Origin of the sequence: Streptomyces sp. MUM 2J (assembly GCF_022414535.1) — a bacterium.
Classification (GTDB): domain Bacteria; phylum Actinomycetota; class Actinomycetes; order Streptomycetales; family Streptomycetaceae; genus Streptomyces.
This window is the reverse complement of sequence record NZ_JADWYM010000001.1, coordinates 57,672-173,014: the sequence shown is the minus strand read 5'-3', so window position 1 is coordinate 173,014 and position 115,343 is coordinate 57,672. Positions and strand designations below refer to the sequence as shown.

89 protein-coding genes and 1 pseudogene (2 of these 90 cut by a window edge) are annotated in these 115,343 nt (G+C 72.1%); 47 read left to right on the top strand and 43 right to left on the bottom strand.

From position 1 onward, the window contains the following. On the top strand, positions 1 to 1,530 hold the 3' portion of the coding sequence (locus I3F54_RS00675) for a bifunctional salicylyl-CoA 5-hydroxylase/oxidoreductase (RefSeq protein ID WP_374205834.1). Its footprint begins 816 nt before the window's first position; 1,530 of the gene's 2,346 nt are visible here — the last part of the coding sequence; its start codon lies beyond the left edge, outside the window; the stop codon is at positions 1,528 to 1,530. A gap of 263 nt (positions 1,531 to 1,793) precedes the next feature. Here I3F54_RS00675 and I3F54_RS00670 read toward each other — a convergent pair whose 3' ends face one another. Both I3F54_RS00670 and I3F54_RS00665 read right to left on the bottom strand, forming a co-directional pair. Continuing rightward, positions 1,794 to 2,627, bottom strand: coding sequence for a PaaX family transcriptional regulator C-terminal domain-containing protein (locus tag I3F54_RS00670; protein WP_240116471.1), 834 nt, complete (start codon positions 2,625 to 2,627; stop codon positions 1,794 to 1,796). A gap of 37 nt (positions 2,628 to 2,664) precedes the next feature. Next, complete coding sequence (locus I3F54_RS00665) at positions 2,665 to 4,248, bottom strand: AMP-binding protein (protein WP_240116467.1); 1,584 nt, start codon at positions 4,246 to 4,248, stop codon at positions 2,665 to 2,667. 147 nt (positions 4,249 to 4,395) lie between these two features. Here I3F54_RS00665 and I3F54_RS00660 point away from each other — a divergent pair, with 147 nt between their 5' ends. From I3F54_RS00660 to I3F54_RS00645, 4 genes and pseudogenes are all read left to right on the top strand, one after another. Next, a complete protein-coding gene (locus I3F54_RS00660) occupies positions 4,396 to 5,637 on the top strand; it encodes an acyl-CoA dehydrogenase family protein (protein WP_240116466.1) in 1,242 nt (413 codons plus the stop codon). Further along, complete coding sequence (locus tag I3F54_RS00655; RefSeq protein ID WP_240116465.1) at positions 5,634 to 6,032, top strand: RidA family protein; 399 nt, start codon at positions 5,634 to 5,636, stop codon at positions 6,030 to 6,032. The genes I3F54_RS00660 and I3F54_RS00655 overlap by 4 nt, the downstream gene beginning before the upstream one ends. A gap of 104 nt (positions 6,033 to 6,136) precedes the next feature. After that, a pseudogene (locus I3F54_RS00650) lies at positions 6,137 to 6,469 on the top strand (nucleotidyltransferase domain-containing protein); the annotation flags it as partial. Positions 6,470 to 6,733: 264 nt separating this feature from the next. Further along, positions 6,734 to 7,177 (top strand): DUF6299 family protein, encoded by a 444-nt coding sequence (locus tag I3F54_RS00645; RefSeq protein ID WP_240116464.1) that lies wholly within the window; start codon positions 6,734 to 6,736, stop codon positions 7,175 to 7,177. A gap of 371 nt (positions 7,178 to 7,548) precedes the next feature. On the opposite strand, the gene I3F54_RS00640 is transcribed toward I3F54_RS00645, so the two are convergent. The 6 genes from I3F54_RS00640 to I3F54_RS00615 all read right to left on the bottom strand — a co-directional run bounded on the left by I3F54_RS00640 (position 7,549) and on the right by I3F54_RS00615 (position 15,451). Continuing rightward, positions 7,549 to 8,598, bottom strand: a complete 1,050-nt coding sequence (locus I3F54_RS00640) for a LacI family DNA-binding transcriptional regulator (RefSeq protein ID WP_240116463.1) — start codon at positions 8,596 to 8,598, stop codon at positions 7,549 to 7,551. A 122-nt stretch (positions 8,599 to 8,720) separates the two neighbouring features. After that, entirely contained in the window at positions 8,721 to 10,124 is a 1,404-nt protein-coding gene (locus I3F54_RS00635; RefSeq protein WP_240116462.1) for a GH1 family beta-glucosidase, read from the bottom strand. Between the two features lie 307 nt (positions 10,125 to 10,431). Next, entirely contained in the window at positions 10,432 to 11,337 is a 906-nt protein-coding gene (locus I3F54_RS00630) for a carbohydrate ABC transporter permease (protein ID WP_240116461.1), read from the bottom strand. Beyond that, positions 11,334 to 12,281, bottom strand: a complete 948-nt coding sequence (locus I3F54_RS00625; RefSeq protein ID WP_240116460.1) for a carbohydrate ABC transporter permease — start codon at positions 12,279 to 12,281, stop codon at positions 11,334 to 11,336. Before I3F54_RS00625 ends, I3F54_RS00630 begins: the two co-directional genes overlap by 4 nt. A gap of 113 nt (positions 12,282 to 12,394) precedes the next feature. Then, the gene (locus tag I3F54_RS00620; RefSeq protein ID WP_240116459.1) at positions 12,395 to 13,705 is read right to left on the bottom strand and encodes an extracellular solute-binding protein; all 1,311 of its coding nucleotides are present in this window, start codon (positions 13,703 to 13,705) and stop codon (positions 12,395 to 12,397) included. A 1,047-nt stretch (positions 13,706 to 14,752) separates the two neighbouring features. Then, a complete protein-coding gene (locus tag I3F54_RS00615) occupies positions 14,753 to 15,451 on the bottom strand; it encodes a TetR/AcrR family transcriptional regulator (RefSeq protein ID WP_275675548.1) in 699 nt (232 codons plus the stop codon). A gap of 121 nt (positions 15,452 to 15,572) precedes the next feature. Between I3F54_RS00615 and I3F54_RS00610 the strand changes: the two genes are divergently transcribed. The 3 genes from I3F54_RS00610 to I3F54_RS00600 all read left to right on the top strand — a co-directional run bounded on the left by I3F54_RS00610 (position 15,573) and on the right by I3F54_RS00600 (position 19,874). Continuing rightward, complete coding sequence (locus I3F54_RS00610; protein ID WP_240116743.1) at positions 15,573 to 16,310, top strand: NAD(P)-dependent oxidoreductase; 738 nt, start codon at positions 15,573 to 15,575, stop codon at positions 16,308 to 16,310. 620 nt (positions 16,311 to 16,930) lie between these two features. Next, a complete protein-coding gene (locus I3F54_RS00605; protein WP_240116458.1) occupies positions 16,931 to 17,290 on the top strand; it encodes a carboxymuconolactone decarboxylase family protein in 360 nt (119 codons plus the stop codon). Positions 17,291 to 17,339: 49 nt separating this feature from the next. Beyond that, complete coding sequence (locus I3F54_RS00600) at positions 17,340 to 19,874, top strand: plasma-membrane proton-efflux P-type ATPase (protein WP_240116457.1); 2,535 nt, start codon at positions 17,340 to 17,342, stop codon at positions 19,872 to 19,874. A gap of 270 nt (positions 19,875 to 20,144) precedes the next feature. Here the strand turns inward: I3F54_RS00600 and I3F54_RS00595 are convergent, their stop codons facing one another. From I3F54_RS00595 to I3F54_RS00585, 3 genes are all read right to left on the bottom strand, one after another. Continuing rightward, positions 20,145 to 21,017 (bottom strand): F510_1955 family glycosylhydrolase, encoded by an 873-nt coding sequence (locus I3F54_RS00595; RefSeq protein WP_240116456.1) that lies wholly within the window; start codon positions 21,015 to 21,017, stop codon positions 20,145 to 20,147. 86 nt (positions 21,018 to 21,103) lie between these two features. Continuing rightward, positions 21,104 to 21,577 carry a hypothetical protein gene (locus I3F54_RS00590; RefSeq protein ID WP_240116455.1) on the bottom strand — a complete coding sequence of 158 codons (474 nt, stop codon included), beginning with the start codon at positions 21,575 to 21,577 and terminating at the stop codon, positions 21,104 to 21,106. Between the two features lie 36 nt (positions 21,578 to 21,613). After that, a complete protein-coding gene (locus tag I3F54_RS00585) occupies positions 21,614 to 21,778 on the bottom strand; it encodes a hypothetical protein (RefSeq protein WP_240116454.1) in 165 nt (54 codons plus the stop codon). Positions 21,779 to 22,057: 279 nt separating this feature from the next. Between I3F54_RS00585 and I3F54_RS00580 the strand changes: the two genes are divergently transcribed. The 3 genes from I3F54_RS00580 to I3F54_RS00570 all read left to right on the top strand — a co-directional run bounded on the left by I3F54_RS00580 (position 22,058) and on the right by I3F54_RS00570 (position 24,851). Beyond that, positions 22,058 to 22,528 carry a DUF2752 domain-containing protein gene (locus I3F54_RS00580; RefSeq protein ID WP_240116453.1) on the top strand — a complete coding sequence of 157 codons (471 nt, stop codon included), beginning with the start codon at positions 22,058 to 22,060 and terminating at the stop codon, positions 22,526 to 22,528. 415 nt (positions 22,529 to 22,943) lie between these two features. Then, complete coding sequence (locus I3F54_RS00575; RefSeq protein WP_240116452.1) at positions 22,944 to 23,726, top strand: hypothetical protein; 783 nt, start codon at positions 22,944 to 22,946, stop codon at positions 23,724 to 23,726. A 366-nt stretch (positions 23,727 to 24,092) separates the two neighbouring features. Beyond that, the gene (locus I3F54_RS00570) at positions 24,093 to 24,851 is read left to right on the top strand and encodes a class I SAM-dependent methyltransferase (RefSeq protein WP_240116451.1); all 759 of its coding nucleotides are present in this window, start codon (positions 24,093 to 24,095) and stop codon (positions 24,849 to 24,851) included. Positions 24,852 to 25,325: 474 nt separating this feature from the next. Here I3F54_RS00570 and I3F54_RS00565 read toward each other — a convergent pair whose 3' ends face one another. Next, positions 25,326 to 26,855, bottom strand: coding sequence for a UDP-N-acetylglucosamine 1-carboxyvinyltransferase (locus tag I3F54_RS00565; protein WP_240116450.1), 1,530 nt, complete (start codon positions 26,853 to 26,855; stop codon positions 25,326 to 25,328). Positions 26,856 to 27,486: 631 nt separating this feature from the next. Here I3F54_RS00565 and acnA point away from each other — a divergent pair. Beyond that, positions 27,487 to 30,204 (top strand): aconitate hydratase AcnA, encoded by a 2,718-nt coding sequence (gene acnA, locus I3F54_RS00560; RefSeq protein WP_308372953.1) that lies wholly within the window; start codon positions 27,487 to 27,489, stop codon positions 30,202 to 30,204. A 134-nt stretch (positions 30,205 to 30,338) separates the two neighbouring features. On the opposite strand, the gene I3F54_RS00555 is transcribed toward acnA, so the two are convergent. Further along, the gene (locus tag I3F54_RS00555; protein ID WP_240116742.1) at positions 30,339 to 34,085 is read right to left on the bottom strand and encodes a GH92 family glycosyl hydrolase; all 3,747 of its coding nucleotides are present in this window, start codon (positions 34,083 to 34,085) and stop codon (positions 30,339 to 30,341) included. Between the two features lie 424 nt (positions 34,086 to 34,509). Between I3F54_RS00555 and ngcE the strand changes: the two genes are divergently transcribed. The 9 genes from ngcE (at position 34,510) to I3F54_RS00510 (ending at position 46,897) form a co-directional block, all read left to right on the top strand. Next, positions 34,510 to 35,967, top strand: coding sequence for an N-acetylglucosamine/diacetylchitobiose ABC transporter substrate-binding protein (ngcE, locus tag I3F54_RS00550; protein WP_240116448.1), 1,458 nt, complete (start codon positions 34,510 to 34,512; stop codon positions 35,965 to 35,967). 228 nt (positions 35,968 to 36,195) lie between these two features. Continuing rightward, a complete protein-coding gene (locus I3F54_RS00545) occupies positions 36,196 to 37,125 on the top strand; it encodes a carbohydrate ABC transporter permease (protein ID WP_240116447.1) in 930 nt (309 codons plus the stop codon). 15 nt (positions 37,126 to 37,140) lie between these two features. Next, entirely contained in the window at positions 37,141 to 38,064 is a 924-nt protein-coding gene (locus I3F54_RS00540; protein ID WP_240116446.1) for a carbohydrate ABC transporter permease, read from the top strand. Between the two features lie 242 nt (positions 38,065 to 38,306). Continuing rightward, a complete protein-coding gene (locus tag I3F54_RS00535; RefSeq protein ID WP_240116445.1) occupies positions 38,307 to 39,518 on the top strand; it encodes an ROK family transcriptional regulator in 1,212 nt (403 codons plus the stop codon). Positions 39,519 to 39,651: 133 nt separating this feature from the next. After that, positions 39,652 to 40,758, top strand: a complete 1,107-nt coding sequence (locus I3F54_RS00530) for a substrate-binding domain-containing protein (protein ID WP_240116741.1) — start codon at positions 39,652 to 39,654, stop codon at positions 40,756 to 40,758. A gap of 183 nt (positions 40,759 to 40,941) precedes the next feature. Further along, positions 40,942 to 41,733, top strand: a complete 792-nt coding sequence (locus tag I3F54_RS00525; RefSeq protein WP_240116444.1) for an ATP-binding cassette domain-containing protein — start codon at positions 40,942 to 40,944, stop codon at positions 41,731 to 41,733. Continuing rightward, on the top strand, positions 41,730 to 43,022 hold the full coding sequence (locus I3F54_RS00520; RefSeq protein ID WP_240116443.1) for a sugar ABC transporter permease: 1,293 nt from the start codon (positions 41,730 to 41,732) through the stop codon (positions 43,020 to 43,022). The genes I3F54_RS00525 and I3F54_RS00520 overlap by 4 nt, the downstream gene beginning before the upstream one ends. Positions 43,023 to 43,265: 243 nt before the next feature. Then, positions 43,266 to 45,185, top strand: a complete 1,920-nt coding sequence (gene dxs, locus I3F54_RS00515) for a 1-deoxy-D-xylulose-5-phosphate synthase (RefSeq protein WP_240116442.1) — start codon at positions 43,266 to 43,268, stop codon at positions 45,183 to 45,185. A gap of 212 nt (positions 45,186 to 45,397) precedes the next feature. Further along, positions 45,398 to 46,897 (top strand): amino acid permease, encoded by a 1,500-nt coding sequence (locus I3F54_RS00510; protein ID WP_240116441.1) that lies wholly within the window; start codon positions 45,398 to 45,400, stop codon positions 46,895 to 46,897. A 239-nt stretch (positions 46,898 to 47,136) separates the two neighbouring features. Here I3F54_RS00510 and I3F54_RS00505 read toward each other — a convergent pair whose 3' ends face one another. Beyond that, positions 47,137 to 47,514 (bottom strand): NTP pyrophosphohydrolase, encoded by a 378-nt coding sequence (locus I3F54_RS00505; protein ID WP_240116440.1) that lies wholly within the window; start codon positions 47,512 to 47,514, stop codon positions 47,137 to 47,139. 163 nt (positions 47,515 to 47,677) lie between these two features. Here I3F54_RS00505 and I3F54_RS00500 point away from each other — a divergent pair, with 163 nt between their 5' ends. After that, positions 47,678 to 48,694 carry a hypothetical protein gene (locus I3F54_RS00500; RefSeq protein WP_240116439.1) on the top strand — a complete coding sequence of 339 codons (1,017 nt, stop codon included), beginning with the start codon at positions 47,678 to 47,680 and terminating at the stop codon, positions 48,692 to 48,694. Positions 48,695 to 48,846: 152 nt separating this feature from the next. Here the strand turns inward: I3F54_RS00500 and I3F54_RS00495 are convergent, their stop codons facing one another. The 5 genes from I3F54_RS00495 to I3F54_RS00475 all read right to left on the bottom strand — a co-directional run bounded on the left by I3F54_RS00495 (position 48,847) and on the right by I3F54_RS00475 (position 55,900). Next, a complete protein-coding gene (locus I3F54_RS00495; protein ID WP_240116438.1) occupies positions 48,847 to 50,976 on the bottom strand; it encodes a 3-hydroxyacyl-CoA dehydrogenase NAD-binding domain-containing protein in 2,130 nt (709 codons plus the stop codon). Next, positions 50,973 to 52,193, bottom strand: a complete 1,221-nt coding sequence (locus I3F54_RS00490) for an acetyl-CoA C-acyltransferase (RefSeq protein WP_240116437.1) — start codon at positions 52,191 to 52,193, stop codon at positions 50,973 to 50,975. Before I3F54_RS00490 ends, I3F54_RS00495 begins: the two co-directional genes overlap by 4 nt. 540 nt (positions 52,194 to 52,733) lie before the next feature. Then, positions 52,734 to 54,014 carry a ribonuclease D gene (locus tag I3F54_RS00485; protein WP_240116436.1) on the bottom strand — a complete coding sequence of 427 codons (1,281 nt, stop codon included), beginning with the start codon at positions 54,012 to 54,014 and terminating at the stop codon, positions 52,734 to 52,736. 264 nt (positions 54,015 to 54,278) lie between these two features. Next, positions 54,279 to 54,941 carry a response regulator transcription factor gene (locus tag I3F54_RS00480; RefSeq protein ID WP_205384981.1) on the bottom strand — a complete coding sequence of 221 codons (663 nt, stop codon included), beginning with the start codon at positions 54,939 to 54,941 and terminating at the stop codon, positions 54,279 to 54,281. Positions 54,942 to 55,225: 284 nt separating this feature from the next. Continuing rightward, positions 55,226 to 55,900 (bottom strand): DUF3000 domain-containing protein, encoded by a 675-nt coding sequence (locus I3F54_RS00475; protein ID WP_240116435.1) that lies wholly within the window; start codon positions 55,898 to 55,900, stop codon positions 55,226 to 55,228. Between the two features lie 117 nt (positions 55,901 to 56,017). On the opposite strand from I3F54_RS00475, the gene hemE reads away from it, so the two are divergent. Further along, entirely contained in the window at positions 56,018 to 57,085 is a 1,068-nt protein-coding gene (gene hemE / locus I3F54_RS00470) for a uroporphyrinogen decarboxylase (protein ID WP_240116434.1), read from the top strand. A 252-nt stretch (positions 57,086 to 57,337) separates the two neighbouring features. Here the strand turns inward: hemE and I3F54_RS00465 are convergent, their stop codons facing one another. Continuing rightward, entirely contained in the window at positions 57,338 to 60,442 is a 3,105-nt protein-coding gene (locus tag I3F54_RS00465) for an FG-GAP-like repeat-containing protein (RefSeq protein ID WP_240116433.1), read from the bottom strand. Positions 60,443 to 61,275: 833 nt separating this feature from the next. Here I3F54_RS00465 and I3F54_RS00460 point away from each other — a divergent pair. The 3 genes from I3F54_RS00460 (at position 61,276) to I3F54_RS00450 (ending at position 69,966) form a co-directional block, all read left to right on the top strand. After that, positions 61,276 to 68,529, top strand: a complete 7,254-nt coding sequence (locus I3F54_RS00460; RefSeq protein ID WP_240116432.1) for a ricin-type beta-trefoil lectin domain protein — start codon at positions 61,276 to 61,278, stop codon at positions 68,527 to 68,529. 150 nt (positions 68,530 to 68,679) lie between these two features. Continuing rightward, positions 68,680 to 68,991 carry a hypothetical protein gene (locus I3F54_RS00455; RefSeq protein ID WP_240116431.1) on the top strand — a complete coding sequence of 104 codons (312 nt, stop codon included), beginning with the start codon at positions 68,680 to 68,682 and terminating at the stop codon, positions 68,989 to 68,991. Between the two features lie 381 nt (positions 68,992 to 69,372). Next, complete coding sequence (locus I3F54_RS00450) at positions 69,373 to 69,966, top strand: hypothetical protein (protein ID WP_240116430.1); 594 nt, start codon at positions 69,373 to 69,375, stop codon at positions 69,964 to 69,966. A 171-nt stretch (positions 69,967 to 70,137) separates the two neighbouring features. Here the strand turns inward: I3F54_RS00450 and I3F54_RS00445 are convergent, their stop codons facing one another. Then, positions 70,138 to 71,460 (bottom strand): APC family permease, encoded by a 1,323-nt coding sequence (locus tag I3F54_RS00445; RefSeq protein ID WP_240116429.1) that lies wholly within the window; start codon positions 71,458 to 71,460, stop codon positions 70,138 to 70,140. A 157-nt stretch (positions 71,461 to 71,617) separates the two neighbouring features. After that, positions 71,618 to 72,436 (bottom strand): rhomboid family intramembrane serine protease, encoded by an 819-nt coding sequence (locus I3F54_RS00440; protein WP_240116428.1) that lies wholly within the window; start codon positions 72,434 to 72,436, stop codon positions 71,618 to 71,620. Between the two features lie 126 nt (positions 72,437 to 72,562). Between I3F54_RS00440 and I3F54_RS00435 the strand changes: the two genes are divergently transcribed. After that, complete coding sequence (locus I3F54_RS00435; RefSeq protein WP_240116427.1) at positions 72,563 to 72,889, top strand: hypothetical protein; 327 nt, start codon at positions 72,563 to 72,565, stop codon at positions 72,887 to 72,889. Positions 72,890 to 73,182: 293 nt separating this feature from the next. Here the strand turns inward: I3F54_RS00435 and I3F54_RS00430 are convergent, their stop codons facing one another. Then, on the bottom strand, positions 73,183 to 74,223 hold the full coding sequence (locus tag I3F54_RS00430; protein ID WP_240116426.1) for a DUF4349 domain-containing protein: 1,041 nt from the start codon (positions 74,221 to 74,223) through the stop codon (positions 73,183 to 73,185). A 246-nt stretch (positions 74,224 to 74,469) separates the two neighbouring features. Here I3F54_RS00430 and hemG point away from each other — a divergent pair, with 246 nt between their 5' ends. After that, positions 74,470 to 75,927: a protoporphyrinogen oxidase gene (gene hemG, locus I3F54_RS00425; RefSeq protein ID WP_240116425.1), complete on the top strand. Its 1,458-nt coding sequence runs from the start codon at positions 74,470 to 74,472 to the stop codon at positions 75,925 to 75,927. A gap of 5 nt (positions 75,928 to 75,932) precedes the next feature. After that, positions 75,933 to 76,664: a hydrogen peroxide-dependent heme synthase gene (gene hemQ / locus I3F54_RS00420; RefSeq protein WP_205384995.1), complete on the top strand. Its 732-nt coding sequence runs from the start codon at positions 75,933 to 75,935 to the stop codon at positions 76,662 to 76,664. Here hemQ and I3F54_RS00415 read toward each other — a convergent pair whose 3' ends face one another. From I3F54_RS00415 to zapE, 13 genes are all read right to left on the bottom strand, one after another. Then, the gene (locus tag I3F54_RS00415; protein ID WP_240116424.1) at positions 76,665 to 78,284 is read right to left on the bottom strand and encodes an alpha/beta hydrolase; all 1,620 of its coding nucleotides are present in this window, start codon (positions 78,282 to 78,284) and stop codon (positions 76,665 to 76,667) included. Positions 78,285 to 78,402: 118 nt separating this feature from the next. After that, on the bottom strand, positions 78,403 to 79,200 hold the full coding sequence (locus I3F54_RS00410; RefSeq protein ID WP_240116423.1) for a TIGR04222 domain-containing membrane protein: 798 nt from the start codon (positions 79,198 to 79,200) through the stop codon (positions 78,403 to 78,405). Between the two features lie 297 nt (positions 79,201 to 79,497). Continuing rightward, the gene (locus I3F54_RS00405) at positions 79,498 to 80,856 is read right to left on the bottom strand and encodes a DUF692 domain-containing protein (protein ID WP_240116422.1); all 1,359 of its coding nucleotides are present in this window, start codon (positions 80,854 to 80,856) and stop codon (positions 79,498 to 79,500) included. Between the two features lie 112 nt (positions 80,857 to 80,968). Then, entirely contained in the window at positions 80,969 to 81,760 is a 792-nt protein-coding gene (locus tag I3F54_RS00400; RefSeq protein ID WP_240116421.1) for an SAM-dependent methyltransferase, read from the bottom strand. 132 nt (positions 81,761 to 81,892) lie between these two features. After that, a complete protein-coding gene (locus I3F54_RS00395) occupies positions 81,893 to 82,615 on the bottom strand; it encodes a peptidyl-tRNA hydrolase (protein WP_240116420.1) in 723 nt (240 codons plus the stop codon). A 106-nt stretch (positions 82,616 to 82,721) separates the two neighbouring features. After that, positions 82,722 to 82,901 carry a hypothetical protein gene (locus tag I3F54_RS00390; protein WP_240116419.1) on the bottom strand — a complete coding sequence of 60 codons (180 nt, stop codon included), beginning with the start codon at positions 82,899 to 82,901 and terminating at the stop codon, positions 82,722 to 82,724. 175 nt (positions 82,902 to 83,076) lie between these two features. After that, positions 83,077 to 83,937, bottom strand: a complete 861-nt coding sequence (locus I3F54_RS00385) for a polysaccharide deacetylase family protein (protein ID WP_240116418.1) — start codon at positions 83,935 to 83,937, stop codon at positions 83,077 to 83,079. A 243-nt stretch (positions 83,938 to 84,180) separates the two neighbouring features. Beyond that, entirely contained in the window at positions 84,181 to 84,561 is a 381-nt protein-coding gene (locus I3F54_RS00380; RefSeq protein ID WP_240116417.1) for a VOC family protein, read from the bottom strand. A gap of 263 nt (positions 84,562 to 84,824) precedes the next feature. Continuing rightward, the gene (locus I3F54_RS00375; protein ID WP_240116740.1) at positions 84,825 to 85,868 is read right to left on the bottom strand and encodes a slipin family protein; all 1,044 of its coding nucleotides are present in this window, start codon (positions 85,866 to 85,868) and stop codon (positions 84,825 to 84,827) included. Positions 85,869 to 85,939: 71 nt separating this feature from the next. Next, complete coding sequence (locus I3F54_RS00370; RefSeq protein ID WP_240116416.1) at positions 85,940 to 87,394, bottom strand: SulP family inorganic anion transporter; 1,455 nt, start codon at positions 87,392 to 87,394, stop codon at positions 85,940 to 85,942. 8 nt (positions 87,395 to 87,402) lie between these two features. Next, positions 87,403 to 87,984 carry a carbonic anhydrase gene (locus I3F54_RS00365; protein WP_240116415.1) on the bottom strand — a complete coding sequence of 194 codons (582 nt, stop codon included), beginning with the start codon at positions 87,982 to 87,984 and terminating at the stop codon, positions 87,403 to 87,405. A 133-nt stretch (positions 87,985 to 88,117) separates the two neighbouring features. Continuing rightward, positions 88,118 to 88,522 carry a hypothetical protein gene (locus I3F54_RS00360; protein WP_240116414.1) on the bottom strand — a complete coding sequence of 135 codons (405 nt, stop codon included), beginning with the start codon at positions 88,520 to 88,522 and terminating at the stop codon, positions 88,118 to 88,120. 183 nt (positions 88,523 to 88,705) lie between these two features. Then, a complete protein-coding gene (gene zapE / locus I3F54_RS00355) occupies positions 88,706 to 89,818 on the bottom strand; it encodes a cell division protein ZapE (protein WP_240116413.1) in 1,113 nt (370 codons plus the stop codon). A gap of 178 nt (positions 89,819 to 89,996) precedes the next feature. On the opposite strand from zapE, the gene I3F54_RS00350 reads away from it, so the two are divergent. The 4 genes from I3F54_RS00350 (at position 89,997) to msrB (ending at position 93,494) form a co-directional block, all read left to right on the top strand. Then, on the top strand, positions 89,997 to 90,803 hold the full coding sequence (locus I3F54_RS00350) for a pyrimidine reductase family protein (protein ID WP_240116412.1): 807 nt from the start codon (positions 89,997 to 89,999) through the stop codon (positions 90,801 to 90,803). A gap of 223 nt (positions 90,804 to 91,026) precedes the next feature. Beyond that, a complete protein-coding gene (locus I3F54_RS00345) occupies positions 91,027 to 91,500 on the top strand; it encodes an indole-3-glycerol phosphate synthase (RefSeq protein WP_240116411.1) in 474 nt (157 codons plus the stop codon). A 187-nt stretch (positions 91,501 to 91,687) separates the two neighbouring features. Beyond that, a complete protein-coding gene (gene murC / locus I3F54_RS00340) occupies positions 91,688 to 93,073 on the top strand; it encodes a UDP-N-acetylmuramate--L-alanine ligase (RefSeq protein WP_240116410.1) in 1,386 nt (461 codons plus the stop codon). A 13-nt stretch (positions 93,074 to 93,086) separates the two neighbouring features. Then, the gene (msrB, locus tag I3F54_RS00335; protein ID WP_240116409.1) at positions 93,087 to 93,494 is read left to right on the top strand and encodes a peptide-methionine (R)-S-oxide reductase MsrB; all 408 of its coding nucleotides are present in this window, start codon (positions 93,087 to 93,089) and stop codon (positions 93,492 to 93,494) included. 131 nt (positions 93,495 to 93,625) lie between these two features. Here msrB and I3F54_RS00325 read toward each other — a convergent pair whose 3' ends face one another. Further along, a complete protein-coding gene (locus I3F54_RS00325; protein ID WP_374205823.1) occupies positions 93,626 to 94,636 on the bottom strand; it encodes a YbhN family protein in 1,011 nt (336 codons plus the stop codon). Positions 94,637 to 94,813: 177 nt separating this feature from the next. Between I3F54_RS00325 and I3F54_RS00320 the strand changes: the two genes are divergently transcribed. The 5 genes from I3F54_RS00320 to I3F54_RS00300 all read left to right on the top strand — a co-directional run bounded on the left by I3F54_RS00320 (position 94,814) and on the right by I3F54_RS00300 (position 100,169). Then, positions 94,814 to 96,163 carry a PP2C family protein-serine/threonine phosphatase gene (locus I3F54_RS00320; RefSeq protein WP_374205822.1) on the top strand — a complete coding sequence of 450 codons (1,350 nt, stop codon included), beginning with the start codon at positions 94,814 to 94,816 and terminating at the stop codon, positions 96,161 to 96,163. A 213-nt stretch (positions 96,164 to 96,376) separates the two neighbouring features. Then, entirely contained in the window at positions 96,377 to 97,528 is a 1,152-nt protein-coding gene (locus I3F54_RS00315; protein WP_240116408.1) for an ABC transporter ATP-binding protein, read from the top strand. Further along, positions 97,525 to 98,232 carry an ABC transporter permease gene (locus tag I3F54_RS00310; RefSeq protein ID WP_240116407.1) on the top strand — a complete coding sequence of 236 codons (708 nt, stop codon included), beginning with the start codon at positions 97,525 to 97,527 and terminating at the stop codon, positions 98,230 to 98,232. Before I3F54_RS00315 ends, I3F54_RS00310 begins: the two co-directional genes overlap by 4 nt. Beyond that, entirely contained in the window at positions 98,229 to 98,897 is a 669-nt protein-coding gene (locus I3F54_RS00305; protein WP_240116406.1) for an ABC transporter permease, read from the top strand. The genes I3F54_RS00310 and I3F54_RS00305 overlap by 4 nt, the downstream gene beginning before the upstream one ends. 315 nt (positions 98,898 to 99,212) lie before the next feature. Continuing rightward, on the top strand, positions 99,213 to 100,169 hold the full coding sequence (locus I3F54_RS00300) for an ABC transporter substrate-binding protein (protein WP_240116405.1): 957 nt from the start codon (positions 99,213 to 99,215) through the stop codon (positions 100,167 to 100,169). Between the two features lie 126 nt (positions 100,170 to 100,295). Here I3F54_RS00300 and I3F54_RS00295 read toward each other — a convergent pair whose 3' ends face one another. Beyond that, positions 100,296 to 100,736, bottom strand: coding sequence for a DUF6114 domain-containing protein (locus tag I3F54_RS00295; protein ID WP_240116404.1), 441 nt, complete (start codon positions 100,734 to 100,736; stop codon positions 100,296 to 100,298). Positions 100,737 to 100,741: 5 nt separating this feature from the next. Beyond that, entirely contained in the window at positions 100,742 to 101,383 is a 642-nt protein-coding gene (locus I3F54_RS00290) for a DUF6230 family protein (protein WP_240116403.1), read from the bottom strand. 445 nt (positions 101,384 to 101,828) lie between these two features. Here I3F54_RS00290 and I3F54_RS00285 point away from each other — a divergent pair, with 445 nt between their 5' ends. Further along, a complete protein-coding gene (locus I3F54_RS00285; protein ID WP_240116402.1) occupies positions 101,829 to 102,482 on the top strand; it encodes a Tat pathway signal sequence domain protein in 654 nt (217 codons plus the stop codon). A 641-nt stretch (positions 102,483 to 103,123) separates the two neighbouring features. On the opposite strand, the gene I3F54_RS00280 is transcribed toward I3F54_RS00285, so the two are convergent. Beyond that, complete coding sequence (locus tag I3F54_RS00280; RefSeq protein WP_240116401.1) at positions 103,124 to 103,810, bottom strand: ScbR family autoregulator-binding transcription factor; 687 nt, start codon at positions 103,808 to 103,810, stop codon at positions 103,124 to 103,126. A 177-nt stretch (positions 103,811 to 103,987) separates the two neighbouring features. On the opposite strand from I3F54_RS00280, the gene I3F54_RS00275 reads away from it, so the two are divergent. From I3F54_RS00275 to I3F54_RS00265, 3 genes are all read left to right on the top strand, one after another. Further along, on the top strand, positions 103,988 to 104,890 hold the full coding sequence (locus I3F54_RS00275; RefSeq protein WP_240116400.1) for a ScbA/BarX family gamma-butyrolactone biosynthesis protein: 903 nt from the start codon (positions 103,988 to 103,990) through the stop codon (positions 104,888 to 104,890). Between the two features lie 68 nt (positions 104,891 to 104,958). Further along, positions 104,959 to 105,609 (top strand): ScbR family autoregulator-binding transcription factor, encoded by a 651-nt coding sequence (locus I3F54_RS00270; RefSeq protein ID WP_240116399.1) that lies wholly within the window; start codon positions 104,959 to 104,961, stop codon positions 105,607 to 105,609. Positions 105,610 to 105,650: 41 nt separating this feature from the next. Next, entirely contained in the window at positions 105,651 to 106,838 is a 1,188-nt protein-coding gene (locus I3F54_RS00265) for a damage-control phosphatase ARMT1 family protein (protein ID WP_240116398.1), read from the top strand. Positions 106,839 to 106,848: 10 nt separating this feature from the next. Here I3F54_RS00265 and I3F54_RS00260 read toward each other — a convergent pair whose 3' ends face one another. Beyond that, positions 106,849 to 107,136: a cytochrome P450 gene (locus I3F54_RS00260; RefSeq protein WP_308373011.1), complete on the bottom strand. Its 288-nt coding sequence runs from the start codon at positions 107,134 to 107,136 to the stop codon at positions 106,849 to 106,851. 217 nt (positions 107,137 to 107,353) lie between these two features. On the opposite strand from I3F54_RS00260, the gene cyc2 reads away from it, so the two are divergent. Then, a complete protein-coding gene (gene cyc2, locus I3F54_RS00255; RefSeq protein ID WP_240116397.1) occupies positions 107,354 to 109,516 on the top strand; it encodes a germacradienol/geosmin synthase Cyc2 in 2,163 nt (720 codons plus the stop codon). Between the two features lie 36 nt (positions 109,517 to 109,552). Here the strand turns inward: cyc2 and I3F54_RS00250 are convergent, their stop codons facing one another. Beyond that, positions 109,553 to 110,287 (bottom strand): hypothetical protein, encoded by a 735-nt coding sequence (locus tag I3F54_RS00250; protein ID WP_240116396.1) that lies wholly within the window; start codon positions 110,285 to 110,287, stop codon positions 109,553 to 109,555. Between the two features lie 93 nt (positions 110,288 to 110,380). Between I3F54_RS00250 and I3F54_RS00245 the strand changes: the two genes are divergently transcribed. The 4 genes from I3F54_RS00245 (at position 110,381) to I3F54_RS00230 (ending at position 114,531) form a co-directional block, all read left to right on the top strand. Beyond that, positions 110,381 to 111,247, top strand: coding sequence for a LysR family transcriptional regulator (locus I3F54_RS00245; protein WP_240116395.1), 867 nt, complete (start codon positions 110,381 to 110,383; stop codon positions 111,245 to 111,247). Between the two features lie 107 nt (positions 111,248 to 111,354). Continuing rightward, the gene (locus tag I3F54_RS00240; RefSeq protein WP_240116394.1) at positions 111,355 to 111,933 is read left to right on the top strand and encodes a PDZ domain-containing protein; all 579 of its coding nucleotides are present in this window, start codon (positions 111,355 to 111,357) and stop codon (positions 111,931 to 111,933) included. Positions 111,934 to 112,397: 464 nt separating this feature from the next. Then, a complete protein-coding gene (locus I3F54_RS00235) occupies positions 112,398 to 113,525 on the top strand; it encodes an aminopeptidase P family protein (RefSeq protein WP_240116393.1) in 1,128 nt (375 codons plus the stop codon). 49 nt (positions 113,526 to 113,574) lie between these two features. Continuing rightward, a complete protein-coding gene (locus I3F54_RS00230) occupies positions 113,575 to 114,531 on the top strand; it encodes a phosphotransferase family protein (protein ID WP_240116392.1) in 957 nt (318 codons plus the stop codon). A gap of 188 nt (positions 114,532 to 114,719) precedes the next feature. On the opposite strand, the gene treZ is transcribed toward I3F54_RS00230, so the two are convergent. Then, a protein-coding gene (gene treZ, locus I3F54_RS00225) for a malto-oligosyltrehalose trehalohydrolase (RefSeq protein WP_240116391.1) crosses the window boundary here: on the bottom strand, positions 114,720 to 115,343 show its 3' portion. Its footprint extends 1,122 nt past the window's final position; 624 of the gene's 1,746 nt are visible here — the last part of the coding sequence; its start codon lies beyond the right edge, outside the window — the gene reads right to left on this strand; it ends in the stop codon at positions 114,720 to 114,722.

Genomic DNA, 115,343 nt, shown 5'->3' with positions numbered 1-115,343 from the left:
ACCTGCTTCCGCACGGTGGTCAACGAGCGCTGGTCGCACGGCAACGTCGTCCTGCTCGGCGACGCCGCCCACACGGCCCACTTCTCCATCGGCTCCGGCACCAAGCTCGCCGTCGAGGACGCCCTCGCGCTCGCCGCCTGCCTCCAGGAGCAGCCGGACCTGCCGACGGCACTCGCGGCGTACGAGGAGGAACGCAGACCGGTCGTCGCCTCCACCCAGCGCGCCGCCCGCGCCAGCCTGGAGTGGTTCGAGAACCTGGCGCTCCACCTCGACCAGTCGCCCCGCCGGTTCGCCTTCAACCTGCTCACCCGCTCCCGCCGGGTCACCCACGACAATCTCCGCCTACGCGACGCCCGCTTCACCTCTGCCGTGGAACGGGAGTTCGGCTGCCCGCCGGGTACCCCGCCCATGTTCACCCCGTTCCGGCTGCGCGGCCTGACCCTGCGCAACCGCGTCGTCGTCTCGCCCATGGACATGTACTCCGCCCACGACGGTGTCCCCGGCGACTTCCACCTCGTCCACCTGGGCGCCCGCGCGCTGGGCGGCGCGGGCCTGGTGATGACCGAGATGGTGTGCGTCAGCGAGGAGGGGCGGATCACGCCGGGCTGCACCGGCCTGTACACCGGCCGGCAGACCGTGGCCTGGAAGCGGATCGCCGCCTTCGTACACGCGCAGTCCCCGGGCACGGCGATCGGCGTCCAGCTCGGCCACTCGGGCCGCAAGGGTTCGACCAAGCTGATGTGGGAGGGCATGGACGAGCCGCTGGAGGACGGCAACTGGCCCCTCGTCGCCGCATCCCCACTGCCCTACACCTCGCGGAGCCAGACCCCGCGGCAGCTGTCCCGGGCCCAGCTGACCGACCTCCGCGAGCAGTTCACCGGCGCCGCCTGGCGCGCCGCCCGGGCCGGCTTCGACCTGCTCGAACTGCACTGCGCGCACGGCTACCTGCTGTCCGGTTTCCTCTCCCCGCTGACCAACCACCGCACCGACTCCTACGGCGGTCCGCTGGAGAACCGGCTGCGGTTCCCGCTGGAGGTCTTCGACGCCGTACGGGCCGTCTGGCCCGCGGAACGGCCCATGACCGTGCGCATCTCCGCCACCGACTGGGCTCCGGGCGGCACGACCGCCGAGGACGCCGTGGAGATCGCCCGTGCCTTCGCCGCGCACGGCGCCGACGCCATCGACGTGTCCACCGGCCAGGTCGTGGCCGACGAGCAGCCCGAGTTCGGGCGGTCGTACCAGACGCCGTTCGCCGACCGGATCCGGCACGAGGCGGGCGTGCCGGTGATCGCCGTCGGCGCCATCTCCTCCTGGGACGACGTCAACTCCCTGATCCTCGCCGGACGCGCCGACCTGTGCGCGCTGGCCCGCCCCCACCTGTACGACCCGCAGTGGACGCTGCACGCCGCGGCCGAGCAGGGCTACGAGGGGCCGGGCGCCCCCTGGCCGGCGCCGTACCGGGCGGGCAACCGGCCTCCGCCGGCCGGCCGCACCGACGCCCCCAGGCCCCGACTCACCCTGCGGAGCTGAGCCGGACCACGCCGGCTCCACACGGCGGCCCCCGGCCGCCGGCCGGGCGGGGAGGGGGCGGGCGACGGTCGGCTTGCCGGGGCGGGGCAGTCCGGTGAGCCGGACCGTGGCACCGGCCCCGGGCCGGCTGCTGCCGTCCGGGTCGCTCACGCCGTGTATCCCACGCTCCGCACGGCGGCAGCAGTGCCGCGGGTGTCTTCCCCGGCCGAGGCGGGCCGGCAGGTGGGCGCGGGCCGTCTCCACGGGGTGGCCGCGGCTTCAGATCATGTTTCCGCCGGTCGGTCGGGTAGGCCCGCGAAGACCGCTCCCGCATCGCGCAGTCGCCGGTGCAGAGCCTGGAACACGGCCGCCGACCGCACCCCGGGCCAGTCGGCCGGCAGCAGTCCGGCGGGCAGTCCGGGGTCGGTGTACGGCAGGTGCCGCCAGGAGTCCAGGGCCAGGAGGTAGTCGCGGTAGGCCTCCTCGGGCGGGGTGTCGGCCCGCATCTCCCAGGTGCGCAGCACGCGCGCGTGGCGGTCGAGGAACGCCTCGTGCGCCTTGGCGATCGCCGCCAGGTCCCACCACCGGAAGACCGCCTCCACGGTGGCCGCGAAACCGAGGTGCTCGCCGCGGAAGAAGTCGACGTACGCCTCCAGGCCGAGCCGCTCCAGGGTGTGCCGGGTCTCCTCGTAGAGCCGGGCCGGTGCGATCCACACACCGGGAGCCGCCGTGCCGAAGCCGAGTCCGGCCAGCCGGGAACGCAGGACGTGCCGTTTCTGCCGCTCCGACTCCGGCACCGAGAACACCGCCAGCACCCAGCCCTCGTCCTCGGGGGGTGCCTGGGCGTAGATCCGCCGGTCGCCGTCCAGTAGCAACTGCCGTGCCTGTGGCGAGAGTTCGTAGCCGGCGGCGCCCTGAGCGGTGCGCGCGGGCAGGAGCAGGCCGCGCCGTTTGAGCCGGGAGACCGACGAACGGACGGACGGGGCGTCGACCCCCACCGCCGCCAGCAGCCGGATCAGCTCGGCGACGGGCACCGGGCCGGGCACGAAGCGGCCGTAGGCGCCGTAGAGCGTGACGATCAAGGACCGTGGAGCATGCTGGTCTGACACGTTGATCATCTTAAGTCTTCGGCATCGCTGCTGGTCACGTTCGGTCTCACTCGTCCGCCCGGAGCTTGAACCGCTGGAGCTTGCCGGTCGCCGTGCGCGGCAGCGCGTCCCAGAAGACGATCTCCCGCGGGCACTTGTACGGCGCCAGTTCCGACTTGACGAAGGCCCGCAGTGCCTCGCCGTCCCTCGGCGCCCCCTCCCTCAGCACGGTGTGGGCCACGACGACGTGCCCGCGGTCCTCGTCGGGCCGCCCCACGACGGCCGCCTCGACGACGTCCGGGTGCCGCAGCAGCGCGTCCTCCACCTCGGGGCCGGCGATGTTGTACCCGGCCGAGATGATCATGTCGTCCGCGCGGGCGACGTAGCGGAAGTAGCCGCCGGGTTCGCGGACGTAGGTGTCGCCGGTGACGTTCCAGCCGTCGCGCACGTACTCCCGCTGCCGGGGATCGGCGAGGTACCGGCAGCCCACCGGACCGCGGACCGCCAGCAGGCCGGGCTCGCCGTCGGGCAGCGGGCGCCCGAGCCCGTCCTGCACGCGGGCCTGCCACCCGGGGACGGGCACCCCGGTCGTGCCCGGCCGGATCGCCTCGTCGGCCGCGGAGATGAAGATGTGCAGCAACTCGGTGGCACCGATGCCGTTGATGATCCCGAGCCCGGTCCGCTCCCGCCACGCGTGCCAGGTGGCCTCGGGCAGGTTCTCGCCCGCCGACACGCAGCGGCGCAGGGAGCTCACGTCCTCGGCGTCCAGGTCGGTCAGCATGGCGCGGTAGGCGGTCGGGGCGGTGAACAGCACCGAGACGCGGTGCGCGGCGATCGCGGGCAGCAGGTGGCTCGGGCCCGCCTGCTCGAGCAGCAGCGCACTGGCCCCGGCCCGCAGCGGGAAGACCACCAGGCCGCCCAGGCCGAAGGTGAACCCGAGCGGGGGAGAGCCGGCGAAGACGTCGTCCGCGCGCGGTCGCAGCACGTGCGCCGAGAAGGTGTCGGCGATCGCGAGAAGGTCCCGGTGCAGATGCATGCACCCCTTGGGGCGGCCGGTGGTGCCGGAGGTGAACGCGATCAGGGCGACGTCGTCGCTCGCGGTGTCCACCGCCCGGAAGGGGGTGTCCGGCACCGGCCGCCGGTGCAGGCCGTCCGGGGCGTCGCCGCCGTAGGTGGCGATCCGCAGCCCCGGTACGTCCGCCTTCACCAGGTCGTCCACGGCGCGGACGTCGCACAGGGCGTGCCCGACCCTGGCGATCTCGCACATCGTGCGCAGCTCGTTCGGGCGCTGCTGGGCCAGGACGGTGACGGCGACCGCGCCCGCCTTGAGCACCGCCAGCCAGCAGGTCGCCAGCCAGGGCGTGGTCGGGCCGCGCAGCAGCACCCGGTTGCCGGGTACGACCCCCAGCTCGCCGGTGAGCACGTGGGCGACGAGATCGACGCGTGCGCGCAGATCGCCGTACGTCCAGACCGGGCCGTCCGGTGAGCGGAAGGCGGGACGGCCGTCCGGAGGGCCGGTCAGCAGCTCGGCGGCGCAGTTGAGCCGTTCGGGGTAGTTCAGCTCCGGCAGATCGAAGCGGAGCTCGGGCCACTGGCCGGGCGGCGGCAGGTGGTCGCGCGCGAAGGTGTCGACGTGGGCCGAGACGTGCATGGCGGTTCGCCCCCTTGCCTGGTGGCCTTGCCTAGCGGGCTCGTCGTGGGGTCGCCCCAGCGAGCGTATCGCCTTGATGACGACAGTCAATACAGCGCGATATCGTCGGGGGAGCGGCCACCCGGCCGCGGGGAGAGAGGACCGGCGATGCCCGCATTCTCGCTCGAACCAGCGCAAACCGCCTGGTGCGCCGACCTGCGCACGCTGGCCGCCGACCGGCTGCGCCCGCTCGCCGAGAAGGGCGAGCCCGGCCGCGTCAACCGCCCCCTCGTCGCCGAACTCGGCCGCCTCGGACTGCTCCGCCGCCTGTTCACCTCCGGCGCCCTCGACCTGTGCCTGATGCGCGAGTCCCTCGCCTACGCCTGTACCGAGGCCGAGACCGCGCTCGCCCTCCAGGGACTGGGCGCCCACCCCGTCCACGCCCACGGCACCCCCGCCCAGCGCGACCGCTGGCTGCCCGCGGTGACCGACGGCACCGCGGTGCCCGCCTTCGCCCTGAGCGAGCCCGAGGCGGGCTCGGACGCGGGCGCGCTGCGGCTGCGGGCCGAGGGAGAGCACACCGACGGTTCCCGCGTCGCCGGCCCCGCGGTGCCCGGCGACGCGGGGCCACGACCGGCTCCGCCCACCGATCCCGGCCCCGCCACCGGCCCCCCGCGCGCGGTGCCCGACGGCCGGCGGCGCTGGCGGCTGACCGGCGAGAAGTGCTGGATCTCCAACGCCCCCGAGGCCGACTTCTACACCGTCTTCGCCCGCACGTCCCCCGGCACCGGTGCGCGCGGCGTCACCGCCTTCCTCGTCCCCGCCGACCGCCCCGGACTGACCGGTGGCGCACTGGAGATGGTCTCCCCGCACCCGATCGGCACCCTGCTCCTCGACGAGGTGCCCGTCACCGCGGACGACGTGCTCGGCGACGTCGGGCACGGCTTCCGCGTCGCCATGGGCACCCTCAACCTGTTCCGTCCCAGCGTCGGCGCCTTCGCCGTCGGCATGGCCCAGGCCGCCCTGGACGCCGCCGTCGCGCACACCACCCGGCGCCGCGCCTTCGGCGGCACCCTCCAGGACCTCCAGACCGTCGCCCACCAGGTCGCCGAGATGGCGGTGCGCACCGAGGCGGCCCGCCTGATGGTGTACGCGGCGGCCACGGCCCACGACCGGCACGACCCCGGCGTCCCCGCGCGCGCCGCGATGGCGAAACTGCTGGCCACGGAGACCGCCCAGTACGTCGTCGACGCCGCGGTGCAGCTCCACGGCGCCCGCGCGCTGCAGCGCGGCCACCTTCTGGAGCACCTCTACCGGGAGGTGCGCGCGCCGCGGATCTACGAGGGCGCCAGCGAGGTCCAGCGCGGCATCATCGCCAAGAACCTCTACGCCGACCTGGAGGCCGAGTGACCACCCGGCGCGTCAACCCGCCCGAACTGTCCCCGCCCGCCGGGTTCTCCCACGCCGTCGTCGCGGCCGGCTCCCGCGTCGTCTTCCTGGCCGGCCAGACCGCGCTCGACGCCGACGGCGAGGTCGCCGGACGCACGCTGCCGGAGCAGTTCGAGAAGGCGCTCGGCAACCTCCTGGCGGCCCTCGCCGCAGCGGGCGGCACCCCTGCCGACCTCGCCCGCGTCACCGTCTACGCGACCGATGTCGCCGACTACCGCGCCCACGCCCGCGAACTGGGGCGTATCTGGCGGGATTCGGCGGGCCGGGACTACCCCGCGATGGCGGTCGTGGGCGTCGTGCGCCTCTGGGACGAGCAGGCGATGGTGGAACTGGACGGCTTCGCGGTGCTGCCGTAGAACCTGCTCGGGCACCGCCGCCCCGCCCCGGATCCCGTGACCCGACGGGGGCGCACCGGAACCCGGGAGACGGCGGGTGGTGAGAAACGCGGTGGCACGGGGCGATGCGGTTCGGCAGAGTCCGGGGCGTGGAGCGTTTGACGGAGACCGCGGACCGGCCGGCCGGCGTCGGCGGCGTGGTGGGCGTGTGCCTGGGTGGCAGCCGGGCGAGGGGAACGCACCGTCCCGACTCCGATGCGGACCTGGGCCTGTACTACCGGGAGCCGCTGGACACCGCCGCCCTGCGGAGTCTCGCGGCCGAGCTGACCGGGGAACCGGTCGAGGTGACGGAACCGGGCGGCTGGGGGCCCTGGGTGGACGGCGGTGCCTGGCTGACCGTCGACGGCCGGCGCGTCGACTGGATCTACCGCGGCCTGGACCGCGTCCACCGCATCTGGCCCCGCGTGGGCATGCGGCTCGCTCCCCGGGGCGCGCCGCGGTGAACCGGCGGACCGCCGCCGTTGCGTACCGTCCGGTGCGCCGCCCGCAGAGCCGGGGACGTCGGTCACACGACCGGGTGCGGCACGGAGCACCCGAGCCCGGGCACGGCGAGGAGCGTTTCACGGCCACCCGCGCGGACTCGCCACCGAAGGGGTGACGGTCACACGCCCGGACGCCGCGGCCCGGTACCAGTGGAAGCCCCCATGACCAGGAGGCCTTCCATGACCAGCGTCCTTCGCCGGCACCTTCCCCTCGCCCTCGGTGCCGCGGCCGGCGCCGCCCTGCTCCTCCCGGCCGCGGCACCCGCCGCGTTCGCCGACCCCCACGAGACCGTCACCGTCGACCCCACCGGCCGCATCGCCGCCGACGGCACGGTCACCCTCTCCGGCACCTACCGCTGTCTCGGCAACAGCGGCCCCGTGTTCGTCAGTTCCTCCCTCGCCCAGAAGTCCCCGACCGTCCGCCACGGCATCGGCGGCACCCGCGCGGTCTGCGACGGAGCCGAACACCCCTGGCGGAACACCGGCAGGCCCACGCCGGGAGCGCTGGAGCAGGGCACCGCCCGCGTCGAGGCCACGGTCATGGAACTGCGCTCCCAGGGCGGTCTCCCCCTGCCCCGCTTCCACGCCGTCCGGCGGCAGGACGTGACCCTGACCGAGGACTGACGGACCGCACGCACACGTCCCCGCCCTGCCCGGCGGCGGGCAGGGCAGGCCCTCCACGCGCAGCGGGCGTCCGGGGCCGGGCGTCCCCGGCCACCGCCCCGGTGAACCGGTCGGCCGAGTGGCCCGCAGGGCCCCGCCGCACCGCCGGCGTCCCGCGGGAGCCGCCCATGCCGCGCCAGGCCTGCCGTCGCCCGGCCACCGGGCGACGGCAGGCCTGGGACGGAGGGGGTGACCCTCCGGTTCCCGCCGGCACGGCGTGGCTGCCTCCGGCGGAGTCAGCGCTCACCCGTGCCCGGCCGCGCACCGCCGGGGCGCACCGCTGCCGGAGCCGACCGGGACCGGCCACCCGCGGGCCGCGCAGGCCGCTCCGCTCACGCCGAGGTGCGTCGCACCAGCTGGGTCGGGATGATCACGGAGGACAGCGGACGGCCGACACCGCCGTCCTTCGCCTGTCCTTCGAGGCTGCGCAGCAGCAGGCGCACCATCAGCCGGCCCATCTCCTCGATCTCCTGCCGGACCGTCGTCAGCGGAGGGTCGGTCAGCTCAGCGACCCTGGCCATGTCGTCGAAGCCGACGACCGCCACGTCCTCGGGCACCCGGCGCCCGCGCTCCCGCAGAACCCGCAGGGCGCCGACGGCCATGAGGTCCGAGGCGACGAACAGACCGTCCAGGTCGCCGACGCGGTCCAGCAGCGTGGCCATCGCCCGCGCACCGCCCGCCTCCGTGAAGTCGCTTTCCACGATCAGCCGGGGATCGGCGTCCATGAGCATGTCGTGGTAGCCGTCGAGCCGGTCCACGGATGCGGTCTGGTCCATCGGCCCGGTGATCGTCGCGATCCGGCCGCACCCCCGCGCCATCAGGTGGCGCACGGCCTCGCGGGCACCGCCGCGGTTGTCCGAGTCGACGTAGAGGAGGCTGCGGTCCGCCTCCGACCCCGGCCAGCCAGGACGTCCACCGAACACGGTCGGGATCCCCACCCGGCGGACGATGTCCGGCAGCGGATCCTCGTTGTGCAGGGAGAACAGCACCGCGCCGTCCACGTGCCCGCCGGCGAGATAGCGGCCCACCCGCTCGTAGTCGGCCGTGCCCTCCGTCAGCAGCAGCACCAGCTGATGGTCGTGGGCGGCCAGTTCCCGGCTGATGCCGAGCAGCTGCTGGGCGAAGAAGGGGTTGGTGAACACCTTGGTCTCCGGCTCCGCGGCGATGACGGCGACCGCGCCCGTGCGCCGGGTGACCAGGGTGCGGGCCGCCTGGTTGGGCACGTACCCCAGCTCCTCGACCGCGCGGCGGACCTTCTCCACCAGAGCCTCCCGCACCCCACTGCCCCCGTTCACGACTCGGGACACGGTGGCCCGGGAGACACCGGCCCGTTCGGCGACGGCTTCCAGGGTGGGGCGGCGCGCGGAGATCTGGTCGGACAAGGAACGCTCCTCTCGGGGACGGGGACAGCGTAGCCTCCCGTTCCCGGCCGGGAACGCCCTGGTGGAGAGCGCTCTCACGAGATCGTCCACGGGCGCCCCGCCCCCGACCGGCCGGGAGGGGCTCAAGCGTGCGGAAGCCGGCCCCGGGCGGCCACGTCCGCGTACCAGCGGGCGCTGTCCTTGAGCGTGCGGCGCTGGCTGGGGTAGTCCACGTGCACCATGCCGAAGCGCTTGCCGTAGCCGTAGGCCCACTCGAAGTTGTCCAGCAGCGACCACAGGAAGTAGCCGCGGACGTCCGCGCCCGCCGCCATCGCCCGGTGCACCGCCTCCAGGTGCGACCGCACGTAGGTGATCCGCTCGGGGTCGTGCACGGCTCCGCTCGGGTCGGCGTAGTCGTCGTAGGCGGCGCCGTTCTCGGTCACGAGCAGGGGCGTGCCGGGCAGTTCGTCCCGCAGCCGGGTCAGCAGCGCGTACAGGCCCTCGGCGTCCACCGGCCAGTCCATGGCGGTGCGCGGTCCCGGCGCGGGCACGAAGCGCACGTGGTCCTGAGCGGCGGGCCAGGGGGAGGGCAGCGGGTGCGAGCCGGCGGCGACCACGGTGGGGGAGTAGTAGTTGATGCCCAGGCTGTCGATGGGCCGCGAGACCTCGTCGAGGTCGCCGTCCCGGACGAACGACCAGTCGGTGAGCCCCGCGGTGTCCGCCCGCAGGTCCCCGGGGTAGTCGCCGCGGAAGACGGGGTCGAGGAACACGCGGTTGGCGAGCGCGTCGACGCGGCGCGCCGCGTCGGCGTCGGCCGGCCCGCCGGTCAGCGGGCGGACGGCCGCGAGGTTCAGCGTCAGCGACACCTCGGCCGACGGCTGCACCAGCTGGCGCAGCGCACCGACGGCCAGGCCGTGGCCCAGGTTCAGGTGGTGCGCCGCCCGCAGGGCCGCCCCCGGCTCCGTACGGCCCGGCGCGTGCACGCCGTCGGCGTAGCCGAGGAACGCCGCGCACCACGGCTCGTTCAGCGTCGTCCAGGTCCCAACGCGGTCCCCGAGCGCCTCGGCCACGAGCGCCGCGTAGTCGGCGAACCGGTACGCCGTCTCGCGTGCCGGCCAGCCACCCGCGTCCTCCAGCTCCTGCGGAAGGTCCCAGTGGTACAGCGTCAGCACGGGCCGGATGCCGTGGGCGAGGAGTTCGTCGACCAGGCCGCGGTAGAAGTCCAGGCCCTTCTCGCTAGCCCGGCCGCGGCCCGTCGGCTGCACACGGGGCCAGGAGACCGAGAAGCGGTAGTCCGTCAGCCCGAGGGAGGCCATCAGCGCGACGTCCTCCCGCATGCGGTGGTAGTGGTCCGCCGCGATGTCTCCCGTGTCTCCGTTGCGCACCATGCCCGGGATCCTGCTGAAGGTGTCCCAGATGGACGGTGTCCGGCCGTCCTCGGCGGCGGCCCCCTCGATCTGGTAGGCGGCCGTCGCGGCACCCCAGCGGAACCCCGGCGGGAAGGTCACCCCGTCGGAGGTCGCGGTGCGGGCGTCGATTGCGGTCATCGGGACTCCATCGTGGTCGTGGCGGGAGGTGGGGGCCGAGGAGGTTCCTGGGCCGGGTCGGGGCGGGCCGGCGCCGCGACCGGTGCGGCTCACCGGCTCGCGGTGTGCGGCGCCGCCTGCCGGGCCTTCGGGCGGAGGAGGCACGCCGGGCTGCCGTACCGCCGGGTGCGTCCGGTCCGCGGGCCTGCCCCTGGGAGCGTCCTGAAGATCTCGAAAACGCGCCCACCTTGCACCAGATCGCCCCGATCGACATTTACCAGCGAACCGGGGCGACTCGGGCACCTCAAGCAAGATGTGCAACAGTCTCCTAGCCCTTCACCGCGCCCTGCATGATGCCGCCCACGATCTGCCGGCCCAGCAGACCGAAGACGACCAGGACGGGCAGCGTGCCGAGCAGGGTGCCGGCCATGATGACGGACTGGTCGTGGACGTACCCCCCGCCCAGCTGCCGCAGGGCGACCTGCACCGTCGGCTCCTGCGAGGTGAGCGCGATGATCGGCCAGAAGAAGTCGTTCCACGAGGCCATGAAGGTCAGGATCCCGAGCACCGCCATGCCGGGTCGCGCGATCGGGACGACGATGCTCCAGAAGATCCGTGCCGTCGACGCGCCGTCGACCCGGGCGGCCTCGACCAGTTCGTCGGGCAGCGCCTGCAGCAGGTACTGGCGCATGAAGAAGACGCCGAAGGCGGACACGAGCCCCGGCAGGATGACGGCCTGGAGCTGGTTCACCCAGTGCAGCCGGGCGATGACCATGAACAGCGGGATCACCCCGAGCTGGGGCGGGATCATCATCGTGCCGATCGTGAGGGCGAGCAGCGCGTTGCGCCCCCGGAAGCGGAGCTTGGCGAAGGCGAAGCCGGCCAGGGTCGAGCACAGCACCGTCCCCACCGTCACCGAGCCGGAGACGATCAGGGAGTTGAGCAGAGCCCTGCCGATGTCGGCCTGTTCGAGGACCTGCCGGAAGTTGTGCATCAGGTTGCCGCCGGGCAGCAGCGCCGGCGGGGTGGCGGCCAGCTCGGCGTTGGAGCGGGTGGCCGCCACGATCGTCCAGTAGAAGGGGAACGCAGAGAACAGGGCCGCCAGGACGAGGACGGCGTACGCGACGCGCCCACCGTGCCGCTGGCCCCCCGCGCGCCCCCCGCGCGGACGGCGGGCCGGACGGGAGGAGGCGTCGGCCTCGCGGGTGGGCTGTGGTGCGGCGAGGGTCGTCATCGCTCGGTCTCCTTACCGCTGCGACGGCGGGCGACGAAGGTGTTGCCCAGCACCAGCAGGACGATGAGCAGGAACATCACCCAGGCGGTGGCGGCGGCGCGGCCGAGGTGGAAGAAGCCCCAGCCCTGTTCGTACATGTAGAGCCCGAGGGTCTGGTACTGGTGTGAGATGCCGCCGGAGACGCTGCCCTCGAACAGCAGAGGCTCGCCGAACAGCTGGGTCGCGCCGATGGTGGACACCACGATCGTGAACAGGACGGTGGGACGCAGCCCGGGCAGGGTGACGTGCAGGAACTGCCTCCAGCGGGACGCGCCGTCCAACTCGGCGGCCTCGTACAGGTCGGCCGGGATGGACTGCATGCCGGCGAGGTAGATCAGCGCGTTGTAGCCGGTCCAGCGCCACGTGACGATGGTGGACACGGCGATCTGCGAGGCGACCGTGCCGGACTGCCAGTCGACCGGGTCGATGCCGGCCAGCCCGAGCAGGTAGTTGATCAGCCCGAAGTCGCGGCCGAAGAGCTGGGCGAAGACCAGGGTGGCCGCCGCCACGGACGTGGCGTAGGGCAGCAGCATGGTGACGCGGAAGAACGTGCGGCCCCGCAGCTTGTAGTGGAGCAGGTGGGCCAGTCCGAGCGCCATCAGCAGCTGCGGGACGGTGGAGACGGCACCGATGGTGAAGGTGTTGCGCAGCGCGGTCCAGAAGTACTCGTCGCCGAAGAGGGCGGTGTAGTTGTCCGGGCCCCGCCACTCCATCCGCCCCGGTGTCTGGAGCTCGACGCGGTAGAGCGAGACGTACGCCGTGTAGAGCAGTGGGAACAGCCCGAAGGCGGCGAACAGCGCGAAGAACGGGGTGATGTACGCGTACGGCGACAGCCGGGCCAGGAACCGCCGCAGGGGGGCCGGTGGCGCCGCGGGCCGCGGCGGGGCGGTGGCGGTCAGGGTCATGGTGAGGCCTTCGATCGGAGAGGTCCGCGGGGACGTCGGGGGGAGGGCGCGAAGGAGCGGCAGGGCCGGGGGGGGGCGGTCCTTCGCGCCCCACGGGGCCGGGTGACGCCGGGTCAGCCGACCGCGTTCCGGACGCCCTTCTCGGCGTGGCCCCAGGCGGTGGCGGAGCTGGCGCCCTTGCGCTCGACCTCGCCGAGCGCGTTGGTGATCTGGGTGTTCACGTCGTTGTCGTGCACGCCGAGCACCTGCACGGGCGAGCTCTCCGCGGCCTTGCCGAAGATCTCACCGATCGGGGCGTTGCTGAAGTAGGCGTCCTTGACGCCCTCGACCTCCTTGATGGCGCCGAGGTTCGAGGGGAAGCTGCCCTGCTTCTCGAAGAGCTTCGCCTGCTGCGGCGCGGCCGTCAGCCACTTGATGAGTTCGTAGGCCTCCTTGGCGTGCGCGGAGCCCTTCGGGACGGCCAGGTACGAGCCGCCCCAGTTGCCCGCGACGCGGCCGGGCAGCGGGGCGACGTCCCACGTGCCCGCACCGCCGTCACCGGCCTGGCCCTTGATGTAGCCCAGCATCCAGGCGGGGCAGCCGATGGTGGCGAAGGAACCGCTGCTGAACGCCTGGTTCCAGGCGGGGGTCCACTGGGCGAGCTTGGCGCTCAGCCCCTCCTGCGCCGCCTTGACGGAGGTGTCCCAGGCGGACCTGACGGCCGGGTTGTCCTGGTAGACGAGCTTTCCGGAGGCGTCGTAGTAGCGCTCCTCCTGCTGTCCCATCATCAGCGAGTAGAGGCTGCCGACGCTGTCCATCCAGTGGCTCCTGGAGTCGGCCTTGGCCTGGTACTGCTTGCCCAGCTCCAGGTAGCCGTCCCAGGTGGCCCACTTCTCGGCCAGTGTGTCGCGGTCGGTGGCCAGGCCGGCCTTCCTGAACAGGTCCGTGCGGTAGCAGATCGCCTCGGGGCCGACATCGGTGCCCAGGCCGAGGGTGCGGCCGTCGGTCGTCGCCGCAGCCGCCCACTTGGCCGCGGAGTAGTCGTTCTTGAGGCTCGCGGCGCCGAAGGAGTTCAGGTCCTGGAACTTGTCGGCCTGCTGCTGGGTGACCGAGGCGATGCGGCCCACCTCGATGCCCTGGACGTCGGCGAGGCCTCCGCCGCCGGCGAGCCGGGTCTGCAGGGCCTTCCAGTAGTCGGCCTCGTTCTCGGTGCTGGATTCCTTGATCGTGATGTTCGGGTGGAGCTTCTCGTACTCCGCGTAGAGGCCGGCCTCCTTGAAGCCGAAGGTGCCGAACAGATCGACCGTGAGGGTGATCTCGCCGCCGCCCGTGGACGACTCGGAGGACCCGGACGACCCGGATCCGCAGGCGGCGAGCAGAGCACCGGCGAGTGCGACCGCCCCGAGTCTGAGGGTGGCTTGTGCGGCGGCTCGGGAGATGGGCATGGAAGCCTCCCATGGCTTCGGGACGGGACACGCGGGACGCGATGCCGAGCGTTCTGAGAGCGCTCTCAAGCGGTGCTCAGTCTCCGCAGCGGCTCTGGCCGCGTCAAGAGTCGAACGGATAACGGATGGGCCACGCCGGCCCGGCCCCGGACCGGTGGCCGCCCGGCCGCAGCGGACGTCCGGTCGCCGGGTGTGGAGGGGTGTGGAGGGGTGTGGAGGGGTGGGGAGGTGCCCGTCGAGGGCGAGGCGGGTGCACGTGCCGGCCCTCCCCGCCGGCCCGTTGGGGCTCCGAAGGTGCCGTGGGGGAGATGCCGCGTGTGGGCGGCCGGATGGTGGGGGCGCTGGGTCGCGGCGCCGGTGAGGGGGGCGGCTGCGGGCAGGTGGGCGGCGGGCGCGGGCGGGGGCGCGGGTGGGGGTGCGGGGGCTTCCGGGGGCTCGGCGGGTGCGGCCGGATCCGTGCGGAGGGCGAAAGCTCTCCGGGCGCCCCTCGTGGCGTGCGGGGTGGGCTCCGCGATGCCGTGGGGAGGGCGCGTCAGGAGCCCTGCGGTCAGCTCAACTGGTCCGACGGTCCGTCAAATGGCCGAAAAACAAGGCTTGTCGAAGCGGCCGCGGGCCTCGGAGCGAAGTGTGCAGTCCCCGTTGTCGGCGTGTTGCACACATGCTGACACTGTGCGGACGCGGTCCTTGGTCTCCAGGTTTGAGAACGCTCTCACGTTGTCCGGGGCGGGGTGCGCTTCCCCGGTGCGACGCGACGGACCCCGCCGTCGTCCCGCCGCCGTCCGTTCCCCACGCCCGCCCGTTGCGCGAGCGCGTCCGGCCACCGGGGCGGGCGCGTGGTCCGCGCCCCCACACGGGAGATCCCCCCATGCTCTCTGCGAGCCGCCCGCCTCCGGGTACACCGGGGTGCAGCGCACCACCGGGCGCCGGCCCCGGCGATCGGCGGCAACGCACCGGCGCGATCGGTGCGCCGGCGCGCCTGGCGCGCGGCCCCGTCGCCTCGGGGACGCGCAGCCCCGCGCCCGTCCCCCCGTTCGGTCGGCGCGGTCCTCAGTCGCCGGACCAGTGCGGGTGTGCGCGCCGCAGTTCCAGGCCGTCGAGGATCAGGTCGAGCCCGATGGCGAACTCGTCGGCGTACGCGTAGCCCGGCTGTGCGACGTGACGGACCGCCAGCTCGGTGAGGTGCGGGAATTCGCCGCGCGGAGCCGTGTCGAGGATCGCCTCGGTCAGCTCCCCGACGTCGCCCCCGGATGCCTCGAACGGCAGAGTGGCCTCCTGCAGCGCGAAGCCGTACACGTAGCTGTCCAGCAGGGAGAAGGCGTGTGCCGCGCCCGCGACGGAGAAGCCGCCGGCCCGCAGGCTGCCGATGACCGCGTCGTGGTGGCGAAGCGTCCTGGGTCCGGGGTTCGCGCGCGACTCCATCAGGCCGATCGCCCAGCGGTGGCGGCTGAGCGCGTCGCGCATCGACACCGCCCGCTGCCGCATCGCGGCCTTCCAGCCGGACTCGTCCGGCGGCAGGCCGACCTCGCCGAAGACCACGTCGACCATGCCGTCGAGGATCGCGTCCTTGTTGGCCACGTGGTGGTACAGGGACATGGCCTCGACGCCGAGCCGTTCGGCCAGCCTGCGCATGGTCAGTGCGCCGACGCCGGCCTCGTCGGCCAGGTCGACCGCCGCCCGCAGGACGGTCTCCCTGCTCAGCGGCTCGCCCTGACGGCGTTCCGGGATGCGGGCTTCCTGTCCGGACAACGATGTCCTCCTCGTCTGCCTCTGTGTCCCCCCTTGACCACCTTACTTCGTAAGGTAGCCTTACGCTGTAAGGAACCTTACGGCGTAAGGATCACCGGTGGGGAGAGTGGAGGGCAAGGCCATGGAGTCGTACGGTCCGGACGGGGCGCGTAAGGCGGACGGGCGGAAGAAGGTGTGCATCATCGGAGTCTCGGGGAAGCTCGGGCGCTACATGGTGCGGCACGCCCTGGACCGCGGCTACGAGGTGGTGGGCGTGTGCCGGGAGCAGAGCGTGGCCAAGCTCGCGGAGTTCGGCGACCGGATCACGGTCCTGCCGGGTGCCACCGACGACCGCGCGGTCGTCGCACGGGCCGTCGACGGGTGCGACGCGGTGCTCACGGTGCTCGCGCCGTGGGGGATGCGGCACTACGCGTCCGGGACGGCGCAGGCGGTCCTCGACCTCGCGCCCCCCGGCGCGCGCCTGGTGTTCTCCTGCGGATGGCACATCACGCGCGACGGGAAGGACGTGTACCCGCTCCGGCTCAGGGCGTTCGTCGCGGCCTTCGGGGCGCTGGCGAAGCTCGCGCGCGTGGTGGACCTGGACGACCAGGTGGAGGCCTGTCGAAGGATCTTCGCCAGCGACACCCGCTGGACCGTGGTCCGCGGCAGCGACCTGGAGGAAGGGGAGAGCCAGGGGCTGCCCGTGTGGAGCCGCCACGTGGGCGACCCCGTCCTGGCGAGCAACCTGACGCGGCGCGTGGACTTCGCCCTGTTCATGGTCGAGGCGGTGGAGAACGATGCACTCGTCCGCGAGGCTCCGGCGATCGTCGGCCGGCTCTCCCCCTCCGCCCTCGCCCACGCGCCCGCCGACGCCTCATGAACCTGCTGGTGGTTCGCGGCGCGCGAGGTCGTACACGGCCCGGTCGGTGAGCGCCTCGCTCACCGGTTCGCGGTCCCGGTGAGCGAGCGGTGCAGGGGGAGCAGGAACGCGACCACGAACAGACCGAAGAGGACGAGGGGCGCCAGCCGGACGAGCCGCACCGGATCGTCCCCTGGTGGCTCGGCCGTGCTCCCTGCGCGGGGAGGCAATCCGGTGCCCGCCCGGACTGCGACGAGCCGCTGCACCCACCCCGGCTCACCTGGGTGCTCCGGCGAGGCGGCGCGTCGTGGACCGGGTGTCGCGTGCGGCCGGACCGGCCGACTGCGAGAGATTCCCTCGGAGCCCGGGCTTCCGGGCCGGGGCGGTGACCGTACGGCCCGGGGGAATGGGGGCTGTCCGGCCCTGTCGGCGGGCCCCGGGCGCGAAGGAGGCTGGTGGGGAGGAAAGGCAGCCACGGAGGTGTGAGGGCGACGGGTGGGCGCGACGCCGCACGGCCGCACCCGGCCGGTGCGGCGTCGGGAATCCCCCGTGCGCACTCCGTGATCCGCCACGGCCGTCCCCGGCTCCTCCCGCCCGGCCCACGGGCCAGGACTTCCCCCGTCACGGAAAGAGGACGAACAATGGCATACGGTGCACAGGTGCGGGATGAACTGCGGGGTCCGGCCCGTGAGCTGAGGCGCGCGATTCCCCAGGTGTATGAGGGATACAAGCAGTTGCACGAGGGCGCGCTGGCCCCCGGTGCGCTGGACGCGCGGACCAAGGAGCTGATCGCGCTGGCCATCGCGGTGAGCAAGGAGTGCGACGGCTGCATCGCCGCCCACGCGCAGGGCGCCGTCCGTCAGGGCGCCGGAGAGCAGGAGGCCGCCGAGGCGATCGGGGTCGCGGTCCTGATGAACGGCGGGCCGGGCACCGTCTACGGCCCGCGTGCCTTCGCCGCGTTCCGCGAGTTCCACGACAAGGCCGAGCAGACGGACCGGTAGCCACCGGCAGGCGCGACGCACCCGCACGTACCCCTCACCGGAGGCACGCATGCCCGACGATCACGACCGGCAGCCGCGGACGCACCAGGTCGTGGCGGCCGACGAACCGCTGCCGGCCGTGCTGGCCGCACTGGACGCCTCCGAACGTGGGCTGACCGCCGAGGAGGCGCGTGCGCGACTCGGGCGGAACGGCCCGAACGAGATCGCCGAGGAGCGCCGCAACCCGCTGCTGGAGTTCCTGGGCTACTTCTGGGGGCCGATCGCCTGGATGATCGAGGTCGCGCTGGTGCTGTCGCTGCTGGTGCGGCACTGGACCGACGCGGTGATCATCGGGGTGCTGCTGGCGATGAACGGCGGAGTCGCGTTCGCGGAGGAACACCAGGCGGCGAACGCCATCGCCGCACTCAAGCAGCGCCTGGCGACGACCGCCCGGGTACGGCGCGACGACACCTGGCAGACCGTTCCCGTGCGGGAACTGGTGGCCGGGGACGTGATCCGCCTGCGGCTGGGCGACGTGATCCCGGCGGACGCCCGGCTGCTCGGCGCGGGCAGCCTGGACGTGGACCAGTCGGCGCTGACCGGCGAGTCGCTGCCGGTCGGCCGGGGCTCGGGGGAGGTGCTGTACTCGGGTGCCGTGGTGGTCCGCGGCGAGGCGGACGCGCTGGTGTACGCCACCGGGGCGGACAGCTTCTTCGGCCGGACCACCAGTCTGGTCCAGGAGGCGGGCACGGTCAGCCACTTCCAGCGCGCGGTGGTCCGGATCGGCCAGTACCTGATCGTCGCCGCGCTCGTGCTGGTGACGCTGACGGTGGTGGTGTCGGTGGCGCGCGGCAGCCGGGTGCTGACCGTACTGGAGTTCGCGCTGGTCGTGTTGATCGCCTCGGTACCGGTGGCACTGCCGGCGGTGCTGTCGGTGACGATGGCGGTCGGCGCCCGTCAGCTGGCCCGCCGCCAGGCGGTGGTCTCCCACCTGCCCGCCGTGGAGGAACTGGGCGGCATCGACGTGCTGTGTTCGGACAAGACCGGCACCCTGACCCAGAACAGGCTCGCGGTGGCCACCCCGTGGACCGCGCCCGGTGCCGACGCGGCCGAGCTGCTCGCCGCGGCGGCGCTCGCCTCCCGGGCGGAGGACCGCGACCCGATCGACCTCGCGGTCCTCGCCGCGGCACCGCAGGAGGCGGACTCCGGCGGGGAGGTGGTGGCCTTCACGCCGTTCGACCCGGTCTCCAAGCGCACCGAGGCCACCGTGACCACCCCGGGGAACGGTCGCCAGCGGGTCAGCAAGGGGGCGCCGCAGGTGATCGCGGGGCTGTGCGCGGGCGACCCCGCCGCAGAGCGGGTGGAGGAGGCGGTGGAGGACTTCGCGGCCCGCGGCTACCGGGCGCTCGGCGTCGCACGCACGGACGCCTCCGGCCGCTGGCGGCTGCTGGGCGTGCTGCCGCTGGCCGATCCGCCCCGCGAGGACTCGGCCGCCACCGTGGCCGCGGCCCGCGAACTCGGGCTGGAGGTGAAGATGGTCACCGGTGACCAGACGGCGATCGGCCGGGAGGTCGCCCGCCGCATCGGCCTGGGAGAGAACATCCTGGCAGCCGACACGCTCACCGCCGAGCCGTCCACCGCCGTCCCGGACACCGGCGACGAGGAGCAGTCCGTGCGACCTCGCCCGGTCGGGGCGGACGCGCAGTCCCCGGCGGCGCGGGTGGAGGCGGCCGACGGCTTCGCGCAGGTCTTCCCCGAGCACAAGTACACGATCGTGAAACTGCTCCAGGAACGCGGCCACATCGTGGGCATGACCGGCGACGGCGTCAACGACGCCCCCGCCCTCAAGCAGGCCGACGCCGGCATCGCGGTCTCCGGGGCCACCGACGCCGCGCGCGCCGCCGCCGACGTCGTCCTGCTCGCCCCCGGCCTGTCGGTCATCGTCGACGCCATCCGGCAGGCCCGCGAGATCTTCGCCCGCATGGTCTCCTACGCCACCTACCGCATCGCCGAGACCATCAGGGTGCTGCTGCTGATCAGCCTGGCCATCGTGGCGTTCGACTTCTTCCCCGTCACCCCGGTCATGATCGTCTTCCTGGCGCTGCTCAACGACGGGGCGATCCTGTCCATCGCCTACGACCACGTACGCGGCGCCGAGAAACCGGCCTCCTGGGACATGCGCACCGTGATGGTGATCGCCGCCTCGATCGGCCTGATGGGCGTGGCCGAGACCTTCCTGCTGTTCTCGCTCGCCGACCAGGTGCTCGGCCTCGACCGTGACCTCGTCCGCACGCTGATCTACCTCAAGCTGTCCGTATCAGGGCACCTCACGGTCTTCGTCACCCGGACCCGCCACCCGTTCTGGACCCGCCCCGCCCCTGCTCCGGTCATGCTGGCCGCCGTGCTGGGCACCCAGCTCGTGGCCACCCTCATCGCCGTCAACGGCCTGCTGATGACGCCGCTGGGCTGGGGCTGGGCCGCCGCCGTGTGGGGGTACGCCCTGCTGTGGTTCCTCGTCGAGGACCGGGTCAAACTGGCCGCCCACCGCTGGCTGGACCAGCACCCGCAGCAGGCACCGGCCCGGGCGACGCCCGTCTCGCCGTAGCCCGCTCCCCCGGGTACCGGGGGCAGGCGGGTCCGTGCCCGCCCCGCCCCTCCGCGGGCAGAATCCGCCGATCACCTCCCGGTGGGCTCGTCGTCCCGTGTGCAGGGGCGGTGTCCACGAGCACGGTGGGGGAAGGGAACGGAGGAGCCGGCGCCGGACGCCGAGAAGGGTGCGGACGCCGTCGGACCCCGGGACGCGCCGGGGTCGCTGGAACCCCGCGTGCTGGCGGGGGGCGCCCAGGTGCCCCCGCCGGCGGTCGGACGCGCCCGATCAGTGTCCGGGGGCCGAGGCGACCGGAAGACGCTCGGTGAACGTCGTGCCGCCGTCGCGGGATGCGTAGACCCCGTCCTGGGTGGCGGCCAGAACGTGCTCGGCGTCGACGGCGGTGAGGGCCTGGGGACGTCCGCCCGGGACGGTGCCCGCCTGCTTCCAGTTGCTGCCTGCGTCGGTGCTCAGGTACAGCCCGCCGTCGAGACCGATCCCGTAGACGGCGTCCGAGGCGGCCCAGGAGACGAAGGCCAGGACCGGTCGCGCGCCCTGCGCGAACGTCCGGCCGCCGTCCGTACTGCGGGCGACACCGCGCTCGGTGGTGGCCAGGACGAGATCGGGGTCATCGGGACTGACGGCGATGTCCAGGGCGGCCAGCTCCGCGCGGTCGTCCCACTCCAGGCCGTCCCCGCTGACCCGGAGCAGGCCGTGGGTGCTGTCGTATCCGTAGACGGTGCCGTGGGCGTACTCCAGGGCGTGGAAGTCGGCCTCACCGCCGAGGGAGACGGTCTTCCAGGTCCTGCCGGCGTCGGTGCTCCTGAGCAGGCCGCGGTCGGCGTGCCCGGCGCCGTCATCGGCGGGGTGGCCGCTGCCGAGGAACGTGTGGGCGCCGGCCACGGTGAACGCCATGTAGTCGGCGGTGTCGCTGACGCGCCGGGCGGACCCGTCGTCCAGGACCTGGACGACACCTTCGTGGGTGGCGACGTACAGGCGGTTGTCGGCGGGATCGAGACCGAGGCCGTGGATGTGGCTCACGGCGGCTGTGGAGGCCGACGACTCCGTGGACGCGGGGGCTTCGGAGCTGCCGGTGCAGGCGGCGAGTGTGGCGGCGAGCAGGACGGAGACGGTGGCGGCCGGGCGGCGGTGGAGAGGCATCGCTGGATCCTTCTGACGCTGTGGACGGTGTGCACGGGCATGCCGGGACCGGAGCTCGTCGACGGCTCACGGTTCCGCTGCGGGTGCTACACCCGGAGCAGTTGCAGAAGGTGGAGATCGGGCGCCCGGGGTGCCGGACGCTTGCGGGCCCTGGTGAGGAGGGACGGCGGTGCGGTGCCCGGCACCGCGACGTCTCCCGGCCGGGCCGTGACACACGGCCACGGATCGGGCGCCTTGCCGGGCACCACCCGATCCTGCGGAGGGGCGCATCGCTGCCCGCTCTCGTCCGGACACCGGCCGCAGACATGAGCCGCCGGCGCCGACAGGGCGACGGCGCGCTCCGCGGCGTCCCCGGCCGGGACGGTGACGGGTGCATGGCCCGAGGTCATGCCGGAGGAGTGCTCGGCTGCCGGGGCCGACATGCACAGCAGAGTCACCGCGGTCAGGACCGACAGAACGGCCGCCAGCAGGATCGCCGGGGCTCGTCGTGCCCCCGGCACGCGGGAGAGAAGGGGGTTGCGGGAGTGGGGAGCGGAGGCCGTTCCGACCACGTCGGTCACCACCCCTCAGTCCCCCCGGCGACAATCGCCGCGAACCTACCAGACTCCGGTGCCGCCTCCGCCGGAGGAGTCCGGCGTACGTTCCCCGGTGTGGGTGTGGGTGTGGGTGTGGGTGTGGGTGTGGGTGTGGGTGTGGGTGTGGGTGTGGGTGTGGGTGTTGCGGGTGCGGGCGTCGGTGTCGGCGTCCCGGCTCCTGGCCACGGCTGAGGCAGGGCGAGCAGCCGCCGGACGCTCCCCGCGCCACCGGCCCGTCGCACCCGTACGGTGGCACCGGGGCGCACCCGCCCCTGCACTCCTCCGCTGGACCGGCTGCCCGGGCCCTGCCCGGCGGAGCGGACCGCGTGGCGGTGGCACGCCGCGCCGTGAGGCCGGGAGGGAGCGCTGGCGGATGTGCCCGCCTCCCGGGAACATGACGGCAGGGAAACCGGACGAGAAGCGCGGGTGCCCGGACGGGCCCAGGGCCACGGGGCGAGGAGAACGATGCGGAAGGTGCCGATCCCGGCCGGTCCGCCAGGGCACTGGGGCCCGCGGGCCCGGCTGGCCTGGGATGCCCGCGAGCCGCGCTGGTGGCTGTGGGGAGCGGCCGGAGCCGTGGTGGTCCTGGCCGGTTCGGCGATGGCAGTGTGGGGCATGCTTCCGCTGAACCTCCACGGGCCCGGGCACTTCGCCGGCGTCATGGCCCCGAGCTGCGGGCTCACCCGTTCGGTGGTGGAGGCCTTCCGTGGAGACGTCGCGATGGCCTGGCGCTACAACCCCGCGGGACTGCTGATCGCGTTCGGCTCGCTCGCCGCCCTCGCCCGCCTGCTCGCGGGGGCTGCCACGGGACGCTGGCTGACGCTGCGCGTTCGGCCCGGCCGAGCAGGGTGGACCGTCCTTGCCCTGGCCCTGCTGGCGCTGGAGTTCCACCAGCAGGGCCAGGCGGAACTGCTGATGACCACAGGGCTTCGCTGAGCGACGCGTGGCGGGCCGCGTCGCCCGCCGTTCTCACCGGCGTGACGACACGTCGGCGGCGGGGTGGGGCACGCGGTCCCGGCTTCCGTCCGGCTGAGCAGACCGCGCGCCGTGGGCCGTGCTTCATGCAGGTCGAGCGGTCGCTGCGGTGCACGGCACGGAGTCTCGGCGCAGCGTGCGACTCCGGCGGAACGCGCTCCGGCACAGCCGTGGACACCGACCGGGGACGACCGTCGGTACCTCCGGGCCTCGACCAGGTCCCTGACGGGCGCCAGACACCCGGTGTGGGCCGTCCGCCGGTGATTGTGGGCTGGATGGCCCGTGGGCCGGCTGAGCGTCCGGCGCCAGACTGGGACGTGTGCGAACAGCGGCCCCGCAGGAGTGGCCGGAGCCGAGAGGCGGCAGGGTGAGGATCATGAATCGTAGGCGCAGGCATGCGGCGCTTCTCGCGTCTCTCGCCCTGGCGGGCGTGGTGGGCCTCGGTGCGTGCGGGGCGGGCGGCGATGCCACCGGCACCACGCCTTCGGTGCCGACCGCGACGGCGCCCGGCAACGATCCCGCCGACCTGGCGAGCGGTGAGCCCGTGCCGTCGGGTCCGACCAGCGGATGGGGGCCGGACCTGTGGAACGATGACGAGGGTCCCGGCATGATGGGCGGCGACGGCGGCTCCTGGGCACCCGGCATGATGGGCTCCGGCATGACGGGCAACTGGTGGCTCGCGGGCGACGGCCATCCGGTGCGGACCCTCGACCAGGCCCGTGAACGGGCCACCGCGTTCGCCGACCGGCTCGACCTGCGGGTCGGCGAGGTCATGCAGTTCACCCTGAACTTCTACGCCCAGTTGGAGACCACCGCCGGCCGTCAGGCCACCGAGGTGCTGGTCAACCCGGCCGACGGCGCCGTGCAGATCGAGTACGGGCCGGCGATGATGTGGAACACCGACTACGGCATGCATCACGGCAGCCGGGGCCACACCACGGTCTCGGCCTCGCAGGCACGCGACATCGCCCAGCAGTGGCTCCACGACCGCGATACCACGCTCACCGCGGGCGACCCGGAGTCCTTCCCGGGCTACTACACCCTGCACACCCTGCAGTCCGGGAAGATCACCGGGATGCTCTCGGTCGACGCCGCCACCGGCCAGGTCTGGTACCACAGCTGGCACGGCGACTTCGTGGGGATGGACGGCCACGAATAACCGATCGGGGACCGCGGGGTGCCCCGTCCGGCCGCCGTTGCCGGGGCCAAGTACGGCTGCGCCGAAAAGGCTCGGGTCGGCCTGGACCGCTTCGTCCCACACGCGGTTCATGGCTTGCCGCTCTTGGGCGAAGAGGTCGGGCGGAGCAGCCTCAGCGAAGTGGAGTTGACGAACGTGCAGAAGGCCGACGCCGGAAGGTTGCAGCAGGTGCTCGGTCACTGGGGCCTGCTGGCACATTGCCCGTTGAGGGACCTGTCATAGGGGGTGCCGCCCGTCGTACGGTGCCGGTATGGGCACGGACGGGACGCCCCGGCTGCGGCTGGTTGTGGTCACCGTACTGTCTCCGCTATCGCGAAAGGGGGCCGGATGGACCGGAGTATCCGCACCGTCGAGGATGTACTGGAACTCCTGGACGACCTGTTCACGCCGGACGCCGACCGCTGGACGAACGGCGCAGCCGCCTGGTGGGACACCTTCTATGCCGACCGCTCCAAAGCGGTGCCGTTCTTCCAGGCCAAGCCGGACGAGAATCTCGCCTCGTACCTCGACCGCCGGCTCATCACCCCGGGCCGGGCGCTCGACCTGGGCTGCGGCCCCGGACGCAACGCCCTTTACCTGGACTCCCTCGGCTTCCAGGTGGACGCAGTCGACCTTTCCCCGACAGCCGTCGGCTGGGCCGAGGAGCGCGCCCGTGAGACCGGAGCCCACATCCAGTTCCACAGGGGAGACGCCTTCGCCCTCGCCGGCACCGAGTTGACCGGACGCTACGACCTGATCTACGACTCGGGCTGCTTCCACCACCTGCCGCCCCACCGTCGCATCAGCTACCTCGCCCTGCTCGACCGACTTCTCACACCCGGCGGCTACTTCGCGCTCACCTGCTTCACAGGCGGAGAGAGCGGAGGATCCGAGCTCCCCGACGCGGCCTTCTACCGTGACGCCCGCCTCCATGGCGGACTCGCCTACACCCCACATTCCCTACGCCGGATCTTCTCCGCCTTCACAGAGGTCGAGCTTCGGCTCATGCGCGACGAACCGACCGGGTCCGCGTACTTCGGCGAACCCTTCCTCTGGACGGCCCTGTTCCGACGCGATGTCCAGCAAAGCGCGGGCTCTCGGAGGTAGCCGTCAACAGCCGCCGTCTGCTTCACCGCCCATCGACGTCAGTCCGGGCAGGACCCCCGGCATCACCTCCATGTCAAGCCCGGTGACCTGCGGAAAGGGGGCGTGACACAGCTTCTGAGGTGTTCGCTTTTCGGCTGCGCTCGGCGGTGGAGTCGTGGCGAACGCGGGCAACGTCGCGTTGGCAGGAGGCGCGGGGCAGCTCTGCCTCGGTGCCTCTGCCGCAGCCGGCGCGTGCCGGCTGCGGGCGGCCGTCCTGGCGCGGACCGCGCGAGGTAATGCTGCCGCGCCCCTGTCGCTCCTCGCTTCCCGGCAAGGAAACCCTGCCATGCACGGATCCGCCGGTCGGTAGAGCCCGTGGAGCGTGGCTCGCAGCCCGCCGCGGGCCCAACGTCCCAGAGAAGTCCCAGAGATGCCGCCGCACTCCGTCCTGACCGGCCGAACAGCGGTCAGACAGGGTCCGGCGGCATCGTCGTATCAGATGTCCCGGAAGATCTCGATCTGCGCCCCGATCGTGTTCAGGCGCTCGGCGAAGTCCTCGTACCCGCGGTTGATGACATACACGTTGCGCAGGACGGATGTGCCCTCGGCGGCCATCATCGCCAGCAGGACGACCACTGCGGGGCGCAGCGCCGGCGGGCACATCATCTCCGCGGCGCGCCAGCGGGTGGGCCCCTCGACCAGGACGCGGTGGGGGTCGAGCAGCTGCAGGCGGCCGCCCAGCCGGTTCAGGTCGGTGAGGTAGATGGCCCGGTTGTCGTAGACCCAGTCGTGGATGAGCGTCTTGCCCTGGGCGACGGCCGCGATCGCCGCGAAGAAGGGCACGTTGTCGATGTTCAGGCCCGGGAACGGCATCGGGTGGATCTTGTCGATCGGCGCCTCCAGTTTGGAGGGCCGGACGGTGAGGTCCACCAGGCGGGTGCGGCCGTTGTCGGCTACGTACTCGGGGGAGCGGTCCTGGTCGAGGCCCATCTCCTCCAGGACGGCCAGCTCGATCTCCAGGAACTCGATCGGCACCCGGCGCACCGTGAGTTCCGACTCCGTGACGACGGCGGCGGCCAGCAGGCTCATCGCCTCGACCGGGTCCTCGGAGGGCGAGTAGTCGACGTCGGTGTCGATGTGGGGCACGCCGTGCACGGTGAGCGTGGTGGTGCCGATGCCCTCGACCCGGACGCCGAGCGCCTCCAGGAAGAAGCACAGGTCCTGGACCATGTAGTTGGAGGAGGCGTTGCGGATGACGGTGACGCCGTCGTGCCGCGCGGCGGCCAGCAGCGCGTTCTCGGTCACCGTGTCGCCGCGTTCGGTCAGGACGATCGGTCGCTCCGGGCGTACGGAGCGGTCGACCTGGGCGTGGTACTGACCCTCCGTCGCCGCGATGTCCAGCCCGAACCGGCGCAGCGCGATCATGTGCGGTTCGATGGTGCGGGTGCCGAGGTCGCAGCCGCCGGCGTACGGCAGCTTGAAGTGGTCCATGCGGTGCAGCAGCGGGCCGAAGAACATGATGATGGAGCGGGTGCGGACGGCGGCGTCGGCGTCGATCGCCCCCATGTCCAGCTCGGCCGGCGGCACGATCTCCAGGTCGACGCCGTCGTTGATCCAGCGGGTGCGTACACCGATGGAGTTGAGTACCTCCAGCAGGCGGTAGACCTCCTCGATGCGGGCCACCCGGCGCAGCACCGTACGGCCCCTGTTGAGCAGTGAGGCGCACAGCAGGGCCACGCACGCGTTCTTGCTCGTCTTGACGTCGATGGCGCCGGACAGCCGCCGCCCGCCGACGACCCGCAGATGCATCGGGCCCGCGTAGCCCAGGGACACGATCTCGCTGTCCAGGGCTTCCCCGATTCGAGCGATCATCTCAAGACTGATGTTCTGGTTGCCGCGCTCGATGCGGTTCACGGCGCTCTGGCTGGTTCCGAGCGCCTCGGCAAGCTGCGTCTGCGTCCAGCCACGGTGTTGCCGGGCGTCGCGGATGAGCTTGCCGATGCGTACGAGGTAGTCGTCTGCCATGAGGCTGAGGTTATCTCAGATATGAGATGGCGCTCGCCGAGGGGGCCATTCGGGTGACGGGCGGTCAGTGCGCCCTGGTGGGATGCCGTTCGAGGATATCCGATATTGCGTCAAATCCGATGGCGACCGCTATGCCAGATATATGCAAACATGCCATGCGGCGTCGGGTGTGCACAGCCGCCCGACGTCAGTGGGGAGGCGGGGGGGGTCGGGGGTCGTCCCGGACCTCGGTGAGCCTGCCGGTGCGTGATCGCGCGGCCCGGGGCCGGACCCGCCGCAACGCCTTCAGTGATCTTCCGGTGGTCGAGGGTCGCCCGGTAGGGCGGCAGGGGAGTGGGGCGGGGGCCCGGCGGGAGGGTGAGGCTGACGTCCCGGTCGGGTCTGATCCGGCTGGGGGTGGTGGTCTCCTCCCCGGGTGGAGTGCTCCGAAGGGGCGGTGGGCGGGCGGTCCGGGCATGACCATCCCGCGCCCATGTACTAGAGTTATCTCGACATCGAGATATCTGCTGAGGCGCACCGCAGCCGCCAACTCAGTAAGGGTTACCTAACTTAGCCTTACCTTATCGGATCGGCCGAGTCGGTGTGGCGGCAGGATTGCGGTGGTACGCGCACATCAATGAAGGAGACTGTCGTGTCGGCGAACAGCTTCGACGCCCGCAGCACGCTGCAGGTGGGCGACGAGTCGTACGAGATCTTCCGCCTGGACAAGGTCGAGGGCTCCGCCCGGCTCCCCTACAGCCTGAAGGTCCTGCTGGAGAACCTGCTCCGCACCGAGGACGGCGCGAACATCACCGCCGACCACATCCGTGCGCTCGGCGGCTGGGACTCCCAGGCACAGCCGTCGCAGGAGATCCAGTTCACGCCGGCCCGTGTGATCATGCAGGACTTCACCGGCGTGCCGTGCGTCGTGGACCTCGCCACCATGCGCGAGGCCGTGAAGGAGCTCGGCGGCGACGCGTCCAAGATCAACCCGCTGGCCCCGGCCGAGCTGGTCATCGACCACTCCGTCATCGCGGACAAGTTCGGCACGAACGAGGCCTTCAAGCAGAACGTCGAGCTGGAGTACGGCCGCAACAAGGAGCGCTACCAGTTCCTGCGCTGGGGCCAGACCGCCTTCGACGAGTTCAAGGTGGTCCCGCCCGGTACCGGCATCGTCCACCAGGTGAACATCGAGCACCTGGCCCGCACGGTCATGGTCCGGGGCGGCCAGGCCTACCCCGACACCCTCGTCGGCACCGACTCGCACACCACCATGGTCAACGGCCTCGGCGTCCTCGGCTGGGGCGTCGGCGGCATCGAGGCCGAGGCCGCCATGCTCGGCCAGCCGGTCTCCATGCTGATCCCGCGCGTCGTCGGCTTCAAGCTGACCGGCGAGCTCAAGCCCGGCACCACCGCCACCGACCTCGTGCTCACCATCACGGAGATGCTCCGCAAGCACGGCGTCGTCGGCAAGTTCGTCGAGTTCTACGGCGAGGGCGTGGCCGCCACCTCGCTCGCCAACCGCGCCACCATCGGCAACATGTCGCCGGAGTTCGGCTCCACCGCCGCGATCTTCCCGATCGACGACGAGACCCTGAACTACCTGCGCCTGACCGGCCGCTCCGCGCAGCAGGTCGCCCTGGTCGAGGCCTACGCCAAGGAGCAGGGCCTCTGGCTGGACCCGAAGGCCGAGCCGGACTTCTCCGAGAAGCTGGAGCTGGACCTGTCGACGGTCGTCCCGTCGATCGCCGGACCGAAGCGCCCGCAGGACCGCATCGTCCTGGCCAACGCCGCCGAGCAGTTCAAGCTGGACGTCCGCAACTACGTCGACGACGTCGACGAAGCGGGCAAGGAGTCCTTCCCGGCCTCCGACGCCCCGGCCGTCCACCCCAACGGCTTCCCGTCCAACCCGGTCCCGGTGACCGCCCCCGACGGCACGACCTACGAGCTGGACCACGGCGCGGTGACGGTCGCGGCCATCACCTCCTGCACCAACACCTCCAACCCGTACGTCATGGTCGCCGCCGCCCTCGTGGCGAAGAAGGCGGTCGAGAAGGGCCTGACCCGCAAGCCGTGGGTCAAGACCACCCTCGCCCCGGGCTCCAAGGTCGTCACCGACTACTTCGACAAGGCGGGCCTGACCCCGTACCTGGACAAGGTCGGCTTCAACCTGGTCGGTTACGGCTGCACCACCTGCATCGGCAACTCCGGCCCGCTGCCGGAGGAGGTCTCCAAGGCCGTCAACGACCACGACCTGGCCGTCACCTCGGTCCTCTCCGGCAACCGCAACTTCGAGGGCCGGATCAACCCCGACGTCAAGATGAACTACCTGGCGTCCCCGCCGCTGGTCGTCGCCTACGCCCTCGCCGGCTCCATGAAGGTGAACATCACCGAGGACGCCCTGGGCACCGACCAGGACGGCAACCCGGTCTACCTGAAGGACATCTGGCCGACCGAGGCCGAGGTCAACGACGTCGTCGCCAATGCCATCGGCGAGGACATGTTCTCCAAGTCCTACCAGGACGTCTTCGCCGGCGACGCCCAGTGGCAGTCGCTGCCCGTCCCGACCGGCGACACCTTCGAGTGGGACGCGGAGTCGACGTACGTCCGCAAGCCCCCGTACTTCGAGGGCATGGCGATGGACCCGGAGCCGGTCTCCGACATCTCCGGCGCGCGTGTCCTGGCCAAGCTGGGTGACTCGGTCACCACCGACCACATCTCCCCGGCCGGCGCGATCAAGGCCGACACCCCCGCCGGCCAGTACCTCACGGAGCACGGCGTGGAACGCCGTGACTTCAACAGCTACGGCTCCCGCCGCGGCAACCACGAGGTCATGATCCGCGGTACGTTCGCCAACATCCGCCTGCGCAACCAGATCGCGCCGGGCACCGAGGGCGGCTACACGCGTGACTTCACGCAGGAGGGCGCCCCGGTCTCCTTCATCTACGACGCCTCGCAGAACTACCAGGCCGCCGGCATCCCGCTGGTCGTCCTGGCCGGCAAGGAGTACGGCTCCGGCTCGTCCCGCGACTGGGCGGCCAAGGGCACCGCGCTCCTGGGCGTCAAGGCCGTGATCGCCGAGTCCTACGAGCGCATCCACCGCTCGAACCTCATCGGCATGGGCGTCCTGCCGCTGCAGTTCCCGGAGGGCGCCTCCGCCGCGTCCCTCGGCCTGACCGGTGAGGAGTCCTTCTCCATCGCCGGCGTCACCGCGCTCAACGAGGGCAGCACGCCGCGCACGGTGAAGGTCACCACCGACACCGGCGTCGAGTTCGACGCGGTCGTCCGCATCGACACCCCCGGTGAGGCGGACTACTACCGCAACGGCGGCATCATGCAGTACGTCCTGCGGAGCCTGATCCGCAAGTAGCCGGCACGCCGCATCCGGGCGGCCACGCACGGCGAGCCGAGGGCCGCACCCCGACGACGGGGTGCGGCCCTCACCTGTGCGCGCCGGGGCGGCAGCCGGGAATCACGGTCGTCGCCGGCGTGCGGGGGCCGGGATCAGGCCAGCAACTCCACCTCCGCCAGCGTCGATCGGGCGTCCAGCACCAGCCGGTAGTGACGCAGTGCCCGCGGCCGGGGGACCGAGAAGACCCGGGTCTGCCGGTCCCAGCGGAAGGACTCGCCCGAGCGGCGGTCCAGGTCGCGCCAGCGCTCGCCGTCCTCCGAACCCTGGAGCACCCAGCCGGTGGGGGCCTCTGAGCGGTCCGCGGAGGTCAGGGTGTACTGCACCGCCTCGGCGTCGGCGGTGACCGGCAGGTCCACCGCGGTCACCGAAGCCCGTGTCGCCGAGGTGTCGTCGAACAGCGGGCCGTCGCCCTTCAGTACGTCGGCCCTGGGCTCCGGAACCCGGTCGTCCCGGGTGATCGACACCGGTCCGGCGTTCTTCCCGGTGCCCCAGGCCGACGGCCGCGGACCCATGTCGAACTCCAGGACCCCGCCCTCAGCGATCAGCCGGTGGGGGAGCGCCGTCGACGTCCAGGTGCGGCCGTCGACCTTCACCCCCTGCACGTACACGTTCCGTGTGCTGTTCCGGGGCGCCTTCACCACCAGGTCGCGGCCGTTCTCCAGGTGCACGGTGGCCTGCCGGAACAGCGGGGAGCCGATCGCGTACTCACCACTGCCCATCACCAGGGGGTAGAAGCCGAGCGCGGAGAAAAGGAACCACGCCGACTGCTCGCCGTTGTCCTCGTCGCCGTGGTAACCCTGCCCGATCCCGCTGCCGACGTACAGCCGGGACAGTACCTCGCGCACCTTCGCCTGCGTCTTCCACGGCTGGCCGGCCGCGTCGTACATGTAGGCGATGTGGTGCGCCACCTGGTTGGAGTGCCCGTACATGCCCATGCGGACGTCCCGCGCCTCGGTCATCTCGTGGATGACACCGCCGTAGGAGCCGACGAGGTCCGGGGAGGCCGTCTCAGGGGTGGCGAAATACGCGTCGAGCTTCTGCCCGAGACCGGCCCGGCCACCGTAGAGGTTGGCCAGTCCGCGGGAGTCCTGCGGGGCGGTGAAGGCGTAGCCCCAGCCGTTGGTCTCGGTGTAGTCGTAGCCCCACACACGCGGGTCGTACTGCGCGGAGTCCACCCGCCACGCTCCCGCACCGTCGCGGCCCTGGAAGAACCCGGCCCGTGGATCGAAGAGGTTGACGTAGTCGCGGGCGCGGTTCAGGAAGTACGCGGCCTCCTCCCCGTAGCGCTTCTCGCCCGTCTCCCGGTGGAGCTTCTGCGCCATGCGCGCGATGCCGTAGTCGTTGAGGTATCCCTCCAGGGCCCACGACAGGCCTTCGTGCGTGTCCGTGCTCGTGTAGCCGAGGAAGGGCGAGGTGGCCATGCCCTTGCGGCCCACGCCCGGGGACGGCGGGACGACGGTGGCGTTCTTCACCGCCGCGTCGTAGGCCGCCTTCGCGTCGAGGCCGACGCCCTTGACGTAGGCGTCGGCGAACGCCACGTCGGACGAGGTGCCCGTCATCAGGTCCGCGTAGCCGGGAGAGGACCAGCGTGACGTCCAGCCGCCGTCCTTGTACTGCTGCACGAACCCGTCCGCCAGCTCACCCGCCTGAGTAGGTGTCAGGAACGAGTACGCCGGCCAGGTCGTCCGGTAGGTGTCCCAGAACCCGTTGTTGACGTACACCTTCCCGTCGACGATCTTCGCGCCGGTGCGGGTCGGGGTGTCCGGGCCCGACATCGGCGAGAAGGGCGAGGCGTACCGGTGTCTCCCGCCCGCCTTCTCGAAGCCGGAGTTGGGGTACAGGTAGAGCCGGTACAGGCTGGAGTAGAGCGTGGTGAGCTGTTCGGGCGTCGCGCCCTGGACCTCGACCCGGCCGAGCAGGGCGTCCCATTGCCGCCGGGCCCGGTTCTTCACCGCCTCGAAGCCCGTACCGTCGGGGATCTCCTGGCGCAGGTTGTCCCTGGCCTGGTCGACGCCGATGAGCGAGGTGGCCAGGCGCAGGGTGACGGTGCGCGCGGATCCCGCGTCGAACCGCAGGTACCCGCGCGCGCCGCTCGCGGCGCCGTCGGTCACGGGCCGGTCGAAGACGCCGTAGACGAACAGCCGTGTCGCTCCCGTCGACAGACCGGACTTCACGTCGGAGTACCCGGTGACGACACCGTGTTCCCGGTCGAGCGTCAGTCCCGCCTGTTCGGTGACGTTGTCGAAGACCACGCTCGCGTCGTCGCCGGGGTAGGTGAAGCGGAGCATCGCCGCGTGGTCGGTCGGCGTCATCTCCGCCCGCAGGCCGTTGTCGAAGCGGACCCCGTAGTAGTACGGCCGGGCGGTCTCGTTCTCGTGCCGGAAGGGCAGCGCGCGCTGTGTGCGTCCGGTGTCCGGGGCGCCGGCCGCGGCCGAGGGCATCACCTGGAAGGTCTGCCGGTCGCCCATCCAGGGGCTGGGTTCGTGACTTGCGCTGAACGCCTGGATCGTGGGCAGGTTGTCCGCGTTGTTCCCGCGGGCGTAGTCGTAGAGCCAGCTGAGCGAGGAGGCGTTGGTGACCGGCGTCCAGAAGTTGAAGCCGTGGGGGACAGCCGTCGCCGGGAAGGTGTTCCCGCGGGAGAAACTGCTGCTGGAGTTGGTGCCGCGGGTGGTGACCGCGTAGTCCGACAGGTGCGCCCGGGGCCGCTCCGGTGGGACGGAGCGGATGCTCAGGTCGTCCAGCCAGCCGCGGAACTTCGCCGGCCCGGCCGGGGAGTCGTACGCCACCAGGATCCGGTCGACGGTCTTGCCGGCCGCGACCGCGCCGATCGGCGCGGTCACGTCGTTCCACTGGTTGACGTAGAGCACCTTGGCCGCGCCCTGCCCCCGCGGGGTCAGCGGGAAGCCGTGCTGGTCGGTGGCGCCGAGGTCGCTGAGGTAGGTGCCGTCGGCGAAGGCGAGGTCCACGGACACGTTCGTGGCGTCGTAGTCGCGGTCGCCGTCCGTCATCGACGGGAAGATCCGGTACGCCAGGCGGGTGTCGCGGCCGACCCGGACGTTGACGTCGAAGACCTTGTTGTACGAGTACGCCCGCCCGTCGGCCGTGTGCCGCCCGGCGTAGCGCAGGGCCCGCTTCCCGGTGAAGCCGGCTCCCGCTTTGGCCGTGGGGGAGCCGACGGGGCCACGGTCGACGAGTGAGAGCATGTCCCGCGGGACGGGGCCGTCGGTGGTGCCGGTGGACAGCTGCAGGTCGGCGAGTTGCAGGATGCCGGCGGCGCCGTTGTTGCGGGTGATGTCGAGGCGGAAGCGCCGGTAGTCGCCGACGGCTGCCGCGGGGAGGTCGTAGGTCTTCGTCTGGAACCGCTGGGAGAACGTCTCGCCGGACCGGGTGTCGAGGGTCTTCCAGTCGGCGCCGTCCACCGATCCTTTCAGGGTCCAGTCCCGTGGGTCGCGTTCCGCGTGGTCGTTCGCCGACGTGAGTGCGTATGTCACGATCTTGTGCGGTTTGTCCAGGTCCAACTCCGCCCAGCCGGTGGGCTCGAACGTCAGCCATTTCGTGCTCGGCTCGCCGTCGGCCAGGTTCTCCTTCACCTCGCCGGCGCCGGTGTTCTCGCCGCTCGCCCTCACGTCCGTGACGTGGTCGTTCACGTTGCCGGGAATGCCGCTGCCGTAGCCGCCGTCCACGCCGGAGGCGCGCTTGCTGCCGTCGGCCGCCGTGTCGACCGTGCTGAGCCAGTCCGGAGCGGGGTCACCCGCCTCGAAGGACGAGGCGAACGACCGGTCGGTGGCAGGGGCGCGGCCGGGCAGAGCCACTGCCGTCCCCTGCGCGCCCACCGCCATGACCAAGGCGGCCGTCAGCGCGACCGCCGGTCCGTGTCCGTGTCGAGTTCTGAGCATCGCGAGGCACCCTCCCGCACTGCGAGACAACGTTGTCAGGATCGCTGCGCAGAAACCAGTAGTGGGTCAAGTGCCCAGTGGTGTCAAGGGTGTTCGCTGCGCCATTCGGGGGCCGTGTCGCGGACTTTTCCGTCACTCGGTGCACAGGGGGCTCATATTTCCGCCAGGTCTCAACTCGGAAAAGACCGTCGGCCAACCTTGCATTCGATCTTGCTCCGCTGGCGGGAAGTGGACTATACCTGTCGGCGATTCGCACGATCCGCACTTCCTGCACGACCTTGCTTGCACCACCCTGCTTGACCTGACCGCGGTGCCGGGGAGGATCCGGTTCACCGCCTGAGTCCTGTAAGAAGGCGAGGACTTGAGCATGGGATCCATCCCCGAAGAGAAGCACGGTTCACCCACCCCCGGCGCCGGTGTCGGGCGCCGCGATCTGATCAAGCGGTCCGCCGCGCTCGGCCTGGTCTCGGTGCCCGCGATGGGCTTGCTGTCCGCCTGCGCCAGCGGCGGCGGCGACGGTTCCGGTGACAACAACGCCAAGGGCAAGACCACCAAGGACAACCCGTTCGGCGTGCAGAAGAGCGGCAAGCTCGACGTCGTCATCTTCAAGGGCGGTTACGGCGACGACTACGCCAGGGCCTGGGAGGCGGACTTCCAGAAGAAGGTGGGCGTCACCTCCACGCACACCGGCACCCAGGAGATCACCGGCAAACTCCAGCCGCGTTTCAATGCCGGCAACCCCCCGGACATCGTCGACGACTCCGGCGCGCAGAAGATCAAGATCGACGTGCTCTACAAGAACGGCCAGCTGCTCGACCTGGCCGAAGTGCTGGACGCGCCCTCCGTCGACGAACCGGACAAGAAGGTCCGCGACACCCTGATTCCCGGCACCCTCGACCCGGGCCTGCAGGAGGGCAAGGTCGTCGCCCTCAACTACATCTACACGGTGTGGGGCCTGTGGTACTCCGGCAAGCTCTTCAAGGAGAAGGGCTGGGAGGAGCCGAAGACCTGGGACGACTTCCTCGCCGTCTGCAAGGACGCCAAGGCGCAGGGCATCGGTGGCCTCGCCCACCAGGGCAAGTACCCGTACTACATCAACGTCGCCATCATGGACCTGATCGCCAAGCAGGGCGGCCTGGACGCCATGAAGGCGATCGACAACCTCGACCCCAAGGCGTTCGTCGGCTCCGACGCCGCGCAGGCCGGCGTCGAGGCGATCTACGAGGTGGTCGAGAAGGGCTACCTGATGCCCGGCACCAACGGCCTGACCCACACCGAGTCGCAGACCCGCTGGAACCAGTACAAGGCCGCCTTCATCACCTGCGGTTCCTGGCTGGAGAACGAGCAGCTGAAGCAGACCCCGCCGGACTTCGACATGAAGTTCATGCCGATGCCGGTACTGCCCGGCAGCGCGCTGCCCTACGAGGCGATCCGGGCCGGCTCAGGCGAGCCGTTCATCATCCCCGCCAAGGCCGGAAACCTGCCCGCCGCCAAGGAGTTCATGCGGCGGATGCTCTCCCGTGAGTGGTCCACGCTGTTCGCCAAGGAGGCCAACTCGCTGACCATCCTCAAGGACGGCGTCGACCCCGGTGTGCAGCTGCGCCCCGGCACCCAGTCCACGGTCGAGGTCTCCAAGGCGGCCGGCGACGACACCTTCCGTTACCTGTACACCGAGTGGTACAGCGAGATGGACACCGCCATCCAGAACGCCTCCAACGAGCTGATGGCCAAGCGCATCCAGCCCAGGGAATGGCTGAAGCGGGCCCAGGCCGCGGTCGACAAGGCCGCGAAGGACCCGGCGGCCAAGAAGAACCACCGCGACTAGGGGGTGCTTCGAAAGTCCCGCACAGCACCCGCGGCGCCCGCGGGCACCGCACCGGACTTTCGACACACCCCGCTAGTGCCGCACCAGGTGCCGTCACCGGAAAGGGGCATCGGCTCGCGACAGCCCCTTCCGGTCACAGCACCGGCAAGCCAGGTCACTGGCTCGGCCCGGCCGCGCCCCCTTCACCTGGGGCGCGGCCACCGACCGGACAGCAGGGGCAGGAACGCCATGCGCAAAGGGCAGTACCGGTTCGTCGCGGGATTTCTCCTCGTACCCGTGGCGCTCTATCTGATTTTCGTCATCTGGCCCTACCTCCAGACGTTCGGCTATTCGCTGACCGACTGGAAGGGCCAGTCGCAGAACTTCTCGTTCGTCGGCCTGGACAACTACAAGGCACTGCTGAAGGACGACATCTTCACGGAGGCCATCTGGCACAACATCCTGTTCCTGGTGTTCATCCCGGTGATCACCATCCTGCTCGCGCTGTTCTTCGCGTTCATGCTGAACGCGGGCGGACGCAGCCGTGCGGGCGGGGTCAGGGGTGTCGCCGGGTCGAGGTTCTACAAGGTCGTCTACTTCTTCCCCCAGGTGCTGTCACTGGCCATTCTCGCGGTGCTGTTCGGCGCCGTGTACCGCAGTGACAACGGCGGCATGCTCAACGGCATCCTGATCAAACTCGGCCTGGTCGACGCCGGCCGACCCGTGGAATGGCTGAACGAGCCGAACATCGTGCTGTGGGCGCTGATCGCGGTCGTGGTCTGGCACGGAGTCGGTTTCTACCTGGTGCTGTTCTCCGCCGCCATGCAGTCCATTCCGCGGGACATCTACGAGGCCGCGCTCATCGACGGCGCCGGCCGCGCGCAGTCCTTCTTCCGCATCACCCTGCCGCTGCTGTGGGACGCGGTGCAGACCGCCTGGGTCTACCTGGGCATCGCGGCGATGGACATGTTCATCCTCGTCTCCACGATGACCTCCGGCGACTACGGCGGTGGCCCCGACCACCACAGCGAGGTCATGGCGACGGTGATGATGCGCAACTTCCTCTATTACGGCAAGAGCGGCTACGCCTGCGCCATGGGCGTCGTCATGCTGCTGCTCACCCTGATCGTGTCCGTGGTGATGCTGCGCGCCACCCGCCGCGAGCGCATCGAGTTCTGAGCGGGAGAGACGACGATGAGTGCACCCATCAAGGAGACGTCCGCCATCCCCGCCCAGCGAGGCGTGCACAAGGTGCCCGCGCACACCGGCGACGAGCGCGGTGAGGGCGTCGTGCTGAACGTCTTCTCGCACGGCTTCCTCGCCCTGTGGGCCCTGCTGATCGTGCTGCCGCTGCTGTGGCTGGTACTCAGTTCCTTCAAGACCGACGCCCAGATCGGCGGCTCCGCCTTCGGCTGGCCGCAGCACTGGTCCCTGGACGTCTTCGGCCGCGCCTGGGACAAGGGCATCGGCGACTACTTCCTGAACACCGTCATCGTGCTGGTCTTCTCCGTGCCGCTGACGATGCTCCTCGGCTCCATGGCGGCGTACGTGCTGGCCCGCTACCGCTTCTGGGGCAACCGGCTGCTGTACTACTTCTTCGTCGCCGGCGCGATGTTCCCCGTGTTCCTGGCTCTGGTCCCGCTGTTCTTCATGGTGAAGCGGCTGGACATGCTCAACACCTACCAGGGACTGGTCCTGGTGTACGTCGCCTACTCGCTGCCGTTCACCGTCTTCTTCATGCACGCCTTCTTCCGGACCCTGCCCACGGCGGTGTTCGAGGCGGCCATCCTGGACGGTGCCTCGCACAGCCGGACCTTCTTCCAGGTCATGCTGCCGATGGCCAAGCCGGGCCTGCTCAGCGTCGGCATCTTCAACACGCTCGGTCAGTGGAACCAGTTCATCCTCCCGACCGTGCTGATGCAGCCGCAGAGCGGCGACGACCCCGAGCGGTACGTCCTCACCCAGGGCCTGATCCAGCTGCAACAGCAGCAGGGGTATGCCACCGACCTCCCGGTGCTGTTCGCCGGCGTCACCATCGCCATGGTCCCGATGCTCGTGGTGTACCTGTCGTTCCAGCGCCAGGTACAGGCGGGTCTCACCTCGGCGACCCTCAAATAGGGCATACCGGGCTGGCCCGGGTCTCTGCCGCCGCCGCGGCGTCCCGCCCTCGTCACAGCGCTCCGCAGTCGCCCGTACGCGCGCCGTTCCCGGATCGGGGACGGCGCGTTGCGGTGTGTGCACCCTCGCGGAAACCGTTCAACCTCTTGACGGGAGGCAACCCGAACAGCTCAGCTTAGAGTTCACTAGTTGGACATAGACGGGGTCTCACCGAAGCGGCCCCGCGCGCGCAGGAGGTCGTCGTGGAGACTCCGGGGTCGCAGTCGTCGCTGCACCGAGCCAACCTGGAGCGGGTCGTACGCGCCGTGCGACTGGCGGGATCGCTCACCCAGGCGGAGATCGCCAGGGCCACCGGCCTGTCGGCGGCCACGGTCTCCAATATCGTCCGAGAACTGAAGGGCGGGGGAACGGTCGAGGTCACACCCACCTCGGCGGGCGGGCGGCGGGCCCGCAGCGTGTCGCTGAGCGGGGACGCCGGCATCGTGATCGGAGTGGACTTCGGGCATACGCACCTACGGGTGGCCATCGGCAACCTGGCCCACCAGGTGCTGGCCGAGGAGTCCGAACCGCTGGACGTCGACGCCTCCGCCCGGGAAGGCTTCGACCGAGCGGAAGAGCTGGTCAGCCGCTTGATCGTAGCAACCGGGGTGGACCGTTCGAAGATCGCCGGGGTGGGTCTCGGTGTGCCCGGTCCGATCGACGTCGAGTCCGGCACCCTGGGGTCGACCGCGATCCTGCCCGGCTGGGGCGGTACCAAGCCCGCCGAGGAGCTGCGGGAACGCCTGGGCGTGCCCGTCCACGTGGACAACGACGCCAATCTGGGAGCCCTGGGCGAGATGGTCTGGGGGGCCGGGCGGGGCGTGCGTGATCTTGCTTACATCAAGGTCGCGAGCGGTGTCGGCGCGGGTCTGGTGATCGAGGGGAAGATCTACCGGGGACCCGGCGGAACCGCCGGAGAAATCGGACATATTACACTCGATGAATCCGGCCCGGTCTGCCGCTGTGGAAACCGGGGCTGCCTGGAGACGTTCGCGGCCGCGCGCTATGTGCTGCCGCTCCTCCAGCCCAGTCACGGCACCGACCTGACGATGGAAGGCGTCGTGCGACTGGCCAGGGACGGAGACCCGGGCTGTCGTCGGGTGATCGCCGACGTAGGCCGCCACATCGGCATGGGAGTGGCCAACCTGTGCAACCTTCTGAACCCGAGCAGGGTGGTCCTGGGTGGTGATCTCGCCGAGGCCGGTGAGCTGGTGCTCGGGCCGATCAGGGAGTCCGTCGGCCGCTATGCGATCCCCAGCGCGGCGCGCCAGCTCTCCGTTCTCCCCGGGGCGCTCGGGGGCCGTGCAGAAGTGCTCGGGGCGCTTGCTCTCGCGCTCAGCGAGATGGGCGATTCGACGCTTTTGGATGGAAGCGGGGCCGGTGCCCTTCCAGTTGTGGCACCTGCCTTCACTTAGAGAACGGATGGCACCGTTGCCAACCCGTTAAGGATTTACTTCTTGACGTCGCACGTGTGGCCGAGTTGACTTCCAGCCACCTCGGCCGCAACGACGCGGCCTCGTCAGGGAGGTTTCTGAAGTGAACAAGCGAATGCGTCGTGCTGCCGTTGCCGTTGCCGCTGGTGCGATGGCCGTCTCGCTCGCCGCCTGCGGCAGCGCCAAGGAGTCCGGCGACAAGGCACAGTCGTCCGGGGGCGCCACCGACAAGGGTGACGCGATCAAGGTCGGTCTGCTGCTGCCGGAGAACCAGACCGCGCGGTACGAGAAGTTCGACCGCCCGCTGATCGAGAAGCAGATCAAGGCGCTGACGAACAACAAGGGCGAGATCGTCTACGCCAACGCCAAGCAGGACGCCACCGTCCAGGCCCAGCAGGTCGAGACCATGATCACCAACAAGGTCGACGTGCTGATCGTGGACTCGGTGGACGCCAAGGCGATCGCCACCTCGGTGAAGAAGGCCAAGGACGCCGGTATCCCGGTCGTCGCCTACGACCGCCTCGCCGAGGGCCCGATCGACGCCTACACCTCGTTCGACAACGAGCAGGTCGGCAAGGCGCAGGGCGAGGCGCTCCTCAAGGCCCTGGGCGACAAGGCCAAGAGCGGCAAGATCGTCATGATGAACGGGTCCATCACGGACCCGAACGCCGCCCTGTTCAAGAAGGGCGCCCACTCCGTCCTCGACGGCAAGGTGAACGTCGGCAAGGAGTACGACACCAAGGAGTGGAAGCCGGAGAACGCCAACAAGAACATGGAGGGCGCGATCTCCGCCCTCGGCAAGGACAACATCGTCGGTGTGTACTCCGCCAACGACGGCATGGCGGGCGGCATCATCACCGCCCTCAAGGCCGGCGGCTTCGCCACGCTGCCGCCCGTCACCGGCCAGGACGCCGAACTCGCCGGTGTGCAGCGCATCGTCGCCGGTGAGCAGTACATGAGCGTCTACAAGCCGTACGCTCCCGAGGCCGAGGCCGCCGCGAAGATGGCCGTCGCCCTCGCCCACGGCCAGTCCCTGGACTCCGTCGCCAAGGACTCGGTGGACAGCCCGACCACCAAGGGCGTCCCCTCGGTCCTCGTCCCGGTCGTCTCGCTGACCCAGGACAACATCAAGGACACCGTCGTCAAGGACGGCGTCTACACGGTCGCCGAGATCTGCACCGCCAAGTACAAGGCGGCCTGCGACAAGATCGGCCTCAACTAGACCGGGACCCCGTCGGGGTGCGGGACCTCCCACCGGAGCCCGCACCCCACGTCAGGGACCCGCTCCGCAAAGCTCCTCCGGCGCCCCGCCGTCATCAGCCCCGCAAGCTCCAGCGGGGCGCCGGACGGAACCCCCCATCCATGCTTCTGCACAACCCTTCCGCCGGGTCAGGCGGCGAAGGAGATGGTTCACGTGTCCGCTACGCCCGTGCTGGCGTTGCGCGGGGTCTCCAAGCGGTTCGGTGCCGTCCAGGCGCTCACCGACGTCGAGCTTGAGGTCCACGCCGGTGAGGTGGTCGCCCTGGTGGGCGACAACGGCGCCGGAAAGTCCACGCTGGTCAAGACGATCGCCGGCGTGCATCCCATCGATGAGGGCGCCATCGAGTGGGAGGGCAAGGCAGTATCGATCAACAAGCCCCACGACGCCCAGCACCTGGGCATCGCGACCGTCTACCAGGACCTCGCGCTGTGCGACAACATCGACGTCGTCGGCAACCTGTTCCTGGGCCGGGAGCTGCGCCGTCGCGGCGTCCTGGACGAGGTGGAGATGGAGCGCCGCTCGCGCGAGCTGCTCGACACCCTGTCGATCCGCATTCCCAGCGTCCGTATCCCGATCGCCTCGCTCTCCGGCGGGCAGCGCCAGACCGTGGCCATCGCCCGTTCCATGCTCGGCGAGCCCAAGCTGGTCATCCTCGACGAGCCCACGGCCGCCCTCGGCGTGGAGCAGACCGCCCAGGTCCTGGACCTGGTGGAGCGGCTGCGTGAGCGTGGACACGCCGTGATTCTCATCAGCCACAACATGGCCGACGTCAAGGCCGTCGCGGACAAGGTCGCCGTGCTGCGGCTGGGCCGCAACAACGGCGTCTTCGAGGTCAAGACGACCTCCCAGGAGGAGATCATCTCCGCCATCACGGGCGCCACCGACAACGCCGTGACCCGCCGTGCGGCGCGCACCAACGGGGAGGCTCAGCAGTGAGCACCGACAAGACCTCCGCCACCGCCGACAAGCACATCGTCGAGAACCCCGACGCCGCCGCCGGCTCCGACACGGCCGTCGACCCCCGCCTCCTCGTGCGGGAGCAGGGACTGGCCGGCTACCTCAACGAGTTCAAGCGGAAGATCCGCGGCGGTGACCTCGGGTCCATCCCGGTCGTCATCGGCCTCGTCGTGATCTGCATCACGTTCCAGAGCCTGAACTCGGCGTTCCTGTCCGCGAAGAACCTCAACGACATCTCGGTCGCCATGGTCGCGACCGGCATGATGTCGGTCGGCATCATCTTCGTCCTGCTGCTCGGTGAGATCGACCTGTCGGTCGGCTCCGTCAGCGGTGTCGCCGGGGCGATCTTCGCGGTGCTCGCCGTCACACACGGCATGAACGAGTGGCTGGCCCTGGCCATCGCCATCGTCAGCGGCGCGGCCATCGGCGCCCTGCACGGCTTCTTCTTCGCCAGAATCGGAGCACCAGCCTTCGCGGTCACCCTGGCCGGCCTGCTGTTCTGGAACGGCTTCATGCTCCACCTACTGGGGCAGAACGGCACCATCAACCTGGACAGCGACGGCGTGGTCGGCAAGCTGACCACGTACTACTTCTCCGACGTCGCGGCCGCCTACGGCCTGGCCGGGGTCGCCGTGGTGCTCTACTTCGTCACCGCGTTCCTGGACGGCCGGCGCCGCGACGCCGCAGGCGTGCCGTCCCGGCCGCTCAGCGAGATCGTGCTCCGCACGGCCCTGCTGGCCGTCGTCGCCTTCGCCGCGGCGGTCATGTTCAACCAGTACAAGGGCCTGCCCCTGGCGCTGCTGCTGTTCCTGGTCGTGCTCGTGAGCATGGACTTCCTGGTGCGCCGCACGCCGTACGGCCGCAAGGTGTTCGCGCTCGGCGGCAGCGTCGAGGCGTCCCGCCGTGCCGGTATCAACGTGGTCGCGGTCCGCGTCTCGGTCTTCGCCCTGGCCGGTCTGTTCGCCTCGGTCGGCGGCCTGTTCTGGGCTTCCAAGATCGCGGCTGCCAACCAGAGCGCCGGCTCGGGCGACCTGCTGATGAACGTCATCGCGGCGGCCGTCATCGGCGGCACCAGCCTCTTCGGCGGTCGCGGCCGGATCTGGAACGCCCTGCTCGGTGTCATGGTGATCACCTCGATCCAGTACGGGCTGGCCCTGGAGGGCACCGGCGCCCCCATCCAGTACATGATCACCGGAGCCGTGCTGCTGGCCACCGTGCTCATCGACTCGGTCACCCGCAAGACCCAGCGGACCGCGGGCCGCGCCTGACGCCCGCAGTCCCGGCCGCCGCGCGCCCCGCGCGGCGGCCACGGCCCGTGCCCGGCACCGACGGCGGTGCCGGGCACAGCCCTGTCACGGGGGCGCTGCCGTCGGGGCGCGGAGAAGGGCGTCCCCGGGTACGGCCGAACGCGTGACGTACGACGCAGAGGCCGCGCACCGCCGGCAGAGACGGAACATTAGACTCGACAAGCCCGGCAACAGCTCGAACAGCTTGACTTCAAGGAGGCACGGGTGCCGCTGCTGACCCGCATCAGGGGACCGCGCGATCTGGACCGGCTCAGCCTGGAGGAGCTGGACCAGCTGGCAGGGGAGATCCGCACCTTCCTCGTCGACGCAGTCTCCAAGACCGGCGGCCACCTCGGCCCCAACCTCGGCGTGGTCGAGCTCACCATCGCCCTCCACCGCGTCTTCGACTCGCCCCGGGACAAGGTGCTGTGGGACACCGGCCACCAGTCGTACGTGCACAAACTGCTGACCGGACGGCAGGACTTCTCCCGGCTGAAGATGAAGGGCGGCCTGTCCGGCTACCCCTCGCAGGCGGAGTCCGAGCACGACGTCATCGAGAACAGCCACGCCTCCACCGTCCTCGGCTGGGCCGACGGCATCGCCAAGGCCAACCAGATCCTCGACCGCGACAGCCACGTCGTCGCCGTCATCGGTGACGGCGCGCTGACCGGCGGCATGGCCTGGGAGGCGCTCAACAACATCGCCGCCGCCAAGGACCGCCCGCTGGTCATCGTCGTCAACGACAACGAGCGCTCCTACGCGCCGACCATCGGCGGCCTCGCCGACCACCTCGCGACCCTGCGCACCACCGACGGCTACGAGCGCTTCCTGGCCCGCACCAAGGAGGTCCTGGAGCGCACCCCGGTCGTCGGCAGGCCGCTCTACGAGACCCTGCACGGCGCGAAGAAGGGACTGAAGGACTTCATCGCCCCGCAGGGCATGTTCGAGGACCTGGGCCTGAAGTACGTCGGCCCGATCGACGGTCACGACATCGAGGCCCTGGAGTCGGCGCTGACGCGCGCCAAGCGCTTCGGCGGCCCGGTCATCGTCCACTGCCTCACCGAGAAGGGCCGCGGCTACCAGCCCGCCCTCCAGGACGAGGCCGACCGCTTCCACGCCGTCGGCAAGATCCACCCCGACACCGGGCTGCCGATCGCGACCTCCGGCGCCGACTGGACGTCCGTGTTCGGCGACGAGATGGTCGCGCTCGGCCGGGAGCGCGCGGACATCGTCGCCATCACCGCCGCCATGCTCCAGCCGGTCGGCCTCGACAAGTTCGCCAAGGCCTTCCCCGAGCGGGTCTACGACGTCGGCATCGCCGAGCAGCACGGCGCCGTGTCGGCGGCCGGCCTGGCCGCCGGGGGCGTGCACCCGGTCTTCGCCGTCTACGCCACCTTCCTCAACCGCGCCTTCGACCAGGTCCTCATGGACGTCGCCCTGCACAGGTGCGGGGTGACCTTCGTCCTGGACCGCGCCGGCGTCACCGGCACCGACGGCGCCTCCCACAACGGCATGTGGGACATGTCGATCCTCCAGGTCGTGCCGGGCCTCAGGCTGGCCGCCCCCCGCGACGCCGAGCAGGTCCGCGCCCAGTTGCGCGAGGCCGTCCAGGTCGACGACGCGCCGACGGTCGTCCGCTTCTCCAAGGGCGCCGTCGGCCCCGCCGTGCCCGCCGTGGGCCGGGTGGGCGGCATGGACGTGCTGCGCGAGCCCGGCACCGACCGCCCCGACGTCCTCCTGGTCTCGGTCGGGGCGCTGGCGCCGATGTGCCTGGAGATCGCCGACCTGCTCGACAAGCAGGGCATCTCCACGACCGTCGTCGACCCCCGCTGGGTCAAGCCCGTTGACGAGGCCATGGCCCCGCTCGCCGAACGGCACCGGGTCGTGGTCACCGTGGAGGACAACTCCCGCGTGGGCGGCGTCGGCTCGGCCGTCGCCCAGGCCCTGCGGGACGCCGGCGTCGACGTGCCGCTGCGCGACTTCGGCATCCCGCCGCGCTTCCTCGACCACGCCTCCCGTGCCGAGATCCTCGCCGAGATCGGCCTGACCGCCCCGGACATCGCCCGCCAGGTCACCGGCCTGGTCGCGAAGCTCGACGGACGGTACGCGCGCACCCCCGCCGAGGTGGAGCCCGCGCGGGACTAGGGCCTGCCGCGGCACCAGCTTGATCTCCGGCGTTCGACGCCGAAGGTTGAAGATCACACCGGAACGCCTCCCCGATCGGCGTCCGAATGGGCCGGTTTCACCCCCGCGAGAGTGGTGAAACCGGCCCATTCGCGTGAAAGGGTGCGCGCCAGGGCATATGCGACGGCCCTCCTCTCGATCATGTCGAGGACGACACAGCGTGGGAGGTCTCCGTGAGCAGCACCCTCTTCCGAACGAAGAAGGTCGAGCAGTCCATCCTCGACACCGAGGCGCCAGAGCACGCGCTCAGGAAATCCTTGTCCGCGCTGGACCTGACCGTCTTCGGTGTCGGTGTCATCATCGGCACCGGCATCTTCGTCCTCACCGGTACGGTCGCGAAGAACAACGCCGGCCCCGCGGTCGCGCTGGCCTTCGTGGTCTCCGGTGTCGTCTGCGCGCTCGCCGCGCTCTGCTACGCCGAGTTCGCCTCCACCGTTCCGGTGGCCGGCTCCGCGTACACCTTCTCCTACGCCTCCCTCGGCGAACTGCCCGCCTGGATCATCGGCTGGGACCTGGTCCTGGAGTTCGCCCTCGGCACGGCGGTGGTCGCCGTCGGCTGGTCCGGTTACATCGCCTCACTGCTGGACCACGCCGGCTGGCACCTGCCCGCCGCCCTCGGCTCCCGGGACGGCGCCGAGGGCTTCGGCTTCGACATCCTGGCGGCGGGCCTCGTGCTGTTCCTCACCGCCGTCCTGGTGATCGGCACCAAGCTGTCCGCACGCGTCACCTCGATCGTCGTGGCCATCAAGGTGATCGTCGTGCTCACCGTGATCATCGCGGGCGCCTTCCTGATCGACAGCAGCAACTACGACCCGTTCGTCCCGAAGGCGCAGGAGGTGCCGGCCAGCGACAGTCTCAAGGCGCCCCTCATCCAGCTGATGTTCGGCTGGACGCCCTCCAACTTCGGCGTGATGGGCATCTTCACCGCCGCCTCCGTCGTCTTCTTCGCCTTCATCGGCTTCGACGTCGTCGCCACCGCGGCCGAGGAGACCAGGAACCCGCAGCGCGACATGCCGCGCGGCATCCTCGGATCGCTGTTCATCTGCACGGTGCTGTACGTCGCCGTGTCCATCGTCGTCACCGGCATGCAGCACTACACCGACCTGTCCGTGTCCGCCCCGCTCGCCGACGCGTTCAAGGCCAACGGATACCCGTGGTTCTCGGGCTTCATCAGCTTCGGCGCCGCGGTCGGCCTGACCACCGTGTGCATGATCCTGCTCCTGGGCCAGACCCGGGTGTTCTTCGCGATGAGCCGCGACGGCCTGCTGCCGCGCTTCTTCTCCCAGGTCCACCCCCGCTTCAGGACCCCGCACCGGCCCACCGTGCTGCTCGGCGTGCTCATCGCGGTGCTCGCCGGCTTCACCCCGCTCAGCGAACTCGCCGAGCTGGTGAACATCGGCACCCTGTTCGCGTTCGTGGTGGTCGCCATCGGTGTGATCATCCTGCGGCGCACCCGTCCCGACCTGCACCGCGCCTTCCGCACACCCTGGGTGCCGGTCATCCCGGTCCTGTCGGTGTGCGCCTCGCTGTGGCTGATGCTCAACCTGCCCGCCGAGACCTGGCTCCGCTTCGCGATCTGGATGCTCATCGGCTTCCTCGTGTACTTTCTCTACGGCCGTTCCCACAGCCGCCTGGCCCGTCAGGAACAGACCGCCGGGGCCGACCGCCCCTGAGGCGTCCGGGCGGCGCTCCCCGGCAGGTCACCGACGGACCGCACCAGCGGGTCCCGGTCGCAGGCTCCCCGTTCCCAGTGCTGCAACAGGCGACCTTCGCACCGTCGCGGCGCCCGGCACACACTCCCGCCGCACCGGCCGAAAGCCCGAGTACGCCCAGTACGAGGACTTCCGGCCGGCACCCCGGGAGCACGCACCGGACGCCGCTCCCCGCCGGGCGAACGTCGTCTGCCGCGGCACTAGGCCGACGGGCGCACCGCCCGCGGCCCCGTGACCCGCGCGCCCAGCTCGGACACCCGCCGCCGCAGTTCCCGGTCCGCGGTGACGACGAGAGCCGGGCGCCCCGCGGCACCCGCGACCAGCTCGACCACCTGGTCGTCGCCGCTGCCGGGCGCCTCCTCGACCCGCACACCGGGGACCGGCTCCACGCCGCGGGCCGAGCCCTCGACCACCAGGACGATCTCCACCGGACCCGTGTGCCCGGGCAGTCCGCCGGCCGCCAGCCGGTCCCGAAGCCGCCGCGCCGCCCCCTGCCGGTCCCGCCACCAGCCGTCGGGTACGGAACCGACGACGTTCGCGGCGTCGACGATCACGAGAAGGGGGCTGCTGTCGTCCATGGGGCAAGCCTCGCACGCCGTTGCGTGCCCTCGTGCCGCTCACCGCCCTCGCGCCCCCACCCTCGTGCCGATGCCCGTCGGGTCCCCGGTGCCGCCCGGGGGAGGCGGCCGGACGGCTGCCCCGGGTGCGGCGGCACAGGTGGCGACGGAATAAAGTGATCCGGTGAACGGCGAGTGGCTCATACGCGGCAGAGACGGCCGCCTCAGTGTCTATCAGCTCTCCGGCGAGGCCGTGCTGTGCCGGGCCGAGCGGGTACCCGGCGGGCCCTGGGGCGACCCGCGCAGGATCGGCGGGGACCAGCGCCTGCATCCCGTCCTGGCGGTCGGCCAGGGCACTGACGCCTACGGGCACCTGGTCTCCTGGCGTCCCACGGTGCCCGGCGAGTCCGGCCTGGTGCACTCCACGCACTTCCGGCCCCTGCTGGCCCCCCTGGACTGGGAACCCATCGGCCACCCGAACGGCAAGGGCGACCGCACCGGGGATCCCGCCCTCGCCGTCGACGGCGAGGGCCGCGCCCATGTCTTCGTCCGCAACGGCGGTGGCGGGCTGAGCATGCGGGCCCAGTCGGCGAAGGGCGGCTGGGAACCGTGGCGTGACCTCAAGGGCCGGGACATCCAGGGCCCGCCCGCCGCGGTGGCGGGCGGGGACGGCCGGGTCGAGGTGTACGCGGCCGTCCCCGGCGGCCTCGTGCACTGGAGGCAGCAGGAGCCCGAGGGGCCGTTCGCGGTGGAGGAGGCCGTGGAGATCGTGGCCCGCCCGGGCACGTTGCGTGCCGTGGCCACCTCCGAGGAGCACACCACCCTGTTCTTCGTCGACGAGGACGGCCGGCTGTGCGCCTGGCGCTGCGGGGCCAAGCCCGTCGCCCTGCTCGCCGCGGCCGGCCCCGGCCCGGTCGCAGCCGTCCGCTGTGAAGTCGACGGCCACGACTGCACGGTGCTCGCCCAGCGTTCGGCCGCGGGCCGGGTCGCCTTGGCCGTCTACCCGAGCGAACAGGAACTGGAGGGGGCCCGGTGGAGCGAGTCCGGCCCCGAACTGCCCACCGACGCCGAGGTCTCCCTCGCCCTGGACTCCGACGGCCGTCTCGCCGCGGTGGCCCTGTCGCCGTCGACCGGCCGACTGCAGCTCACCGTCCGCACGGACGAGCCGGGCCTGGCCCTGGCACCGTGGCGGACGATGTGACGCCGCGGCACTGAGCCGCGCCGGCGCCGCCACCGGACCGGTCCACCGGCCGCGGGGCACGACGGAGAGGGCCCCCGCACGTCTCACAGCTTCGTGCGGGGGCCCTCTTCACGTCCGTGATCCGGCCATGCCGGTCACGCGGGTCGCGACGGTCACGCCGGAACCGAGGCGACCCCGGTCTCCAGGAACCTCTTGCCGTTGACCCGCTCGGAGACGCCCGCACGGTCCAGGTACGGCGTGATGCCGCCCAGGTGGAAGGGCCAGCCGGCGCCGGTGATGAGGCAGAGGTCGATGTCCTGCGCCTCGGCGACGACACCCTCGTCGAGCATGAGCCCGATCTCCTGGGCCACGGCGTCCAGGACGCGGTCGCGGACCTGCTCCTCGGTCAGGACGGTCCCGCCCTGCTTCAGCAGCGCGGCGACCTCCGGGTCCAGCTCGGGCTTGCCGCTGTCGTAGACGTAGAAGCCGCGCTTGCCCGCCTCGACGACCGCCTTCAGGTTCGGGGAGACCGTGAAGCGGTCCGGGAACGCCCGGTTGAGCGTCTCGGAGACGTGCAGTCCGATGGCCGGGCCGACGAGCTCCAGCAGGACCAGCGGGGACATCGGCAGGCCCAGGGGCTCGATCGCCTTCTCCGCGACCTCGACCGGCGTGCCCTCGTCGATGACGTTCTGGATCTCGCCCATGAAGCGGGTGAGGATGCGGTTCACCACGAACGCCGGGGCGTCCTTGACCAGAACCGCCGTCTTCTTCAGCTTCTTGGCGACGGCGAACGCGGTCGCCAGGGAGGCGTCGTCCGTCGTCTCGCCGCGGACGATCTCCAGCAGGGGAAGGATCGCCACGGGGTTGAAGAAGTGGAAGCCGACGACCCGCTCGGGGTGCTTCAGCTTCGACGCCATCTCCGTCACCGACAGGGAGGAGGTGTTCGTCGCCAGGATCGCGTGCGCGGGCGCGACCGCCTCGACCTCCGCGAACACCTTCTGCTTGACGCTCATCTCCTCGAACACGGCCTCGATCACGAAGTCCGCGTCCGCGAAGCCCTCGGCCTTGTCCAGGACACCGGTGACCAGCGCCTTCAGTCGGTTGGCCTTGTCCTGGTTCACGCGGCCCTTGGCGAGCAGCTTGTCGATCTCGGCGTGGACGTAGCCCACGCCCTTGTCGACGCGCTCCTGGTCGATGTCCGTGAGGACGACCGGGACCTCCAGGCGGCGCAGGAAGAGCAGGGCGAGCTGCGAGGCCATCAGGCCCGCGCCCACGACGCCCACCTTGGTCACCGGACGGGCCAGGTTCTTGTCCGGGGCCCCCGCGGGGCGCTTGCCGCGCTTCTGCACGAGGTTGAACGCGTAGATGCCGGCGCGCAGTTCGCCACCCATGATCAGGTCGGCGAGCGCCCTGTCCTCGGCGTCGAAGCCCTGCTCCAGGTCGCCGTTCCTGGCGGCGGCGATGATGTCGAGGGCGCGGTAGGCGGCCGGGGCCGCACCGTGCACCTTGCCGTCGGCGATGAAGCGGCCCCTGGCGACGGCCTGGTCCCAGGCCTCGCCGCGGTCGATCACCGGGCGCTCGACCACGACGTCGCCCTTGAGGACCTGCGCGGTCCAGATCAGTGACTGCTCCAGGAAGTCCGCGCCTTCGAAGAGGGCGTCGGCGATGCCGAGTTCGAAGACCTGGCGGCCCTTGAGCTGCTTGTTCTGGTTGAGGCTGTTCTCGATGACGACCGAGACGGCCCTGTCGGCACCGATCAGGTTCGGCAGCAGGGTGCAGCCGCCCCAGCCGGGGACGAGACCGAGGAACACCTCGGGCAGCGAGAACGCCGGGACGGCCTTCGACACCGTGCGGTAGGTGCAGTGCAGGCCGACCTCTACACCGCCGCCCATGGCCGCGCCGTTGTAGTAGGCGAACGTCGGGACCTCCAGGCCCGAGAGCCGCTTGAAGACGTCGTGGCCGCCCTTGCCGACGGCGTAGGCGTGGTCCCACTCCTTCAGCAGCTCGACACCCTTGAGGTCGGCGCCTACTGCGAAGATGAACGGCTTGCCGGTGATGCCGACGCCGACGATCCCGCCCTCGGAGGCCTCCTTCTCCACCTGGTCGACGGCGGTGTTGAGGTTCGCCAGCGACTGCGGGCCGAAGGTGGTCGGCTTGGTGTGGTCGTGGCCGTTGTCCAGGGTGATCAGGGCGAAGCGCCCGGCACCCAGCGGCAGGTCGAAGTGGCGTACGTGCGCCTGAGTGACGACCTCGTCCGGGAAGAGCTCGGCCGCGCCCTTCAGGAGTTCAGCGGTGGTGCTCACTTGTCGCCTCCGTCGAAGTACGGGTTCTCCCAGATGACCGTCGCGCCCATGCCGAAGCCGACGCACATGGTGGTCAGGCCGTAGCGGACGTGCGGCTGCTCCTCGAACTGGCGGGCCAGCTGCGTCATCAGCCGGACGCCGGAGGACGCCAGCGGGTGGCCGAACGCGATGGCGCCGCCGTACTGGTTGACGCGCGCGTCGTCGTCGGCGATGCCGTAGTGGTCGAGGAAGGCCAGGACCTGGACGGCGAAGGCCTCGTTGATCTCGAACAGGCCGATGTCGGAGATGGACAGGCCCGCCTTGGCCAGCGCCTTCTCCGTCGCCGGGATCGGGCCGTAGCCCATGACCTCGGGCTCCACGCCGGCGAAGGCGTAGGAGACCAGGCGCATCTTGACGGGCAGGCCGTGCTCGCGGGCGAAGTCCCCGCTCGCGATGATCGAGGCGGTGGCGCCGTCGTTCAGGCCGGCCGCGTTGCCCGCGGTGACCCGGCCGTGCACACGGAACGGGGTCTTCAGGCTCTGCAGGTTCTCCAGGGTGGTGCCCGGGCGCATCGGCTCGTCCGCCGTGACCAGGCCCCAGCCCGTCTCGCCGGCCTCGGGGTCGGTGCGGCGTACCGAGATCGGCACCAGGTCCTGCTGGATCTGGCCGCCCGCGTAGGCCTTGGCGGCCTTCTCCTGCGAGCGCACCGCGTACTCGTCGGCGCGCAGCTTGGTGATGTGCGGGTAGCGGTCGTGCAGGTTCTCGGCGGTCATGCCCATGAACAGCGCCGACTCGTCGACCAGCTTCTCGGAGACGAAGCGCGGGTTCGGGTCCACGCCCTCGCCCATCGGGTGGCGGCCCATGTGCTCCACGCCACCGGCGATGACGGCGTCGTAGGCGCCGAACGCGATGGAGCCCGCCGTCGTCGTCACGGCCGTCAGGGCGCCGGCGCACATGCGGTCGATGGAGTAGCCGGGGACCGACTGGGGGAGCCCGGCGAGGATGCCGGCCGTGCGGCCCAGCGTCAGGCCCTGGTCGCCGATCTGGGTGGTCGCGGCGATGGCGACCTCGTCGATCTTCTGGGGATCGAGCCCGGGGTTGCGGCGCAGCAGCTCCCGGATCGCCTTCACGACGAGGTCGTCGGCGCGGGTCTCGTGGTAGATGCCCTTCGGGCCCGCCTTGCCGAACGGGGTGCGGACGCCGTCGACGAAGACGACGTCCCTGACGGTACGAGGCACGATGGCTCTCCTCCAGGGTGCGGGATGGCACTGCCGCGGCACGCTGAGCGTGCGCTCAGGCCCATGCTACTCGCGGGTAATGTTGCTGCCCAGTCCCGGAGGCCCAAGCGGCGAAGGTCACACTCTTGGCGGAGCCGCCGGTGTCTCCGCGGCAGCGGTCACCACCGTGGAGGCACCGGCGACGGCAGCCGACACGGCCGCGGGCCGGTCCGGTCAACGGCCTTTGGCCCTGGGGGCCGGCGAACGCGTCCGCCGTCCCGGCAGGGGAACCACCGCCCGAGGCGCCTCGGGCGTCCCGGCTCCGCCTCGTGCTTCCCTTCCCCGTTCGCCGCCCGTCCGCGCAGGATCTTGGCCTGATTTCGACGCACGGCACCGCGCGGCATCGGCCGTCGTGCGGTGCGCCCGGCCGAACGCCCTCGGGCCGCGGTCGCGCCGGCGCCACCCCCGGTCGCCCGGCGCGGGCCGGGCCGGGCGACCGGGGGCGGGCGGTCGGACGGTGGGGGCGTCGCAGGCCGGCCGTCGCCGCACGCCCTGGGGCGGCTACGCGGACAGCGCGCCGACCAGGACCGGTGTGACCAGCTCGATCTGCCAGGGGCGTGCGCCGTACCCGGTGAGCGCGGCCCGCACGGACTCCGCGTCGACCGCCTTCGGCGGCTCCCAGCAGACCCTGCGCACCGTGTCCGGCGTGACGAGGTTCTCCTGCGGCAGGTTCAGCCGCTCGGCCAGTGCCGTCACCCCGGCCCGCGCGGCGGACAGCCGCTGTGCTGCGGCGGGGTCCTTGTCCGCCCACGCCCGCGGCGGGGGCGGACCGAGCGCCGGCTGCCCCTGCTGCGGCAGCTCCGACTCGGGAAGCGACCTGGCGCGGTCCACGGCCGCCTGCCACTGCTCCAGCTGCCGCCGCCCCATGCGGTGGCCGAACCCGTTCAGCGCGGCCAGGGCGTGCACCTGGCCCGGCAGGGCGAGGGCGGCCTCCACGATCGCGGTGTCGGAGAGCACCTTTCCCGGCGACACGTCCCTCCGCTGGGCGATCCGGTCGCGGGTCTGCCACATCTCCCGGACGACGGCGAGCTGCCGGCGCCGCCGCACCTTGTGCATGCCGGACGTCCGCCGCCAGGGGTCCTTGCGCGGCTCGGGCGGCGGGGCCGAGGCGATCGCGTCGAACTCCTGCTGCGCCCACTCCAGCTTGCCCTGCCGGTCCAGCTCCTTCTCCAGCGCGTCGCGCAGGTCGACCAGCAGCTCGACGTCCAGGGTGGCGTAGCGCAGCCAGGGCTCGGGCAGCGGCCGGGTGGACCAGTCGACGGCGGAGTGGCCCTTCTCCAGGACGAAGCCGAGCACGTTCTCGACCATGGCGCCGAGACCGACCCGCGGGAACCCGGCGAGTCGTCCGGCCAGCTCGGTGTCGAAGAGCCGCGTCGGGACCATGCCTATCTCGCGCAGGCAGGGCAGGTCCTGAGTGGCGGCGTGGAGCACCCACTCCACGCCGGACAGGGCCTCGCCCAGGCCGGACAGGTCGGGGCAGCCGACGGGGTCGATCAGCGCGCTGCCCGCGCCCTCGCGGCGCAGCTGCACCAGGTAGGCGCGCTGGCCGTACCGGTAGCCGGAGGCACGCTCGGCGTCGACGGCCACGGGCCCGGTCCCGGCGGCGAACGCGGCGACGGCCTCGGTGAGCGAGGCCTCGTCCGCGATCACGGGCGGGATGCCCTCGCGCGGCTCCAGGAGAGGAATCGGCGCCCCTTCGGCAGAAGACCCGCCGTCGTCCGGAGGGGCGCCTCCGGTGGTTCGCAGTGAAGTGTCTGCTGCGGTGTTTTGGGCGTCGGTCACATGTCAAGGGTATCCATCCGCGGAGAGCGCCCGTCGACGGAACGTTCCGCCGACGGGCGCTCAGGGGTCGTAAACCGGTCAGTCCGATGCGGGAGGGGGTTTACGGGGAAGGGGGGGGTGGCGCAGCCGGGAACGGCGGCCGGTCCCGTTCACGTCAGTGAAGCCGAGGGAGGGGATGGGGGAGGGAGAGGCAGGAGGGGGAGAGGGGAAGAGAAGGCGGGGAAGGGGCGAGGGGGCTGCGGCAGGGGTGGGCGGGCGAACGGCTCAGTGGATGATCCCGGTCCGCAGGGCCACCGCGACCATGCCGGCCCGGTCGCCGGTGCCGAGCTTGCGGGCGATGCGGGCGAGGTGGCTCTTGACGGTGAGTGCGGACAGGCCCATCGAGACGCCGATCGCCTTGTTCGACTGGCCCTCCGCCACCAGTCGCAGCACCTCCACCTCGCGGCCGGACAGCTCGCGGTAGCCGCCCGGGTGGCTCGGGGCGCCCGGGGGGCGGCGGTGCATGCGTGCGGCGGCGGCGCCGATGGGGGCCGCACCGGGCCGGGTGGGGAGCCCGACGTTGGTGCGGGTGCCGGTGACGACGTAGCCCTTGACGCCGCCCGCGAGGGCGTTGCGCACGGCGCCGATGTCGTCGGCGGCGGACAGGGCGAGCCCGTTGGGCCAGCCCGCGGCCCGGGTCTCCGACAGGAGGGTCAGACCGGAGCCGTCGGGCAGGTGGACGTCGGCGACGCAGATGTCGCGGGGGTTGCCGATGCGGGGACGAGCCTCCGCGATGGACGAGGCCTCGATGACGTCGCGCACACCGAGCGCCCACAGGTGGCGGGTGACGGTGGAGCGGACGCGCGGGTCGGCGACGACGACCATGGCGGTGGGCTTGTTCGGGCGGTAGGCGACCAGGCTTGAGGGCTGCTCGAGGAGAACGGACACCAGGCCTCCTGGGGTGCGGGATGGGGACGAACCCTGCTTTCAAGGTCACAGTCGTCTTCGGCACCGACCCTGGTGGGCTTTAGAGAATGATCACGATCTAGTGAGTAACAATCCGCGCAATTCGGACACGCGCTCGATCGTCCGAAGGTCGAATCGGATCGGTCGGGTGCGATCGGGCCCGTTTGGGTGGCGAGATGGGTCTCAAAGTGTCCGTATCGACAAAGAGATCCCCAAGACGGGCCCGTGCAGGATTACGGGCCGGAGAAGTGGTGTCCTGCCCGGGCTCAGCGCGACTCGGGCCCCCGCCGCTGGGGCAGCGTGACCACCGAGGCGTCGCCCGGCCCGGCCGGCGGCAGGCCGGCGATCTGGGCCAGCAGGTCGCACCAGGCCGTCAGATGGGACGCCGCGTCCGGGACGCCGCCCAGCCCCTCGCGCGGGGTCCAGGAGGCGCGGATCTCGATCTGCGAGGCCGCGGGGCGTGCGGCGAGCCCGCCGAAGTAGTGGGAGCTTGCGCGCGTGACCGTGCCGCTCGGCTCGCCATACGTCAGCCCGCGCGCCTGCAGTGCCCCCGTCAGCCAGGACCAGCACACCTCCGGCAGCAGCGGATCGGCGGCCATCTCCGCCTCCAGATCCGCCCGCACCAGCGTCACCAGCCGGAAGGTACCCCGCCAGGCGTCGTGTCCGGCCGGGTCGTGCAGGAGCACCAGCCGGCCGTCCGCCAGATCCTGATCGCCGTCCACGACCGTGGCCTCCAGCGCGTACGCGAACGGCGCGAGCCGTTGTGGCGCCCGCGTCGGCTCGATCTCGACCTGCGGGCGCAGGCGCGCGGTGCGCAGTGCCTCCACCGCGGCCCGGAACGGCGGTGGAACCGATCCGCCCCCCGATCCCCCCTCGTTGTTGTCCTTCGCCTCGTCCATTCCGCCCGTGCCGTCCGACAGTCGTCCCTGAGCCGCAGCCATGCGGGGAACATTAAGGGGAAGCGGGCCTTCGTGCAGGGCAAGACACCAGCCGACGGCCCGCGGGTGCGCGGGCGGGTGCCGCCACGGCGTCCCCCGGGCCGTGCGAGACTTGCCGTCGTGAGTGCCAACGGAAGCCCCACGGGCCAGCAGCCGACCGCGACGTACGACAGTCCCTTCCTGAAGGCGTGCCGGCGTGAGCCCGTCCCGCACACCCCGGTGTGGTTCATGCGGCAGGCCGGGCGCTCCCTGCCCGAGTACCGCAAGGTGCGCGAGGGCATCCCCATGCTGGAGTCCTGCATGCGGCCGGAACTGGTCACCGAGATCACGCTGCAGCCGGTGCGCCGGCACGGTGTGGACGCGGCGATCTACTTCAGCGACATCGTCGTCCCGCTCAAGGCCATCGATGTCGACCTCGACATCAAGCCCGGCGTCGGCCCGGTCGTCGAGCGCCCCGTCCGTACCCGCGCGGACCTGGCCCGGCTGCGCGACCTCACCCCGGAGGACGTCTCCTACGTCACCGAGGCCATCGGCCTGCTCACCCGCGAACTCGGCAGCACCCCGCTCATCGGCTTCGCCGGCGCTCCGTTCACCCTCGCGAGCTACCTCGTCGAGGGCGGCCCGTCCCGGACGTACGAGAACGCCAAGGCGATGATGTACGGCGACCCCGAGTTGTGGGCCGACCTGCTGGACCGTCTCGCCGAGATCACGGCCGCCTTCCTGAAGGTGCAGATCGAGGCCGGTGCGTCCGCGGTCCAGCTCTTCGACTCCTGGGCGGGCGCCCTCGCCCCCGTCGACTACCGCCGCTCGGTGATGTCCGCCTCCGCCAAGGTCTTCCGCGCCGTGGAGCACTACGGCGTCCCGCGCATCCACTTCGGCGTCGGCACCGGCGAACTGCTCGGCCTCATGGGCGAGGCCGGCGCCGACGTCGTCGGCGTCGACTGGCGCGTCCCCCTCGACGAGGCCGCCCGCCGCGTCGGCCCCGGCAAGGCGCTCCAGGGCAACCTCGACCCGACAGTGCTCTTCGCCCCGCGGGAGGCCGTCGAGGCCCAGACCCGCGAGGTCCTTCAGGCGGCCGCCGGCCTGGAGGGCCACATCTTCAACCTCGGCCACGGCGTCATGCCGTCCACCGACCCCGACGCCCTCACCCGTCTCGTGGAGGACGTCCACGCCCGTACCGCGCGCTGACGCGCGGCACCGGGCCCCCGAGCCCGCCGGAAGACACCGGCAGGGCGCGGGGCCCGGGCGGTGTCGAGCCCCGTGCGTCCGGTCCCGGTGAGGCCAGGTCGTCGGCGTGGCTGATGGCCTGCGACCGTTCCGGGTGGAGGACGACGTCGTCGGGGCCGGACCCGCCCGGCTTCGGCGGGCGGGTCGTCCGCACACCGGCGAGGGGCGCGGCCGGGACCGCTGCACGCGTCCCTGCCACGCCCCCCACCGGGCTCAGCCCAGGCCCACCGGCCGCTTCCAGTCGCTGTGCTCGCCCGCCTCGTCGATGACCTTGCGGGGGCTGCCGTGCGTCGTGCGCCCGCCCGGGTAGAGGTAGACGTTTCCGCTCTTGAACATCACCCACAGGTCGGGGATGCCGTCACCGTCGGCGTCGGGCGTACCGATGAGGTGAGGGATGTTGTCCGTCGCCCAGCCCGACTCCCCGTACACGGCGTCGGCGCCGGTACGCGAGGTGGAGGCCAGGCCCAGCGACAGGATGTCGGTCGCCCTGCCCCCCGGTCCGGGCTTGCCCTCGCGCAGGTAGAGCCGGCCGCTGCTGTAGGTGCGGAAGATCAGGTCTGCCGTTCCGTCCCCGGTCACGTCGTCGACGAGGACCAGGTCACGGCCGTCCCAGGCGCTGTTGGTCATCTTGTGCGCGGTGGCGAAGCTGCCTCCGGTGTACCCGGTGAAGATCCACAGCTGGGCGCCGTAGTTCGCGAACATGTCGGGCCTGCCGTCTCCGTCCACGTCCGACGCGGACAGGATCTGGGTGAGCTTCGAGGCGTCGGGGGCTCCGGCGGGCAGCAGGACCCGCTGGCGCCGGGAGACGTCGAAGCCGCTGTAGCCGTCGCCGGGGTAGACGTAGAGGTTCCCGTCGGCCGTGCGGGCGAGCAGGTCCTGGACGCCGTCGCCCGCGAACCAGTCCCCGTCGTGAGTGATCAGCGCGTCGGTCCAATAGCCGTCCGGCGTGGGCACGGCCTTACCGGAGGAGGTGTCGTAGGAGGCGTCCATCCCGGTGTGCAGGTCACCGCGGCTGTCGCCCGGGAAGGCCTTGAGGCGTCCGGTGTCGGTGATCACCAAGAGGTCGGGCTGACCGTCGCCGGTGGTGTCACCTGCGCCGTCCGGCTCGGCGCGTGGTGAGACGTAGAAGCGGTAGGCGGTCTGCCGGGAGATGTTGCCGACGCCGTCGACGGCGCGCACGTACAGGATGTTGGGCCCTGCCTCCGGTGGTGTGACGCTCAAGGTGGCCTTGCCCTGCGAGTCGGCGTTCGCCTTCTCACCGAAGCCGGTCGAGTTGAAGCTGTACTCGTACCGGACGACCTCGGTGGCGGAGGTGAGAGCCAGCTTGCCGGGGGCGCCGAACCGCACTGTGGACCAGGTGCTGTCGGTGCCGTCCGCCGCCGGGAAGTCGGTGGACGTCACGGTGGGAGACGGCGGTGCCTTGAGATCGACCTGGAACCGGCAGGGCTGGCTGCCGTCGGGGGCGAAGTACGACACCGCGCCCTCGCTGTCCTTGGAACGGACGTCCCAGGCGTAGGTCTTGCCGTCGGAGAACTTGTCCCAGCCGACCTTGATGTCCGCGTAGCCCTTGCTGTCCGTGGTGAGGTACTGGTCGACGATCCGGTGGCCGCTGTCGCCGTCGGGCCAGACCCTGAAGTGCAGGTACTTCAGGTTGCCGTCGGGGTCGGATCCCTTGGCACGGAAGGTCAGGTCGGACTTGCCCACGGCCGAGTAGGGGCTGGAGAGGTCGCAGTCCGGGCCCGGCGTCATGGTCTGCGCCGTCGGCTGGTTGGGCTTGCGGTTGTAGGTCTCCTCGATGTACGGCGAGTTCTCGCCGTTGGCCTGGAACTTCTTCCAGGAGTTGGTGTCGCTCTCGTTCGCGGCGCGCAGTCCGACGGTGATGGAGCCCCACTTCTTGTCCGCGGCCTCCTGAGCGGCGGATCTCACATCGAGCTTCACCCAACGGTCCGGGCAGGAACCTGACTTGTAGCCGTAGCCGTTGGTGGCGCTGGACAGCACGCGGTTCCAGCTGGGCTGGTGGTTCCAGGTGCTGGAGCCGGAGATGGCGCCGGTGAGCCACAGGTCGTACTTCCGGGCGCTGCAGCCCCATGAATACGTCTGCAGCGCCCGGAAGTACGCGCTCTTGATCGTGGCGCCGTGCAGACTGCCGGACTGCTCCAGGGTGAACACCGAGCGGGACAGGCCGCCGGTGGTGGCCTCGTAGCCGACGCGGGCGTCGTTGGTGCCGTCGTTGAAGTTCTGCCCGTTGTAGAAGCTCTGGGTCGGGTGGCGCTTGTACAGCAGCGTCCAGTTCTTCTTGTGACCCTTGAAGGAGGGGTCGACGAAGACCGGGTAGACGGTGTCCGGGGCGTCCAGCAGGGCGCGGACCGGCGTGACGGACAGGACGGCGTCGTGCGGGGCCGCGTCGACGGGCTCCAGCGCGGTGCCCAGCGCGGCGTCGTGGGTACCGGGCTGCGGTCCGGCCAGGCCCGGCAGGTCGAACGTCGGGTCGACCTCGCTGGGCGACGGGGGCTGCTCGCCCAGGGTCACGGCGGGGCGGCCCGCGGAGTCCCAGGCGTACGGAGTGGGGCTGCTGGCCATGTCCGCACCGTCTGCGTCGAGCGCGCTGACGGCGTGCGATGCGGGGTCGAGCCGGAACGCCAACTCGGGTGCGGACAGCCGGTAGCGCAGTTCATCGAGCAGCGGGTCGTGCGCCGCGGCCCGGTCGTGCACGATCAGCACATGGGAGTAGCCGCTGTCCCGTGCCGTCAGCAGCAGGTCGATACCGGGACGTATGCCGCGGTACAGCGCCCGTGGGCCGTCCACCACCGGCTCGGGCAGCGGGCCGGGCCAGCTGACCGTCATCTCATGACCACCGGTGGTCATCCGTACCAGTTCGCTCCACTGCGCGTTCGCCAAGCCGCCGTCCTCTCCGGTGCCGGCCGGATGCAGGGGGGCGCGAACCGTGTCCCGTGAGCTCCGCCCGGCGCCCGGCGTCCCGTCGCTGAAGACGATCGGGTCGTTGACCGCGGTGGCCGCCCAGCCCTTCTCGGTGTGCCGCAGCGTCGGGTCGATCGGCTGCCACCGCCCGTCGACCTCGGCCCGGATGGTGTCGCTGTACGTTCGCGTTCGCAACAGTCCGTCGGGCTGTGCCCAGGTGGTGGCGTTCGCTGTGCGCTCCGCCGTCACCTCGACGTCCTTGCCGGTCACCCGCGCGCGTCGCATGGCCTCCGGGGCGGTCAGTGGCCCCTTCGAGTGGTGGTCGCTTCGCTCACGCGACGGCGTGCCGGAGTCCTTGCCGCCGGCCAGGTGCAGGCCCACGGGCACGGCGATCGCCACCGCCACCAGCGCGGCGAGGCCTGCTCTGATCCGGTGTGTGCGCCGACGTCTCGATTCTCCCGCGGATGGGGCGGTTTCGGGTTCGGTCGGTGGTCGTGCCGATACGGAATTCGCCTGTCCCGCATCCGTGTCCGCGTTGTCCGCGGCCTCCATGTTCTGTCTCCCCCCTGGGGCGTTGTGCTGCTGGTCTGCCCTCAGAAACCGGCTGGATCGGCGTCCGGAGCGCGGTGTGGAACGGTCCTGTCGCATCACCGCCCGGAATTGACGCCAGCAGAGCATGGCCCATCGTTCGACGATTCGTCACGCGTGGTCCGGTGCGGCGGCGGTGTACCTGCCGGCCTCCGCCCGCGGGCCTCGCCACGGCGGCTACCGCAGGTGGGAGCTTGATCGATGCGCCGGACGGAGGAGAGGTACGGCCGATTCACCCCGGCATAAGGGGCATCTGAGGGCGATGTGATCACGTAGATGTCCGGCTCGGGCATGTAACCGCGGCAAGGGGAAGCTTGTTCGGGTGATCACGAGATGGCCGTTCATCGCATGAATCCGTGCACCGCGTGAGGAAACAAGCCGAAAGGTTCCCTTCATTTCATGTGATTGACGTCACGTGAGACGATCGCTGGTGGATTTCGTGTGATCACCCGTCGCAGAATCTGTGCGCTGTTTGTCAATTTTCTGTGGGCTACCCGACCGTGGTTCGCAGTGGGTGTGGGGGGAGCCACATGTCGCCGGTTCCGGCGCGTTCATTCCGCTTGCCTTCCGTCAGAGCGTTCCGTGCCGACCAGCGGCCGCTCCGGAATCGGGCGGCCGCCGTCAGCGTCTCCATGGCGCTGTGCATGGCGTTGCTGCCGAGCGCGGCGTGGGCCATCGCCCCGCACGCGCGTGACGATGTGCCGCTGACGGATCTTCAGAAGAGCACCGCTGCCTCACTGGACGAGGCGAAGGCGGGCGAGTACGAGGACTGGGAAGGCGAGCTGACGCCTCCCGACGAGTACAACCCGACCAAGACCGCGCCTCCGCCCGGCGGTTCGGCCGCTGTGGCGCTGGACGCGTCCGGCGACCGGCTGGTGCAGGCCGGCGACCTGCCGGTGAGTATCGGCAAGGCCTCGCCCACCGAGTCCGACCCCGAGCCTCCCGCCCCCACGGGCACCTGGAACGTGGCGGTACAACCGCGTTCCAGCACCGAGGACGCCTCCGTCGACGGCGCGATCATCACGGTGACCCCGCCGTCGAGCGGCGCGACCCCGGTCGACGTCCAGCTGGACTACGGGAAGTTCGAGGACCTGTACGGCACGGAATGGGCCTCCCGGCTCCAACTGGTGCAGCTCCCCGAGTGCTTCCTGACCGCACCGGAGCAGGACGGTTGCGCCACCCCCACCGAGGTGCCCACCGAGAACGACCCGGGCACCGAGACCGTACGCGCCACCGTGGACCCGGCCACCGCGCAGACCGAGGGCCTGACCGCGCAGTCCGGTGGCGGTCCGATGGTGCTCGCCGCCACGGACTCCGCGTCGGGTGCGGGCGGCACCTACAAGGCCACCGACCTCTCCCCGTCCGGCACCTGGACGGCGGGCGGCAGTGGCGGCGGCTTCTCGTGGACGTACCCGCTGACGATTCCCAAGCCGCCCGCCGGCCCCGCCCCCAAGATCGCCCTCGACTACTCGTCGCAAGCGGTCGACGGCAAGACATCGGTCGCCAACGGCCAGGCCTCCTGGGTGGGCGACGGCTGGAGCTACCACCCCGGCTTCATCGAACGCCGCTACCGCACGTGCTCCGACGACCTCGACGGCAGCCCGAACAACGACAACGGCACCGACAAGAAGAAGGCCGACCTGTGCTGGGCCTCCGACAACGTGGTGATGTCGCTCGGCGGCACCACGACGGACCTGGTGCACGACGACGCCTCCGGGGAGTGGACGCCGTCGTCCGACGGCGGTGAGCGCGTCGAGCACAAGACGTCGAGCACCAACGGCAACGGCGACAACGACGGCGAGTACTGGATCGTCACCACGCGCGACGGCACCCGCTACTGGTTCGGCCGCAACAAGGTGGACGGCGGGCTCGCCGACACGAACTCCGTCTTCACCGCACCGGTCTTCGGCAACCACGCGGGCGAACCCTGCCACAAGACCGCCTTCGCCGACTCGGCCTGCACCCAGGCCTGGCGCTGGAACCTCGACTACGTCGAGGACGTCCACGGCAACGCGATGGTCGTCGACTGGGCCCGCGAGACCAATCACTACGCCAAGAACGGCAAGTTCAAGCAGCACGTCTCCTATGTGCGCGGCGGCTACCCCAAGCAGATCCGCTACGGCCTGCGCGCCGACGACCTGGGCGGCTCGCCGTCCGCCAAGGTGACGTTCTCCGTGTCCGAGCGGTGCGTGGCCGAAGGCGCGGTCGAATGCTCCGACACCGAGTTCACCTCGAAGAACTACGAGGACAAGCAGCCCTGGTGGGACACCCCCTCCACGCTCAACTGCACCGCGGACGTCAAGAACTGCTACGTCAGCGCGCCCACCTTCTGGACCCGCAAGCGGCTGACCGGCGTGACCACCTACGCCCAGCGCACCGAGGGCTCCACCGCGCTGTCGAAGGTGGACCACTGGGCGCTGGAGCAGTCCTTCCCGCGCCAGCGCACCGACACGCACCCGCCGCTGTGGCTGGACTCCATCACCCGCACCGGCTACGGAACCGACGGCTCGGGCACGTCCCTGCCGCCCGTGACCTTCCTGCCGAACGTCGACGACATGCCCAACCGGGTGGCCCGCTCGGCCAGTGACCCGACACCGGACTTCGACCGGCTGCGCGTGGCCACCATCCGCACCGAGACGGGCGGCGAGATCCAGGTCTCCTACTCCATGCCGTGCCCGAGCGGTTCGGCCCCCGACCCGAAGACGAACGGCACCCGCTGCTTCCCGGTGCACTGGTCGCCCGACCCCGACCTGAAGACCCCGAAGATCGAGTGGTTCAACAAGTACGTGGTCGCCAAGGTGACCGAGAAGGACCGGGTCGCCCGCCAGCCCGATGTGGTGACCACCTACACGTACGAGGGCGACGGAGCCTGGGCCAAGGACACCGACGAGTTCAGCAAGCCCGCCCTGCGCACCTACAGCCAGTGGCGCGGCTACGCCTCGGTGCTGGTGAAGAAGGGCGTCACCGCCGGGACCGGCGGCAACAAGGCCACCGAGCAGTCCCAGGCCCGGCTGCGGTTCTTCCGCGGCATGTCGCGTGACGCGGGCCGGGCCGAGGTCACCGTGAAGGACTCGAAGGGCGGCTCGCTCGCCGAGGACCTGCTCCCCTACCAGGGGCTGACCGCCGAGACGATCGTCTACACCAAGTCCGGCGGCACCGTCGCCTCGCGGCAGGTGACCGTGCCGTGGGCCAAGAAGACCGCCACCCGCAAGCGCGGCGACGGCCTGCCCGACCTGGACGCCTGGCGCACCGGGGTCACCCGCACCGACGCGGCCCGGATGACCAGCACGGGCCACGAGCGCACCGTGCGGACGGTCACCACGGTCGACAGTACCTACGGCCTGCCCCTCACCTCCTACCGCTCCACCCTGACGCCGGACGCCGACGGAAAGCTGACCACCGGCGACCGGCAGTGCACCACCACCACCTACGTGCACAACACCGCCGAGCACCTCATCGGGCTCGTCCAGCGCGTGCGCACCACGGCCGGCGACTGCGACCACGCCCCCACCGCGAGCGCGGACGAGGTGGTGTCCGACGCGCGGACCTCCTACGACGCGCTGAACGCCTTCGGCACGGCGCCCACCCGGGGCCTGCCGTACCAGGTGGACACCGTCCAGGGCGACGGCTCGGGCTGGGTCACGACCTCCCGCGCCACGTACGACGCCCTGGGCCGTGTACTGAGCGTCACCGACGCGCAGGGCCACAAGTCGACCACGGCGTACACCCCCGCGACGGGGACGGCCTTCACCACGACGACCACCGACGCGGCCGGGTTCACCCGGTCGACCCTCGTCGACCCGGGGCGCGGCACCCCGCTGACGGTGACCGACGCCAACGACCGCAGGACCACCGCCACCTACGACGACCTGGGCCGCACCACCGCGGTGTGGACGCCCTCGCACAAGCAGGGCACCGACAAGGCCGTCCACCGGTTCGCCTACCAGATCGGCGCCGACGAGCCGCCCGCCGTCACCAGCAGCACCCTGCGGGACAACGGCACCTACGAGGACTCGGTGACGATCTACGACGGTCTGCTGCGCCCGCGGCAGACCCAGTCCGAGGCCCTGGGCGGAGGCCGCCTGGTCACCGACGTCTTCCACAACGCCTCCGGCACCGTCGAGCAGACCGACAACGAGTACCTGGCGAAAGGCGAACCGGACACGGAGATCTTCGTGCCGGAATCGGTGTTCCAGCTACCCGCGTCGACCCAGACCGCCTACGACGGCATGGGTCGCCCCGTCAAGGCGACCGAGCTGCACGAGGGCGACCCGGACGCCTCCACCGTCTACAAGTACGGCGGCGACTGGACCCTCGTCTGGAGCGGGAAGACCGGCGACGGCACCTCCACGCGCCTGGGCAGCAACGCCGTCAAGACGTTCACGGACACCCTGGGCCGCACCCGGGCCGTCCGCTACTACACGGACGTCGGCCTGCACGAGGGCCAGAACACCCACTACGTCTATGACGCTCGCGACACCCTGTCGAAGGTCACGGACGCCCAGGGCAACACCTGGAGCTACGAGCACGACGCCCGAGGTCGCCTGACCGGCGCCACGGACCCGGATCTGGGGACGTTCACGTTCGGCTACGACGACCTCGACCGCCAGATCTGGTCGCAGGACGGGGCGGGTCGCCGTCAGTACACCGCCTACGATGTGCTCGGCCGCAGGACGGCACTGCGCGACGACGCAGCGGACGGCACCCTGGTGGCGAAGTGGACGTACGACTCCGTGTCCGGAGGCAAGGGGCAACTGGCCTCGTCCGCCCGCTACTACTCCGGTGAGGCCTTCGTCAACGAGGTCACCGGGTACGACAGCGAGTACCGCGTCACCGGAACACGGACCACCATTCCCGACACGGAGGCCACCAAGGGCCTGGCCGGCAGCTACGGCTACGGCTACGGCTACACCGACACCGGCAAGCCGCTGTACACCGACCTGCCCGCGACCCCCGGCGGTCTGGCGGCCGAACGCGTCATCACCCGCTACAACGGCGACGGCGTCCCCCTCACGACCTCCGGTCTGAACTGGTACACCTCCGACGCCGACTACAGCCCCTACGGCCAGGTCCTGCGCACCGTCTCCGGTGAGTCCGGGCACCGGGTGTGGTCCACCAACGAGTACGACGTCCACACCGGCCGCCTGACCCGCAGCGTGTACGACCGCGAGACAGCGGGCCCGCACCGGCTCGACGACACGTGGTACGGCTACGACATCGCCGGCAACGTCACCTGGATCACCGACGTGCGCGCGGACGGCAGCCGCGATCGGCAGTGCTTCTCCTACGACCCGATGGGGCAGCTCCGCAACGCCTGGACCGGTGCGACGGGCGGCTGCCCGCACGCCTCGGGGGAGCGCGGTGCCGGCCCCGACCCGAAGGACGTGACCGCCGGCCCCGACGGCGACGGTTACTGGTACTCCTATGACTTCGACTCGGTCGGCAACCGCACCGAACTGGTCGACCACGACCTGAACGACCCCGCGCTCGACGACACCTACACCTACGACTACGGCGTCACCTCCGGCAACAACGGAACCCAGCCCAGCACCGTCACCCGGCCGCACGCCCTGACCCGCGTCGACTCCGTCGTCCACGAACCCGGCTCCACTGCCACCTCGATGGCCACGTACGGCTATGACGTGACGGGCAACACCATCACCCGCACGCTGGGCGGTGACACCCAGAACCTGGAGTGGGACCGCCGCAACAAGGTCACCTCGGTCTCGGGCTTCGGCACCGGCAAGGGAGCAGTGGTCAACGCGTCGGGCAAATGCCTGGACGTGGAGGGCGCCAAGACGGCCGACGGCACACCCGTCCAGCTGTACCGGTGCAACGGAACTCCGGCCCAGCAGTGGCAGTTCACCGGGGACACCCTGCGGGCCCTGGGCAAGTGCGCCACGGCCTCCGGTACGAACCTGGTCCTGTCCGCCTGCGACGGCAGCGCGGCCCAGACCTTCACGCGCCGCGCGGCCGACGACTCGCTGTACCAGGCCGCCTCGGGCAAGTGTGTGGCTGTTCCTTCCGCGGACTTCACCGACGGACGGAACCTGCAGCTCAGCGACTGCGCCGCGGGCGACGCCCAGCGTTGGACCGCGGGCGACACCACCAGCTACCTGTACGACGCCCAGGGCGATCGCCTCGTCGAGAAGACGGCCACCACCCGCACCTTGTACCTGGGTGAGACCACGGTGACGGTCGACTCGGCCGGCACCGCACTGAACGCCGAGCGCTACTACAGCCAGCCCGGCGCTCCTACGACGCTCCGCAGGACCCACGGCAAGCCCACCGGTCACGAGCTGAGCGTCCTGCTGTCCGACCGGCTCGGCACGGCCACCACAGCCGTCTCACTCGCCGACGGCCAGGCCGTCACCCGGCGCAAGTTCGGCCCGTACGGCAACCCCCGTGGTGCCGAGCCGGGCAACTGGCCCGGTCGCAGTGCCTTCCTGGGCACCGGCGTCACCGACAGCACCACGGGCCTCACCCACATCGGCGCCCGTGAGTACGACCCGGTCACCGGGCGATTCCTCTCGGTCGACCCGGTGATCGACATCAGCGACCCGTTGCAGATGAACGGGTACGCCTACGCCAACGGCAACCCGGTGACGCTGTCGGATCCGACCGGTCTGCTCTGGGGCTGGGTGGACAGCGTCGTCAATGCCGTCAGCGACGCGGGCAAGGGTGCCTGGAACGGTGCTGTCGACGGCTTCTACGATTTCTCAGAAGGCGTCTACAGCATCACAGACGCGCTCGGATGGACCGACGGGGCCGCCCAGGACGTCCGCAACGACCGCAACGGCAACACCCCGTTCAGCGTCCACGACACCATCCGGGGTGAGGACAAGGACACCAAGGCCTACAAGTTCGGCTACATCGTCGGCTACTCGTCCGTTCCGTTCGTACCGTCACCCGCCGCGCCCGAGATCGGCCTGGCGGAGGCCACGGCGAAGAACTCCGGCCGGCTCAGCCGCCTGTTCAGCAGGATTGTCAACAAGGTCTTCCACGAGGAGCAGACGCCACGCTCGGTCGAGATGCCGGTACGGCCACCCAGCGGGAACGGGTTCTCCGCGGGCCGGCTCCTGGACCATTGCAACAGCTTCCTGGCAGGGACCGAGGTACTTCTCGCCGACGGTTCCAGCAAGCCGATCGAGGACCTCAGGCCTGGTGACCGGGTGCGCGCCACGGACCCCGAGACCGGGTACACCGCGGGCGAGACCGTCACCACTACCTTCCTGACCAAGGACGACAAGTCCTACGTCGATGTGAAGGTCGGAACTCCCGGCGACGCCAGCACCATCCACACCACCGACCACCACCCGTTCTGGTCGGAGTCGGAGCACGCCTGGCTGAACGCCGCCGACCTGAAGCCCGGAATGGCCCTGCGGACGGACGACGGCGCCACCGTCACCGTCCTGGGCACGCACGCCTACCAGGCACATCAGGACACGTACAACCTCACCGTCGAGGAACTGCACACGTACTATGTGCTGGCGGGGGCCACGCCGGTACTTGTACACAACTCGAACTGTGGGCCGGAATTCAATTCTCCCATGTCAGCCTTTCGGCACTACATGAAGCATGCGTTTGGAGTGCAGCTCAACAAGAAGGGGAACTGGACCGGGGCGCACGGTTACCATCAGCCGGACATGGCCGAATTCAATGGTCCTGGTGGATTCAGGGCCTACAAGGAAGCGGCCAGTAAATTCATGTCCGGAAGTCCTCGTCATGGTGACCTGGTGTCGAACGATGGGACGCTGTTCCGAGCGGATCATGGAACTGGCTATTTCGGAGTGCTGGACAGTCGAGGGAATATTCAGACCTTCTTCCGTCCGGGCGGGAATCTGGATGACTACATGAGGGAGCAGCAGTCAAAGTACGGCGGGTCCTTTGTCGAGTGACGGGATGCTCCGCGTGTTCCCTTCGAGAGGTGGTGGAGAATCTTGGGAATCGGAACTGATTTCCTCCAAGGGTACGAGCAAGTACAGGTCAGGGCAGGGCGAGATGAGGGTGTTTCCGCCTTGCGGGACCTGGCGTCGTGGAGAGAGTTCGTGGCCGTGTGCGTCGAAGGTTACGACGACGTGCTCCCCGAGTACTTCCATGACCTTCGTGTCCGGGATGCGATCGAGCGTGGACTCGCGGACCGTTCTCTGAGGGGAATGGAAGGGTTCGACGATTTCTCGCATGCTGTGAATGTCGTCGACGAGCGATTCCGCGAGATTGCGACCGTGCGTATCAACCTTTCTGATCCGAAGGTGTTTGCCTGGTGGCATCACGTGGTTCCCGGAAGGGGAGGCGAGGAGTTCGCCCGTGATCTTCAACGTCACTTCGGCGCCACGATCGAAATCGTTGAAGAACGCTGACCACTTCCAGCGCGGTGTGGAGCGGAGGGTCGGGCCAGGCCGCAGTCGCAGGGCCTGACCTTCGCATCAGATCTGCATGCAGCAGCAAATCTGTGGCCCTGTCGGGAGTATCCCGACAGGGCCACAGAGGTGTCCGCCAGAGGTGGTCGACGCCGACGGCCGCCCGGCGCGCCGTCGTACGATCGGCCGGCGGTCGAGACGCCGGTACCGGAAGCAACAGGAACACGGCGAAGAGCCGACTCGGCCACGCCCCCCATCGAGTACGCCCCCATCGGCCGTCACGCCATGCCGGAAGCCCCGGCCGAACGCTCGGACGACGGTCTGACATCGTGTGGAAGCAGGAGCGGAGAACGTGCACACCTTCAGGATGAGCTGCTGACCATGTCCGACGCCTACCTCTCGTGGTATCGGACCCGGACCACCCGGGCCGGGTTCGACACCCTGACGCGGGCCTTCGCCGAGGCCGGGATCTCACTCGAGCATCCGGTCGGGGGATCGGCGATCCTCCTGGACGTCGACGGCGGCCAGGTGCCCCTGCCCGCGGCCACCGTGGCCGAGCTCGTCGGCTCAGCGGTCGGCACGCTCAATGTGGAGTGGTGGTTCTCCCCGGACGTCGACCTGACGTGCTGCTTCTCGTACGAGCCGTTCGGCTGGGAGAAGCAGACCTACTATCTGGACGGCCTCACCGCGGATCAGGTGCGCGTGGTCGAACGCGTGCTCTTCGCACAGATGCTGTCCAGGCCGTCCGAGACGGTGGCGCTGATCGTGGACGAGACCGGGAGGACCGCTGACGCCGACTGGGACGCACTGGTCAACGGGGACACGTCGGACATCGGCCCGATGCCCGACGCGCTGGTCCTGGCGACCTCGATCGCGGATCAGGTGCGAGGGGCCGCGGGGGAGTTCCCCGGGAACGCCGCCGCACCCGGGCTGAGCATCCTCACCGACGGGAACTGGGCCGTTCCCGGTACCTGACCCGACCCACACCTCAGCGGGGCCCGCCGGACGCCTTCCGCCCGGCGGGCCTCCGGCGTTCACGGGGCCGGGCCGTGTCCCCTGCGGGAGGGGTCCCTCCACCGGCACGCGGCCGGCGCTCACGCCTCCTGGCCCCGGCCCGTCGTGAAGCTTCTTCCGCTTCCGCGCAGGTCACCGCTTCGACTCGGAGGTGTGCGGCGCCGAACCCGCGGGCAGGGCGCGGCCGCGTGCCCGGATGAGGGTCTCGGCCAGTACGGCGACGCCGAGCATGGCGCCGAACACGGCAAGCTGGCGAGGGATGTTGAGGGCGGCGTAGACGCTCAGCGCGGCAAGGCAGACGACACACGCGGCCGTGCCGCATCTCGCGGCGATCCGGGCGGCGGGGCGGGCGTCCGGAACGCGGGACGCGGCCAGGTTCACCGCGGCGAAGACGATCAGGAAGCCGGCCGAGCCCATCAGACTGATGCCTTCGATGTTGACCAGGTTGATGATCAGGAGCGTGCCGAGCGTGGTGGCGATGAGCCCGCCGATCGGGCGGTGCCACACCGGCTCGGCCAGGTGCTCGGGCAGTTCGCCGTGGCGGGCCATCAGGTAGGTGAACTTGGCCGTGCCGTAGAGGGTGGCGTTGATGGCGCTCGCGGTGGAGACGACGGCGGCGATCGCGATGAGGGTGAAGCCCGCCTGGCCGAGCAGTGGCCGGGCCGCCACCGCCAGGGCGTAGTCCCGGTCGTGTGTGATCTGCCGCGCGGTGAGGTTGCCGACCGCGACGAACGCCACCAGCACGTACAGCACGATCACGCTGCAGATGGAGATGAGGTACGCGCGCGGAAGCGTGCGTTCGGGGTCCGCTGCGTCCTCCGCGGCGTTGGCGATCAGCTCGAAGCCCTCGTAGCCGAGGAAGATCAGGGTCCCGGCGTAGAGGATGGCGCCGCCGTGCGGAAACGCCGACGGCGCGACCTTGGCCGTGTCGACGAAGGCCAGCCCGCCTATGCAGAAGACCAGCAGGACGGCCACCTTGAAGTAGACGAGCACGGACTCCGCCCGGCCGACCACCTGCGCCCCGGCCACGTTGAGCGCGGCGAAGCAGATCACGACGGCGCTGCCGAGGGGTCGGTTCCAGCCGCTGGACAGGCCCAGCATCGCGGCCAGATAGGAGCCGAAGGCGACAGCGTAGAGCCCGAGCATCACGAAGTAGCTCAGCCACAGCAGCAGGTTGAGAGGTCCGGCCACGCGGGTGCCGAAGGCCTGGTCGAGGAACGTGGCCGTGCCGCCGCGACTGCGGACCCGCACCGACAGCAGGGCGTAGGAGACACCGGTCAGGGCCGCCACGACGCCGCCGACGAGAAAGGAGACGTAGGCACCCGCACCTGCCACCTGCACGGTCAGGCCCAGGACCGAGAAGATCCCCCCGCCGACCATGCCGCCGATGCCGATCGACACGAGAGCCGGGACGCCCAGCCCCGTCGACTGCTCCCGCGCAACTGCTGCTGCCACCTGGCCTCCTCGTGTCACGGCCCCCGCCGACCGGGTCGTTCCCCGGCTTCGGCCGATCATCACACACTGCCCTGGACGGAAGGCGGGCGCGTCGGAACAGCAGGTCCGGGACGCCCGCGACGGTCCCGCGGGGACGGCCGGGTTCCGGCGCTCCGCTTCACCAGCCCGGACGGGCCCGGCGGCCGAACAGCAGACCGCGCGGTTCCGGGGGCGGGGGCGTGCCCGGCTTGAGCGGCCAGGCCAGCAGCATGCCCGCGAGGAAGCCGACCACGTGGGCGGCGTACGCCACCGTGCCCGCGTCGGAGACGCCCCCGCCGGAGGAGTACACCGCCTGGAGACCGAACCAGAAGCCCAGCACCAGCCAGGCGGGCAGCCTGAGCGGCAGGAAGATCAGGAACGGCACCAGGACCCACACCCGGGCCCTGGGATACAGCACCAGGTAGGCCCCGAGGACACCGGCGATCGCGCCGGACGCGCCGATCAGCGGGTCGCCGGAATCGGCGTTGAGCAGCGCGAAGCCGTACGCCGCCGCGTAGCCGCAGAGGACGTAGAACAGGGCGAAGCGGACGCGTCCCATGCGGTCCTCGACGTTGTTGCCGAAGATCAGCAGGAAGAGCATGTTGCCCAGCAGGTGCAGCCAACTGCCGTGCAGGAACAGCGACGTGAACACGCTGAGCACCGGCGACTTGTCGTACGACGGCGGGCCCACCACGCATCCGGCGCCGTGTACGCCGAAGCCGACCTCGCCGGTGGGGACGAGCCGCGGCGTGCGATGGTGGATCAGTTCCTGCGGGATCGCCGCGTAGTGGTCCAGGAAGGCCTGCAGATGGCACAGCTGGGCCAGGTCGCTGTCTCCGGCCACGGAACCGGCGAGGCCGGGCGTGGACACGAACACCAGGACGTTCGTGACGATCAGGGCGTACGTCACCCAGGGGGTGCGGCGCACCGGGTTGACGTCATGGACGGGGATGACCACGAGGAACTATTGCCCGCGATGCGTGCGGCGAATCGGTGAACGTCCTCTCGCCCGGCTGCGTATGTCTGTGCGACCGTCCGCGGCGCGGGTGAGGCGCGTCGCGGGGACGACCGTGAGGATCAGGCGATGAACGAGCGGGTTACTCCACCGGCGATGCAGGCCCTGCCCGACGGAGAGGCGGAGCTGTCCCTCGTACTGCGGCTCCCCTGGGAGGACGTGGCGCGGCTGGGCCAGGAGGCCGGCCGGCTGGCCGCGCAGATGCAGCGGCCGGTGACGCTGGACGAGGCCGCCAGCCACCGGCTGCGGTCGGCCAGGGTCCCGGCGGCGCACGCCAAGCCCGCCGGGGAGCAGCCCCCGGCGGCGTCCTCAGCGTCGTCCTCCGCCAACGGGTCCGCGTCGTCCTCCGCCAACGGGTCCGTGGCCTCCCTGCCGCGTCTGAGCGGCACGGCGTAGCAGCGCGGGCGCGGCGCGGGAGGAACCCGGTGCACGGGCAGGGGCGGCGGGGGCCGACGCGGTGCGGCGCCGGTCCGGCCGCGCCGTCTCCCCGCCGGGAGCCGCTCCCGGTCCCGGCACCTCCTGGTGTGCTGCGCCGTTTCCGGCGCGGCACGCCGGCGGTGCCGTTCCACCACCCGCGCCGCCTTGCGCGCCGCGACCGGCACCGGGTCCCACACCGGTGAGAACGCCGGGGGCGTAGCCCAGGTCCGGAGCCGCCGTGCGCGTCCTTCGCGCCACGGGCGCCGGGCATTTCAGTCCTGCCGGTCCGGCTCCCGCGATACCGGCGGGGCCGACGGCAGCGGGCCCGGCGCGGTCGTCACGGCCGCAGCGGGTGCCGCGGGCGCAGGCTCCCGGTGGCGCGGCAGCCGCGGCCGGACGAGCCGCCGCCAGGCCAGGGCGAGCAGGGCCAGCGCCGCGGCGAAGGGCAGGACGGCGCCGATCACGGCCACCAGCCAGCGCAGCGCCGTCACGAACATGTGCCAGCCGCCCGCGAGCGCGTCCAGGAACCCGGGGCCGTCGCCCCCCTTCCCGGAGGCGTCCGCGGGTTTCTCGGACAGGGACAGGGTGATGGCGGCCAGGCTGGTGCGGTCCTTCAGCGCGGCCTGCCGGGCGAGCAGCGACTCCAGGTCGGCCTGGCGGCGGCTCAACTCGCCCTCCAGTTCCACCACGTCGCTCAGCCGGGTCGCCCGGTCCATCAGCTCCCGCACCCGGGCGACGCTGGCCCGCGCGGACTTCACCCGGCTGTCGACGTCGACGACCTGATCGGTGACGTCCTGCGCCTTGGCGCTGCGGTCCACCAGCCTGCCGGCGCCCTGCAGACCGGTGAGCACGGCGTCGTACCGTTCGACGGGCACGCGCAGCACCACCCGGGTCTCCTCCCGGCCCTCGTCGTCGCGCGTGGTGTTCTCCTCGCTCACATAGCCGCCCGCGTCCTCCACGGTGGTGCGGGCCCGGCCCAGGGCCTTGGAGACGTTCTTCACCTGCACCGTGAGCGAGGCACTGCGGATGACGCGGGTGGTGGAGAGCTTCGGCGACGCGATGCCCTGGCGGGCGCCGCCGGTGGCCGCGCTCCCCTCCGGCCCTTCCTGCGCCTCCGTGCCGTCCTGCGCCGCGCCTTCCTGGGCCGCGCCGTCCGGTGCGACCGCCGCCTTGTCGACGCTGGCGCTCGCACCCCGCCCGTCGTCTGCGCCGGAGCACCCGGTGAGCGCCACCGCGGCGGCCAGCAGCAACCAGGCCAGGGTCCGGGCGGAGTGCCGGGCGTGTGGGTGAGAGGTGGGTTTCCTGGGTTTCATGGGTTTCCTGGGCTTCATGGGCTTCCCCCCGGGGGCTCCGGTGACGACTGACGCTTCTTCGACGCCCGGGTGGGGTGGAACGTTGGCGGGGTGCGGTCCCGAAGCGGTCACGGTCCGGACTCGCCCGGGCCACGGAGGCGGGCCCGGCCGACGGCCGGGGCGGCGCGGGCCCGGGACGGAACCGACCCCCGTCCGGGCCGTTTGGCCCTGGCGTCACAGCCCGAGGCGTCTGAGAGGGTGGGGGCCATGAACGGAACGGGTACGGGTGTGGCAGGTCATGTCGTCGTCATCGGCGCCGGGATCGCGGGGCTGGCCGCCGCGCACCGGCTGCTGCAGCGGGGGACGCGCGTGACCGTGGTCGAGGCCGCCGACCGGGTCGGCGGCAAGCTGCTGCCCGGCGAGATCGCGGGCGTGCGGGTCGACCTCGGCGCCGAGTCGCTGCTCGCCCGGCGCCCGGAGGCCGTGGCCCTCGCCCGTGAGGCGGGTCTCGCCGACCGCCTCCAGCCGCCCGCCACCGCGACCGCCTCCCTGTGGACCCGCGGCGCTCTGCGGCCCATGCCCAAGGGCCACGTCATGGGCGTCCCCGGTACCGCCTCCGCGCTGTCGGGCATCCTGTCCGGCGAGGGCCTCGCCCGCATCGAGCGGGACGCCGACCTGCCGCGCACCGAGGTGGGCGAGGACGTGGCGGTGGGGGAGTACGTCGCCGCGCGACTCGGCCGCGAGGTCGTCGACCGCCTGGTCGAACCGCTCCTCGGCGGGGTCTACGCCGGTGACGCCTACCGCATCTCCCTGCGCATGGCCGTCCCCCAGCTCTTCCAGGCCGCGCGGACGCACACCTCCCTGACGGAGGCCGTGCGCGAGATCCAGGAACGGGCCGCGGCGAACCAGCAGACCGGGCCGGTCTTCATGGGCGTCCGCGGCGGCGTCGGTTCCCTGCCGCTCGCGGTCGCCGGCTCCGTGCGCTCGCGCGGTGGCGAGATCGTCACGGGCACCCCGGTGACCGAGCTGCGCCGGGAGCCCGGCAGGGGCTGGCGCGTCGCGGCGGGCGACCGCCTCCTGCACGCCGACGGCGTCGTCCTCGCCGTCCCCGCGCCCGCCGCCGCCCGCCTGCTGGCCGGTGAGTCACCGCAGGCCGCCGCAGAGCTGAACACGATCGAGTACGCCTCGATGGCCCTGGTCACCCTCGCCTACCGCCGCGCTGACACCCGCCTGCCCGACGGCAGCGGCTTCCTCGTCCCGCCGGTCGACGGGCACACGATCAAGGCCTCCACCTTCGCGTCGAACAAGTGGGGCTGGATCGCCGAGCAGGACCCGGACACCGTCGTCCTGCGCACCTCCGTCGGACGGTACGGCGAGACGGAGATCCTCGGCCACGACGACGCCGAACTCGTCGAGGTGTCGCGGCGGGACCTGAAGGAAGCCGTCGGCCTCGGCGCCGCGCCGATTCAGACCCGCGTGACCCGCTGGGACGGCGGCCTGCCCCAGTACCCGGTCGGCCACCACGCGCGGGTGGCCCGCATCCGCGCGCACGTCGCCGCGCTGCCCGGTCTCGCCGTGTGCGGCGCGCAGTACGACGGCGTCGGCATCCCGGCGTGCATCGCGAGCGCGTACGCCGCGGTGGACCAACTCGGCGGCGATCTCGAAGCTGTGCAGGAACTCACCGCCCACCCGGTGCAGAGTCTGCACGGCGGAGCAGGAGAATAGGAACCATGAGTGACGACGCCCCCACCACTGCCCCTGAGCGCATCCCGAACAAGGGCAAGCTGGCCAAGGACCTGAACGAGGTCATCCGCTACACGCTGTGGTCCGTCTTCAAGCTGAAGGACGTGCTGCCCGAGGACCGTTCCGGCTACGCCGAGGAGGTCCAGGAGCTGTTCGACCAGCTCGCCGCGAAGGACGTGACGATCCGCGGCACCTACGACGTGTCCGGCCTGCGGGCCGACGCCGACGTGATGATCTGGTGGCACGCCGAGACCAGCGACCAGCTCCAGGAGGCGTACAACCTCTTCCGCCGCACGCGGCTCGGCCGCGCGCTGACGCCGGTGTGGTCGAACATGGCGCTGCACCGGCCCGCCGAGTTCAACCGCTCGCACATCCCGGCGTTCCTCGCCGACGAGACGCCCCGCAACTACGTCAGCGTCTACCCGTTCGTGCGCTCCTACGACTGGTACCTCCTGCCCGAGGAGGACCGCCGCCGCATGCTCGCCGACCACGGCAAGATGGCCCGCGGTTACCCGGACGTGCGCGCCAACACGGTCGCCTCGTTCTCGCTCGGCGACTACGAGTGGCTCCTCGCCTTCGAGGCCGACGAGCTGTACCGCATCGTCGACCTCATGCGCCACCTGCGCGGCTCGGAGGCGCGGATGCACGTCCGCGAGGAGGTGCCGTTCTTCACCGGCCGCCGCAAGGACGTCTCCGAGCTGGTCGCGGGCCTGGCCTGATCAGCGCGTGCGCGCCGCCCGCTGCCGGTCCGGCAGCGGGTCCGGCTCCGGCAGGGGTCGCGGCTCCGGGTGCGGCGCGCAGCTCGCGCGCCGCACCGGAAGCCGGCCTTCCAGCAGATAGGCGTCCAGGTAGCCGTTGACGCAGGCGTTCGGCCCCCCGGCGATGCCGTGCGTGCCGGCGTCCCGCTCGGTCACCAGCACCGAACCGGACAGCCGCCGGTGCAGCTCCAGCGCCCCGGCGTACGGTGTCGCCGCGTCCCGTTCGGCGGCCAGGATCAGCACGTGCGGCAGTTCACCCGGCCCGGTCCACACGTCCGGTGGCTGCCGGCGGGGCACGGGCCAGTAGGCGCACGGCAGGTTCGCCCACGCGTTGTCCCACGTCTCGAACGGCGCCACCCGCGCCAGCCGCGTGTTGTCGCGGTCCCAGACTCGGAAGTCCGTCGGCCACGGGGCGTCATTGCACTCCACGGCCGTGTAGACCGCGCTCGCGTTCTCGGCCTCGGCCGCCGCCTCGGCGATCGGCCCCGCCTGGTCGATCAGCGGCTGCGGATCGCCTTTGAGATACGCCGACAGCGCCTGCGCGCGGTGCGGCCAGTAGTCGTCGTAGTACCCCGCCTGGAGGAACGCGCCCTGCAACTGCCCGGGCCCGACCCTCCCCCCGGCCGGCCGCTCGGCCAGCGCCGCCCGCACCCGCTCGTAGCTGTGCTGCACCTCTTCGGGTGTGTCGCCGAGGCCGTACACGTGGTCGTGCCGGGCGACCCACTGCCGGAAGTCCGCCCAGCGGCTCTCGAAGGCGGCCGACTGGTCGAGGTTGTTGCGGTACCAGATCCGGGCCGGGTCCGGGTTCACCGCCGAGTCGAACACCATCCGGCGCACGTGCGAGGGGAACAGCGTCGCGTACAGCGCCCCGAAGTAGGTGCCGTAGGAAGCGCCCATGAACGTCAGCCGGTCCTCGCCGAGCGCGGCCCGCAGCACGTCCAGGTCCCGGGCGTTGTTGAGGGACGTGTAGTGCCGCAAGGTGTCCCCGGCCCGTCGGGCGCACCCGCGCGCGTACGCCTTCGCCTGCGCGACCCGCTCCCGCTTGTACGACTCCGAGGGGTGTGTCGGTGCCGGCGTGGGCCCCTTGAAGAAGTGCTCGGGGTCCTGGCAGGACAGCGGGGCGGAACGGCCCACGCCGCGGGGGGAGTAGCCGACCAGGTCGTAGGCCGCGGCGATGCGCTTCCACTTCGGCAGCAGGCCGACGAGCGGGAAGTACAGGCCGTCGCCGCCGGGCCCGCCCGGGTTGTAGACCAGGGCGCCCTGCCGGGGCACCCGGTGCCCGTCGTGCGGGTCGCGGTGGGTGGCGCGGACCCGGCTGACGGTGAGGCTGATCTGCCGGCCGTCGGGGTGGGCGTAGTCGAGCGGCACCTTCACCGTGCCGCACTGGAGGCTGCCCGGCATGTCCTGGGCGTCGGAGCACGTCCCGAACTCGACGCCCGCCGCCTCGGCCCGCGCGGCGGCCACCGCGGTGCCGCGCAGCTCGGCCGGACCGGGGACGCCGGGAGCGCCGCCCGCCGGCACGGCGGCCAGGGCGGTCAGCAGCAACGCCCCGGCGACCGAGGAGAGGGCGGCAGCTCGCATGGCGGTTCCCTTCGTGCGCGTCAGCAACAGAAGGGATGCTTCGGCCGCCCGCGGGGGAAGGCAAGCACCGTCCGCCGGTGTCGGCGCCAATGACTCCTGTGCGCCCCCGGCGCACTGGTCAGTCCCGGCGCTCCCGGTGGTCGTCGCGGTGGGCGAGCGCGGCCCGCAGCTCCGGCTCGCCTATCGCCCGGACGCCCCGGACGGCGACGCGGGCCAGGTAGGCGCGGTCGTCGCCGCCCGCCCCGCCGCCCACCCGCTGCACCAGGGAGCCCACCAGTCGCTGCCCGGCCGGAGAGGCCCAGTGCGAGTACGGGTGCGCTTCGACCCGGGCTATCGCCAGGCAACTCAGGGTGAGGGCCAGCGGCAGCGCGAACCACAGGGCGACCAGCGAGCGCGGCAGGTCCGAGGAGCCGGGCAGCAGCAACGCCGCCGTGGCCAGCGCCACCACCGCCGCCGTGGCGAGCCGCACCCGGCGCATGCCCGCCGCGACCGTCGTCCGCGACCCGTACGGTACCGCCAGGCCCGCGACGACCAGCCGGTCGGCGAGGTGGCGGACCGCGTCGGCGGCGGCAGCGGCGGCCCGCACCGGCGCGATGCGCGACTGGCCCCCGGGCCCGATCGCCCCGATCACCGAGCGTTCCATGTCGTCCCGGCCGCGCGGATCGACGACGGTGGCCCAGCCGGTGTGCGCGAGCAGCAGCCGGCGCTGGCGGGCCATCGACACCAGCGTCAGCTCGGCGACCCGGGCCGGGCCACCGGACAGGAACGCCACCTCGTACAGCGTCAGATCGTGCTCCCGGCCCGCGGCCGCGCCCTCCCGGTCGACGGCCGCCGCACGGGCGGCGGCCAGGCAGAGCCGGGTGCAGGCAACGCCGGCGACAGCCCAGGCCGGCAGCAGGAGGAGGACCCAGAACATGCCGTGTTTCTATGCCAGGGGGACGGGACCGTGCCAGTACTTTTCACCATCCGGACGCGCTGTTGCCGGTACGTGACGTTCCGTTCGTGGTGGCCGGGCCGGGTGCTGGGGGACGGAGCCGGCGGCAGAGTCGCGGACCCGTTCGTCCGCGAAGGTGTCCCGCGGGGTGTACGCGCCCGTTCGCGGGCGGGGCCGGGTCCGTGACGCGCTTCCTGCGGCGTGGCCCCGCACGCCGCAGCCGAGGGCCGTCCGGCGGCCCGGGAGGGGTGCGTTGCGTTCGGGGCCGGACCGTCCGGGTCAGCGTCGCAGCAGTACCCGGCGCGTCGCCCGTGCCAGGCGCACCGCCGGCCGCCGGGAGCGCGGCCTCGGCCCCGACCGGTCGAGCCACCACTCCCGCAGCTCGTGCCGCGCCCCCGGGTCCGCCACGAGTCCCTCGCCCAGCAGGTGCGCGGCGAAGCCGAGGGCGTCGTGGCGGTAGCCCGCGGTCATGGGGTGGGTCTGGGCGTAGGAGAGGAAGGCGGGACGGTAGGCGTCGCCCAGGATCCCGGGGAGCTCCGGCGCAGCCCTGGCCACCACCCCGGCCCGCTTGGCGGCCAGTGCCCGGGACTGGACACCGAGCCGGACCCGGTCGAAGCCCTCCGGCGCCGGTGTGCCCGCGACCAGCGCCGACAGCAGCGCCGTCTGGGTCAGGGCCAGGCGCTGACGGGTCGCATCCGGTACGGCCGGCGGCTCCTCTCCGGTCCCGGAGCCCGGCTCCGCAGGGGCCGCCCCGTCCGTGGCCGGCCGGGCCCGCCCCACCGGTTCGCCGGTGTCCGGCGGTACGTGCGCCCCGGCCCCCCGCTCCACCGCGGCCCGGATCGTCCCCAGCTCGCGCTCCAGCTCGGCCGGTTCGGGGAAGTTCTCGTCCCGCTCCAGCAGGACGCCCGGGGGCCGGACCCGGCAGGCCAGGTCGGTGAGGACGTCGAGCACCGGCTGTGGTACCGGGTGCGCGTGGCTGTCGTGCCAGACCCCGTCGCGTGCGAAGCCGCCCGCGACATGGACGTAGGCGACGGCCTCCAGCGGGAGTTCGGCGAGCGCCTTGGCCGGGTCCTCTCCGCGGTTGACGTGGTTGGTGTGCAGGTTGGCGACGTCGACGAGGAGCCGGACCCCCGTGCGGTCGGCGAGCTCGTACAGGAACTGGCCTTCGGTCATCTCCTCCCCGGGCCAGGAGATCAGCGCGGCGATGTTCTCCACCGCGAGCGGCACCGGCAGGGCCGCCTGGGCGGCGCGGATGTTCGCGCACAGCACGTCGAGGGCGTCCCGGGTGCGCGGTACGGGCAGCAGATGGCCCGCCTCCAGGGGCGGGGTCGCGGTCATCGGGCCGCCCGCGCGGACGAACGCGACGTGCTCGGTGACCAGGGGAGAGCCCAGGGCCTCCGCCCGCTCGGCGAGCGCCGTCAGCCGCCCCGGGTCGGGTCGGTCGGCGCCGCCCAGCCCCAGTGAGACGCCGTGCGGGACCACCGTCACCCCGCGCTCGCGCAGCCGGTGCAGCGAGTCGGGGAGGTGGCCGGGGCAGACGTTCTCCGCCACGACCTCGACCCAGTCGACGCCCGGCATCCGCTCCACGGCGTCCGCGATCTCCGGCCGCCACCCGATGCCCGTCCCCAGCTGCTGCATGATCTCCCCTCCCTCTCGGTGACGGGGGTATGGCCCCGCCCGGCCGGGTCGAACCCCGCGCCCGGGGAGTTCAGAGCAACATTTGAGGTTCCGTGCGGCGCGGCCCGGCACGTCAGCGCTTGACCGCCACCCCGCCGAAGCTGTCCACCTCCCGCCGGTCGCCCGCCGCCGGGTCGGGGCGCCACTCGGCGACCGGGACCAGGCCGGGCTCCAGCAGGTCGAAGCCGTCGAAGAAGCGGGCCAGCTGCTCCGGCGTCCGGTTCACCCGCGGATTGTCGCTCGCCTCGTTCCAGCGCTCGACCATCGCGCGCATCTCGGTGGGGTGGAACCTCTCGGTGCTGTCGCAGAACACCAGGTGGCTGCCGGCCGGCAGCGCGTCCTTGAGCCGGCCCACCACCGCGTAGGCCGTGTCGTCCGGGACGTGCGCGGCGATGCCCAGCAGCATCAGTGCCATCGGCTGCCCGAAGTCCAGGGTGCGTCCGGCGGCTCGCAGGATCGCCTCCGGGTCGCGCAGGTCGGCGTCGATGTAGTCGGTGGCGCCCGAGCTGGTGCTGGTGAGCAGGGCGTGTGCGTGGTTGAGCACGACCGGGTCGTGGTCGACGTACACGATCCGCGCCCCGGGCACGAGCGCCTGCGCGACCTCGTGTGTGTTGTCGTGCGTCGGCAGACCCGTTCCGACGTCCAGGAACTGCCGGATGCCGGCCTCGGCCGCCAGGTGGGTGACCGTGCGCTTGAGGAAGGCGCGCTGGGCGCGCGCGATGTCGACGATCTCCGGGTTCAGTTCACGGATCTGGTCGCCGACCTGCCGGTCGATCTCGTAGCAGTCCTTGCCGCCCAGCCAGTAGTTCCAGATGCGCGCGGAGTGCGGCACGGTGGTGTTGAGCAGCGGACGGTCACCCGGCATTTCGACTCCCCGAATCTCCAACGGCCTTACGCGGCCGATGCGTTGCGGATTCCACCGTAGCCCTGTGATCGCCGGGGCGGCCACGCGGGACGGCCCGGCGGCAGATCCCGGGGCGCCCCGAGGGGCCGCGGGTCAGGTCCGGGGCAGCGCCGGGTGGTCGGCGACCACCGTGCAACTGCCCGGCGCGATCTCGGTGAAGCCCGCGTCCCGCACCACCGGCAGCCCGCTGCCGGTGAGCCGGCGCCACCGCTCCACCCCGGCGGTCCGCACGGCGAGCGCGAAACCGGAGTCCCGCCAGGCGGCGCGCTCCTCCTCGCCCAGCTCCCACCACGCGAGTTGGGCGCCGTGTCCGGCCTGGGCCATCGCCTTGCCCGCCGACATCTCCACCTCGGGGCTCAGCCACAGCACCGGAGCGGCCCCGTCCGGCTCGGCGGGCGGCTGCGGATCGTCGAGGTCCGTGCCCGACACCTGGAGCCGGGCGAGGTCCTTGGGCCACCCGTCCAGCGGCACCGGCGGAAACACCCGCACCTGCGCCGACTTGCCGGTCACCGTGATCCCGGGCAGCGCCTCGGCCCGCCGCCACTCCGCGCCGCGCGCCCGCCGCACCACCTTCCGGATGCGCGCGTCCTGCCAGTCCCGCACCGCCTGCGCCCACGGACCGTCGCCGAGCGACCGGTCGTCGGCCAGCATCACCAGCACGGCCCGTGCCGCCGTCTCCAGCGCGTCGGTGCGCACGGGCGGCGCGGCGCGCTCGACCCGTACGACGAGCGGCAGCACGAACTGCGGGGCGGCGTCGCGGGCACCGGTCTCGGGGCGGAAGGGGCTGTCCTGGGCGGGCGTCGGTTCGCTGTTCACGCCCCCAGTCTGCCAAGCCGGTCCGGCGAGGGGACCAGCCGTACGCACCGTGGGCCGGGCCTTCGGCACCGGGGGGCGGGGCGCGGGCGCGGAGGGCGCGGCGTGGTCACCCCGAGCACGCGGTGCGCTGCGCCTCCTGCCACTCGCACACCGGGCAGAGCGTGATCCCCCCGAACGACTCCGGGTACTCCGTCGGCTCCCGGCACAGCACGCACTCCGCGTACGGCGGCCCGTCCGCCTTCGGCGGCCGCTGCGTCTCACCGATCGTGCAGTAGTCCTCGCTCACCCGTCCAGCGTAGGGCCCGTCCGGTGTGGGGCCCGTCCGGTGTGGGGCCCGTCCGGTGTGGGGCCCGTCCGGCGATCAGGACAGAGGGAGCCGGCGGTGCCCCTCGGCCGGCGTCCCCGGGACGAACCGCCGGGCAGAACGGGGCCGCCGCGGGCAACACCGCCCCGGTTCCCGGTCAGCGCCCGGCGCCCGCGGCCCCGATCAGTTCGGACACCCTCACGAACCGGTAGCCCTGTGCCCGCAGCCGCGGCACGACCGCCCGGACGACCCGCTCCGTGGTCGGGGCGGCGCTGCGGGTGCAGTGCAGGACGACGACCGAGCCGGGCTTGACGCCGTCCAGGACCTGCTGGATCACTGCGTCCGCGTCCGTCGCGAACGCGTCCCCGCTCACCACGTCCCACTGCACGGCGGTGACGCCCGTGCCGCTCAGCACCTTCAGCGCGTCCCGGTCGTAGCAGCCGCCGGGGAAACGGAAGTACGGCATGGCGTCCGGCACCCCCGCCCGCCGGAAGGCGTCGTACGCCCGCTCCACCTCGGAGCGCATGCGGTCGGCGGCGACGGTCGGCAGGCCGTAGCAGTCGCCGGTGAAGGCGTAGTGGCTGTAGGAGTGGTTGGCGACCTCGAACAGCGGGTCCCGGCCGATGGAGCGGGCCTGCGACGGGTACTGCTCGGCCCACCGGCCGGTCATGAACACGGTGGCCGGCACCTTCAGCGTCCGCAGGGCTCCGATCAGTCCCGGGTTGTCGAACCGCTCCCCGGCCGCCGCCCGCGGTCCCTGGTCGGCGGTCATGTCGGCGTCGAAGGTGAGGGCCACGGTCCTGCTCGGCCCGCTGCGCGCCCCGTGTTCGAAGACGGGGGTCAGACCGGCCGGGCCCGGGGCCAGGGTGGGCGGACGGGAGGCAGGTGCCGAGCCCGAGGGGGCCGGGCGGGCCGCGGTGGGCGGTGCGGGGTCGGGTGCAGCGCCGCAGGCGGAGAGGGTGGCCAGGGCGGCGGTCAGGGCGCAGAGGGCGGTGAGACGGCGTACGGGACTGTTCACCGTATGAAGTTATGAACATGCCGGGCGCCGCCGTGACCGCCGCGCCCCGCCCGGCGTTCGATTCACCCGCCCGGCGGGAGCACCCACCGGGCGGCCCGCGGCGAACGCGCCGGGGCCCCGGCGCGGAGGCGACGGCCGTGCCCCGGGTGGCCGTGCGGACCGGCGGGTGGCCGTGCGGACCGGCCGGGGGTCAGCGGGTGGCGGTGTGCCCGGTACTGGATACCGTGGCGTGACCGACGAGCATCAGAGCGGGTTGAGGCGTGCCTTGAGCAGGCAGAACTCATTGCCTTCCGGGTCGGTCAGGACATGCCACTGCTCCTCGCCCGTCTGGCCGATGTCGGCCGGGCGCGCGCCGAGCTTCAGGAGGCGTTGGAGTTCGGCGTCCTGATCGCGGTCGGTGGCGTTGACGTCGATGTGCAGCCGGGACTTCCCCTTCTCCGGCTCGTCCCTGCGACTGAGAATGATCGTCGGCTGGGGACCACCGAACCCTTCGCGCGGCCCGATCTCCAACGTGCCGTCGTCCTCGCGGGAGAGGACGACGAAATCCAGGACCTCGCACCAGAACCGCGCCAGCAGCTCGGGGTCGCGGCAACCGAGCACGAGCTCGCTGATACGACATGCCATGAACGAAACCTGCTCTCAGCCCGGGAAATCGCCGGGGAGGCCACTTGCGAAGCTCAAGGGCCCCCGGCAGTGATCACGATTTCGCGACCGTACCGGACGAGGCGGGCACGGGCGACATGATTTCAGGACCGGCTCCGTTCGGGCGGCGGGGCACGGCCGTCGGCCACGCGGCGGGGAGGCTGACTTCCCGTCAGGTGCCAGGCGTGTTGCGAACATCCCGCCGGCCCGCCCCCGGGTGGACGACGCTACGTCCGAAACACCCCCTAGCCGGCCATCCGGCCCGGTGGCGTCCGCCGGACCGGCTTCGGCGGACGGGGCGGCTCGGACTCCCCGGCGGACTCCGACTGCCGGGTCCGGCTTTCGAGCGGCGGGGCCTGTTCGAGCGAGGATGCCGTCCGGTCCGGCGAAGGCGTTGGTTCGAGCGGGGAGGCCCGGTCCGGTGAAAGGGCCTGATCGACAGGCGGCGCCTGTTCGGCCGGGGGGACGGGCTCCGGCGGCCGGTGACGTTCCTCGGTCTGCCGGTGCTCCGGGTGGTACGGGTGTTCGGGCTGCTGGGCCCTCTCCAGGAAGCGGAGCAGCTCTACCGGGAAGGGCAGGACCAGCGTGGAGTTCTTCTCGGCGGCGACCGCCACCACGGTCTGCAACAGCCGCAGTTGCAGGGCGGAGGGGGTCTCGGCCATCTGCTGGGCTGCCTCGGCGAGCTTCTTCGAGGCCTGGAGTTCGGCGTCGGCGTTGATGATCCGGGCCCGGCGCTCCCGGTCGGCCTCCGCCTGACGGGCCATCGAACGCTTCATGCTCTCCGGCAAGGAGACGTCCTTGATCTCCACGCGGTCGATCTGTACCCCCCATCCGATGGCCGGGCTGTCGATCATCAGCTCCAGGCCCTGGTTGAGCTTCTCCCGGTTGGACAGCAGGTCGTCCAGGTCGCTCTTGCCGATGATCGAGCGCAGCGAGGTCTGCGCCATCTGCGAGACGGCGAACCGGTAGTCCTCGACGTTGACGATCGCCGCCGCCGGGTCGACGACCTTGAAGTAGACGACGGCGTCCACACGCACGGTGACGTTGTCCCGCGTGATGCCCTCCTGCGCAGGGATCGGCAGCGTCACGATCTGCAGGTTGACCCGGCGCAGCCGGTCGACACCGGGGACGATCATGGTGAGTCCCGGTGTCCGAGCGGCGCCGCGCAGCCGGCCGAGCCGGAACACCACCCCGCGCTCGTACTGCTTGACGATCCGCGCCGCGGCGGCGAGGTAGATGATCCCCGCGGAACCGGCCGCGACGGCCACCGTCACCAGTTCCTGGACCATGACGACCTCCTCCGTCTCCTCCGGCAGGGGCCCGTTCAACCTATTCTGCAACGATATGCCACCGCAGGTGGCTAGACCGCCGTCAGTTTGACCGGTTCCGTTCCGGAGGCACTGTGGCGTTCGGCCCAGTTCTCCAGCGCCGTGCGGCAGGCGTGGTCCAGGTGGTGCAGGCCGCGCAGGTCCAGCTCGACGGGACGGTCCTGGGGGAGGGACTCCAGTGTGTCGAGGATCCTCGGCAGTCTGAGGAAGGTCGCGTTGCCCGACAGGAACGCCTGGACGGCGCCGGCGCCCTTGTCGACGATCTCCAGCTTCGCGTGCGAGGCCTCCCAGGCGGTCTTGGCCACCGACAGGCCCAGGCCGATGAGCACGCCCTCGAACATGTTCACCGTGACGATCGACACCGCGGTGACCACGACGATCAGGGCTTCGCCCCGGTATCCCCGCCACAGGGCGGCGATGCCGCGGAACGGGATCAGCTTCCATCCGGCGTGGACCAGGATGCCGGCGAGGGCGGGCAGGGGTATGAGGGCCAGCGCCGAAGGCAACAGCGCCGCGAACAGCAGCAGCCAGACGCCGTGCAGCACCCGGGAGGTCTTCGTCCGGGCACCCGCACGGACATTGGCGGAACTGCGCACGATCACCGCCGTCATCGGCAGCGCGCCGAGCAGGCCGCACACGGCGTTGCCCGCGCCCTGCGCCATCAGCTCCTTGTCGTACGCGGTGCGCGGACCGCTGTGCAGCCGGTCCACGGCGGCGGCGCTGAACAGGCTCTCCGCGGAGGCGATCAGGGTGAAGGCGAGGATCGTGCCGAGGAGGCCGATGTGCCCGAGCCCGGCGAAGGCGTCCGCGCCCGGCGGCTGGACGGCGTCCAGCAGGCCGTTCACCTCGACCGTCGTCACCGGCAGGTCGAGCAGCAGCGTGGCCGACGTCGCCAGGACCACCGCGGCCAGGGCGCCCGGCACGGCCTGTGCCCGCTTCGGTAACCGCCCCCACAGCACGACCACCGCGATCGTGCCCGCGCCGACCGCGAGGGAGGCGAGCGCGGAGACGCTGTCGACTGCGTCGACGGCGGCCCGCGGCAGCCCGGCGAGCTTCTCCGTGCCGGAGGCGGGGGCCTTCAGTCCCGCTGCCGCGTACAGCTGGCCCGCGATGATCACCAGGCCGATGCCGGCGAGCATGCCCTCGACCACGGACACCGATATCGCGCGGAACCAGCGGCCCAGCCGCAGTGCGCCCATGGCGAGCTGGAGGAGTCCGGCGGCGAGCACGATCACACCGAGCGCGGGCAGCCCGTAGGCGCGGACGGCCTCGAAGACCAGCACGGTCAGGCCGGCCGCGGGGCCGGACACCTGCAGGCTGCTGCCCGGCAGCAGCCCGGTGGCGATGCCGCCCACGATGCCGGTGACCAGACCGAGTTCGGCCGGTACGCCGGAGGCGACGGCGACCCCGACGCACAGCGGCAGCGCGACGAGGAACACGACCAGGGAGGCGGTGAAGTCCTTCCTGAGGTGTGGGAACTTGGCCATGCCGGCGCTCACAGTGACTCGAATGAGTCGGACTCCGGGCGGTGTTCGCGCACCGCGCCGGTGTGGACCTCGTAGTACCAGCCGTGCAGCCGGAGCAGACCGGACGTCAGACGCTGCTCGACGCAGGGGTAGGAACGCAGCCGCAGCAGCTGGGTGAGGACGTGGTTCTGCACCGCCTCGGCGACGGTCGGATCCTGCGGGTCCGAGACCCCGGGGTCCTCCGCGGCGTGCGCGAGCCAGTCCCGTACGGCGGGCACCGCCGCCAGGTCCTCGCCGCGCACCAGGGCACCGACGGCGCCGCAGTGCGAGTGGCCGCACACGACGACGTCCCGGACGCCGAGCACGTTCACGGCGTACTCGATGGTGGCGGTCTCTCCGCTGGGTGTGCCGGACACGTACGGCGGCACGATGTTGCCCGCGGTGCGCAGCTCGAAGAGCTCGCCGGGGCGGGCGCCCGTGATCAGGGCCGGGACGACCCGGGAATCGGAGCAGGTGATGAACAGGACCTGCGGCGACTGGCCCTCGGCCAGTCCGGCGAACTCCTCAGGGCGCTGTCCGAAGGCACGGGCGTTGTCGATGAGGGGCTGCATGTGTGGTGACTCCTCCTGGCGCGCCGTGTCGGGCGCGTCGGGCTTCCGAAGGACACAGGTGGGGGGAGAACTGCTCTGTGTGCTGTGCAGCGGCTTCCGCCCGGCGGGCGCGGGAAGTGCGGCCGGCCCTCTCTCAGTGGCGGAAGGACTGGAGCGCGGCGGTGCTGCGGTCCGCCGCTGGTCTGGACGCGCGCGCGTACGCGGCGCCGGGGGTGTTCGGCGGGGGTATGGCCGCCGTGGCGTCGGGTGCGGGGCGGTCGGGGGCCTGCGGCGCGGCGTCCGCGGGCCGGTGACGGTCGCGGCTGCCCGTCGGGCCGCCGGTGCCGGCCCGGCCGCCCACCGGACGACGCGCGCGAAGCGCACCCGACTCGTCGCGCAGTGTCATGGTCAGGGGATCGATTTCGGGCAGGGTCTTGGCCTCGACATGACGGCTCGTGTGCGCGGACGCGAAGGGCGCGGTGGCTGCGAAGAGCTGGAGGGTGGGCAGGGCGGCGGCAGGGGTGGTGAGCAGGGCCAGGGGCGTCGTACCTCGGAACATGCGCCCCCCTCCGCGCTCGACGCACCCCAAGTGCGCCCCATTGCCTGGTCAACGGCTGGTCAAGAAACACGGTAACGTGCAAGGGCCCTTTGCAGGGTCAACCACGGACTTCCGGTACAAGAGAGCCCGAAAAGAGCGGGTGGGTTGGCCGGAACCCGCTCGTTTGCCGGGCGTGGCGGCCGGTTACGGGGTCTCGGGCTCCCCGACGAGCCGCTGGGCGTCCCGGGCGAGGGCGGTGAGCCGGGAGATCGCCCGGAAGTACTTCTTGCGGTAGCCGCCCTTCAGCATCTCCTCGCCGAAGAGCCGGTCGAAGGGGAGTCCGGAGGCCAGGACCGGCACCTCGCGGTCGTAGAGCCGGTCGGCCAGGACGACGAGCCGCAGGGCCGTCGACTGGTCGGGCACCGGCCGGACGCCGGTGAGGCAGACCGCGCCGATGCCGTCGGTGAGGGCGCCGTAGCGGCTGGGGTGGACCCTGGCCAGGTGCTCCAGCAGGTCGGGGAAGGCGTCCAGCGAGGCGCCCGGGGTGGCCTGGGCCGCATGCGCCACCCGGTCGTCCGTGCAGGGTGCCGGCGCCTCGGGCAGACCGCGGTGCCGGTAGTCCTCGCCGTCGATGCGCTGGGCGCGGAAGTGCGCCGACAGACCCTGGATCTCGCGCAGGAAGTCGGCGGCGGCGAACCGGCCCTCGCCCAGCTTCCCGGGCAGGGTGTTGGAGGTGGCGGCGAGGGCGACGCCGTTGTCGACCAGCTTGCCCAGCAGCGTGGAGACGAGGACGGTGTCGCCCGGGTCGTCCAGCTCGAACTCGTCGATGCACAGCAGGCGGTGGTCGGACAGGGTCCGCACGGTCTGCTGGAAGCCGAGGGCGCCGACGAGGTTGGTCAGCTCCACGAAGGTGCCGAACGCCTTGAGGTCCGGCGCGGCCGGGGTGGCGTGCCAGAGGGAGGCCAGCAGGTGGGTCTTGCCGACGCCGTAGCCGCCGTCGAGGTAGACGCCGCGCGGACCGGCCGGGGTCCTGGGCGCCCGCCCGAAGCCGAAGAAGCCGCGCTTGCCGCCGCCGACGGCGTGGGCGCCGCCGAGGCCGGCCGCGAAGGTCTCCAGGACGCCCACGGCCTCGGTCTGGCTCGGCTGGTCCGGGTCCGGGATGTACGTGCCGAACCGGACCGCGTCGAACCGCGGCGGCGGCACCATCTCGGCGACCAGCCGGTCCGCGGGGACGTGCGGCTCGCGGGCGCACAGGGACACGGGGGTGGCCGCGCCGGATATGGAGGCGAGGTCGGGGGCGGGGGTGGAGGACGACACGCTTACCCATGCTAGGGCCTCGGGCCCCGGTCCCCACGCGCCGGGCCCAGGGGTCGCGCCCGCCGTTCCCGGTCCGTGGTGTCCTCCTCCCCCCTCCGGGGCTTCCGGGTCCCCGTGAGCCCCGGGCTGCCAGGACCCCGTCCTCCACTTCGGCCGGGGTCATGTCAGACTGCACGGCATGCGACGCCTGTTCCCTGTGAGCGACCAAACGGCGGCCCGTCCGCCGGGTGAGGCGGCTCGGGCCGACGGCGGCGGGCGGGAGTGGACCCTCGCCGAGCTGGCCGACGCCTACGCGTACCCAGAGCAGCCGCCGGGGGAGCTCCGGCCGTGGTTGCGGGCCAACATGGTGTCCACGCTCGACGGGGCCGCGCAGCACGACGGCCGTTCGCAGCCCATCTCCAACGCGACCGACATGCGCGTCTTCGGCACGCTGCGGGCGCTGGCCGACGTGGTGATCGTCGGCGCGGAAACGGTACGGCAGGAAGGCTACCGGCCGGCACGCGCGCGTGCCGAGTTCGCGGCGCGGCGCGAGGCGGCCGGACAGGCGCCGGCGCCGGCGGTCGCCGTCGTCACCGCGAGCCTGGATCTGGACTTCTCGCTGCCGTTGTTCACCTCCTCCCTGGTCCCGACCCTGGTCGTGACGGGCGCCGCGGCCTCCCCGGAGCGCCGGGCGGCGGCCGAGAAGGCCGGTGCGCAGGTGCTGGTCGCGGGCGACGGCGCCGGTGTGGACCCGGTCCGCGCCGTAGCGGCCCTCGCCGGACGGGGGTACTTCCGGCTGCTGACCGAGGGCGGTCCCCGGCTGCTGGGCCAGCTGGTGGCCTCCGGGGTCCTGGACGAGCTGTGCCTGACGATCTCGCCGATGCTGACCGCGGGCGGGGCCCAGCGCATCGCCGGCGGTCCCTCGGTCACCGTTCCGCACCGCTTCGCACTGATGTCCCTGCTGGAGGAGGACGGGTTCCTCTTCAGTCGTTACCGCAGGTCATGACTGTGTCGATGATGTCCGTGGCGGTCGTCCGCCACCGCGCGGGCGGTCGATGCCGCCCGTGGGCCCGACTTCGGCGGAACATTCCGTTCCGTTTCGTTGCGGCCGGGCACACTGTTTCCGGCAGTCCCCGTGGGATCACGGGGCAGGATGGTTTCCGCAGGGCCTGGTACGGCCCACGGAGGATGAAGGGCCCGTCGGGCCCTCACAGGAGAAGGGGCGCCTGGTGTTCACAAGCGTTTTGATGATCGAGAAGGCGCTGACGTCCGCCGACGTGGAGTTCGTCACCACCTTGCACGGCGACGAGCCGGTCGCCTTCCACGTGCTGCTCCAGCCCCGCGGCGACCAGGCCGACCGCCTGCTGCGGGCCATCGACGACATCGCGCTCGGCGAGCTCGACGAGGCGGCGCGGGAGAGCGAGACGCCCGAGGGGGAGCAGGCGCGCAGCGTGGGGGAGCGGGCGCTGGACGTGTCGCTGACCGCCCTGCGGGCGGCCGGCAGCCGGTCCGAGGGCAGGCTCATCGAGAACCACCCGCTGGACGCGCTGAAGTCCCTGGTCGACGAGGTCGGCGCGGACGAGGTGATCGTCCTGACCGACCCGCACTACGTGGAGGAGTTCTTCCACCGCGACTGGGCGTCGCGCGCGCGGCACAAGGTGGGGGTGCCGGTGCTGAAGCTGTTCTCCCACAGCAAGGCGTGACGGCCGGCTCCGCGCCGCGGGCGGGGCGGAGCCGGTGAGAGCCGGCGCCCGCGGGCGCCGGAAGGTGGGCCGGCGACGGTGCCGCGGAACGGCGTACGGCACGGAATCCCCGAGGACCCGAGCCGTACGCCGCGGCCAGTAGGGTGGGGCGCTGAACGTCCGTCCCCCCGATACGCAGGAGACACGCATGGCACCCGGCCTTCCCCCCGCCATGGAGCGACCGCACTTCATCGGCATCGGCGGCGCCGGGATGTCGGGGATCGCGAAGATCCTCGCGCAGCGCGGGGCGAAGGTCGCCGGCAGTGACGCGAAGGACTCGGCGACCGCCGAGGCGCTGCGTGCCCTGGGCGCGACCGTGCACATCGGACACGCGGCGGAGCACCTGGCCGGCGACGCCAGTTGCGTGGTGGTGTCGTCGGCGATCCGGGACGACAACCCGGAGCTGGCCCGCGCCGCCGAGCTGGGCATCCCCGTGGTGCACCGCTCGGACGCGCTCGCGGCGCTGATGGACGGCCTGCGCCCGATCGCGGTCGCGGGCACGCACGGCAAGACGACCACGACGTCGATGCTGGCGGTGTCCCTGGGCGAGCTGGGCCTGAACCCGTCGTACGCCATCGGCGGCGATCTGGACGCGCCGGGCTCCAACGCCCTGCACGGCGCCGGCGAGATCTTCGTCGCCGAGGCGGACGAGTCGGACCGCAGCTTCCACAAGTACGCCCCCGAGGTCGCGATCGTCCTCAACGTCGAGCTGGACCACCACGCCAACTACGCCTCGATGGACGAGATCTACGCGTCCTTCGAGACCTTCGCCGACCGGATCGTGCCCGGCGGCACCCTGGTGGTCTCCGCCGACCACGACGGCGCGCGGGAACTCACCCGCCGGGTGCGGGGCGTGCGCGTGGTGACGTACGGAGAGGCGCAGGACGCCGACGTGCGGGTGGTGTCGGTCGTCCCGCAGGGGCTCAGGAGCGAGGTGACGGTCCTGCTCGACGGCCGGGAGATCACCTTCACCGTCTCCGTGCCCGGCCGCCACTACGCTCTCAACGCCGTCGCCGCGCTCACCGCCGCAGCCGCCCTCGGCGTCCCGGCCGCGCAGATGGCACCGGCGCTGGCCGCGTACACCGGGGTCAAGCGGCGCCTGCAGCTCAAGGGCGAGGCGGCCGGCGTCCAGGTGATCGACTCCTACGCCCATCACCCCACGGAGATGACCGCCGACCTGGAGGCCATGCGCGGAGCCGCGGGCGACGCCCGGCTCCTGGTCGTGTTCCAGCCCCACCTGTTCTCCCGCACCCAGGAGCTGGGCAAGGAGATGGGCGAGGCGCTGGCCCTGGCCGACGCCTCCGCCGTCCTCGACATCTACCCGGCCCGCGAGGACCCGATCCCCGGTGTCACCAGCGAGCTGATCATCGACGCGGCCCGGGCCGCGGGCGCGGACGTGACCGCCGTGCACGACAAGGGCGAGGTGCCGGACACGGTCGCGGGAATGGCCCGGCCCGGTGATCTCGTTCTCACCATGGGCGCGGGCGACGTCACGGACCTCGGGCCGCGCATCCTGGACCGTCTCGCGAAGTAAGGGGTTGACCTTCATGCCGTACGAGGTCGAGAAGCCGGACGAGCAGTGGCGAGCGGAACTCACCCAGGCCGAGTACGCCGTGCTCCGCCAGGCCGGCACGGAGCCCGCCTTCATCGGTGAGTACACCGACACCAAGACCGACGGCGTCTACTCCTGCCGTGCCTGCGGTGCCGAACTGTTCACCTCGGACACCAAGTTCGCGTCGCACTGCGGCTGGCCGTCCTTCTTCGACCCGAAGGACTCCGACGCGGTCGAACTGCTGCAGGACCGGTCGCACGGCATGGTGCGCACCGAGGTGCGCTGCGCCCGCTGCGGCTCCCACCTCGGGCACGTCTTCGAGGGCGAGGGCTACCCGACCCCGACCGACCAGCGGTACTGCATCAACTCCGTCTCGCTCCGGCTGGAGCCGCGCGAGGACTGAGCCAACGCCCCCGGGCGGGTCGCTCTCGCGGCCCGCCCCCGGAGCGCCACCCCCGATCGGGCGGCACGCCGCCGCACGCCGCCCTGGGCCCGACCTTCCGGGACAGGACGCGGCCAGGCCGTGGCGCCCGATCACAGCGCCCCGCGCTGCACCAGCACCGACAGCACCACCGCCCCCGGCAGCAGCGGCACCCACACCGTCAGGACCCGGTAGCCGATCACCGTGGCCGTCGCCAGGGCCATCGGCGCGCCGTAGCCCACGAGACCGAACAGCAGCGCCGCATCGACCGGACCGATGCCGCCGGGCGCGGGAACGGCGCCCATGGCCGTGCCCGCCGCCAGGAACGCGAACGTGACCTGCGCCCAGGTCAGCGGCAGGCCGAACGCCGTCCCGACCGAGGCGACCACCCCGGCCTGGAGCAGCGGTGCCACGGCCGCGCCGCCCCACAGCGCGAGGACGCGGGCGGGACGCCTGTGCAGTCGCCGCACGTCGGTCATCGCCGTGCGCAGGAACGAGCGCACGGGTCCGCGCAGCGGGCGAACCAGTGCCACGACGAGGACCGCCGCGACAGGGCACAGCACCACGCAGCCGCCGGCCAGGAGCAGTGTCCGCCGGTCGGGGAGCAGGGCGCCCAGGCGCAGCACGTCCGGGAAGACCAGCAGGACCGCCAGCAGCACCGGTGTCTTCGCCAGTGGCTTGACCAGGGAGTACAGGGCGAGCGAGGCGGTCGCCCGGTGCAGCGGCACGCCCTGGCGCCGAAGGAAGCGCAGGGTGACCGCATGGGCGCCGACACTCGCCGGCAGGACGTGGTTGGCGGCGCCCGCGGCGAACTGCGAGGCCAGCAGCAGGCCCGGGGGGAGCCGGTCCGGTACCGCCCCCTGCCGGACGCAGGCGGCGGCCACCCACCCCAGGCAGGTGAAGCCGCCCGCGGCCAGCAGCCACGCGGGGTCGGCGGAGGCCAGCCGTGCGGCGCCGTCGCGGAAGGCCCGCCAGTCGGCCGCCGCCCAGGCGCCGACCGCCAGCAGCGGCAGCACCACGGCCGCCCGGCGGGCGGCACGGCCGGGGGAGAGCGGCAGGGGAAGGCGCCGGGAGGAAGCGCGGGCGGGAGCGGGGGCGGCCAGGTCGTCAAGGGGTACGGACACGGCGCACGTCGTCCTTCCCCCGTCGTGCCCGGCGCGCACGGGCCGACGGATGGGGGAGCGGCAGGGGACGGGGGGACCCTGCCCGCCCGGCGTGACGTGCCGGTGTCCGGCAACCGACGGGCCGGGGGTTGTTGACCGCCTCGTGCGAGTCGCTCGCACTTTTGTCACCCTTTGAGGGTGTTCGGTGTCGTGCAGTGGATCCGGTCCCGGCCCGGGACCGCCGCGGCCGCCGCCCTCCGCGGCAGGGGATCGCCCGCGGCGTCCCTCGGCGCGTTGCGGGCGGCGATGGCGGGCGTCGGGACGACCCTGGACGAGGCGACGACCTGGGCGGAGCTGACCCGGACGGCCGCCGCGCGCACCGGCGGTGCCGCGGCGGTGGTGCGGCGCACCGACCGCGCTTCGTCCGGGTACGAGGCGATCGCCGGGAACGCCGAGCTACTGCCCGACGCCCGCTGGGCGGCCGTCCGTGCCGTTCGCAGCCGGGCGGAGCCGGTCGTGCGGAGGGCGCCGGACAGGCCCCGCGACCCCGGCGGACGGCCGTTCCGCCGGTCGCCCTCAGGCCGCCCGGAGCCGCCCCCGGGCACCGGCCGGGACCGGCGTGCCGCTGACGGCCGCACGGGGGATCCCACGACCCGTGGCCCCTTCGTGTGCCGCGTGCCGCTTGCCGTGGACGGCCACTCCTTGGGCGTCCTGGTCTGCGCGCGCCGCGGCCGGCCGTTCGGCCGGGCGGAGACGGAACTGCTCGCCCTGCTGGCCGAGGAGGCCGCGAGGCACGTCCGCCATGCCCGCGAGTACGAGCGGCTCGGCCGGGTCGTCGGCGATCTGCAGCGCGCCCTGCGTGCCGAGCCGGGTCGCCCGCACCCCAACCTCGACGTCGCCGTCCGCTACCTGCCCGCCGGGCACAGTGCCCTGGTCGGCGGCGACTGGTGCGAGACCGTCCGGTTGCACTTCGGGCGGACCCTGCTGGTCGTCGGCGACGTCATGGGGCACGGGGTGGAGGCCGCCGTCGACATGACCGCCTACCGCACCTCGCTGCGTTCCGTCGCCGCGGCCGACCTGCCGCCGCACCGCGTGCTGCGCCAGCTGGACGACCTGGCCGCCACCGAGGCCGAGCGGCGGCCGGCGACCTGTCTGCTCGCCCGCGTGGACCCGGTGCGCCGTAAGGTCACGCTCGCCGGCGCCGGCCATCTGCCCCCGGCGGTGATCAGCCGGCAGGGAGAGGCGGCACTGCTGCCGCTGCCCGTCGGCCCGCCCCTGGGCACCGGGCTCGGTGGATACGAGCCGGCCACCTACGACCTCGGCGGGGACCAGACCCTGCTGCTGTTCACCGACGGTCTCGTCGAGCGCCGCGGGGAGGACATCGACGTCGGCCTGGCCCGTCTCGCCGGGATCCGCTTCCCGGGCGCGGCGGACCTGGAGGAGATCCTCGACACGGTCCTCGCCCGTCTGGACGCCCGCCACGCGGAGGACGACGTGGCCGTCCTCGCCGCCCGCCTGCACCAGCGCCCCGGGGACGGGCGGGGCTGAGACCGGCGCGGTGCGCAGGCGTTCGGCCTGTGGAGCCGGGCGCCGAACGACGGCCCGGAGCCGTACCTGCCCGCGGCGGGGCACGCCCACCGCATCGGCACCGAAGCCGCCCGAACAGCGGCGGTCTAGACTCGTCCCCCAATGGCGTCCGTGGGAGCGAAATCGTCGGTCGAACGGGCGAAAGCTTGCCAAACCCGAAGGACATGCGGCGTTTTGATAAGGATTGACGGAGTCACCAAGCGGTATCCGGACGGCACGGTGGCGGTCGACCGGCTCTCCCTGGACATCCCCGACGGTGCGATCACCGTCTTCGTCGGCCCCTCGGGCTGCGGGAAGACGACGACCCTCCGGATGATCAACCGGATGGTCGAGCCGAGCGAGGGCCGCATCCTGATCGACGGAGAGGACAGCCGCCGGCAGCCCGTCAACACCCTGCGGCGGTCCATGGGGTACGTCATCCAGAACGCGGGCCTCTTCCAGCACCGCACGATCGTCGACAACATCGCCACCGTCCCGCGCCTGCTCGGCTGGAGCAAGCACAAGGCCCGGTCCCGTGCACGGGAGTTGATGGAACGGGTGGGCCTGGACGGGACCCTCGCCAAGCGGTACCCCTACCAGCTCTCCGGAGGCCAGCAGCAGCGCGTCGGAGTGGCGCGGGCACTGGCCGCCGATCCGCCGGTGCTGCTGATGGACGAACCGTTCTCGGCCGTCGACCCGGTGGTGAGGAAGGGGCTCCAGGACGAACTGCTGCGCATCCAGGCGGAACTGGGCAAGACCATCGTCTTCGTCACACACGACATCGACGAGGCCGTGAAGCTCGGCACGACGGTCGCCGTGATGCGCACCGGCGGACGGCTCGCCCAGTACGCACCGCCCGCCGAGCTGCTGTCCGACCCGGCCGACGCCTTCGTCGAGGACTTCCTCGGCGCCGACCGCGGCATCCGCCGGCTGTCCTTCTTCCCGTCCGCGGATCTGGACCTGCTCACCGCGCCGGTCGTCGCGGCCGACGCCACCGCCGGGCAGATCCGCACCCGCGACACGGCCGACGCCCCCTACCTGCTCGTCACGGACGCGGACGGCAGGCCGCTCGGCTGGGCCGAGCCGGACCTGTTGACCGACGGCCCCGTCGACCCCGGCCGCCTGCTGCCCTGCGGCCGGCCCTTCGTGGCCGGCCGGGACTCGCTGCGGGCCGCTCTCGACTGCGCCGTGCTGTCCCCCACCGGCTGGGCCGTCGCCGTGGACGGCACCGGCCGGGTCACCGGCGTCGTCTCCCAGCAGTCCATCGGCGAGGCCATCCGCGCCGCGCACGCGGCGGGTCGCCCTGACGGCGCCGATGCCGGCGCCTCTGCGAAGGTCGCCGGATGAACGGCCTGTTCGACCTCCCGAGCGACCTCCAGCACAGCTACCTCGGCCTGGTCGGCCTGCATCTGCGCGAGGCCCTGATCCCCGTCCTGGCCGGCCTGCTGCTGGCGCTGCCCGTCGCCCAGTTGTGCGTCCGGCTGCGCTGGCTGTACCCGCCCGTGCTGGGGGTGACGACCGTCCTGTACGCCATTCCCTCCCTCGCCTTCTTCGTCGTCCTCATCGACTACACCGGCCAGACCGAGACGACCGTGATGATCCCGCTGGCCGTGTACAGCCTCGTGGTGTTCGTACCGGCCATCGTCGACGGCGTCCGCTCGGTGCCGCAGGAGACCCTCGACGCGGCCACCGCGATGGGTCTGGGGCCCGTACGCCGCTACCTCCAGGTCCAGTTGCCGATCGCGGCGCCCGCGATCATCGCCGGCCTGCGGGTCGCGACCGTGTCCAGCATCTCGCTCGTCAGCGTCGGCATGCTGATCGGCAACCAGGGCGCGCTCGGCAACCTGCTCTACGACGGCATGAGCTACGGCCGGCCCCGACTGGTGTGGCTCTCCGTGATCGGCACCGCCGTCCTGGCCACTGGCGTCGACACCCTGCTGGTCCTGCTCCGCCGGGTCCTGACCCCGTGGATGCCGCGCGGCGCCCGCCGCCCGTCCGCCGGGAACCGGCCCGAACCGGCCCTCACCACGGGGAAGGGCGCCGCCCGGTGAACGTACTCCACTTCGTCGGCGCGTTCTTCGGCGACGGCGCCCACTGGCACGGCTACGACGGCATCCCGGCGCGCCTGCTCGAACACGTCCGCTACTCGCTGATCGCGCTCGGCGTCGCCGCGGCCGTCGGCCTTCCGGCGGGTCTGCTCACCGGTCACACCGGACGCGGGGGCAACGTGCTGGCGTTCATCGCCACCGCCGCCCGCGCCCTGCCCAGCTTCGGTCTGCTGGTCCTGATGTTCATCCTGTTCGGCTTCGGCCTGGTGCCGGTGATGATCCCGCTGGTCGTCCTCGCCGTCCCGCCGATCCTGGTCACCACGTACGAGGCGATGCGCTCCGTCGACCCGTCCCCCGTGGACGCGGCCCGCGGCATGGGCATGAGCGAGGCCCGCATCCTGTTCCAGGTGGAACTGCCGGTCGCCCTGCCGGTCGTCCTCGGCGGCCTGCGGACGGCGGCGGTCCAGATCGTCTCCACCGCCACCATCGCGGCCTACGTCAGTCTGGGCGGCCTGGGCCGCTACATCATGGACGGCCTCTACCAGCACGACTACGAGAAGGTCGTCGGCGGCGCCACCCTGGTGGCGGCGCTGGCCCTCACGACGCTCGCACTGTTCTGGGCGGCGGGCCGCCTCACCGTGTCACCGGGGGTGCGAAGGCGGGGTTAGGGCGTTCCGCGCGCCCTCATGTGCGGCCGCGCTTCCCCCGCATCCCGCACCCGGTCTCCCGCAGCTCGCGCCTCGGCCCCGCGCCCGGACCCCGGGCGGCGGCGGACGCGGGCGGACGGTCCCGCCACGCCTGGGGACAAGCCGTCAACTGCGACGGTTCATCAGGGGTTCCGGCACCATAACGAAGGCTCGCACCGGGGCGAATTCGCTTGACTGATCGAGAACCGGCTGGATTGGATCGATACGGAGTGCCGTAAGCAGTTCGTTGTTCTCTGCGCGTCCTCGAATGTCGTCCTCGAAACCGGAACGGGAACCGTGACTTCTACCGCCCACCGCAACAGGCCCTTCAGCAGAATCCCCGGCGTGGCGGCGGCCGCGCTGGTCGCGGCGACGGCCCTGCTGACGGGTTGTTCGTCCGACGACACCGGTGACAACCCGCTCGACGGTGCGAAGGCGGACGGCAAGACCGTCGTCGTCGGCTCCAACAACTTCCCCGAGAGCATCCTGCTCGCCGACATCTACGGCGAGGCCCTGAAGGCCAAGGGCATCAAGGTCACCTACAAGCCCAACATCGGCAGCCGTGAGACCACGTACGGGCTGATCAAGAACGGCTCGATCACCGTGCTGCCCGAGTACAACGGGGCACTGCTGGCCTACCTCGACCCCAAGGCCACGCCGAAGACCACCGAGGAGACGACCTCCGCGATCAACGCGAAGCTCGACGACGCGCTGAAGCTGCTGGAGCCGTCCCAGGCGCAGGACAAGGACTCCGTCACCGTCAACGCGGCCACCGCGGCCAAGTACCACCTGACCTCCGAGTCGAGCATCGGCGACCTCAAGAGCGTCGCCGGGGACCTGGTCATCGGCGGCTCGCCGGAGTTCCAGACGCGGCAGCAGGGCCTGGTCGGGCTCAAGGACGTCTACGGTCTGGAGTTCAAGTCCTTCAAGGCCCTGGACGCCGGTGGTCCGCTCACCCAGGCGGCGCTGAAGCAGAACACCGTGCAGCTGGCGGACGTCTTCACCACCGACCCGGCGATCGCCAAGGAGAAGTTCGTCGTCCTGAAGGACCCGCAGAACCTCTTCGGGTTCGAGAACGTGCAGCCGCTCGTCCACAAGAGCAGCCTCTCCCAGGAGGGCGCGGACGTGCTGAACGCCGTCTCGGCCAAGCTCGACACCAAGGCGCTGCTGGACCTCGGCGCCCAGGTGCAGCTGGAGGAGAAGGACCCGCTGGACGTCGCCAGGGCATGGCTGAAGTCGGCCGGCCTGGCCTGACGCCCCCTCCTCGCGGCGCCCGCCCGCCGGACGCCGCGAGGGCACACGGGCTCCGCCCGTGCGGAGCGCTCCTCGCCTTCCGGGCCCAGGGACCCCGAGGGGGGCGGGCCGGACGCCGGACGCGGCTCAGGTGGTCTCGCCCGTTCCGGCCGCCGCAGCCGCACGCGGCTCGGTCCTCCGGCGCCGGCGGCGCCGACGCGGCTCCTGGTCCGGCAGCCAGCCGAAGGCCAGACAACTGCCGGTCGCGCCCAGGAGGAGGCCGAGGAAGAAGCCTCCCAGGTTGGAGGTGAGCCATGTGCCCAGGGAGAGAAGGACGCCGGTGAGGGAGTAGAAGAGCCGCTGGGCGGGGTTGAACAGGATCAGCAGGCCGAGCAGCACCATCAGGGTGGGCAGCAGGTAGCCGGCCAGCCCCTGCATCCCGATGTGCAGGACGACCTTCAGCGACGCCTTCTCGGTGAGCAGGATCTCGCCGCCGCCCAGGGCGAGCAGCAGCCCGCCCCAGAACGGCCGCCGGTACCGCCAGCGGCGGAAGGCCGCGCGCGGACCCGTCCGCGTGCGTTCTGCCATCCCGTTCAGCAACCCTGGCCGCTGAAGCGCAGCTTCAGGCCGGGCAGCCGGAACACCCCCGCGGTGGTCGCGTAGTTGGTCTGGCGCAGGTCGGCGATGTGCACGGTGTCCGCCTGCTGGCTGAAGACGCCGATCGGGCCCTTCACCCCGGCCTTGGTCAGGGTGCTGGCATCGTTGCCGATCTCGATGTTGCCGAAGTCGGCGTTGCCGGTCAGTTCGGTGGAGTCGGTGGTCAGATCGGTCGCGGTCACCTTCTCCTTGCCGTCCCCCGCCGTGATGAGCAGGTTCACGCCGCCCAGGTCGACGCTCTGGCACAGCTTGGTGAGGGTGGCGTTCTTGATCGCGGAGGTGACGACCAGGACCTGGCCGCCGGTGTCGCCGGCGTTGGGGCTGCCCTCCGCCATGTTGTCCAGTGCCCCGAACTGCTCGAAACCCGTTCCGTCGAGGTCGGTGGCGGTGACGGTGAAGGGCATCCCGGAGATCGCGAACTGCACACCCAGCGCGCCCTGCGCGGTGAGCACCGCGAGGCCGGCGGCGGCAAGGGTGGCCGGCACCGCGAGCACGGCGGCGCGGCGCAGCCGGACCCTGCCGCGTCTGTCGTTCTCCCCCGGCTCCTCCGGGGCGTTCGTCGTGGAACCGCTTTCCATGTCTGCTCCCGTCGGCGTGGTCGATGCGGGTGGGTCGGGTTCACTTGCGCGTCGTCCTGGCGCGGACGGCGCCTACCGGGCACACGCCCCGTTCCGTGGTGCCGCAACAAGGGCTTTCTCCTGTGCGCGGTAGTGACCCATCGGAAGTTACCGATGGTTACAGTCGAGGGTCAAGGGTGTTGCCGGCCGTGCCTGAGGATGCACAACCTGGCTCCGCAGCCTTGACGTTGACGGTTCATCAGGTCTACAACTCTGCTCATTCGGCCCGGATCCGTGGCGCCGGATCCGTCGTGCCCGTTCCACTGTGCGGCAGGCCGCCACACATCGCCGGAACGGGTTCTTTCCCGCTCGTCCGAAAGGGCTCCACGCCCTTCGGCCCGCCGTCGCACACCTCTTGCGCGTCGCCCTCGTCCATCACCCCACTCTGTCGAGAAGAGGCACCCGCATGCGCACTCGCAATCTGCTCACCCTGGCCGGAGCCGTCGTCGCCCTGGCGCTCCCCGCCGCCGCCCCGGCCTCCGCCGCCGGCACCCCCGTCCTGACCACCGGCGGCGCGGGCGGCGCCCCGGTCGCCGCCGGTGACGTCCTGACCGCTTCCCTGGCGAGCGGCACCAACGCCACGTTCTACTCCAGCGCCGACGGCACCAGCGGTGTGTCCTGTACGTCCTCGCAGTTCACCGCCACCGTCACGGACAACCCCGCCGCTCCCGGCACGGCGACCGAGACCCTGACCGCCCACACCTTCGACTCGGCCAGTTGCACCAGCAACGTCCTCGGCGTGCTCGGTGTCACCGGCATCACGGTCGACAACCTGTCCTACACCACCACGGTGACCTCCGCGGGCGAGGTCGCCGTGACGCCCTCGGTGGGCAGCACCGTCCAGACCACGGTCAAACTGCGCACCCTGCTCGGCAGCGTCACCTGCGTCTACCGGGCGGCCGGCCTGTCGGGCGCCGCGAGCAACACCGACAACTCCATCGCCTTCACCGACCAGCACTTCACCAAGACGTCCGGCTCGTCCCTGTGCTTCGCCAACGGCTACTTCACCGCCACCTACGCGCCGGTGACCGACGCGGGCGCGTCGGTGTACGTCAACTGACGGCGGCGCGGGCCCGGTTGGGCGGCGCAGCGGCCGCCGCGGCCGGGCGGGGCTCGGGGGAACGGCGGCACCGCGGCGGCCCTCGGCCATGGACAGGTCCGCGCGCCGCGTGACATCGGGTGCTGCGGCGCCGTGCCGCAGCACCCGGCGCCGTCCGTGCCGGCGGCCGGGCCGGGCGCCCCGGGTGCTCCGTCCCGGTGCGCGGCGCGTCCGCCGCGGAACGGCCTGCCGTTCGGTGCGCCCACCGGACGGCAGGCCGTGTGGCATGTCCGGCCGGTGCCCCGGGGGTGGTCCCCGGGGCGGATCGAGGGGTTCCTCTGTATCCCCGTGCCCCGCGCCACGCCTATCGTTTCTCCACGGCCGGCCCGCGGGTCACACCTGGCCGGTGCCCCCGCCCGGGTCGGCCGATGTGCCGTCCTGCGGCTCGGGTCTCCGCCTCGGCGGTGCGGCGCGTCACCGCCGCCCCGCACCGGTCGGCCGTGAGCGGCGCGGCACCTCGCGCACGACCCCGGCCGCACGGCGGGCCCAGGTCCGCCGCCGCGTGCCGCGGGGTGGGCCCGCCCGCGGTGGAGGGCCGCTGAACGGGCGGGCCGGCCGGTGTGGATGGGCACCGGCCGACCCGCCGCACGTCCGGCGCGGCGTCATTCCACCCCGGCGGGCGTCTGCTCCTCGGCCTCCAGGGTCACCTCGGCGTCGCGGACCTCCTTCAGCACCCGTGCGCCCCGGTCCGCCGCGCTGTCCAGGCCCGGCAGCAGGCCCGGGACGGCGATGCTCGGCAGCAGATGCGCCCACAGCACCGCCAGCCGGTCGCCGAGGTCGGCGCGGTCGGTCAGCGCCCGCGACATCAGCTGGATGCCGGTGAACGACCCGACCAGCAGCTCGACCGTCTCGCCCGGCCGTACCGTGGGCAGCAGTTCGCCCTGGTCGGCGGCCTGCTCCAGCAGGACGGTGAGCCGCTCGGCCCACTGCCGGAACGGCTCCCCGCGGTCCACCCCCGACGGTGTCTCCTGGTCCACCGCGAGCCGTACGCCGCCACGCAGCAGCGCGTTGGTGCGCAGCCGCTGCCCGACGGCGAAGGTCATGTCGATGATCTCCTGCACCTTGCATCCGCGTGGCGGGACGGCCCCGAACAGGACCTGCTCGGCGAGGACGGCCCGGGCGAGCGACTCCTTGGAAGGGAAGTGGAAGTACAGGGCACCCTTGGTGACTTCGGCCCGGTCCAGCACCATCGCGATGGTGGTGGACGCGTAGCCGTGCTCGTCGAAGACCGCGCCCGCCGCCTCCAGGATCAATCGGCGCGTTCTGATGGCGCGTTCCTGTCTTGCCATGAAAGCCCCTCCGAGGGCGCCGCAGTTGAACGACCCGTACGATCTTACGGAACGCCCCGATCAGTGGGCGTCACGGACTGATCTCGTTGAAAACAAACCGGTCACCTCGTACCGTAGTGCTCAGCGGCGTGGACGCCCCGCCGTCCGCCCGGCTCCCGGGGGACCGTAGGGAGAGAGATGCCTCAACCGCGGCAGCTTGCCGAGTCCCTGTCCATGACGGCAACCGTTCCCCGTCAGCTCGTCCACCGCGCGGCGGTCGCGGAGACGTTGCTCACCGACTGGCGGCGCCTGGCGGAGGACCGGTTCACGGTATCGGCCCAGTGGCCCCGTTCCCATGGTCTGCACGTGTCGCCGGACTGGTCGTCCTACGACCCGCTGCTGGTCGTGGAGACGGTCCGGCAGAGTGGCACACTCCTCTCGCACGCCGAGTACGACGTTCCCCTGGGCCACCGGTTCGTGCTCGACTCCTTCGACGTGACGACCTCCCGGAAACATCTCCAGGTCGGCCCTCTGCCGGCCGAACTGGAGGTGGAGGTGGCCTTCACGGACGTGCAGTACCGGGGCCGGCGTCCGGCGTCCGCCCGCTACACGGCCCGGGTCCTGCGGTCCGGCGACCGTGTCGCCACCGCGCACGTCGCTTTCACCTGCATGAGCGATGCCGTCTACCGGCGGCTGCGGGCCGGACGCACCCCGGAGACCGTCATAGCCCTGCCCGTGCCGCCCGGCCTGCCCCCGGCCGCCGTCGGCCGGGCGCTGGCCGCCGATGTCGTTCTCGCCCCGAGCGACCGCGAGGGGCGATGGCGCCTTCGAGTAAATACCGCACACCCCGTTTTCTTCGATCATCCCCTGGATCACGTTCCCGGCATGCTCCTGCTGGAGGCGGCCCGCCAGGCGGTCACCGTCCACACTCTGGGACGGCGTAGCCCCGTGTCGTACGAGGCCCGCTTCCATCAGTACGCTGAACTGGACGAACCCGCCTGGATAGAGGTCGTGGAGCAGGATCTGACGGGAATTCGGGTCGTCGGTCTCCAAGGCGGAACGTCTCTCTTCGACTGCCGGGTCGGAACGGCTGAGTGGTGAGATATCGTGTACTGGGAGTCATAAACAAACGGCATGACCCGTTCTTTCTGTCCGAGGAGTGTCCCTCGATGCCGAGGCAGTTACGCGCCGAACAGACCCGCGCGACGATCATCACGGCCGCCGCCGACCTGTTCGACCGGCGCGGCTACGAAGCGACGAGCCTGAGCGACATCGTCGATCACGCCAAGGTCACCAAGGGAGCCCTGTACTTCCACTTCGCGGCGAAGGAGGATCTCGCCCACGCCATCATCGAGTTGCAGTCCCAGGCCTCCCGCCAGGTGACCGGCGACGTGGACGTACGCGGCTACCCCTCGCTCGAATCGCTGATGCGCATCATGTTCGCCATGACCCGGATGTCCGTCGAGGGGCCGGTCGCACGGGCCGGACTCCGCCTCGCCACCGGGTCGGTGACGGTACGGCCGCCGCTGCGGCACCCGTTCACCGAGTGGCTGGAGATCGTCACCCAGCGGCTGCTGGGCGCGGTCCGCGAGTCCGACGTCCACCCGGACGTCGACATCGACGCCGTCGCCCACTCACTCGTCTCCTTCTTCGTCGGCACCCGGGTCGTGGGCCGCTCCCTCGAACCCGCCACCCGACTGCCCCGCAGAATGGCCGAGATGTGGCACGTGCTGGTCCGTGGTCTGGTGCCGGTGCCGCGCCGCCCGCGTTACATGACCCTGATCACGCGGCTGGAGCGGGAGATCACGGCACCCGTGTGAGAACGGCCGGGACGGCGGGGCGCGGAGGTACGGTGAGCCGTATGTCCGACACCCCCGCTCCCGCCCCGGCAGCCCCCGTTCTGCTCGGCAACGGGCCCGGATCGTTCCCGCACAGCGTGCTCGCCCGACGGCACCCCGCCATCGTCCGGCAGGTGCGGGACGCGTTCCCCTACGGACCCGGGATCCGCGGCGCCCTCGACGCGCTGCTGGAGAGCTGCGCCGAGGGCGTGATCGAGCCGCTGCCCGCCGACGCACCCGACCGGGACCGCTGGCTCTCCTGGGGACTGGGCACCTGCATCGGCCGGTCCTGGTTCGACGTGCCGTGGCTGTGGTCGGAGAGCTACTTCTACCGGAGCCTCCTGGAGGCCACCGGCTACTTCGCCCCCGGCCCCTGGCAGGGCGTGGACCCGTTCCGCCCGACCAAGCTCGCCGAACTCGACTCCGCCGAGACGGACGAGGAACTGGCCGCGCTGGACGGCCTGCTGACGCTGCCCGCGGACGAACAGGCGCAGGCCCTTCTGCACGGCTCCCTGTGGGGCAACCGCGCCGACCTGAGCTTCCGCCTCTCGGCCGGCGGCCCCGCGGACGCCGCGCCCGCCCCCGCCCTCGTCGCCGACGACAGTGCCGCCCTGTGGTCGTTGCTCCCCGCCGGGGGGACCGGCACCCTGTGCCTGGTCGCCGACAACGCGGGCCGGGAACTCATCCCCGACCTGCTCCTCGTCGCGCACCTGCTGGCCGCGGGACGCGTCGCGCGGGCGGTCCTGCACCTCAAACCGCACCCCTACTACGTCTCCGACGCCACCACCGCCGACCTCCTCGACGTGCTGCGCCGGCTGACCGGTGCCCAGGGCGTGGCCCGGGACCGCGGGCGGCGCCTGTGGACGGCTCTGGAGGACGGCACCCTGACCGTGCGGACCCACCCCTTCTCCGCGGGACCCCTGCCGTACGCCGAGATGCCCGGCGACCTGCGTGCCGAACTAGCCGGGGCCACGCTGACCATCCTCAAGGGCGACCTCAACTACCGGCGCCTGGTGGGGGACCGGTGGTGGCCGCCGACGACCCCTTTCGACGACGTCACCGCCTACTTCCCCGGCCCGGTGGCCGCGCTGCGCACCCTGAAGTCCGATGTGATCACGGGCCTGGACGCCGCCACCGAGGCCGCCCTGGCCGCCGGGCAGCAGCGGTGGCGGACCGGCGGGACGCACGCGCTGATCCAGGTGCGGCGGTGAGCGGACTGCCTCAGGCGAGGTGCAGCGGCGGCGACTTGATGCCGTGGACGAAGTTCGACACCAGCCGTACGGGTGCGCCCGCCAGGCGCGGCTCCGGCAGCGTCCGCAGCACCTTCCGCTGCAGGAGCCGCAGTTGGAGCCGGGCGAGGTGCGCGCCCAGGCAGAGGCGCGGGCCGTCACCGAAGGACACGTGCGGATGGGGCGACCGGTCCAGGTGCAGCCCGTCCGGGTCGGTGAAGGCCGGCTCGTCGCGGTGGGCGGAGGCGTGGAGGACGACCACCTTGCCGCGGGCCCGGATGCGCCGCCCCGCCAGCGGTCCACCCGGCCCGGGGTGAACGCCCGGCTCACGAGACGCGGGCCACGGTGGCCCGCCGCCCCGGTCCGGCAGGAGCGCCGACGCGGGAACCGGCCCCCCTGCGGCCCGGTCACGCAGGCGTTCGGGGCGGATTCACGCGATGGTGTGATCATGTACTGGCCCTCGGATGCGGCCCGAAAGGCCTGGGTAGGGGCCGGCCATGACGCAGCCGTTCGAACTCCCGCACTTCTACATGCCGTACCCCGCACGGCTCAACCCGCACCTGGAGGAGGCCCGCGCCCACTCCGCCCGGTGGGCGCGGGACATGGGCATGCTGGAAGGGTCCGGGATCTGGGAGCAGGCCGACCTCGACGCGCACGACTACGGCCTGCTCTGCGCCTACACCCACCCCGACTGCGACGGCCCCGCCCTGTCGCTGATCACCGACTGGTACGTGTGGGTGTTCTTCTTCGACGACCACTTCCTCGACATGTTCAAGCGCACCCAGGACCGTGCCGCCGGCAGGGCCCACCTCGACCGGTTGCCGCTGTTCATGCCGCCGGACCCGGCAGCCGAGGTGCCGGAGCCGGAGAACCCGGTGGAGGCCGGGCTCGCCGACCTGTGGGCGCGGACCGTGCCGTCGATGTCGGTGGACTGGCGCCGCCGCTTCGCCGTCGCCACCGAGCACCTGCTGAACGAGTCGATGTGGGAGCTGTCCAACATCAACGAGGGCCGGATCGCCAACCCGGTCGAGTACATCGAGATGCGCCGGAAGGTCGGCGGGGCTCCCTGGTCGGCGGGTCTGGTGGAGTACGCCACCGCGGAGGTGCCCGCGTCCGTCGCGGGGTCGAGGCCGCTCAGGGTCCTGATGGAGACCTTCTCCGACGCCGTGCACCTGCGCAACGACCTCTTCTCCTACCAGCGGGAGGTGGAGGACGAGGGGGAGAACAGCAACGGCGTGCTCGTCCTGGAGACCTTCTTCGGCTGCGGTACCCAGCAGGCCGCCGACACCGTCAACGACGTCCTCACCTCGCGGCTGCACCAGTTCGAGCACACCGCGCTCACCGAAGTGCCCGCGCTCGCCCTGGAGCAGGGACTGGCCCCGGCCGAGGTCGCGGCCGTCGCGGCGTACACCAAGGGGCTGCAGGACTGGCAGTCCGGCGGCCACGAATGGCATCTGCGCTCCAGCCGCTACATGAACCAGGGCGTCGCCCGCTCCCTGGCGCCCTGGCAGCTTCCGACCGGGCCCGGTACCTCCGCCGCCCACGTCGGCGCCCTGCTCACCTCGGCCGCCGCGGAGCGCTCGCGTGTCTACCGGCACACCCCGTTCCAGCAGGTCGGGCCGTCCCTGCTGCCCGACTTCCGCATGCCGTTCCCGCTGGAGCTCAGCCCGTACCTGGACGACGCGCGGGGCCGCCTGACCGTCTGGGCGCACCGCATGGGCATTCTTCTGGAGGGCGTCTGGGACGAGGACAAACTCGCCGCCTACGACCTCGCGCTGTGCTCGGCCGGACTCGACCCCGACGCCACCCCCGAAGCCCTGGACCTGAGCGCGCAATGGCTCGCCTGGGGGACGTACGGCGACGACTACTACCCCCTCGTCTTCGGCAACCGCCGCGACCTGGCCGCCGCCCGGCTGACCACGTCCCGGCTGTCCGCGTGCATGCCGGTCGGTGACGAGGAGTCCGTCGTCCCGGTCAACGCCCTGGAGCGGGGGCTGACCGACCTGTGGGCGCGCACCGCGTCCACGATGACCCGCGAGCAGCGGCGCACCCTCAAGGCCGCGATCGACGTGATGACCGAGAGCTGGGTGTGGGAGCTGTCCAACCAGCTCCAGAACCGCGTCCCCGACCCGGTCGACTACCTGGAGATGCGGCGCGCCACCTTCGGCGCCGACCTCACCCTGAGCCTGTGCCGGATGGGCCTCGGCCCGGCGGTGCCGCCGGAGGTGTACCGCAGCGGTCCGGTGCGCTCGCTGGAGAACGCCGCCGTCGACTACGCCTGCCTCCTCAACGACGTCTTCTCGTACCAGAAGGAGATCGAGTACGAGGGCGAGATCCACAACGGCATCCTCGTGGTGCAGAACTTCTTCGGCTGCGACTACCCGGCCGCCCTGGGTGTCGTCCACGACCTGATGACCCAGCGGATGCAGCAGTTCGAGCACGTCGCCGCGCACGAACTGCCCGTACTGTACGACGATCTGGCGCTCTCGCGGGAGGCGCGCGCGGCGATGGGGGGCTACGTGGCCGACCTGCAGAACTGGATGGCCGGCATCCTCAACTGGCACCGGGAGGTCGACCGCTACAAGCCCGCCTTCCTGGCCCGCCGCGCCCACGGCTTCCTGCCGGACCGGCCGCCGGCGCCCGTCCTCACCTCGGGCTGACCCCGCCCCCGGAGCGGTCCCGCGTCCCGCCGGCGGTCACACCGCCTCGGGGACCGCGCCCGAGGCGTGCGCGACGGCGGCGCGTGCCAGCGCCCGGACCACCGGGTGGGGGCGCGAGCCGTCGCCGTACAGCTCCGGCTGGAACAGCGTGGCCAGGAAGAAGGGATGGCCGGGCAACTCGGCGATGCGGACCTGGCCGTCCTCGTCGTGCCCGGAGAAGCGGAGCCCGCCGGCGCGCAGGGTGTCGAGGTGGCGGGAGGGGCCGTACGCGCAGAAGTAGCGCTCGACGGTCCGTTCCGCGCCGATCACCGACTGGGCGAGCGTGCCCGGTTCCACGGTGACGGCCGCCTCGTGCCCGGCGAGCGAGCAGGCCAGCGGCTCGATCAGGAGGTCGTCGGCGCCGGGGTCGTTCTCGGCGTGTGCGACCCGGGTCAGGCCGCACACATGGCGGGCGTACTCCAGCAGCGTGTGCTGGAAACCGCCGCACGTGCCGAGGAAGGGGACGCCGTGCTCACGCGCGGTGCGGATCGCGGCGAGGACGCCCGCCTCGCTGCGGTAGGGGCTGCCGGGCAGCACCCACACGGCGTCGAAACCCCGCACCGCGCCCCGGGAAGTGGCGTCCTCGCTGGAGATCCAGTAGGCGTCCAGGACGAGCCGGTCGCGGTCGGCGAGGGCGTCGAGCAGCAGCGGGACGCGGGTGTGCGAGACGACGTGCGGGGATCGGTCGCCGACCAGGGCGATCCGTGCGGCGGGAACGGGAGAGTGCGTCATGGGCCTCATCCTCGGCGCCGGCACGACTTCACGTCCAACGATCATTACTGGACGGGCGATAAGCAACGCTGATGGGATGCGATCCTGTCCGCCATGGACCCGCACCTGCTGCGCACCTACGTCACCGTGGCCCGCCTGGCCTCCTTCTCCGATGCCGCGCGGGAACTCGGCTACACCCAGTCCGCGGTCTCCCAGCACATCGCCGCGCTGGAGCAGGACCTCGGCGCCCCGCTGCTCACCCGCCGCCCCGTCGCCCCCACAGCCGCCGGCGAACGGCTGCTGGAACACGCGGGCCCGCTGCTGCTGCGGCTGGAGGCGGCCCGTGTGGACGTCGCCCGGATGGCGTCCGCACCCGAGCACGGGCTGACGCTCGCCACGACGCCCACCGCACTCGGACCGGCGGTCCTCGCCTCCCTGCCGGCGGCCGGAACGACCCTGTGCGTGCTCGCCCGCGACACGATCCCGGCGGCCGTCGCGACCGGCGGGGCGGACCTGGGCCTGGTCGACGGCCTCGCCGCGCCCAGCGACCCGTTGCGGCTGCCGGACGTGGCACCGCTGACCACGCGCTACGTGGCGGAGGAGCCGGTCCGTGTCCTGCTGCCGGCCACGCATCCGCTGGCCGGGCGCCCCGCGCTGCGTCTGGGCGACCTTGCCGACGCGCGCTGGCTGGACGCCCCCGACGCCGGCCTGCCACTGGACCGGCTGCGCGCGCTGAACGGCGGGCGCGGCTTCCGTCCGTCCGTGCGCTGCCACGGCACGGACCTGCGCAGCCTGACCGCGCTGGCCGCGGCGGGCCGTGGCCTGGCCCTGCTGCCCGCCTCGGCCGCCGAGCCGGTGCCGGGCGCGGTGGCCGTGCCGGTGAGCGAACCCCGGGTCGTGCACCGCGTCGAACTCGTGTGCGCGGGCGCGCCGGCCGCAGCGGCGGCCGCGCTGGTCGCGGCGCTCACCACGGTCGCCTGACGGCCGGTCGGCCGTCCGCCTCCCGCGGTTGACGCCGGGTCAGTCTCACCCGTTCGTGGCACGTCGCGTGCCGGTGCGCCGGGTAGAGCACCAGCCGGAGGCGATCGATGGAACAGACTGCGTTGCGTCCCAAGCCGATGCCCGGCCGGGAACCCGGCGGTGACCCCGGATCCGGCCGGGGCCGCCGTCCGCACGCCGCGCGGCGCCGCGGCCGGCGGCTGTCGGCCCTGCTGTTCGGCCTGTCCGTCGGGACGGTCCTGGTGCTGGCCGGTGTCGGTCTCGGCGCGACGGGGGCCACGGTGATCGGGCCGAACCGCCTCGCCGACCTCCAGTGGCACCTCCCGCACGGGGGACACGCCCAGGCCCCTGCCGCGTCCGCCCCGCCGCCCGCGAGTGGGCCGTCCGGGAGCGAGACGTCGGCCCGGGCGAGCCTCGGTGTGGAGGTCATGGACGCGGAGAAGGCGGGTGCGCTCGTCGTCGGCGTCCATGTGCCCGGCCCTGGTCACTCGGCCGGGCTGGTCCACGGCGACGTCGTGCTCGCCTTCGGCCGCACCCGCGTCGACTCGGCCGCAGACCTCGCCCGGGCCGTGGCCCGGGCCCGCCCCGGACACGGGATCACCCTGACGGTCCGGCACCGCAGCGGTGGCTACCAGCAGCTGTCGGCCGTTCCCGGCGTCGTCACGTGACCCCCGGACGTGACGGGTGGGTCGCCCGTCACCGGTCAGCACGGGGAAGGCCGGGCCGGCCGGCGCGTCCCGGCCGGCGGCCCGCTCTCCCCCGGCGGCCGCAGCGTCCACGCCACCCCCGGCCCCACGGCCGGAGGGCGCCCGGCGCGCGGGCGTGTCCGGTGGCCGTTCCGGTGGTCTCCGGCCGGTGTGCCGACCGCGGCCGGTCGGCGGGTGCCGGCGGTGACCGTGCCGGTGGTGGCCGATGCCCGCCCGGGGACCAGTGCCCGTGGCCGGGCAAGATGCGACCATGGGTCCTGAGGGCGGGCGGCATTCTGGTCACACCCGCCCCGTGATTCCGCCACGACCCGCGGGAACCCGCCGACCGGCTCGCGTGGCCCGCGCGGGCCGGGCAGGATGCTGGCAGGCCACGGACCGACGCGGAGGGACACCGCCGGTCCCCGTATCCGCCCAGGGAGGACCGCATGACCGGCAGCGCCCCCGCGCCCTTCACCGCCGCCGACCACCGCGCCCGCATGGAGCGCGCCGCACGGGCCGCCGCCGACGCCGGACTCGCCGGGCTCCTGGTCGCCCCGGGACCCGATCTGGTGTGGCTCACCGGCTACGCGCCGACCGCCGTCACGGAACGGCTCACCCTGCTGGTCCTGACCACCGACCGGGACCCCGTCCTCGTCGTCCCCGCCCTGGAGGCCCCGGACGCCGCACAGGCGCCCGGCGCGCCCGCGCTCACCCTGCGTGAATGGACCGACGGGAAGGACCCCTACGCGGCCACCGCCCCCCTCCTCGACGCGGGCGGCCGGTTCGGCGTCAGCGACAACACCTGGGCCCTGCACCTGCTGGCGCTGCAGCGCGCCCTGCCCGGCAGCACCTACGCCGCCCTCACCGATGCCCTGCCGATGCTGCGCGCCGTGAAGGACGACGCCGAACTGCGGCTGCTGGCCGCGGCCGGCGAGGCGGCGGACCGGGCCTTCGAGGAGATCCGCACGCTCCCCTTCGCGGGCCGCCGCGAATCCGACGTCGGTGCCGACCTCGCCGACCTGCTCCTGCGTTTCGGCCACTCCCAGGTCGACTTCACCATCGTCGGCTCCGGGCCCAACGGCGCCAACCCGCACCACGAGGTCGGCGACCGCGTCATCGAACGCGGCGACATGGTCGTCCTCGACTTCGGCGGCCTCAAGGACGGCTACGGATCCGACACCACCCGCACCGTCCACGTCGGCGAACCCACCGAGGAGGAGCGCCGCGTCCACGACACCGTCCGCGCGGCCCAGGAGGCCGGCTGCGCCGCCGTCCGCCCCGGCGCCGCCTGCCAGGACGTCGACCGCGCCGCCCGCGCCGTCATCGCCGACGCCGGCTACGGGGAGTACTTCATCCACCGCACCGGCCACGGCATCGGCGTCACCACACACGAACCGCCCTACATGATCGAGGGCGAGGAGCAGCCCCTCGTGCCCGGTATGTGCTTCTCCGTGGAACCCGGCGTCTACCTGCCCGGCCGCTTCGGCGTCCGCATCGAGGACATCGTCACGGTGACCGAGGACGGCGGACGCCGCCTGAACAACACCACCCGCGAGCTGCTCATAGTGGACTGAGCACTCCTGCCGGACCCCCGCACCCACACCGACTGACAACGGCGCGACCATGACCCAGGCACCGACACCCACCGCGGACACCGTCCGCCGGCTGGTCCGTACCCTGCTGAAGGAGACCGCGGCCGGCACGCGGGACGCCGACGCCGCCGGCCCCGAGCTGCGGCCCGTCACCGAGGGCGGCGAGCACACCTGGTGGGTCGGCGGGCGTCACGTGCTGCGCCTCGCCCCCGACCGCGAGGCGGCCCTCCGCCGGCGCCGCGAACTGCGCCTGCGCGACCTCGTCCGCCCGCACGTCCCGGTCGCCGTGCCGACGAGCGTCGCCCACGGCGAGTGGACGCCCGGCCTGACGTACACCCTCGACACCAAGGTGCCCGGAGCCACGGCAGAGGAGCACGACGTCTCCGCCGTCGGCGAGGCCGACCTGGCCGGACTCCTCACCGGTCTGCGGGAGGTGCCCGCCCGTCAGGCCGAGACGCTCGGCGTCCCGCGCTCCCCCGCCCGTTCGCTGGAGGCGCTGCGGCGGATGGCGGTGCCCGCCGCCGGGCGCCTGGGCGACGCCGACGAGTTCGACGCCACCCGGCTCGGTCAGCTCACCCCGGCCGCAGCGGCCCAGCTGGCCGCGCAGCCCGGCACCGCGGTCCTCGTCCACCACGCCCTGCGGGGCGAGCATCTCGTCGTCAGTGCCGACGGCCGTGTCCGCGGCGTCCTGGACTGGACCGAGGCCGTCCTGGGCGACCCGGCCGAGGACATCGCCGGCCTCGCCCTCGCCGTGGGATCCGGCGCCGCCGTCCGTGCCGCCACCCTCGCCGGCTACGGCGCCCGTCCCTGCCTGCGCGGCCTGTGGCTCGCCCGCTGCGACACCGTCCTGCGGCTGGCCGAAGGCCTCGGCGGCCGTGGCACCACCCCCCTGCCGCTGCTACGCACCCGGCTGCGCCGCGCCTGGGAGGCGATCCTGCTGGAACGCGTGACGGAACTCAGGGAGAGCGGCCCGGAGGCCGACCACTGAGAGCGGCCCGCGGAACGCACCCCCGGGCGGGCGTTTTGCGGGTGGCGCCGCCGCGGCAGACCCCCGCGGTGCAGGCGACGGGCGCCGCGGCGCGGGAACCCCGGGCGTTCGTGCGGGCCGGGAACCCCGGGCGTTCGTGCGGGCCGGGAACCCCGGGCGTTCGTGCGGGCCGGGAACCCCGGCCCGGCTCATTCCTGTTCCAGCACCACGCACGACTCTCCGGGCAGGTGCAGCATTCCGTCCGGCCCCGGCTCGCGCACCGGCTCCCACGCGGCCAGCACCCGTGCCGGGCGTGTGCCCAGGGGGATGGACGCCTGCTCCTCGCCCAGGTTCACGGCCACCCGCAGGTCCCCGCGCCGGAAGGCGAGCCAGCGCGCCTGCTCGTCGTACGCCACCTTGGTGTCGGCGAGATCCGGGTCGGTCAGGTCGGGGTGGGTGCTGCGCAGGGCGATCAGCCGGCGGTACCAGTCCAGCACGCGCGCGTGCGGCTCCCGCTCCCGCTCCGCCCAGTCCAGACAGGAGCGGTCGCGCGTCGCCGGGTCCTGCGGGTCCGGAACCTCCTCCTCCGCCCACCCGTGCGCCGCGAACTCCCTCCGCCGGCCCCGCCGTACGGCATCGGCCAGGTCCGGGTCGGTGTGGTCGGTGAAGAACTGCCAGGGCGTGCTCGCCGCCCACTCCTCGCCCATGAACAGCATCGGAGTGAACGGTGCCGTCAGCGTCAGCGCCGCCGCGCAGGCCAGCAGGCCGGGGGAGAGCGCCGCCGACAGCCGGTCGCCCTGTGCCCGGTTGCCGACCTGGTCGTGGGTCTGGCT

Coding starts and splice junctions, on each gene's coding strand:
- I3F54_RS00670 (WP_240116471.1), bottom strand. CDS start 2,627: ATGATCAACGTGTCAGACCAGCATGCTCCACGGTCCTTGATCGTCACG.
- I3F54_RS00665 (WP_240116467.1), bottom strand. CDS start 4,248: ATGCACGTCTCGGCCCACGTCGACACCTTCGCGCGCGACCACCTGCCG.
- I3F54_RS00660 (WP_240116466.1), top strand. CDS start 4,396: ATGCCCGCATTCTCGCTCGAACCAGCGCAAACCGCCTGGTGCGCCGAC.
- I3F54_RS00645 (WP_240116464.1), top strand. CDS start 6,734: ATGACCAGCGTCCTTCGCCGGCACCTTCCCCTCGCCCTCGGTGCCGCG.
- I3F54_RS00635 (WP_240116462.1), bottom strand. CDS start 10,124: ATGACCGCAATCGACGCCCGCACCGCGACCTCCGACGGGGTGACCTTC.
- I3F54_RS00630 (WP_240116461.1), bottom strand. CDS start 11,337: ATGACGACCCTCGCCGCACCACAGCCCACCCGCGAGGCCGACGCCTCC.
- I3F54_RS00625 (WP_240116460.1), bottom strand. CDS start 12,281: ATGACCCTGACCGCCACCGCCCCGCCGCGGCCCGCGGCGCCACCGGCC.
- I3F54_RS00620 (WP_240116459.1), bottom strand. CDS start 13,705: ATGCCCATCTCCCGAGCCGCCGCACAAGCCACCCTCAGACTCGGGGCG.
- I3F54_RS00610 (WP_240116743.1), top strand. CDS start 15,573: ATGGAGTCGTACGGTCCGGACGGGGCGCGTAAGGCGGACGGGCGGAAG.
- I3F54_RS00605 (WP_240116458.1), top strand. CDS start 16,931: ATGGCATACGGTGCACAGGTGCGGGATGAACTGCGGGGTCCGGCCCGT.
- I3F54_RS00600 (WP_240116457.1), top strand. CDS start 17,340: ATGCCCGACGATCACGACCGGCAGCCGCGGACGCACCAGGTCGTGGCG.
- I3F54_RS00595 (WP_240116456.1), bottom strand. CDS start 21,017: ATGCCTCTCCACCGCCGCCCGGCCGCCACCGTCTCCGTCCTGCTCGCC.
- I3F54_RS00580 (WP_240116453.1), top strand. CDS start 22,058: ATGCGGAAGGTGCCGATCCCGGCCGGTCCGCCAGGGCACTGGGGCCCG.
- I3F54_RS00575 (WP_240116452.1), top strand. CDS start 22,944: ATGAATCGTAGGCGCAGGCATGCGGCGCTTCTCGCGTCTCTCGCCCTG.
- I3F54_RS00570 (WP_240116451.1), top strand. CDS start 24,093: ATGGACCGGAGTATCCGCACCGTCGAGGATGTACTGGAACTCCTGGAC.
- I3F54_RS00565 (WP_240116450.1), bottom strand. CDS start 26,855: ATGGCAGACGACTACCTCGTACGCATCGGCAAGCTCATCCGCGACGCC.
- I3F54_RS00555 (WP_240116742.1), bottom strand. CDS start 34,085: ATGGCGGTGGGCGCGCAGGGGACGGCAGTGGCTCTGCCCGGCCGCGCC.
- ngcE (WP_240116448.1), top strand. CDS start 34,510: ATGGGATCCATCCCCGAAGAGAAGCACGGTTCACCCACCCCCGGCGCC.
- I3F54_RS00545 (WP_240116447.1), top strand. CDS start 36,196: ATGCGCAAAGGGCAGTACCGGTTCGTCGCGGGATTTCTCCTCGTACCC.
- I3F54_RS00540 (WP_240116446.1), top strand. CDS start 37,141: ATGAGTGCACCCATCAAGGAGACGTCCGCCATCCCCGCCCAGCGAGGC.
- I3F54_RS00530 (WP_240116741.1), top strand. CDS start 39,652: ATGCGTCGTGCTGCCGTTGCCGTTGCCGCTGGTGCGATGGCCGTCTCG.
- I3F54_RS00525 (WP_240116444.1), top strand. CDS start 40,942: ATGGTTCACGTGTCCGCTACGCCCGTGCTGGCGTTGCGCGGGGTCTCC.
- I3F54_RS00505 (WP_240116440.1), bottom strand. CDS start 47,514: ATGGACGACAGCAGCCCCCTTCTCGTGATCGTCGACGCCGCGAACGTC.
- I3F54_RS00475 (WP_240116435.1), bottom strand. CDS start 55,900: ATGGCTGCGGCTCAGGGACGACTGTCGGACGGCACGGGCGGAATGGAC.
- I3F54_RS00460 (WP_240116432.1), top strand. CDS start 61,276: ATGGCGTTGCTGCCGAGCGCGGCGTGGGCCATCGCCCCGCACGCGCGT.
- I3F54_RS00450 (WP_240116430.1), top strand. CDS start 69,373: ATGTCCGACGCCTACCTCTCGTGGTATCGGACCCGGACCACCCGGGCC.
- I3F54_RS00435 (WP_240116427.1), top strand. CDS start 72,563: ATGAACGAGCGGGTTACTCCACCGGCGATGCAGGCCCTGCCCGACGGA.
- I3F54_RS00430 (WP_240116426.1), bottom strand. CDS start 74,223: ATGAAACCCAGGAAACCCACCTCTCACCCACACGCCCGGCACTCCGCC.
- hemG (WP_240116425.1), top strand. CDS start 74,470: ATGAACGGAACGGGTACGGGTGTGGCAGGTCATGTCGTCGTCATCGGC.
- hemQ (WP_205384995.1), top strand. CDS start 75,933: ATGAGTGACGACGCCCCCACCACTGCCCCTGAGCGCATCCCGAACAAG.
- I3F54_RS00415 (WP_240116424.1), bottom strand. CDS start 78,284: ATGCGAGCTGCCGCCCTCTCCTCGGTCGCCGGGGCGTTGCTGCTGACC.
- I3F54_RS00410 (WP_240116423.1), bottom strand. CDS start 79,200: ATGTTCTGGGTCCTCCTCCTGCTGCCGGCCTGGGCTGTCGCCGGCGTT.
- I3F54_RS00405 (WP_240116422.1), bottom strand. CDS start 80,856: ATGCAGCAGCTGGGGACGGGCATCGGGTGGCGGCCGGAGATCGCGGAC.
- I3F54_RS00400 (WP_240116421.1), bottom strand. CDS start 81,760: ATGCCGGGTGACCGTCCGCTGCTCAACACCACCGTGCCGCACTCCGCG.
- I3F54_RS00380 (WP_240116417.1), bottom strand. CDS start 84,561: ATGGCATGTCGTATCAGCGAGCTCGTGCTCGGTTGCCGCGACCCCGAG.
- I3F54_RS00375 (WP_240116740.1), bottom strand. CDS start 85,868: ATGGTCCAGGAACTGGTGACGGTGGCCGTCGCGGCCGGTTCCGCGGGG.
- I3F54_RS00370 (WP_240116416.1), bottom strand. CDS start 87,394: ATGGCCAAGTTCCCACACCTCAGGAAGGACTTCACCGCCTCCCTGGTC.
- I3F54_RS00365 (WP_240116415.1), bottom strand. CDS start 87,984: ATGCAGCCCCTCATCGACAACGCCCGTGCCTTCGGACAGCGCCCTGAG.
- I3F54_RS00360 (WP_240116414.1), bottom strand. CDS start 88,522: ATGTTCCGAGGTACGACGCCCCTGGCCCTGCTCACCACCCCTGCCGCC.
- I3F54_RS00350 (WP_240116412.1), top strand. CDS start 89,997: ATGCGACGCCTGTTCCCTGTGAGCGACCAAACGGCGGCCCGTCCGCCG.
- murC (WP_240116410.1), top strand. CDS start 91,688: ATGGCACCCGGCCTTCCCCCCGCCATGGAGCGACCGCACTTCATCGGC.
- msrB (WP_240116409.1), top strand. CDS start 93,087: ATGCCGTACGAGGTCGAGAAGCCGGACGAGCAGTGGCGAGCGGAACTC.
- I3F54_RS00310 (WP_240116407.1), top strand. CDS start 97,525: ATGAACGGCCTGTTCGACCTCCCGAGCGACCTCCAGCACAGCTACCTC.
- I3F54_RS00295 (WP_240116404.1), bottom strand. CDS start 100,736: ATGGCAGAACGCACGCGGACGGGTCCGCGCGCGGCCTTCCGCCGCTGG.
- I3F54_RS00290 (WP_240116403.1), bottom strand. CDS start 101,383: ATGGAAAGCGGTTCCACGACGAACGCCCCGGAGGAGCCGGGGGAGAAC.
- I3F54_RS00285 (WP_240116402.1), top strand. CDS start 101,829: ATGCGCACTCGCAATCTGCTCACCCTGGCCGGAGCCGTCGTCGCCCTG.
- I3F54_RS00280 (WP_240116401.1), bottom strand. CDS start 103,810: ATGGCAAGACAGGAACGCGCCATCAGAACGCGCCGATTGATCCTGGAG.
- I3F54_RS00275 (WP_240116400.1), top strand. CDS start 103,988: ATGCCTCAACCGCGGCAGCTTGCCGAGTCCCTGTCCATGACGGCAACC.
- I3F54_RS00270 (WP_240116399.1), top strand. CDS start 104,959: ATGCCGAGGCAGTTACGCGCCGAACAGACCCGCGCGACGATCATCACG.
- I3F54_RS00265 (WP_240116398.1), top strand. CDS start 105,651: ATGTCCGACACCCCCGCTCCCGCCCCGGCAGCCCCCGTTCTGCTCGGC.
- cyc2 (WP_240116397.1), top strand. CDS start 107,354: ATGACGCAGCCGTTCGAACTCCCGCACTTCTACATGCCGTACCCCGCA.
- I3F54_RS00250 (WP_240116396.1), bottom strand. CDS start 110,287: ATGACGCACTCTCCCGTTCCCGCCGCACGGATCGCCCTGGTCGGCGAC.
- I3F54_RS00245 (WP_240116395.1), top strand. CDS start 110,381: ATGGACCCGCACCTGCTGCGCACCTACGTCACCGTGGCCCGCCTGGCC.
- I3F54_RS00240 (WP_240116394.1), top strand. CDS start 111,355: ATGGAACAGACTGCGTTGCGTCCCAAGCCGATGCCCGGCCGGGAACCC.
- I3F54_RS00235 (WP_240116393.1), top strand. CDS start 112,398: ATGACCGGCAGCGCCCCCGCGCCCTTCACCGCCGCCGACCACCGCGCC.
- I3F54_RS00230 (WP_240116392.1), top strand. CDS start 113,575: ATGACCCAGGCACCGACACCCACCGCGGACACCGTCCGCCGGCTGGTC.